Source organism: Allobosea sp. 2KB_26, from assembly GCF_052115715.1.
GTDB lineage: Bacteria > Pseudomonadota > Alphaproteobacteria > Rhizobiales > Beijerinckiaceae > Allobosea.
This window is the reverse complement of sequence record NZ_JBFRHE010000010.1, coordinates 1-110870: the sequence shown is the minus strand read 5'-3', so window position 1 is coordinate 110870 and position 110870 is coordinate 1. Positions and strand designations below refer to the sequence as shown.

110 protein-coding genes, 1 tRNA gene and 2 pseudogenes (1 of these 113 running past the window's edge) are annotated in these 110870 nt (G+C 65.4%); 68 read left to right on the top strand and 45 right to left on the bottom strand.

Annotated elements, in window-relative coordinates; genetic code table 11:
• From AB4099_RS23705 to AB4099_RS23695, 3 genes are all read left to right on the top strand, one after another.
• Positions 1-763, top strand: partial view of a protein-glutamate methylesterase/protein-glutamine glutaminase gene (locus AB4099_RS23705; protein ID WP_441479837.1) — the 3' portion only. The gene continues 344 nt to the left of window position 1, outside the view; the window shows 763 of its 1107 coding nt (coding positions 345-1107); its start codon lies off the left edge, out of view; it ends in the stop codon at positions 761-763.
• Positions 764-792: 29 nt separating this feature from the next.
• Positions 793-2517 (top strand): coiled-coil domain-containing protein, encoded by a 1725-nt coding sequence (locus tag AB4099_RS23700; protein WP_441479836.1) that lies wholly within the window; start codon positions 793-795, stop codon positions 2515-2517.
• Between the two features lie 171 nt (positions 2518-2688).
• A complete protein-coding gene (locus AB4099_RS23695) occupies positions 2689-3786 on the top strand; it encodes a linear amide C-N hydrolase (protein ID WP_113517999.1) in 1098 nt (365 codons plus the stop codon).
• A gap of 166 nt (positions 3787-3952) precedes the next feature.
• Here AB4099_RS23695 and AB4099_RS23690 read toward each other — a convergent pair whose 3' ends face one another.
• Both AB4099_RS23690 and AB4099_RS23685 read right to left on the bottom strand, forming a co-directional pair.
• Positions 3953-4957 (bottom strand): SphA family protein, encoded by a 1005-nt coding sequence (locus AB4099_RS23690; protein WP_441479835.1) that lies wholly within the window; start codon positions 4955-4957, stop codon positions 3953-3955.
• Between the two features lie 444 nt (positions 4958-5401).
• Positions 5402-5488, bottom strand: a tRNA-Leu gene (locus AB4099_RS23685).
• Between the two features lie 143 nt (positions 5489-5631).
• Here AB4099_RS23685 and AB4099_RS23680 point away from each other — a divergent pair.
• Positions 5632-6636, top strand: coding sequence for a complex I NDUFA9 subunit family protein (locus AB4099_RS23680; protein ID WP_441479834.1), 1005 nt, complete (start codon positions 5632-5634; stop codon positions 6634-6636).
• Between the two features lie 12 nt (positions 6637-6648).
• Here the strand turns inward: AB4099_RS23680 and AB4099_RS23675 are convergent, their stop codons facing one another.
• A complete protein-coding gene (locus AB4099_RS23675; protein ID WP_441479833.1) occupies positions 6649-7638 on the bottom strand; it encodes a quinone oxidoreductase family protein in 990 nt (329 codons plus the stop codon).
• 100 nt (positions 7639-7738) lie between these two features.
• Between AB4099_RS23675 and AB4099_RS23670 the strand changes: the two genes are divergently transcribed.
• On the top strand, positions 7739-8125 hold the full coding sequence (locus tag AB4099_RS23670; RefSeq protein WP_113517995.1) for a winged helix-turn-helix transcriptional regulator: 387 nt from the start codon (positions 7739-7741) through the stop codon (positions 8123-8125).
• Positions 8126-8231: 106 nt separating this feature from the next.
• Here AB4099_RS23670 and AB4099_RS23665 read toward each other — a convergent pair whose 3' ends face one another.
• Positions 8232-9227 carry a 2-hydroxyacid dehydrogenase gene (locus tag AB4099_RS23665; protein ID WP_113517994.1) on the bottom strand — a complete coding sequence of 332 codons (996 nt, stop codon included), beginning with the start codon at positions 9225-9227 and terminating at the stop codon, positions 8232-8234.
• Between the two features lie 191 nt (positions 9228-9418).
• Between AB4099_RS23665 and AB4099_RS23660 the strand changes: the two genes are divergently transcribed.
• Positions 9419-9964: an SH3 domain-containing protein gene (locus tag AB4099_RS23660; RefSeq protein ID WP_441479940.1), complete on the top strand. Its 546-nt coding sequence runs from the start codon at positions 9419-9421 to the stop codon at positions 9962-9964.
• 12 nt (positions 9965-9976) lie between these two features.
• Here AB4099_RS23660 and AB4099_RS23655 read toward each other — a convergent pair whose 3' ends face one another.
• Both AB4099_RS23655 and irrA read right to left on the bottom strand, forming a co-directional pair.
• Positions 9977-10756, bottom strand: coding sequence for a YbaY family lipoprotein (locus tag AB4099_RS23655; RefSeq protein ID WP_441479832.1), 780 nt, complete (start codon positions 10754-10756; stop codon positions 9977-9979).
• A gap of 84 nt (positions 10757-10840) precedes the next feature.
• Positions 10841-11305 carry an iron response transcriptional regulator IrrA gene (irrA, locus tag AB4099_RS23650; RefSeq protein ID WP_069877765.1) on the bottom strand — a complete coding sequence of 155 codons (465 nt, stop codon included), beginning with the start codon at positions 11303-11305 and terminating at the stop codon, positions 10841-10843.
• Between the two features lie 171 nt (positions 11306-11476).
• Between irrA and AB4099_RS23645 the strand changes: the two genes are divergently transcribed.
• The 7 genes from AB4099_RS23645 to AB4099_RS23615 all read left to right on the top strand — a co-directional run bounded on the left by AB4099_RS23645 (position 11477) and on the right by AB4099_RS23615 (position 16931).
• Positions 11477-12112, top strand: coding sequence for a LysE family translocator (locus AB4099_RS23645; protein WP_441479831.1), 636 nt, complete (start codon positions 11477-11479; stop codon positions 12110-12112).
• A gap of 141 nt (positions 12113-12253) precedes the next feature.
• Positions 12254-12766 carry a 3-hydroxyacyl-[acyl-carrier-protein] dehydratase FabA gene (gene fabA, locus AB4099_RS23640; protein ID WP_043231524.1) on the top strand — a complete coding sequence of 171 codons (513 nt, stop codon included), beginning with the start codon at positions 12254-12256 and terminating at the stop codon, positions 12764-12766.
• A 118-nt stretch (positions 12767-12884) separates the two neighbouring features.
• Entirely contained in the window at positions 12885-14111 is a 1227-nt protein-coding gene (gene fabB, locus AB4099_RS23635) for a beta-ketoacyl-ACP synthase I (RefSeq protein WP_441479830.1), read from the top strand.
• A 6-nt stretch (positions 14112-14117) separates the two neighbouring features.
• Positions 14118-14390 (top strand): DUF3303 domain-containing protein, encoded by a 273-nt coding sequence (locus AB4099_RS23630; RefSeq protein WP_113514871.1) that lies wholly within the window; start codon positions 14118-14120, stop codon positions 14388-14390.
• 77 nt (positions 14391-14467) lie between these two features.
• On the top strand, positions 14468-15301 hold the full coding sequence (fabI, locus tag AB4099_RS23625; RefSeq protein ID WP_441479829.1) for an enoyl-ACP reductase FabI: 834 nt from the start codon (positions 14468-14470) through the stop codon (positions 15299-15301).
• Positions 15302-15408: 107 nt separating this feature from the next.
• Positions 15409-15654: a DUF2188 domain-containing protein gene (locus AB4099_RS23620; RefSeq protein WP_069877761.1), complete on the top strand. Its 246-nt coding sequence runs from the start codon at positions 15409-15411 to the stop codon at positions 15652-15654.
• Positions 15655-15845: 191 nt separating this feature from the next.
• Positions 15846-16931 (top strand): Rieske 2Fe-2S domain-containing protein, encoded by a 1086-nt coding sequence (locus AB4099_RS23615; RefSeq protein ID WP_441479828.1) that lies wholly within the window; start codon positions 15846-15848, stop codon positions 16929-16931.
• A 191-nt stretch (positions 16932-17122) separates the two neighbouring features.
• Here the strand turns inward: AB4099_RS23615 and AB4099_RS23610 are convergent, their stop codons facing one another.
• On the bottom strand, positions 17123-18355 hold the full coding sequence (locus AB4099_RS23610; RefSeq protein ID WP_069877759.1) for an argininosuccinate synthase: 1233 nt from the start codon (positions 18353-18355) through the stop codon (positions 17123-17125).
• A 264-nt stretch (positions 18356-18619) separates the two neighbouring features.
• Between AB4099_RS23610 and AB4099_RS23605 the strand changes: the two genes are divergently transcribed.
• Positions 18620-19228 (top strand): 2-hydroxychromene-2-carboxylate isomerase, encoded by a 609-nt coding sequence (locus tag AB4099_RS23605; RefSeq protein WP_113514876.1) that lies wholly within the window; start codon positions 18620-18622, stop codon positions 19226-19228.
• 113 nt (positions 19229-19341) lie between these two features.
• Here the strand turns inward: AB4099_RS23605 and AB4099_RS23600 are convergent, their stop codons facing one another.
• From AB4099_RS23600 to AB4099_RS23590, 3 genes are all read right to left on the bottom strand, one after another.
• Positions 19342-20394: a M48 family metallopeptidase gene (locus tag AB4099_RS23600; protein ID WP_441479827.1), complete on the bottom strand. Its 1053-nt coding sequence runs from the start codon at positions 20392-20394 to the stop codon at positions 19342-19344.
• A 30-nt stretch (positions 20395-20424) separates the two neighbouring features.
• Positions 20425-20982, bottom strand: coding sequence for a LemA family protein (locus AB4099_RS23595; RefSeq protein WP_441479826.1), 558 nt, complete (start codon positions 20980-20982; stop codon positions 20425-20427).
• 91 nt (positions 20983-21073) lie between these two features.
• Positions 21074-21496 (bottom strand): GFA family protein, encoded by a 423-nt coding sequence (locus tag AB4099_RS23590; protein ID WP_113514882.1) that lies wholly within the window; start codon positions 21494-21496, stop codon positions 21074-21076.
• A 156-nt stretch (positions 21497-21652) separates the two neighbouring features.
• Between AB4099_RS23590 and AB4099_RS23585 the strand changes: the two genes are divergently transcribed.
• The 7 genes and pseudogenes from AB4099_RS23585 to lhpI all read left to right on the top strand — a co-directional run bounded on the left by AB4099_RS23585 (position 21653) and on the right by lhpI (position 28264).
• Entirely contained in the window at positions 21653-22183 is a 531-nt protein-coding gene (locus tag AB4099_RS23585; protein ID WP_441479825.1) for a GNAT family N-acetyltransferase, read from the top strand.
• A 271-nt stretch (positions 22184-22454) separates the two neighbouring features.
• Positions 22455-24167: pseudogene (rpsA, locus tag AB4099_RS23580) on the top strand (30S ribosomal protein S1); the annotation flags it as partial.
• An 88-nt stretch (positions 24168-24255) separates the two neighbouring features.
• Positions 24256-25545 (top strand): Hsp70 family protein, encoded by a 1290-nt coding sequence (locus AB4099_RS23575; RefSeq protein ID WP_441479824.1) that lies wholly within the window; start codon positions 24256-24258, stop codon positions 25543-25545.
• Between the two features lie 84 nt (positions 25546-25629).
• On the top strand, positions 25630-26598 hold the full coding sequence (gene sppA, locus AB4099_RS23570; RefSeq protein ID WP_441479823.1) for a signal peptide peptidase SppA: 969 nt from the start codon (positions 25630-25632) through the stop codon (positions 26596-26598).
• 28 nt (positions 26599-26626) lie between these two features.
• On the top strand, positions 26627-26911 hold the full coding sequence (gene ihfB / locus AB4099_RS23565; protein ID WP_043231503.1) for an integration host factor subunit beta: 285 nt from the start codon (positions 26627-26629) through the stop codon (positions 26909-26911).
• Positions 26912-26960: 49 nt separating this feature from the next.
• Positions 26961-27299 (top strand): LapA family protein, encoded by a 339-nt coding sequence (locus AB4099_RS23560; RefSeq protein ID WP_113514892.1) that lies wholly within the window; start codon positions 26961-26963, stop codon positions 27297-27299.
• Between the two features lie 14 nt (positions 27300-27313).
• The gene (gene lhpI, locus AB4099_RS23555; protein ID WP_441479822.1) at positions 27314-28264 is read left to right on the top strand and encodes a bifunctional Delta(1)-pyrroline-2-carboxylate/Delta(1)-piperideine-2-carboxylate reductase; all 951 of its coding nucleotides are present in this window, start codon (positions 27314-27316) and stop codon (positions 28262-28264) included.
• 5 nt (positions 28265-28269) lie between these two features.
• On the opposite strand, the gene AB4099_RS23550 is transcribed toward lhpI, so the two are convergent.
• On the bottom strand, positions 28270-28443 hold the full coding sequence (locus tag AB4099_RS23550; RefSeq protein ID WP_113514896.1) for a DUF3309 family protein: 174 nt from the start codon (positions 28441-28443) through the stop codon (positions 28270-28272).
• Between the two features lie 98 nt (positions 28444-28541).
• Positions 28542-29528 carry a Bug family tripartite tricarboxylate transporter substrate binding protein gene (locus tag AB4099_RS23545; protein WP_441479821.1) on the bottom strand — a complete coding sequence of 329 codons (987 nt, stop codon included), beginning with the start codon at positions 29526-29528 and terminating at the stop codon, positions 28542-28544.
• A gap of 158 nt (positions 29529-29686) precedes the next feature.
• On the opposite strand from AB4099_RS23545, the gene mepA reads away from it, so the two are divergent.
• Positions 29687-30634: a penicillin-insensitive murein endopeptidase gene (gene mepA / locus AB4099_RS23540; protein ID WP_441479820.1), complete on the top strand. Its 948-nt coding sequence runs from the start codon at positions 29687-29689 to the stop codon at positions 30632-30634.
• Positions 30635-30642: 8 nt separating this feature from the next.
• On the opposite strand, the gene AB4099_RS23535 is transcribed toward mepA, so the two are convergent.
• Positions 30643-31773, bottom strand: coding sequence for an extensin-like domain-containing protein (locus tag AB4099_RS23535; protein ID WP_441479819.1), 1131 nt, complete (start codon positions 31771-31773; stop codon positions 30643-30645).
• Between the two features lie 371 nt (positions 31774-32144).
• On the opposite strand from AB4099_RS23535, the gene AB4099_RS23530 reads away from it, so the two are divergent.
• From AB4099_RS23530 to AB4099_RS23515, 4 genes are all read left to right on the top strand, one after another.
• Entirely contained in the window at positions 32145-33389 is a 1245-nt protein-coding gene (locus AB4099_RS23530) for an amidase (protein WP_441479818.1), read from the top strand.
• 827 nt (positions 33390-34216) lie between these two features.
• A complete protein-coding gene (locus AB4099_RS23525; RefSeq protein ID WP_113514906.1) occupies positions 34217-35209 on the top strand; it encodes a Tim44 domain-containing protein in 993 nt (330 codons plus the stop codon).
• A gap of 223 nt (positions 35210-35432) precedes the next feature.
• Entirely contained in the window at positions 35433-36239 is an 807-nt protein-coding gene (gene dapB, locus AB4099_RS23520) for a 4-hydroxy-tetrahydrodipicolinate reductase (RefSeq protein ID WP_441479939.1), read from the top strand.
• A gap of 10 nt (positions 36240-36249) precedes the next feature.
• Positions 36250-36873, top strand: coding sequence for an alpha-ketoglutarate-dependent dioxygenase AlkB family protein (locus AB4099_RS23515; protein WP_441479817.1), 624 nt, complete (start codon positions 36250-36252; stop codon positions 36871-36873).
• A gap of 96 nt (positions 36874-36969) precedes the next feature.
• On the opposite strand, the gene AB4099_RS23510 is transcribed toward AB4099_RS23515, so the two are convergent.
• The 3 genes from AB4099_RS23510 to AB4099_RS23500 form a co-directional block, all read right to left on the bottom strand.
• Positions 36970-37590 carry a trimeric intracellular cation channel family protein gene (locus tag AB4099_RS23510; protein ID WP_441479816.1) on the bottom strand — a complete coding sequence of 207 codons (621 nt, stop codon included), beginning with the start codon at positions 37588-37590 and terminating at the stop codon, positions 36970-36972.
• A gap of 3 nt (positions 37591-37593) precedes the next feature.
• Positions 37594-38211 carry a nucleotide exchange factor GrpE gene (grpE, locus tag AB4099_RS23505; protein ID WP_441479815.1) on the bottom strand — a complete coding sequence of 206 codons (618 nt, stop codon included), beginning with the start codon at positions 38209-38211 and terminating at the stop codon, positions 37594-37596.
• Between the two features lie 88 nt (positions 38212-38299).
• On the bottom strand, positions 38300-41119 hold the full coding sequence (locus AB4099_RS23500; RefSeq protein WP_441479938.1) for a [protein-PII] uridylyltransferase: 2820 nt from the start codon (positions 41117-41119) through the stop codon (positions 38300-38302).
• A gap of 290 nt (positions 41120-41409) precedes the next feature.
• On the opposite strand from AB4099_RS23500, the gene AB4099_RS23495 reads away from it, so the two are divergent.
• The 4 genes from AB4099_RS23495 (at position 41410) to AB4099_RS23480 (ending at position 44643) form a co-directional block, all read left to right on the top strand.
• Entirely contained in the window at positions 41410-42384 is a 975-nt protein-coding gene (locus tag AB4099_RS23495; protein WP_441479937.1) for an aliphatic sulfonate ABC transporter substrate-binding protein, read from the top strand.
• A 29-nt stretch (positions 42385-42413) separates the two neighbouring features.
• Complete coding sequence (locus tag AB4099_RS23490; RefSeq protein ID WP_441479814.1) at positions 42414-43241, top strand: ABC transporter permease; 828 nt, start codon at positions 42414-42416, stop codon at positions 43239-43241.
• A gap of 12 nt (positions 43242-43253) precedes the next feature.
• Complete coding sequence (locus AB4099_RS23485; RefSeq protein ID WP_441479813.1) at positions 43254-44036, top strand: ABC transporter ATP-binding protein; 783 nt, start codon at positions 43254-43256, stop codon at positions 44034-44036.
• 97 nt (positions 44037-44133) lie between these two features.
• Entirely contained in the window at positions 44134-44643 is a 510-nt protein-coding gene (locus tag AB4099_RS23480) for an OsmC family protein (RefSeq protein WP_441479812.1), read from the top strand.
• Here the strand turns inward: AB4099_RS23480 and AB4099_RS23475 are convergent, their stop codons facing one another.
• Entirely contained in the window at positions 44644-45828 is a 1185-nt protein-coding gene (locus AB4099_RS23475; protein ID WP_441479811.1) for a DNA recombination protein RmuC, read from the bottom strand.
• A gap of 116 nt (positions 45829-45944) precedes the next feature.
• Between AB4099_RS23475 and AB4099_RS23470 the strand changes: the two genes are divergently transcribed.
• Genes AB4099_RS23470 through truA form a run of 3 tightly spaced genes read left to right on the top strand, consistent with a single transcriptional unit; the run spans position 45945 to position 48222 of the window.
• Positions 45945-46463, top strand: coding sequence for a peptide deformylase (locus tag AB4099_RS23470; protein ID WP_441479810.1), 519 nt, complete (start codon positions 45945-45947; stop codon positions 46461-46463).
• A 35-nt stretch (positions 46464-46498) separates the two neighbouring features.
• Entirely contained in the window at positions 46499-47428 is a 930-nt protein-coding gene (fmt, locus tag AB4099_RS23465; protein WP_441479809.1) for a methionyl-tRNA formyltransferase, read from the top strand.
• Positions 47429-47484: 56 nt separating this feature from the next.
• Complete coding sequence (truA, locus tag AB4099_RS23460; protein WP_113514924.1) at positions 47485-48222, top strand: tRNA pseudouridine(38-40) synthase TruA; 738 nt, start codon at positions 47485-47487, stop codon at positions 48220-48222.
• 7 nt (positions 48223-48229) lie between these two features.
• Here the strand turns inward: truA and AB4099_RS23455 are convergent, their stop codons facing one another.
• From AB4099_RS23455 to AB4099_RS23445, 3 genes are all read right to left on the bottom strand, one after another.
• Entirely contained in the window at positions 48230-48817 is a 588-nt protein-coding gene (locus AB4099_RS23455; protein WP_441479808.1) for a hypothetical protein, read from the bottom strand.
• A 69-nt stretch (positions 48818-48886) separates the two neighbouring features.
• Entirely contained in the window at positions 48887-50089 is a 1203-nt protein-coding gene (dapE, locus tag AB4099_RS23450) for a succinyl-diaminopimelate desuccinylase (RefSeq protein WP_441479807.1), read from the bottom strand.
• Positions 50086-50511, bottom strand: a complete 426-nt coding sequence (locus tag AB4099_RS23445; RefSeq protein WP_441479806.1) for a DUF805 domain-containing protein — start codon at positions 50509-50511, stop codon at positions 50086-50088. Before AB4099_RS23445 ends, dapE begins: the two co-directional genes overlap by 4 nt.
• 187 nt (positions 50512-50698) lie before the next feature.
• On the opposite strand from AB4099_RS23445, the gene AB4099_RS23440 reads away from it, so the two are divergent.
• The 11 genes from AB4099_RS23440 (at position 50699) to AB4099_RS23390 (ending at position 60480) form a co-directional block, all read left to right on the top strand.
• Positions 50699-51313, top strand: a complete 615-nt coding sequence (locus AB4099_RS23440) for a ribonuclease D (RefSeq protein WP_113514933.1) — start codon at positions 50699-50701, stop codon at positions 51311-51313.
• A gap of 124 nt (positions 51314-51437) precedes the next feature.
• Positions 51438-52238 carry an LPS export ABC transporter periplasmic protein LptC gene (gene lptC, locus AB4099_RS23435; protein WP_441479805.1) on the top strand — a complete coding sequence of 267 codons (801 nt, stop codon included), beginning with the start codon at positions 51438-51440 and terminating at the stop codon, positions 52236-52238.
• 40 nt (positions 52239-52278) lie between these two features.
• Positions 52279-53034, top strand: a complete 756-nt coding sequence (locus AB4099_RS23430) for an LptA/OstA family protein (RefSeq protein WP_162768125.1) — start codon at positions 52279-52281, stop codon at positions 53032-53034.
• Positions 53035-53109: 75 nt separating this feature from the next.
• A complete protein-coding gene (lptB, locus tag AB4099_RS23425; RefSeq protein WP_441479936.1) occupies positions 53110-53991 on the top strand; it encodes an LPS export ABC transporter ATP-binding protein in 882 nt (293 codons plus the stop codon).
• Between the two features lie 162 nt (positions 53992-54153).
• Positions 54154-55683: an RNA polymerase factor sigma-54 gene (gene rpoN / locus AB4099_RS23420; RefSeq protein WP_441479804.1), complete on the top strand. Its 1530-nt coding sequence runs from the start codon at positions 54154-54156 to the stop codon at positions 55681-55683.
• 166 nt (positions 55684-55849) lie between these two features.
• The gene (gene hpf / locus AB4099_RS23415; RefSeq protein WP_113514942.1) at positions 55850-56437 is read left to right on the top strand and encodes a ribosome hibernation-promoting factor, HPF/YfiA family; all 588 of its coding nucleotides are present in this window, start codon (positions 55850-55852) and stop codon (positions 56435-56437) included.
• A gap of 85 nt (positions 56438-56522) precedes the next feature.
• Positions 56523-56984 (top strand): PTS IIA-like nitrogen regulatory protein PtsN, encoded by a 462-nt coding sequence (gene ptsN, locus AB4099_RS23410; RefSeq protein ID WP_113515346.1) that lies wholly within the window; start codon positions 56523-56525, stop codon positions 56982-56984.
• A 113-nt stretch (positions 56985-57097) separates the two neighbouring features.
• A complete protein-coding gene (locus tag AB4099_RS23405) occupies positions 57098-58714 on the top strand; it encodes a fumarate hydratase (protein WP_441479803.1) in 1617 nt (538 codons plus the stop codon).
• Positions 58711-59049 carry a hypothetical protein gene (locus AB4099_RS23400; protein ID WP_113514946.1) on the top strand — a complete coding sequence of 113 codons (339 nt, stop codon included), beginning with the start codon at positions 58711-58713 and terminating at the stop codon, positions 59047-59049. The genes AB4099_RS23405 and AB4099_RS23400 overlap by 4 nt, the downstream gene beginning before the upstream one ends.
• 40 nt (positions 59050-59089) lie before the next feature.
• Complete coding sequence (locus tag AB4099_RS23395; RefSeq protein WP_113514948.1) at positions 59090-59746, top strand: MBL fold metallo-hydrolase; 657 nt, start codon at positions 59090-59092, stop codon at positions 59744-59746.
• 122 nt (positions 59747-59868) lie between these two features.
• Positions 59869-60480 (top strand): LysE family translocator, encoded by a 612-nt coding sequence (locus AB4099_RS23390; RefSeq protein ID WP_113514950.1) that lies wholly within the window; start codon positions 59869-59871, stop codon positions 60478-60480.
• Positions 60481-60664: 184 nt separating this feature from the next.
• Here the strand turns inward: AB4099_RS23390 and AB4099_RS23385 are convergent, their stop codons facing one another.
• The 3 genes from AB4099_RS23385 to efp form a co-directional block, all read right to left on the bottom strand.
• Entirely contained in the window at positions 60665-61150 is a 486-nt protein-coding gene (locus AB4099_RS23385) for a GNAT family N-acetyltransferase (RefSeq protein ID WP_441479802.1), read from the bottom strand.
• Positions 61151-61157: 7 nt separating this feature from the next.
• Complete coding sequence (locus tag AB4099_RS23380; RefSeq protein ID WP_113514952.1) at positions 61158-61676, bottom strand: DUF1993 domain-containing protein; 519 nt, start codon at positions 61674-61676, stop codon at positions 61158-61160.
• Between the two features lie 94 nt (positions 61677-61770).
• Positions 61771-62364: an elongation factor P gene (gene efp, locus AB4099_RS23375; RefSeq protein WP_069877722.1), complete on the bottom strand. Its 594-nt coding sequence runs from the start codon at positions 62362-62364 to the stop codon at positions 61771-61773.
• A gap of 91 nt (positions 62365-62455) precedes the next feature.
• Here efp and epmA point away from each other — a divergent pair, with 91 nt between their 5' ends.
• From epmA to AB4099_RS23335, 8 genes are all read left to right on the top strand, one after another.
• Positions 62456-63520, top strand: coding sequence for an EF-P lysine aminoacylase EpmA (gene epmA, locus AB4099_RS23370; RefSeq protein WP_113515350.1), 1065 nt, complete (start codon positions 62456-62458; stop codon positions 63518-63520).
• Positions 63517-64569, top strand: coding sequence for a lysine-2,3-aminomutase-like protein (locus AB4099_RS23365; protein WP_441479801.1), 1053 nt, complete (start codon positions 63517-63519; stop codon positions 64567-64569). Before epmA ends, AB4099_RS23365 begins: the two co-directional genes overlap by 4 nt.
• Before the next feature lie 32 nt (positions 64570-64601).
• Positions 64602-65246, top strand: a complete 645-nt coding sequence (locus tag AB4099_RS23360) for a DsbA family oxidoreductase (protein WP_113514956.1) — start codon at positions 64602-64604, stop codon at positions 65244-65246.
• Positions 65247-65316: 70 nt separating this feature from the next.
• Positions 65317-66075: a hypothetical protein gene (locus AB4099_RS23355; protein WP_113514958.1), complete on the top strand. Its 759-nt coding sequence runs from the start codon at positions 65317-65319 to the stop codon at positions 66073-66075.
• Between the two features lie 25 nt (positions 66076-66100).
• A complete protein-coding gene (locus tag AB4099_RS23350) occupies positions 66101-66685 on the top strand; it encodes a histidine phosphatase family protein (protein WP_441479935.1) in 585 nt (194 codons plus the stop codon).
• Positions 66682-67389 carry an orotidine-5'-phosphate decarboxylase gene (gene pyrF / locus AB4099_RS23345; RefSeq protein ID WP_113514962.1) on the top strand — a complete coding sequence of 236 codons (708 nt, stop codon included), beginning with the start codon at positions 66682-66684 and terminating at the stop codon, positions 67387-67389. Before AB4099_RS23350 ends, pyrF begins: the two co-directional genes overlap by 4 nt.
• Positions 67390-67430: 41 nt before the next feature.
• A complete protein-coding gene (locus tag AB4099_RS23340; RefSeq protein ID WP_069877716.1) occupies positions 67431-67718 on the top strand; it encodes a DUF1330 domain-containing protein in 288 nt (95 codons plus the stop codon).
• A 3-nt stretch (positions 67719-67721) separates the two neighbouring features.
• On the top strand, positions 67722-68030 hold the full coding sequence (locus AB4099_RS23335; RefSeq protein WP_441479800.1) for a DUF1330 domain-containing protein: 309 nt from the start codon (positions 67722-67724) through the stop codon (positions 68028-68030).
• Here the strand turns inward: AB4099_RS23335 and AB4099_RS23330 are convergent.
• From AB4099_RS23330 to AB4099_RS23305, 6 genes are read right to left on the bottom strand one after another with little or no spacing between them, the layout of a single operon-like run.
• Positions 68015-68896, bottom strand: coding sequence for a glucosamine kinase nucleotide-binding domain-containing protein (locus AB4099_RS23330; RefSeq protein WP_441479799.1), 882 nt, complete (start codon positions 68894-68896; stop codon positions 68015-68017). The two genes, AB4099_RS23335 and AB4099_RS23330, sit on opposite strands and share 16 nt — an antisense overlap.
• The gene (murA, locus tag AB4099_RS23325) at positions 68893-70152 is read right to left on the bottom strand and encodes a UDP-N-acetylglucosamine 1-carboxyvinyltransferase (protein ID WP_441479798.1); all 1260 of its coding nucleotides are present in this window, start codon (positions 70150-70152) and stop codon (positions 68893-68895) included. Before murA ends, AB4099_RS23330 begins: the two co-directional genes overlap by 4 nt.
• Positions 70152-70601, bottom strand: coding sequence for a GNAT family N-acetyltransferase (locus tag AB4099_RS23320; protein ID WP_441479797.1), 450 nt, complete (start codon positions 70599-70601; stop codon positions 70152-70154). The genes murA and AB4099_RS23320 overlap by 1 nt, the downstream gene beginning before the upstream one ends.
• A complete protein-coding gene (locus tag AB4099_RS23315) occupies positions 70598-71416 on the bottom strand; it encodes an ABC transporter permease (protein WP_113514972.1) in 819 nt (272 codons plus the stop codon). The genes AB4099_RS23320 and AB4099_RS23315 overlap by 4 nt, the downstream gene beginning before the upstream one ends.
• Positions 71416-72366 (bottom strand): ABC transporter permease, encoded by a 951-nt coding sequence (locus AB4099_RS23310; protein ID WP_113514974.1) that lies wholly within the window; start codon positions 72364-72366, stop codon positions 71416-71418. The genes AB4099_RS23315 and AB4099_RS23310 overlap by 1 nt, the downstream gene beginning before the upstream one ends.
• A 17-nt stretch (positions 72367-72383) precedes the next feature.
• Positions 72384-73913, bottom strand: a complete 1530-nt coding sequence (locus AB4099_RS23305) for an ABC transporter substrate-binding protein (protein ID WP_441479796.1) — start codon at positions 73911-73913, stop codon at positions 72384-72386.
• 153 nt (positions 73914-74066) lie between these two features.
• Between AB4099_RS23305 and AB4099_RS23300 the strand changes: the two genes are divergently transcribed.
• From AB4099_RS23300 to nagA, 5 genes are all read left to right on the top strand, one after another.
• On the top strand, positions 74067-75170 hold the full coding sequence (locus tag AB4099_RS23300; RefSeq protein ID WP_113514976.1) for an anhydro-N-acetylmuramic acid kinase: 1104 nt from the start codon (positions 74067-74069) through the stop codon (positions 75168-75170).
• A gap of 302 nt (positions 75171-75472) precedes the next feature.
• Complete coding sequence (locus AB4099_RS23295; RefSeq protein WP_441479795.1) at positions 75473-76399, top strand: N-acetylmuramic acid 6-phosphate etherase; 927 nt, start codon at positions 75473-75475, stop codon at positions 76397-76399.
• Positions 76396-77229, top strand: coding sequence for a GntR family transcriptional regulator (locus AB4099_RS23290; RefSeq protein ID WP_441479794.1), 834 nt, complete (start codon positions 76396-76398; stop codon positions 77227-77229). Before AB4099_RS23295 ends, AB4099_RS23290 begins: the two co-directional genes overlap by 4 nt.
• A complete protein-coding gene (locus tag AB4099_RS23285) occupies positions 77226-78257 on the top strand; it encodes an SIS domain-containing protein (protein ID WP_441479793.1) in 1032 nt (343 codons plus the stop codon). Before AB4099_RS23290 ends, AB4099_RS23285 begins: the two co-directional genes overlap by 4 nt.
• Positions 78257-79369 (top strand): N-acetylglucosamine-6-phosphate deacetylase, encoded by a 1113-nt coding sequence (nagA, locus tag AB4099_RS23280; RefSeq protein ID WP_441479792.1) that lies wholly within the window; start codon positions 78257-78259, stop codon positions 79367-79369. Before AB4099_RS23285 ends, nagA begins: the two co-directional genes overlap by 1 nt.
• A 110-nt stretch (positions 79370-79479) precedes the next feature.
• On the opposite strand, the gene AB4099_RS23275 is transcribed toward nagA, so the two are convergent.
• From AB4099_RS23275 to AB4099_RS23260, 4 genes are read right to left on the bottom strand one after another with little or no spacing between them, the layout of a single operon-like run.
• Positions 79480-80598, bottom strand: coding sequence for an ABC transporter permease (locus AB4099_RS23275; RefSeq protein WP_441479791.1), 1119 nt, complete (start codon positions 80596-80598; stop codon positions 79480-79482).
• An 8-nt stretch (positions 80599-80606) separates the two neighbouring features.
• The gene (locus AB4099_RS23270) at positions 80607-81752 is read right to left on the bottom strand and encodes an ABC transporter permease (RefSeq protein WP_441479790.1); all 1146 of its coding nucleotides are present in this window, start codon (positions 81750-81752) and stop codon (positions 80607-80609) included.
• Positions 81749-83521, bottom strand: coding sequence for an ATP-binding cassette domain-containing protein (locus tag AB4099_RS23265; RefSeq protein WP_441479789.1), 1773 nt, complete (start codon positions 83519-83521; stop codon positions 81749-81751). Before AB4099_RS23265 ends, AB4099_RS23270 begins: the two co-directional genes overlap by 4 nt.
• Positions 83518-84552, bottom strand: coding sequence for an HlyD family secretion protein (locus AB4099_RS23260; protein ID WP_441479788.1), 1035 nt, complete (start codon positions 84550-84552; stop codon positions 83518-83520). Before AB4099_RS23260 ends, AB4099_RS23265 begins: the two co-directional genes overlap by 4 nt.
• 91 nt (positions 84553-84643) lie before the next feature.
• On the opposite strand from AB4099_RS23260, the gene AB4099_RS23255 reads away from it, so the two are divergent.
• Positions 84644-85339, top strand: coding sequence for a TetR/AcrR family transcriptional regulator (locus tag AB4099_RS23255; protein ID WP_162768127.1), 696 nt, complete (start codon positions 84644-84646; stop codon positions 85337-85339).
• 228 nt (positions 85340-85567) lie between these two features.
• A complete protein-coding gene (locus AB4099_RS23250; protein WP_441479787.1) occupies positions 85568-87007 on the top strand; it encodes an FAD-binding oxidoreductase in 1440 nt (479 codons plus the stop codon).
• Between the two features lie 90 nt (positions 87008-87097).
• Here the strand turns inward: AB4099_RS23250 and AB4099_RS23245 are convergent, their stop codons facing one another.
• Positions 87098-88033 (bottom strand): LysR family transcriptional regulator, encoded by a 936-nt coding sequence (locus AB4099_RS23245; protein ID WP_113514996.1) that lies wholly within the window; start codon positions 88031-88033, stop codon positions 87098-87100.
• Between the two features lie 130 nt (positions 88034-88163).
• Here AB4099_RS23245 and AB4099_RS23240 point away from each other — a divergent pair, with 130 nt between their 5' ends.
• The 3 genes from AB4099_RS23240 to AB4099_RS23230 all read left to right on the top strand — a co-directional run bounded on the left by AB4099_RS23240 (position 88164) and on the right by AB4099_RS23230 (position 93540).
• Positions 88164-88997, top strand: a complete 834-nt coding sequence (locus AB4099_RS23240; RefSeq protein WP_441479786.1) for an alpha/beta hydrolase fold domain-containing protein — start codon at positions 88164-88166, stop codon at positions 88995-88997.
• A gap of 52 nt (positions 88998-89049) precedes the next feature.
• Positions 89050-90276 (top strand): efflux RND transporter periplasmic adaptor subunit, encoded by a 1227-nt coding sequence (locus AB4099_RS23235; RefSeq protein ID WP_441479785.1) that lies wholly within the window; start codon positions 89050-89052, stop codon positions 90274-90276.
• A gap of 87 nt (positions 90277-90363) precedes the next feature.
• The gene (locus AB4099_RS23230; RefSeq protein ID WP_441479784.1) at positions 90364-93540 is read left to right on the top strand and encodes an efflux RND transporter permease subunit; all 3177 of its coding nucleotides are present in this window, start codon (positions 90364-90366) and stop codon (positions 93538-93540) included.
• Between the two features lie 38 nt (positions 93541-93578).
• On the opposite strand, the gene AB4099_RS23225 is transcribed toward AB4099_RS23230, so the two are convergent.
• Positions 93579-95267: a DUF4166 domain-containing protein gene (locus AB4099_RS23225; RefSeq protein WP_441479783.1), complete on the bottom strand. Its 1689-nt coding sequence runs from the start codon at positions 95265-95267 to the stop codon at positions 93579-93581.
• Positions 95264-96904: a DCC1-like thiol-disulfide oxidoreductase family protein gene (locus AB4099_RS23220; RefSeq protein ID WP_441479782.1), complete on the bottom strand. Its 1641-nt coding sequence runs from the start codon at positions 96902-96904 to the stop codon at positions 95264-95266. The genes AB4099_RS23225 and AB4099_RS23220 overlap by 4 nt, the downstream gene beginning before the upstream one ends.
• A 215-nt stretch (positions 96905-97119) precedes the next feature.
• On the opposite strand from AB4099_RS23220, the gene AB4099_RS23215 reads away from it, so the two are divergent.
• Complete coding sequence (locus tag AB4099_RS23215) at positions 97120-97758, top strand: lysophospholipid acyltransferase family protein (protein ID WP_441479781.1); 639 nt, start codon at positions 97120-97122, stop codon at positions 97756-97758.
• Between the two features lie 153 nt (positions 97759-97911).
• Here the strand turns inward: AB4099_RS23215 and AB4099_RS23210 are convergent, their stop codons facing one another.
• Complete coding sequence (locus tag AB4099_RS23210; RefSeq protein ID WP_441479780.1) at positions 97912-98541, bottom strand: EipA family protein; 630 nt, start codon at positions 98539-98541, stop codon at positions 97912-97914.
• Between the two features lie 222 nt (positions 98542-98763).
• Here AB4099_RS23210 and AB4099_RS23205 point away from each other — a divergent pair, with 222 nt between their 5' ends.
• Positions 98764-100134 carry a sensor histidine kinase gene (locus AB4099_RS23205; RefSeq protein WP_113515010.1) on the top strand — a complete coding sequence of 457 codons (1371 nt, stop codon included), beginning with the start codon at positions 98764-98766 and terminating at the stop codon, positions 100132-100134.
• 138 nt (positions 100135-100272) lie between these two features.
• Here the strand turns inward: AB4099_RS23205 and AB4099_RS23200 are convergent, their stop codons facing one another.
• From AB4099_RS23200 to AB4099_RS23185, 4 genes are all read right to left on the bottom strand, one after another.
• On the bottom strand, positions 100273-100956 hold the full coding sequence (locus tag AB4099_RS23200) for a response regulator transcription factor (RefSeq protein ID WP_113515360.1): 684 nt from the start codon (positions 100954-100956) through the stop codon (positions 100273-100275).
• Between the two features lie 153 nt (positions 100957-101109).
• The gene (locus AB4099_RS23195) at positions 101110-101754 is read right to left on the bottom strand and encodes an outer membrane protein (protein WP_162768129.1); all 645 of its coding nucleotides are present in this window, start codon (positions 101752-101754) and stop codon (positions 101110-101112) included.
• 159 nt (positions 101755-101913) lie between these two features.
• Entirely contained in the window at positions 101914-102543 is a 630-nt protein-coding gene (locus tag AB4099_RS23190) for a methyltransferase family protein (protein WP_441479779.1), read from the bottom strand.
• A 22-nt stretch (positions 102544-102565) separates the two neighbouring features.
• Positions 102566-105013: a heavy metal translocating P-type ATPase gene (locus tag AB4099_RS23185; protein WP_441479778.1), complete on the bottom strand. Its 2448-nt coding sequence runs from the start codon at positions 105011-105013 to the stop codon at positions 102566-102568.
• A 103-nt stretch (positions 105014-105116) separates the two neighbouring features.
• Here AB4099_RS23185 and AB4099_RS23180 point away from each other — a divergent pair, with 103 nt between their 5' ends.
• Positions 105117-105533, top strand: coding sequence for a MerR family transcriptional regulator (locus AB4099_RS23180; protein WP_162768144.1), 417 nt, complete (start codon positions 105117-105119; stop codon positions 105531-105533).
• A gap of 124 nt (positions 105534-105657) precedes the next feature.
• Here the strand turns inward: AB4099_RS23180 and AB4099_RS23175 are convergent, their stop codons facing one another.
• Positions 105658-106128, bottom strand: coding sequence for an Lrp/AsnC family transcriptional regulator (locus AB4099_RS23175; RefSeq protein WP_441479934.1), 471 nt, complete (start codon positions 106126-106128; stop codon positions 105658-105660).
• 193 nt (positions 106129-106321) lie between these two features.
• On the opposite strand from AB4099_RS23175, the gene AB4099_RS23170 reads away from it, so the two are divergent.
• Positions 106322-106843, top strand: coding sequence for a cysteine dioxygenase (locus tag AB4099_RS23170; RefSeq protein WP_441479777.1), 522 nt, complete (start codon positions 106322-106324; stop codon positions 106841-106843).
• Positions 106844-106881: 38 nt separating this feature from the next.
• Here the strand turns inward: AB4099_RS23170 and AB4099_RS23165 are convergent, their stop codons facing one another.
• Complete coding sequence (locus tag AB4099_RS23165) at positions 106882-107523, bottom strand: Vgb family protein (RefSeq protein ID WP_441479776.1); 642 nt, start codon at positions 107521-107523, stop codon at positions 106882-106884.
• A gap of 8 nt (positions 107524-107531) precedes the next feature.
• Positions 107532-108752 (bottom strand): helix-turn-helix domain-containing protein, encoded by a 1221-nt coding sequence (locus tag AB4099_RS23160; RefSeq protein ID WP_113515024.1) that lies wholly within the window; start codon positions 108750-108752, stop codon positions 107532-107534.
• A gap of 129 nt (positions 108753-108881) precedes the next feature.
• Here AB4099_RS23160 and AB4099_RS23155 point away from each other — a divergent pair, with 129 nt between their 5' ends.
• Positions 108882-109649, top strand: coding sequence for a DUF899 domain-containing protein (locus tag AB4099_RS23155; protein ID WP_441479775.1), 768 nt, complete (start codon positions 108882-108884; stop codon positions 109647-109649).
• An 8-nt stretch (positions 109650-109657) separates the two neighbouring features.
• Complete coding sequence (locus tag AB4099_RS23150; protein WP_113515028.1) at positions 109658-109957, top strand: hypothetical protein; 300 nt, start codon at positions 109658-109660, stop codon at positions 109955-109957.
• A 275-nt stretch (positions 109958-110232) separates the two neighbouring features.
• Here the strand turns inward: AB4099_RS23150 and AB4099_RS23145 are convergent.
• A pseudogene (locus AB4099_RS23145) lies at positions 110233-110870 on the bottom strand (hypothetical protein); the annotation flags it as partial.

The following is a 110870-nucleotide window of genomic DNA, read 5'->3' as shown; positions in this document are numbered from 1 at the left end:
CAACGCCCTGATCGAGACGGCAGACCGGCTCAGGCATTCCGTCAGGGCAGCCGCGCAGGCGCGGCTGCGTCCCAGGCAGGCGCGCCTTCCTGTCGAGAAGAAGCTGACCGCGGATGTCATCATGCCGCCGCCGGTCCCGGGACGTGCCCGCAGCGAGACGGATCGCATCGTCTGCATCGGGATTTCGACCGGCGGTACAGAGACCCTGCGGGAGGTTCTCACCGCTCTGTCGGTCACGTGCCCCGGCATTGCGGTGGTACAGCACATGCCCGAGAAGTTCACAGCGGCCTTTGCCCGGCGGCTGAACGGCATTTGCGCGGTCGAGGTCAAGGAGGCCGAGGATGGCGACGAGCTTCGCGCCGGCCGCGTCCTGATCGCGCCGGGAAATCGTCACATGCTCCTGCAGCGCTCCGGTACGCAGTATCGCGTCGCCATCAAGGACGGCCCGCATGTCTCGCGTCACCGCCCGTCGGTCGATGTGCTGTTCCGCTCGGCGGCGCAGTATGCCGGTGCCAACGCACTTGGCCTGATCATGACCGGCATGGGGGATGACGGTGCGCGCGGGTTGCTCGAGATGCGCAAGGCCGGTGCGCACACGCTCGCGCAGGACGAGGAGAGCTGCGTCGTCTTCGGCATGCCGAAGGAAGCCATCGAGCTTGGCGCAGCCCAGCGCGTGATCGGCCTTGCGCGGGTGCCACAGGAAATCATGGCTTGGCCGCATCTCGGGCGCGGCGCGGCAGGCGACGTCGCCCAAACCGCCTGAGGCTGAAATCGCAATGCATTGGGGGCAGAATGTTCCGGGATAACGACGGACTATCGAGGTTGATCCAGTCGCTCGACGCGAATGCGCGCGCGATCGATGTGACCTTCGCCACGGCCGGGCAGCAGCTTGGCGAGGGCCTGACGCTGTTCCAGGCGTTGAACGAGCAACTCGGCGCCTTGTCGGGCGAACTCGCGGGCAACGAGATCGAACAGGCCCGTGCGGCACTGCATCGCCTCGCCGGCGAGCTGCGTACGCTGAATGACGACTTGTCCGCTGAAACCGGCGCGCTTCAGGACCTGTCGATCCATAGCCACAACGCGTCCCAGGCTCTGGAGCGGCTGCTCGAGCATATGCGGCTCATCACCATCCTCGCACGCAGTGCGCGGATCGAGGCGATCTCCATTCCGGTGGTCGGGAGCGATTTCGGCGACTTCGCCGGCGAGATCGGCACGCTGACCACGCAGGCCCAACGCACGATCGAGCGTTGCGCGCGCGATCAGGCGCAGCTCTGCAGCCTCCTTAATTCCGCGCTGACGGCGCAGCGCGAGTTCGAAGGACGCTATGGCAGATCCCTGGCAGCCCTGGCGGGCAAGCTCGGCCAGACGCTGGCGGAGGTCATCGAGCGCCAGCGCCGCAGTGTCGCGCTGACGGAAGAGGCTGCTGCGATCTCGGGCCGCATCACAGTGGCGACCGGAGGCGCCATCATCGCTCTCCAGTCCGGCGACAGCATGCGCCAGAGGCTCGAGCATGCCATTTCCGGGCTGCGCCTGGGTGAGGGGCCTGGAGCGACCGGCGACCTGGACGGCGAGACACGTGCCGCCTGTGTCAACGTGCTGCTCCGGCTGCAGTCGGCGCAGCTTGAAGCAGCGTCAGGCGCTCTCGGTCCCGATGTCGAAGAGATCAACAGCGCGTTGATCCTGCTCGACCGCGAGACCACGGAACTGATCGATCTCGTCAGGTCGCTCTATCGCGGCGGCAATGGCGGGGCTGCATCCTTCCTGGTGGAACTGGAGGCCGATCTGGCCGAGGCCTCAGTGCTACTCGGCCGATGCGACATCGCCCGCGCGGGCGTCGATCGCGTCACCGAGGCTGTGGCGAGCGTCCTCGATACCTGCCAGGGCACGGTCGAGGCGCTTGCTGCGACTGCCGCGAATATCGTCCTGATCGGCATGAATGCAGGGCTGCGCGCGGCTCGTCTCGGCACGGGCGGGCGCAGTCTCGTGGTGATCGCGCAGGAGCTTAAAATTGCAGCCGATCAGGTTGCTACCGATTCGCGCAAGCTGACTCCAGCCTTCACGCAGATGCAGGCGGCCTCATCGGTGCTCACATGCGAAGGGCGGCTCGATGCGGCCTATTTCGCCTCGCGCGACCTGACGATGCGCAGTTCGCTCGCAACCATGCGCCATAGCGGCGATCGGCTCGGTGCGAGCCTGGACGCGCTGCTGCGGGAGGGGGAACGGTTCGGCGCCGCGATCGAGCAGGCCGGGTTGTCCTTCTCGAGCACCGGAGCCATGCGTGACCTCATCACGGGGGCGGCTCATGAACTGCTGCGCACGGTTGGAGCACGCCTGCCGGAGACGCATCAGCTTGCGCGGGTCGGGGACTTCATCGAGCAGGAAATCTGGCCGAACTACACCATGGCGGCGGAACGCCAGATCCATGCCGCCGTGCTCGAGGCGTGCGGATTGGCGACCGGGGCGCGCGCGCCGGTTGCGGTGCCTGCGGACGCCGACGTCGATGAATTCCTGTTCTGAGCCTGTGCGATCCGGCGGTCCTTAGCGCCATTCGGGGGGCATCGGTATTAAGCGCAGGTTTACTGATTTTCTTCTTTTCACTCAAAAGTTGAGCGCTGCTCCGATCTCTTCATCATTGTTGGGCTCCTCTCTCCCTAACAAGACAGCCGCATTACCTTGGAGAAACGTGGCATGCGTCTGGGCGGTTGGGGATTTGTTAAACGGGGCATCGCGGCCGTGATGGCCGGCTTGATGGCCGGGGTGATGCCGGTTCAGGCCTGCACGAATATTCTTCTGATGGCGGCGGATGGAACGCCGGTCTATGGCCGCACGCTGGAATACGCGATCGAGACCCAGTCCGATGTCGTCGTCGTGCCGCGCAACTTCGAGTTCGTTGGAACGCGCCCGAGCAACGCGCCCGGCATCAAATGGACGTCGCGCTACGCTTTCGTCGGCGTCATGAGCTTCGGCCAGCCTTTCGTCTCCGACGGCATGAACGAGAAGGGGCTCGCCGGGGGCGCGCTCTATTTCCCCGATTTCGCCAGCTATACGCCGCCTGAGAAGGCGGACGGACGCACGGCGCTGGCGCCGTGGGAGTTCCTGAGCTGGGTTCTGTCGAATTTCTCGACCGTTGCCGAGGTGAAGGCGGCGCTCGACAAGACTGCGATCATCGATCTGCCTGCGCCGATCGTGAACTTCACCTTGCCCTTCCATTTTCCGATCCATGATGCGACCGGCGCCTCGATCGTCATCGAGCCGATCGACGGGAAGCTGAAGGTCTATGACAACCCAATGGGTGTCCTGACCAATTCGCCGCCCTTCGACTGGCACCTCAACAACATCCGAAACTATGTGAAGATGTCGCCGGTGGCTGCCGACCCATTGAAGATCGGCGGGAAGACGTTTGCACCGTTCGGTCAGGGCTCCGGCTTGCTCGGCATCCCGGGCGACCCGACGCCGCCCTCGCGCTTCATTCGCGCGCTCGGCTATGCCGCGTCGGCCAAGCAGCTTCCAGATGGTCCGCAGACCGTGCGCCTTGTCGAGCACATCATGAACAATTTCGACATCCCGATCGGCTTCATCGACTCGGCTGCGAAGGGCGGTGAGCTCGAATACACCCAGTGGACCTCGGTCGCCGACTTGCGAGCCAAGAAATACTACATCAAGGGCTACAAGGATCAGGTTCTGCGTGCGGTCGATCTGAACAGCTTCGATCTGGATGCGAAAGCACTGCGGGTTGCGCCCTTCAAGATCAACCTGACCCCGCCGGCGCTCGAATTCGCCAAGTAGCAGGCCGGCAAGTAGCAGGTAGGCAAGTAGCAGGCACGCAAATCGCAGGCAGGCGACATCGGCCCTTCGGGCCGGCTGCATAAGCTGGCGCCCGAACAGGGGCCTCCTGCAAGCTGAACTCTGAATGGCCGCGCCGGCAAGACCGGCGCGGCCATTCGTCCATTGGCTATCGAGACGCGGTGAGGGGGAGTGACACCGTGAGCAGACCCACCGTCCCGCGCGCCCTGTTTTCCACGCTGAACTCGCGCAGCACCCTGATGCGCGCCGAGATCGGCGTTTTGCCGATCTCGAAATTATACGCGATCGTTCCGCCGAGTGCCGTGGTCCGTCCCTTGTAGGCGCCGAGCTGGGCGCCGGCGCCGCTGTCACCCGTGACCTGCTGATAGTGGTAGCCGATGATGCCGGCCGAAATCGCGCTGGTGATGGCCTTCGATGCGGCCCACTCGACGTGAAACTCGGTTCCCGTCCTATAGTCCGTCGCGTGATTGGTGCCGTTGAAGGTCACGCCGACCGCCGTGGAGAGGTCGATGCCCGTTTCCGGATCGAACCAGGTCAGGGCGCCGGAGAGATCGCTCGCCCAGCGATGAAAGGCGAGGTTAGCGAGTTGCCCATTGCGGTAGTCGCGGACAGGGACATTGACCAGCGCCGTTGTGCTCCAGTGGAACTTGCCGGAATGCCATCCCAATGTAGCGGACAGGACGGGGTCGCCGACGATGGTCGCCTTGTCGCGGAGCGAGCGTCCGATGATCGTGTTCGTGCGCGGCGAATCGAGCTCGACGCCTGCCGAGACCGCGACACGCCCGACGGGCAGGACGGCGCCCACCGCGAGATTGCCGCCAAAAGCCTGCCACGGCGTCACCCAGGTTCCATTCAGGAAGTCGGCACGCGCCTGACTGCGCACATTCGCGACGACCCTGCCGCCCGTCGGAAGCGATTTCCGGGCATCGAGCTTCGCGTCGTAGGAATAGGTGTCGCTTTCGAAATAGAACCCGGGCGGAGGCAGATATCCCGCCATCGGCCCACGACCGCCGAGGAGATAGAAACCCGTGCCGTTCTCTGCTGCCTGCGCCGCATGGGGCGCGAGGCCCCAGCAGGCTGCCGCACCGGCCGCGACAAGCGCGCGCGCCGTCCTCAACCCAAGCGCTGTGCGCTTGGCTCCCCCTCGAAGCATAGCCCCGTCGCCCCTCACCATGCGGCAACGCCGCTCGCCAGCCGAATCAATGACGCGACGTTAGGGTGTTTCCCGTCACGATGGATATGCGGGGCATCACCCCAGTTCCGGTTTTGCTCTGCTTAAGGCGCTGTGCGGAGATGAGGGCACCGCATGGGCGTGCGTGAAGCTCGCGCTGACGATGACAGTCTTGCCGCCCGACGTCGCTGCGCCCCTTGTCCGTAGTTGTGATGGTGGTGAAATGGGGGCTGGCGGCTGCGTCACGGCGCGGCCGCGCGCGACCTTGCAAAGGTCGGCGGGCGCCCGGATCATCATGTCGTCATATCCCCCCTTGGTAGCGAGGGGAGTGGTCTTGCAATCGACTTTTGCAGAGCCGTGCTGCTGAAGGCAGTCGGCCATAAGTCTTTACAAAACCGAACTCTTCGACGCCGAAGCGATAAAGAGTGGTGCCCAGGAGAGGACTCGAACCTCCACGCCCTTGCGAGCGCCAGCACCTGAAGCTGGTGCGTCTACCAATTCCGCCACCTGGGCAACGGCGGTTCGTTTACGGGGGCGGATGGAGGCTGTCAACGGGGATATCGAGCCGGCATGCGCCTATCTGTGGAATGTTCGCCTTCACAGCGCAGGTTCGATCCACTAGGACAGCGGCAAGTCCTCGGCGGAGCTTGAGAAATATGGCCAACCAGACCCCGTCCTCGCAGCTGATCACGGTTTTCGGCGGCTCCGGCTTCATCGGCCGCCATGTCGTGCGCGCATTGGTCAAGCGCGGTTACCGCGTGCGCGTCGCGGTGCGTCGGCCCGATCTGGCCGGGTTCCTGCAGCCGCTCGGCACTGTCGGGCAGATCATGTCCGTGCAGGCGAATCTGCGCTATCCCGATTCGGTTGCGGCTGCGGTTCGTGGCGCCGATGCGGTGATCAACCTCGTCGGCATCCTGCAGGAGGGCGGCCGGCAGAGCTTCTCGGCGGTTCAGGCCAATGGCGCTCGCGCCGTCGCACAGGCCTGCGCTGCCCACGGCATCGCCCGTCTGGTCCAGGTTTCCGCAATTGGCGCCGCGCGTGAATCACGGTCCGCCTACGACCGCAGCAAGGCGGAAGGCGAGGCTGCCGTTCTGTCGCTGGTTCCCTCGGCCATCGTCCTGCGCCCCTCGATCGTATTCGGGCCGGAGGATTCCTTCTTCAACCGCTTCGCTTCGCTCGCCCGGATGCTGCCTATCCTGCCGTTGATCGGCGGCGGCGAGACCAAGTTCCAGCCTGTCTTCGTTGGCGATGTCGCCGAGGCTGCGGCGCGTGCCATCGACGGGACGATCGCTGGCGGCCGAATCTACGAACTTGGCGGGCCTGAGGTCAGGAGCTTCAAGGAGCTGCTGACCTATGTGTGCGAGGTGACCGGCCGCAAGCGTGTGTTGGCACCGCTACCGTTCCCGCTGGCGCGGCTTCAGGCGCGCATTCTGGAGATCGTCAACGCCCTGACACTCGGCCTGCTGCCGGACGAGCTGATGCTGACGCGTGACCAGGTCACGCTGCTTGAGATCGATAATGTCGTCTCGAAGCAGGCGAAGGCGGAGGGGCGTTGCTTCGAGGGAATCGGAATCACCCCGACCTCGGTTGAGGCCGTGGTGCCGTCCTATCTCTGGCGTTTCCGCAAGACGGGCCAGTTCGACGCAGCCCGCGTCGGCTGAAGCGAGCTTCGCTCACGGCACCAGCACGATCTTGCCAGCCGAACGCCGGCTTTCCAATGCTTCATGTGCGGCGGCCGCTTGCTCCAGGGGGAAGCTGCCGCCCGAAAGCACGGTAAGCTCGCCGCGCTCAGCCAGGTCGAATAGCGTGGCGAGGTCGGCTTTGATCTCCGCAGCGGCCAGCAGCGGCAGCAGGCTGAAGCCGACAAGCGATTGATTGCTGAAGATGAGGTTCTGCAGTTGCGACATGTCCAGTCCAGGATCCCGGGTGTTCAGCGCTCCGAAGAGGACAATGCGCCCCGAGGGAGCGAGCAGCTCCAGGCTGGTCAGCGTCACGTCCCCGCCCGCTGATTCGTAGATGACGTCGGGCCCTGCGCCGCCGGTTTCGGCCCGGACCTGAGCGCCCCAATGGGGTTGCATGTAATCGACGCCCGCGTCGGCCCCGAGGTCCCGGGCGAGGGCGAGCTTGGGCTGGGAGCTTGCGGCGGCGATGACACGTTTTGCTCCTGCGCGCTTGGCCATCTGCACGAGCAGGCTGCCGACGCCGCCTGCCGCGGCATTGATCAGGACGGTCTTGCCCGCAGGCTGTGTCTGGCGAACGAGATGGAGCGCTGTCAGGCCCTGCACCATCAGGGCCGCGGCCGTCTCAAGCGGAAGGCCCGGTGGGAGCACGACGACGTGAGCCGCATCAACCGCGACATATTCAGCGTAACCCCCTGAGAAGATGCCGGCTGCGAAGAGCGGGACGGCGACCCGCTCACCGAGTTGAAAGCCCGGGGCGCCTTCGCCTAGCGCTTCGATCGTGCCGGCGATCTCGACGCCGGGGATCATCGGCAGAACGGGCGTTGCGCCATAGCGATCCTGCCTCTGCAACGTCTCGAAGAAATTGACCCCGGCTGCACGGACGCGGATCAGCACCTCGCCGGGGCGGGGGAGCGGCTTCGCGACGTCGGTGGGTATGAGCCTATCGGGGCCGCCAAAGCGGTTGATCTGGATGGCCTTCATGGGCGCCTCGCGACAGTGAATGATCCTGCCGGGCGTTCTGGGCTATGATGCGGTCCAGCGACTACACACCGATTTGTCTCTTACAGACCGGAAGGTAACCATGGCTGATCCGATGAAGCGCCTGCCGGTACAGCCGGTCGAGCGCGCGCTGAAGGTGATTGCGGGACGCTGGAAGGCGATCATCCTCTACCAGCTCTTCGATCAGCCGAGGCGTCTCACGGAGTTGAAGGGGCAGATGCCGCGGATCAGCCAGAAGGTCCTGATCCAGCAACTGCGCGAGATGGAGGAGCATGGGCTCGTCCGTCGCGAGATCTTTCAGCAGGTGCCGCCGCGCGTTGATTATTCCGTGACCGCGCTCGGGCTCAGCCTCGAGCCGATCATCCGGTCCCTGTGTGTCTGGGGGCGCAAGCACGCGGCCGATCTCGACGATCTCGCCAGCCTCTCGGAATGCCGACTTCCTCCAGCCGAACGAGTTGCTGCAGCCTGACGTCGCCTTCCCAAGTCCGTGGCCCAAGTCCGTGGCCCAAGTCCGTGGCCATTGCGGTGGACCCAGGCGGTGCTGGCGGGCTGTTCTGGACCGAGAGGGCCGTCGCTTACAGCATGCTCGGCAGGACACGGTCCGGCGGCTTGTGCCCGTCCATGAAGGTCTTGATGTTGACGATGACCTTCTCACCCATATCGGCGCGGCCTTCATGCGTTGCCGAACCCATATGGGGTAGCACGACGATCTTGTGGCTGCGGGCCAGTTTGAGCAGGCGCGGGTTCACCGCAGGCTCGTGCTCGAACACGTCGAGGCCGGCGCCGGAAAGTTCGCCCGCTTCCAGCATACGCGCGAGGGCCGTCTCGTCGACGATCTCGCCGCGCGCGGTGTTCACGAGGATGGCATCGGGCTTCATCAGCTTCAGGCGGCGGGCCGAGAGCAGGTGATAGGTCGCCGGTGTATGCGGGCAGTTGATCGAGACGATATCCATCCGCGCCAGCATCTGGTCGAGCGAGTCCCAGTAGGTCGCGTCGAGCGCCTCCTCGATGCGCGCATCGACGCGCCGGCGGTTGTGATAATGGATCGAGAGGCCGAAGGCCGCGGCCCGCTTCGCCACCGCCTGGCCGATCCGGCCCATGCCGACAATGCCGAGACGCTTGCCGGTGATGCGGCGGCCGAGCATCCAGGTCGGCGACCAGCCGCCCCATTCATCGTCCGAGATGATGCGGGCGCCCTCCGAAATCCGCCGCGCCACGGCCAGGATGAGGGCGATCGTCATGTCGGCCGTGTCGTCCGTCAGCACGCCTGGAGTGTTGGTCACGGTGATGCCGCGCTGCACGGCGCTGGCGACATCGATATTGTCGACGCCATTGCCGAAATTGGCGATCAGGCGCAACTGATCGCCAGCCTGGGCGATGATCCCGGCGTCGATCCGGTCGGTCACGGTCGGAACCAGTACATCGGCGGTCTTGACCGCCTCGACCAGCGCAGCCTGGCTCATCGGGGCGTCGTCGATATTGAGACGGGCGTCGAACAGCTCGCGCATGCGCGTTTCGACGACGGCCGGCAGCTTGCGGGTGACCACGACCAGCGGCTTCTTCTTCGTCATTGACGGCTCCTCTCCCCGCAGCCCTGCGACAACGCCGCCGTTCCGCCTCAACCCGCCATTAACTAAGGCGTATCAGGAATGAGGACGACGTGTTCACGCGCTGGTTCGTGTCTAGAAGGCGGCGCGTCGGATGACAACATGACCCTTCGCCGGGTACCCGGACCATGGCGGAGCACGAAATTGATGCGGAGATGGTGCGGATGAGCGGTCTGATGATGCGGAGCCTGGTTTTGGCGGCGGCAATGCTCGCAAATCTCGGCTCAGGCTCGGCCGTTCTCGCCCAGGATATGACGGCCGGTTCGGTGACCGGGCTGCCGATCCCGCGCTATGTCAGTCTGAAGTCGGACCGGGTCAATCTGCGCGAAGGCCCCTCCAAGGAGCATCGCACGAGCTGGGTGTTCCAGCGTGCCGGTCTGCCCGTCGAGATCACCGCCGAATTCGAGACCTGGCGCCGCGTGCGCGATGCCGACGGCTCGGAGGGCTGGGTGCTGCACAGCCTGCTCTCGGGGCGGCGCACGGCCCTTGTCGCCCCTTGGTCGAAGGTCAAGGACGAGGTCTTCACGCTCCATGCGAACGCCGACGCCGGATCGGCCGTGACCGCCCGTCTGCAGCCGGGCGTGATCGTCAATGTGGTGAACTGCGCGAATTCCTGGTGCCGCGTCGGCGTCGCCAAGATGAACGGCTATATCAAGCAGGAGCGTCTCTGGGGGGTCTACCCGAACGAGAAGGTCGACTGACCCCGTTTCGCGCTACATCCTGGCGAGGCGCATGATCGGCGAGCCGCCCGCATCCAGCAGGACGAGCTTGTCCTGCCGCTGGTCGATGCGCCAGCCGCGAGCGGCTTCCAGCGCTGCGAAGAACTTGCTTTCCTGATTCATCGCAGCCGGCGTGCAGGCCATGCGCGTGGAGGCGAGCGGGCCGAAGGCGATCTGGGACCCGCTGATCGTCGCGCTGCCGCTCATGCGGTTGCAGCCGCCCGTGCCACTGACCTTGCCGTCCGCCGCGAGCTCAAGCACCGATTGCAGCCTGTCCATTACGCCGCCGCCGCGAATATCCTCGGCAAGCCAGCGCCCGACCGGGGTGGCCGGTCGCGGCGCCTCTGCCTGCTCGCTGGCGACATGTTCGACACGGATCGTCGTGTCGTTGCGTCCGCCGGCGAAGATGGTGTGGCGGGTCGTGTTGATGAACAGCAGGCGCTCGCCATCGGTAATGCGCGCCTGCAAGGCATAGGTCCGGCGCGGCTTGATCTGCGCGCGGTCGAAACGCAGCGTGTAACGGATCGGATTGCGGCGGGCCCGAAGGCGTGTCTCGGCAATCGTCTTGGCGGGCGCGTCGGCCAGCGAGACATCGAGGAGGCGGACCTCGACGATTGCGGTCCGTGGCAGCGCGATGCGCTCGCGGAAGACCACCGTTCCGCGCAAACTCATAGGCGCAGCGATCGCGCTTCCGGCGGGAGTGACCAGCGCCAGGGCCATGAGGCCGGTCAGGCTGCGGCGGGAGATCAGGGGCTTGCTCGGCTCATTGGTCACGCATTGTCTCCTCTCGACGCGACAATGCCCGCGCAGAGGGCGCGCAGCATCGGTGTGCTGTGAGTGAAGGCTGGACGCGTTGCGTCAGCCTGCGATCTTGCGCAGACGCACGACGACATCGACGCGGGCGATTTCGTAACCTGTCGGAGGCTCCGGCAGCGCAGCGACGTCGACCGCCGAGGCAGGAATATCGATCACCGTATTCTCGCCATCGACCACGAAATGATGGTGGTCGCTATTGTCCGTATCGAAAAAGGTCTTGGCGCCGTCGATCGCGAGCTCGCGCAGCAGGCCGGCCTGGGTAAACTGGTGCAGCGTATTGTAGACGGTCGCAAGCGACACCGGCACGCGCGCCTTCATCGCTTCTTCATAGAGCATCTCGGCATTGACGTGCCGGTCGCCCTTGGCGAACAGCAGCCAACCGAGCGAAACGCGCTGCCGTGTCGGACGAAGCCCGACGCGGCGCAGCCGCTGGCGAACGTCATGGAACGGACAGCCCTGCCGATCGCTCGATCCGTAGCCCTGGTTCTGGGAGATCAGATCGCTCATGCGCAGGCTCGGTCCTTCTGGTTTGCAATGATCGCCGTGCCGCGATGATGCGGCGCCTAGTTTAGATGAGATGTAAGGCTTTGCTTTCGCGCTCGCAAGCTTCCGCCAGCCTCCTGACAGGATTCGGGTGCCTCTCCACGCATGATTGCGGCTGATGGTTCGGAGGCTGCCATGTCCGAGACCGCGCATCTCTGGCTCTTCTTCAGTCTGGTTTTCGGTATCGTCGTCGTGCCGGGAATGGATATGGCATTCGTGCTGGCAAACGCATTCGCCGGCGGGCGCCGCTCTGGCCTTTATGCAACTGCGGGAGTGATCGCGGCCGGCATCTGCCATGTCGTGGTGGGTGTCCTGGGCTTGAGTGCCCTGCTTCGACTCGTGCCGATGGCCTTCGACGTCATGCTGCTGCTGGGCTCGGCCTATATCGCCTGGATTGGCCTTGCATTGCTGCGCGGAGGCGGAACCTTCGCGCCGGTCCTGGAGACGCGGCGTCGCAATGGCTGGACGGCGTTCCGGCAAGGGGCGTTGACCAATCTGCTGAATCCGAAAGCCTATCTCCTCATGCTGGCCGTCTTTCCGCAGTTTCTGAGGCCGGAGGCGGGCGCGATCTGGCTGCAGGCTGCGATCCTGAGCCTGATCATCGCCGGGACGCAGTTTGCGGTCTACGGCTCGCTCGCACTGGCTGCGGCAGGCAGCCGCACGGTGCTTGCGGGCAATCGCCAGGCGACCATGCTGGTTGGTCGTGCGGTCGGTGTGCTGCTCGTTCTGGTGGCCGCCATGACGGCCTGGCAAGGCTTGCGCGGCTTGTGACTGCCGATCTTTCGGACGGAAGACCCGGGTTGCGCCCTTCCGTTTCGGCGCAGGCCCGTGTTACGCACGGCTCCGAGAGCACATGACCATCGCCAATGCCGGATAAGGCTTGGCCAAACGGTCGATACGGAGCGGGGCAGTATGGAGCGTCAGTCGTCATTCAGCTACGAGGAGATCCTCAGCTGCGGTCGCGGGGAACTTTTCGGACCTGGTAATGCGCAGTTGCCGCTGCCGCCGATGCTGATGTTCGACCGCATCACCGAGATCGCCGAGAATGGTGGTCCTCATGGCAAGGGCTTCGTGCGCGCCGAATTCGATGTCCGGCCGGACCTTTGGTTCTTCGATTGCCATTTCAAGGGCGACCCGGTGATGCCGGGCTGCCTCGGGCTCGATGCGCTCTGGCAGCTCACCGGCTTCTTCCTCGGCTGGCTTGGGCTGCCGGGCCGGGGCAGGGCGCTTGGAGTCGGCGAGGTGAAATTCGCGGACCAGGTCCTGCCCAGCGTCAAGCAGGTCGTCTACGGCGTCGAGTTCAAGCGTGTCTTCAAGTCCAAGCTTGTGCTCGGCATTGCCGACGGCTGGCTGGAGGCCGATGGCAAGCGAATCTATACAGTCTCAGATATGCGCGTTGGCTTGTTCAAGCCTGAAGGCGCCTGAGTAAAACCGCGCACCGGCCTTGCGCTCGCCGTCTGAGCGGTCCATCTGCGCGTGATTGAGAAGATTGACCGGACCTCCGCGAGGTCCGGTCCGTGACGAGAAAGCCGGAGAAACGAGCATGAGACGCGTTGTGGTCACAGGGATGGGCATTGTCTCGTCCATCGGCAACAATACGCAGGAAGTGCTGTCCTCGCTGCACGAGGCCAAATCCGGCATCACCTTCATGCCCGAATTTGCAGAGCATGGTTTCCGCAGCCGCGTCGGCGGCGCTCCGACACTCGACGCCGCCAGCGTGGTCGACCGTCGTGCCATGCGCTTCCATGGCGGCGGTTCCGCCTGGAACCACGTTGCGATGGAGCAGGCGATTGCGGATGCCGGCCTCGAGGCCGGCGAGATCAGCCATGAGCGCACCGGAATCATCATGGGCTCGGGCGGTCCCTCGACCCGCGCCCTGATCGACGCCTATGACAAGGCCCGCGAAAGCGGATCGTCCAAGAAGGTCGGCCCGTTTGCGGTGCCCAAGGGCATGTCCTCGACCGCGTCTGCTACGCTTGCGACCTGGTTCAAGATCAAGGGGGTGAACTACTCGATCTCCTCGGCCTGCGCGACGTCGAACCACTGCATCGGCAACGCCTATGAGCTGATCCAGTGGGGCAAGCAGGATGTGATCTTCGCTGGCGGCTGCGAGGAGCTGGACTGGACGCTCTCCGTCCTGTTTGACGCCATGGGCGCCATGTCGACTGATTTCAACGAGACGCCGTCACGGGCGTCGCGCGCTTATGACGTCAGGCGGGACGGTTTCGTCATCGCCGGCGGCGCCGGCGTCGTCGTGCTCGAGGAACTGGAACATGCCAAGGCGCGCGGCGCGCGCATCTATGGCGAGATCGTCGGCTATGGCGCGACTTCGGACGGTTACGACATGGTAGCTCCCTCCGGTGAGGGCGCGGTGCGCTGCATGAGGATGGCTCTGCAGGGCGTGAAGGCCAAGGTCGACTACATCAACCCTCATGGCACCTCGACCCCGGTCGGCGATGCCAAGGAGATCGAGGCGATCCGCGAGGTTTTCGGCGCCGGCGAGAAGAGCCCGCCGATCTCGGCGACAAAGTCGCTGACCGGCCACTCGCTGGGTGCGACCGGCGTTCAGGAGGCGATCTACTCGCTCCTGATGCTCAATAACGATTTCATTTGCGAGAGCGCCCATATCGAGGAACTCGATCCCGCCTTTGCCGACATGCCGATCGTGCGCAAGCGCATCGACAATGCCGGCCTTGGTTGCGTGCTCTCGAATTCCTTCGGCTTCGGCGGAACGAATGCGACCATCGTGATGAAGCGGCTGGAGGTCTGAGCCTCCATGCTGTTCATGGTCATCGAGCATTTCGACCAGGCGCGGGTGAAGGACATCTATCGTCGCTTCCACGAGCGTGGCCGCATGATGCCCGATGGCCTGCACTATGTGGACAGCTGGATCCAGGCGGATTTGGCGCGTTGCTTCCAGGTGATGGAATGCGACGATGTCGGAGTGCTGCAGGAATGGGTGCTGGAATGGAGCGATCTCGCCCGCTTCGAGATCGTGCCGCTGGCATCATCCAAGGCGACGGCCGCAGCCATCGCCAAACATCTGTAGCAAGAGCCAAGCGTACCCGCCTGATCCAGTCTTATTCCTGCTTAAGCACCCTTCCAAGACCCGAATAGAGTCATCCCATGCTCCCCTTGATGCATAACAAGCGCGGCCTCGTCATGGGCGTCGCCAACCAGAACTCCATCGCCTGGGGCATTGCGCGGACCCTCCATGCCCATGGCGCCGAGATGGCCTTCACCTATCAGGGCGAAGCGCTCGGCAAGCGCGTGAAGCCGCTGGCGGAGAGCATCGGATCGAAGCTGGTCCTGCCTTGCGATGTCGAGGATATCGCAAGCGTCGATGGCGCCTTCGCTGCGATCGACGAGGCCTGGGGCGGGGATCCAGAGCACAACACGCTCGATTTCATCGTTCACGCCATCGGCTTCTCCGACAAGAACGAGCTCAAGGGCCTCTATGCCGACACCAGCCGCGAGAATTTCTCGCGCACCATGGTGATCTCCTGCTTCTCCTTCACGGAAGCCGCCAAGCGCGCCGCCGAGCGCATGCCCAGAGGCGGCAGCATGATCACGCTGACCTATGGCGGATCAACGCGGGTGATGCCGAACTACAATGTGATGGGTGTGGCCAAGGCGGCTCTCGAGGCGAGCATGCGCTATCTCGCCGCCGATTTCGGTCCGCGCGGCATCCGCGTCAACGCGCTCTCGCCCGGACCGGTGCGCACGCTCGCCGGCGCCGGCATTTCGGATGCGCGCGCCATGTATTCATGGCAGCGGGCCAATTCGCCCTTGCGCAAGTCGGTGACGCTCGAGGAGATCGGTGGCTCTGCGTTGTACTACCTCTCGGATCTGTCGGGCGGCGTGACCGGCGACGTTCATCACGTCGATGCCGGCTATCACGTCACCTCGATGCCGGTGCTCGAAGGTTTGCGCGCGGCTGATAGCGGTAACGGCGAGTAGCCGAAGCCGATTTGGGTCTTCATCATCGGGCCGGCTCGGACTATCTTCGAGGCGGTGGAACCCGAGGGGCGTCCGGCGGTTCCGCTTGTGATCCTCGGAGGACGGCCATGGTCATGGTGAAGTACGAGATCGTCGAGCACGATGGCGGCTGGGCCTACAAGGTCGGCGGTGCGCTATCCGAGACCTTCCGGTCGCATGACGCCGCGCTCAAGGCGGCCAACAAGGCCGCTGCCCGCCAGAAGCGACCCGGCGTCACCGACGGGATCGTCTACCAGGATGCGCGGGGTGATTGGCACGAGGAACTCGCGCAGGGCAGCGACCGGCCTCATACCTGGATCGTCGACAAGCCGTGACGAAGCTCAGTCACCCCATCTGCGCGGCGTAGCTGCGCCGGCGCGATTGCCTTTGGGAGCAGCTGGATCAAGACGTCCCGAGCGTGACATTTGCGTTTTGACTCCGGCCTGCAATGCACCGGCAATCCGCAGGTCGACCTTGAGCCTGAGCCGCCAGCCTTCGGCGCGGCATAGGATACCCAAGGTCCCGAATGACTGTTTCAGTGATCCCGCCGATCGATGCTGTGGCGCAGGCGGTGCCGGCGGCCAGCGAGTTTCGCGAGCCGCCACGCGAAGCCTGGTACTGCGCCAAGAGCGAGGGACGGCTCGCTCCCGGCGCCCGCGAGAGCGTGACGATCCTTGGCGAACAGATCGTGATTGGTCGCAAGCGCAGCGGGGAAGTCTTCGCCTTGCGTGATCGCTGCCCGCATCGGGGCGCGCCGCTATCGCAAGGACAGTTCGACGGGGTCGCTCTCACATGTCCCTTCCATGGCTGGCGCTTCGGCGCGGACGGCCAGTGCCTGGCCATGCCGACCCTGGTTCATGATGATGCGACGGATCCCGGGCAGGTCAGGGTCCAGGGCTTTCCGGTGCGAGAGGCGGACGGCATCATCTGGGTCTATCTGGGCTCGCAGCCGGCCGAGGCCCCGCCGGTTCCCGAACTGATGCCGCAGCGGGCACCGCGTTGCCGCGTTGCCGTTTCCGTGCTGGTCGAGGCCTCCTACGATCTGTGCGTGCTCAGCCTGATCGATCCTGGCCATGTCGGCTATGTCCATAATTCCTGGTGGTGGCGGCCAACCGCCACGGCGCGGGAGAAGACCAAGGACTTCGCCCCCCTGCCATTCGGCTTCCGGATGACAGCTCATACGGCTGCGGCGAATTCCAGGGGCTATCGGTTGCTCGGCCGGCCGCAGACGGAAGTGGATTTCCTGCTGCCGGGACAACGGATCGAGCGGATCACCGTGGGCAACCGCACCATCGTCAACGCGACCTTCGCGACACCGATCGATGCGAAGCGCACGCTGCTGACGAATGTTCTGCTCTCCGACCTGCCGCAACTGGCGCCGCTGGCCCTGCCGATCCGCTGGGCGGCCCGGGCCTTTCTGCGTCAGGATCAGGATATCCTGGAACTCGCCCAGCAGGGTCTCGAGCGCAAGCCGACGATGCTGCTGATGGGCCAGGCCGACCGGCTGGCGCAATGGTATTTCCGGCTGAAGCGTGATTATGCCGCGGCCCGGCGCACGGGCGTGGCATTCCAGAACACGCTGGCACCTGAGCGTTTGCGCTGGCGCACCTGACGCTGCAAGGCTGGTTGATCAGGGCCGGGAAGCTCGGCCCGGCCGCTGACTGATCCCGACTATCGGCATCTTGCTCTGATCGGGTTCAGGCAGCCTGACCGTTTCGCGCGCGACCGAGCCGTTCTTCTTCATCCCGCGGTCCCGTCCGCGCTGCAGCGGTGAGTGCCGCAGCGCGTGAGGAACAGGCCCGATCAGAGACCGAGCTTCTTCTTGCGCTGGCCGAGTGTCCGCAGGCGCAGCGCGTTCAGGCGGATGAAGCCCGCCGCGTCGCGGTGGTCATAGGCGACTGCGCCTTCCTCGAAGGTCACCAGATCCTGGTCGTAGAGCGAATAGGGGCTGGAGCGGCCGACGACGTGGACGCCGCCCTTGTACAGCTTCAGGCGAACCTGGCCGGCGACGAATTCCTGGCTCTTGTCGATCAGCGCCTGCAGCATCTCGCGCTCGGGCGAGAACCAGAAGCCGTTATAGATCAGCTCGGCATATTTCGGCATGATCTCGTCCTTGAGATGGGCCGCGCCGCGGTCGAGCGTGATCGACTCGATGGCGCGGTGCGCCGCATGCAGGATCGTGCCGCCGGGCGTCTCGTACATGCCGCGCGACTTCATGCCGACGAAGCGGTTCTCGACGAGGTCGAGGCGGCCGATGCCGTTGTCCCGGCCGAGGTCGTTCAATTTCGCCAGGAGCGTGGCGGGGGAAAGCGAGACGCCGTCGATGGCGACCGCATCACCCTTGGCGAAGTCGATGGTGATATAGGTCGGCTTGTCCGGCGCATCCTCGGGCGAGATCGTGCGCGAGTAGACGTAGTCCGGCACTTCCTGCGCCGGGTCCTCCAGCACCTTTCCTTCCGAGGAGGCGTGCAGCAGGTTGGCGTCGACCGAGAAGGGCGCTTCGCCGCGCTTGTCCTTGGCGATCGGGATCTGGTGCTGTTCGGCGAAGGCGATGAGCTGCTCGCGCGAACGCAGATCCCATTCGCGCCAGGGCGCGATCACCACGACATCGGGCTTCAGCGCATAGGCGGTAAGTTCGAAACGGACCTGGTCGTTGCCCTTGCCGGTCGCGCCATGGGAGATGGCGTCGGCGCCGACCCTCTCGGCGATCTCGATCAGCTTCTTGCCGATCAGCGGGCGAGCGATCGATGTACCGAGCAGGTAGACGCCTTCATAGGCGGCATTGGCCCGGAACATCGGGAAGACGTAGTCGCGGACGAATTCCTCGCGCAGGTCCTCGATATGGATGTTCTCGGGCTTGATGCCGAGCAGCAACGCCTTCTGGCGGGCGGGCTCCAGCTCCTCGCCCTGGCCGAGATCGGCGGTGAAGGTCACCACCTCGCATTCATAGGTGGTTTGCAGCCATTTCAGGATGATCGAGGTGTCAAGGCCGCCGGAATAGGCTAGCACGACCTTCTTCACGCGCTTGTCGGACATCGATGATCTTCCTGCTCTGACGGCATGTTTCCATGCCGGGGGACGCTTCGACTGTGGATGGCCCTGTTTTCGGCTCAATGGCGCACTATCGCAGCCCTCGGGACGACGCAATCGGAACCTTCTGATCGATCAAACGTCATCCCGTGATGGGTCGGTATCAACGATGCCGATTGTGCAACACGCGTCCTGCGTGCTTGCAGTCGCGCCGCGACAGGTCGAAGCTTCCCGAGCGCGACTCAAACCGATGACCGACCTGGAGGCTGAATGCCGAATCGTCCCGTCCTCGACTTCTGGTACGAGTTCGCGTCACCCTATTCCTTTCTGAGTGCCTTGCGGGCTGAAGCCGTGGCAGACGAAGCGGGGGTCGCCCTGCGTTGGCGGCCCTTCCTGCTTGGGCCGATCTTTGCCGGCCAGGGCTGGACCACGTCACCCTTCAACCTGTTCCCGAACAAGGGCCGCTATATGTGGCGCGATCTCGAGCGCCAGACGGCCCGTGCCGGCATCAAGCTAGTCCGGCCCAACCCGTTTCCGCAGAATTCCCTCGTCGCGGCGCGCGTCGCACTCGCAGGGCGCGAGGCAGGCTGGATGCCCGCCTTCTCGAAGGCGCTGTTCAGGGCCGCGTTCTGCGAGGGACGAAACATTGCCGAGGAGGCCGTACTGGTCGCCGCCCTGAAGGAGGCTGGCGCGGATCCCGGGTCCGCGTTCCTGGCTTCGCGCAGCGAGGAGGTCAAAGGCAGGTTGAAGGCCGAGACCGAACTCGCGAAATCGCTCGGGATCTTCGGCGCTCCGGCCTTCGTCACTGGCGATGGCGAATTGTTCTGGGGAGATGATCGGCTGGGAGAGGCCCTCCGCTGGGCCCGGGACGGGCGTTAGATCATGGGACCGGATCTTGTAGCCGGTGAGATGATCTAACCTTCTGCGCTTGCATTCCCCGAGAACCGCAATCCACTTTTCGGGCTGATGCCTTGAGCACGAGGGGCCGTGGGTCAGTCCTGCGGCCTGGCGCCCCATGGACCGCGCGCCGTCCCGACCATGGTCGGCAGATCCTGACGCTGTGCCATTCTGGGCGGATGCGGCGGCATCGCCGGCATCCGGCCGCCTGCCGTCTCGACGAGTGCCTGCACGCGTTTGGTGATCGAGGGATGCGTCGAGATCAGGTCGGCGAAATCGTCGGGGTCGTTCTCGAAGCACATGTCCATGACGCCCGACGGCACCCCGTCGATATCGGCGCGCCCGGCAATCTTGAGCAGCGCGGAGATCATCGCATCCGGATTCTTGGTCAGCTCGACCGCCCCGGCATCGGCCAGATACTCGCGCGAACGCGACAGGGAGAGGCGGATCACCACGGCGAGCAGCCAGGAGATTGCGATGATTGCGACGCCGAGCAGGATGGCGACGCCGCTGCCCTTCTTGTCATCGTTGGACGAGACCCGCACGCGCCCCACGCTGCGGAAAATGACCTCGCCGATGAGCGAGATCACGCCTGCGATCACCACAGCGATGATCATCATCCGGACGTCGCCATTGCGGATATGGGTCAGCTCATGCGCAAGAACGGCCTCGATCTCATCATCTGTGAGCGTCTGTATCAGGCCGGTCGTGACCGTGACGGTGAACTGCTTGTCGTTGACTCCGCTGGCGAAGGCATTGAGGGCTTCGCTTTCGACGATCGAGAGCTTGGGCACGGTGAGCCCGCGCGAGATGCAGAGGTTCTCCAGCATCCGGTAGAGCTTGGGATTCTGTTCCCGCGTCACGCCTTTGGCGCCGGTGACCGCGCCGATCAGTCCGACATTGACCTTGAAGCCGATAAAGACCCAGGCCGCGGCTGCTAGCGTGATGAACGGGAAGCAGGACCAGAACAGGTGGATCGTCTCTGAATAGACGCTTTGTCCGCGCGCGACCCCACCGTAGCCATATGCGATCAGGATCAGGCCGTAGCTTGTCAGATAGACCAGCAGGAACAGCCCGGCGATCAGGAAACCCGACCTGATCCGGTTGTTGCGCATATGGGTATAGAGCCCGAAGGCCTGACCCGGCATGGCGCCGCTCCGTTGCCGCTCTTGAGCCGGTCAGAATTTCACATTGGGGGCGACATCGAGCTGCGCGCGTGCCTGCTCGCCGACATCGAAGAATTCCCGCGGGGTGAAACCCATCTGCGGCGCGAAGAACACGGCAGGAAAAGCCTGGATCGCAGCGTTGAACTCGCCGACGGCATTGTTGAAGAAGCGCCGCGCCGCCGCGAGCTTGTCCTCGACATTGCTGAGTTCGCTCTGGAGCTGCTGGAAATTGGCGCTTGCCTTGAGGTCGGGATAGGCCTCGGACAAAGCGAGCAGGCGGCCCAGCGCGCCGGAGAGCTGCTGTTCCGCGGCTGCCTGCGCTTGCGGGCCCTGGGCCGAGAGGGCTTCGTTGCGTGCCTTGACGACCGCGTCGAAGGTCTCGCGCTCATGCGAGGCGTAACCCTTCACGGTCTCGACAAGGTTCGGGATCAGGTCATGGCGCTGCTTCAGCTGGACGTCGATATCAGCGAAGGCCTGGTTGACCCGCTGCCGCATCGCAACGAGCCCGTTATAGGTCATGACAAGATAGATGGCGGCGGCCGCAACGAGCCCGAGAACGATCCAGCCCATGAATTTCTCCTCAGCGCCGGACAGCGCGGCGCGCAAGGTGGCATGAAGAGCAACTCTGGGGAAGCGGGGCCGGGCGCCGATTCGTAGGGACCTAGGGAGTGTCGACGTCCCGTTTCGTTTCCTGCACGTGCCACCATCCGGGCCGCCCGTCGCGATAGCTGTGAGAGGTCGGCATCAGCTCCGCCGAGAGGGGCTTGTCGAAACTGCCAAGGAGCAGCGCAATGACGGGATCGTCATCGACTGCGCCGATGCTGCTGCCACAGGCCGGGCAGAAGGCCCGGCTCGAATAGTCCGACGAACGGAAGAGCGACGGCGCCCCGCCGGGGCCGGTCCAGGCGATTGCGCCCCTGGCGAACTCGACCCAGGCGACTGTCAGTGCTCCCGTATGGCGCTGGCATAGGGTGCAGGAGCAGGTATGCGGCTTCTCGGCCCGGCCCTTGGCCTCGAAGCGGATCGAGCCGCAAAGGCATCCGCCGGTATAGTGCGTCGGCCTGGCCGTTCGCCCGGTCGTCATGATTCACTGCCCCAATTCCGGATTCACTGCCCCAATTCCGGCGGTGTCCCTACCGCCGGTTCGCCCTATCCCGTCGCCGGGTGGACTGGAACCCCCATTGGAGTATGTCCAACGCGATTGCCGAGTGCTGTGGAGCGATGAATGACCGGATGTGACATGCCCGAAATCACCATCCGCCTCGCCGTGCCGCAGGATGCCTGCCGCCTTCCGGCGATCGAGCGTTCCGCCGGTCACATCTTCCGAACGGTGCCTGGCCTGGCCTGGATCGCGGACGATGCCGTGATGTCGGCCGAGGCCCATCTTGCCAGCATCGTCGCTGGCACGAGTTGGGTTGCCTTTGACGTGACGGGCGAGGTCGTCGGCTTCCTCAGTGCCGAGCGGATCGACACCGAATTGCATGTCTGGGAGCTCGCGGTCCGTGCGGAGCGCCAGGGCCGGGGCATCGGCACTCGCCTGGTTGGCGCAGCCGCCGGCCATGCCAGGGCAAGCGGGCTGCGGGCCCTCACACTCACCACCTTCCGCGCTCTTGCCTGGAATGAACGCTTCTATGCCCAGCTCGGCTTCGTGACGCTCGAGGACGGCGCGATCGAGGGAAGGCTCCGCGCTGTCCTGGAGCGTGAAGGGATACACGGGCTTCCCCTCGAGCGCCGCTGCGCCATGCGCTTCGACCTGATTGCGAGCAGCTGACGGGCAAAACTCTTGCCGTGCGTCGCTTGATCGACTACATCCGCCTCGTCCGAAGGGCCGTGATCGATCACAGCCGGGGGCGGCCTTTGAGGCTGGCTCCCGTTTGGTGTTGGAAGCGAGCTCGTCGGATACGGATCATGTTCGACGGCTCAGCGCCGCCAGCCTCCCTGCGAGGCAGCCTCCATGAGGCGCCGTCGGAGACGGTCCGGACCGCAGCACCAACCCAAACGGCGCTTGCCGGCTATCGCGGGATACGCGACCGGCGTCAGGAGAATGCATGTCAGCCGTAGAAAGCTATCACGCGGGTCGCGAGGATTTCGCCGCCCTGCTCGAGGAATCCTTCGCCCGTAACGACGCGCTTGAAGGTTCCGTTATCAAGGGCATCGTCGTCGCCATCGAGAAGGATATGGCGATCATCGATGTCGGCCTGAAGACTGAAGGCCGCGTCGCCCTCAAGGAATTCACCGGCCCCGGCCGCGACCAGGACATCAAGGTCGGCGACGAGGTCGAGGTCTATCTCGACCGGGTGGAGAACGCCCTCGGCGAAGCCGTGATCTCGCGCGACAAGGCTCGCCGCGAAGAAAGCTGGGTCAAGCTCGAGAAGGCCTATGAGGCTCGCGAGAAGGTCACCGGCATGATCTTCAACACGGTCAAGGGTGGCTACACCGTTGACCTCGACGGCGCCGTCGCCTTCCTGCCGCGTTCGCAGGTCGACATCCGTCCGATCCGCGACGTCGGCCCGCTGATGGGCCAGCCGCAGCCGTTCGAGATCCTCAAGATGGATCGTCGTCGCGGCAACATCGTCGTTTCGCGCCGCACGGTTCTCGAAGAGACCCGCGCCGAGGCCCGCTCCGAGCTGGTCGCCAGCCTCGAAGAGGGTCAGGTCATCGACGGCGTCGTCAAGAACATCACCGAATATGGTGCGTTCGTTGACCTCGGCGGCATCGACGGCCTGCTGCACGTGACCGACATGGCCTGGCGCCGCGTCAACCATCCGTCCGAGGTCGTAACCATCGGTCAGACGGTCAAGGTCAAGATCATCAAGATCAACCAGGAGACGCACCGCATCTCGCTTGGCATCAAGCAGCTGCTGGCCGATCCGTGGGATGGCATCGCCGCCCGTTATCCGGTCGGTGCGCGCCTCAAGGGCCGCGTCACCAACATCACGGACTACGGCGCGTTCGTCGAAGTGGAGCCGGGCATCGAAGGCCTCATCCACGTCTCCGAGATGTCCTGGACCAAGAAGAACGTCCACCCCGGCAAGATCGTCTCGACCTCGCAGGAAGTCGACGTTGCGATCCTCGAGGTCGATCAGGTCAAGCGCCGCATCTCGCTCGGTCTCAAGCAGACCCTGCGCAATCCGTGGGAGGTCTTCGCCGAGACCCACCCGTCGGGTTCGGTGGTCGAGGGCGAGGTCAAGAACAAGACCGAGTTCGGTCTCTTCCTGGGTCTCGAAGGCGACATCGACGGCATGATCCATCTCTCCGATCTCGACTGGAACCGTCCGGGCGAGCAGGTCATCGAGGAATACAAGAAGGGCGACATGCTTCAGGCTGTCGTTCTCGATGTGGACGTCGAGAAGGAGCGTATCTCGCTCGGCCTGAAGCAGCTTGGCGGCGATCCCTTCGTGGATGCCGGCGAGTTCAAGAAGGGCCAGGTCGTCACCTGTGAGGTGATCGAGGTCAAGGAAGCCGGTCTCGACGTCAAGATCACCGGCACCGACATGACCACCTTCATCAAGCGCGCCGAAATCGCCCGCGAGCGCTCCGAGCAGCGCCCCGAGCGTTTCGCGGCTGGCGAGAAGGTCGATGCCCGCGTCATCCTGTTCGACAAGAAGGCTCGCAAGATCCAGGTGTCGATCAAGGCGCTGGAAATGGCCGAAGAGAAGGAAGCGATCGCTCAGTTCGGTTCGTCCGACTCCGGCGCCTCGCTTGGCGACATCCTCGGCGCGGCCCTCAAGAAGGCCAGCACCGAGAAGAAGTGATCTTCGGGCCGCGTCTCGCGGCCTGACACATCCATCAGCCCGCGCGGAGAAATCCGCGCGGGCTTTTGTTTCGGCAAAGGGAAGCGGCATGAACGACATCGCGATCGGCATCGATTTCGGCACCACCAACAGCGTGGTCGCCCTGGCGCGGCCGGATGGTTCGGTCTCGACCCGCAGCTTTGCGACGAAGCAGGGCGCCGTCGACGCCTATCGCTCGGCGCTGATGTTCTGGCGCGAGGGGCGGCCGCCGCAGGCCCGCGTCGTTCATGTCAGCGGACCTGACGCCCTCGACATGGCGCTGGGCATGACGACCGAGCATCGCTTTCTGCAATCGCTGAAGACACATCTGTCCAGTCGTGCCTTCCAGGAGACGCGCCTGTTCGGAAAGCTGTATCGGCTCGAGGACCTGATCGGCGTCTTCCTCGCCGATCTCAGTGCGGGGCTCGATGACCTTTCGGAGACGCCCCTGATCTCGGGGCGCCCCGTGGTCTTCGCCGGCGAGCGTCCGGACGAGGAACTGGCCGTGAAACGCCTGTCGGCCTCCTATGCGAAGGCTGGCATGCCCAAGGTCGATTTCGCCTATGAGCCGCTCGGCGCGGCCTACTGGTATGCACGCGACCTGAAGACGCCCCAGACCATGCTGGTCGCCGATTTCGGCGGCGGCACGAGCGACTTCTCCGTGATGCGCTTCGAGCCTGGCGGGGCAGGGCGGCTGGAAGCGATCCCGCTCTCGCATGCCGGTGTCGGCGTCGCCGGTGACACCTTCGACTATCGCATCATCGAACATGCCGTCTCGCCACGGCTCGGCAAGGGCTCGCAGTATCGCTCGTTCGAGAAGCTGCTGCCGATCCCCGCCCATTACCACGCAGCCTTCGCGCAATGGCACCGGCTCTCGCTGATGAAGAGCCGCGAGACCATGGCCGAGCTCAAGGCACTGATCCGTGACGCGGTCGAGCCCGGCAAGCTCGAGGATCTGCTGACCGTGATCGAATACGATCTTGGCTACGAACTCTATCGCGCCGTCTCGGCGGCCAAGGTCGCGCTGTCGTCGCAGGACGAGACCGTGCTGAACTTCCGCCAGATGGATGTCAGCATCGAGGGGACGATCCGCCGTTCGGATTTCGAAAGCTGGATCGCCGAAGACGTCGCGTCGATCGAGGCGGCGCTCGATCGCGCCCTCGTCGAAGCCAAGGTCGAAGCCGGTGCGATCGAGGCCGTCTTCATGACCGGCGGAACATCGCATGTGCCGGCCGTGCGCGCCCTGTTCGACCGCCGTTTCGGCTCGCAACGTGTTCACATCGGTGACGCCTTCCGGTCTGTCGCAAGCGGCCTTGCGCTGTTGGCGCTCGATCGGCAAAGAGCGGTGCTCGACGCCTGAGGCCGAGCGTCGCCTTGCCCCGCCGCTGCGGCGAGGCTACATCACGGGCCCAGCCGGCGTCCGTGACCACAGGAGCGTTTACCCATGTCGTCCGATGCAGACCTGCTCGCCGACCGCCGCAACCTGCGGCGCAAACTGACGCTCTGGCGCCTGCTCGCCGTTCTTGGCGTCATCGCGGCGGCTATCGTCGCGGGGCTGGCCTGGAGCGGCAACGCGCCCGGTTCGACCTCCCGCGCGCATATTGCCCGGGTCACCATTTCTGGTTTCATCTCCGGCGACAGGCGCACGCTCGATCTGATCAAGTCGCTCGAGGACAGCCGGGCGTCCGCCGTTGTGCTCCGGATCGACAGCCCCGGCGGCACCACCAGCGGTTCCGAGGCCTTGCACATCGCGCTGCGCAGTCTGGCGGCCAAGAAGCCGATGGTGGCGGTTGTTGACGGGCTCGCCGCCTCGGGCGGCTATATCGCGGCCATGGGGGCGGACCGCATCGTGGCGCGCCAGACCTCGCTCGTCGGCTCGATCGGCGTGCTCTTCCAGATCCCCAATGTCGGCCAGCTGCTCGACACCGTCGGGGTCAAGGTCGAGGAAATCAAATCGAGCCCGCTGAAGGCGGCGCCGAACGGCTTTGAGCCGACCTCGCCTGAGGCGCGCGCCGCGCTGCAGCGCGTTGTCGAGGACAATTACGATTGGTTCAAGCGCCTTGTCGGCGATCGCCGCAAGCTCGGCGAGACGGAGATTGCCGTCGTATCGGATGGCCGCGTCTATTCCGGCCGGCAGGCGGCCGGCCTCAAGCTGGTCGACGAGATTGGCGGCGAGCCGGAGGCGATCGCCTGGCTCGAGCGCGAGAGGAATGTCGCGAAGGATTTGCCGGTGCGCGACTGGCGCCGCCGCAACGAGTCGTCCTCGTTCGGCCTGTGGAGCGCCGGCGAGGCGATGGCCCGCGCAGCCGGTCTTGAATCGCTGGCCGTGATCATCGCGCGGGCTGCCGATCAGCCGGTTGGCCTGCGGCTTGACGCGCCCTTGGCGCTCTGGCAGCCTGTCGCCGAAAAGTGATGTTGATACAATCGGTTATATTGGACACATGATAAAATCTGAACTCGTTCAACGCATCGCCGAGCGCAACACTCACCTCTACCAGCGCGATATCGAGAACATCGTCACGGCTATCCTTGACGAGGTCGTCAAGGCGCTGGGGCGTGGGGACCGTGTCGAACTGCGCGGCTTTGGTGCATTCTCACGCAAGGCCCGCGCCGCAAGGGTCGGCCGCAATCCTCGCACCGGTGATGCGGTCGAGGTCGAAGAGAAGTTCGTGCCCGTCTTCAAGACGGGCAAGGAGCTTCGCCAGAGGCTGAACGGCAAGCACTGACGTCCGGTCGGATGTCAGGCTCGCTCGTGCGGCACGCCAGGAAAAACCCATGAAAGCTTTCTTCAAGGCGCTGATCCTCGTGCCGGTCGCCTTGGCGATCGTCCTCTTCTCGATCGCGAACCGGGGCCCCGTGCGCGTCTCGCTCGATCCGTTCAGCCGTGACGCACCGACACTCGCCTTCGATCTGCCGCTCTTCGCCGTGGTTCTGGCCGCGATTGCCGCGGGCGTCCTGATCGGCGGCCTCGCCTCATGGATCGCGCAGGGCAAGCATCGCAAGGCGGCGCGACGCAATCGTCGCGAGGCCGAGGCTCTGCGCAGCGAGGCGCAGTCATTGCGGGCCGCTGTGCCCGATTCCGCCCTGCCGGCTTTGACCAGCCGCAACAGCTGATTGACGAAAGACAGATGCGCGTTATCTCCGCGGCGGAAATCGACCGCCTTCTCACTTTCCCCGCCTTGATCGATGCGCTGGACGGAGCCTTTCGCGGCGACATCGTCACGCCTGTCCGCCATCACCACGAGATCGAACGGCCGGCCGATCACGCCACGCTTCTGCTGATGCCGGCTTGGACCGGGCCGGCTGCGCCGGAGGCTTTCCTCGGCACCAAAGTCGTCACGGTTTATCCGTCGAACGGCTCGCTGAGCCTGCCGAGCGTGATGGGTACATACCTGCTGATGAACGGCTCGACGGGTGCGCCGCTCGCTGCGCTCGATGGCGCGCGCCTCACGGCCTGGCGGACGGCCGCTGCCTCCGCGCTTGCCGCGCGCAAGCTCGGGCATCCCCATGGCAAGCGCATGCTGATGGTCGGGTCGGGCGCCCTGGCGCCCTTCCTGATCAAGGCGCACAGCGCCGTGCGCGATTTCGAGGATATTGCCATATGGGGGCGCCGCCGTGAGGGGAGCGAGGCGGTGGCGGAAGCCCTGGCGGCAGAGGGTATCACCGTGCGCGTCAGCGACGACCTCGAGGGCGACGCGCGGCAGGCGGACCTGATTTCCTGTGCGACGCTTTCACGCGAGCCCATTGTCATGGGCCGCTGGTTGAAGCGCGACGCCCATCTCGACCTCGTCGGCGCGTTCAATCTGGCGATGCGCGAGGCCGATGACGAGGCTTTGCACCGTGCCCGTGTCTTCGTCGACACCGAAGCCGCCCTGAAGGAGGGCGGCGATGTGGCGGTGGCGATCAAGGCCGGTGCCTACGAGGCGGACAAAATCGCCGGCACGCTGGCTCAGCTGTGCCGCGGCGAAGTCGCCGGGGCCAACGAGGATGGTGAGATCACCCTGTTCAAGTCAGTCGGCACCGCGATCGAGGATCTGGCCGCGGCCATGCTGGTCTGGCACCTCGCCAACCCCAGCTGACGCCGTCAGACACGGACGGGCACGCCTCCGATCGCACCAAGCAGCCAAAGCACCAGCACGACCATCAAAACGAGGCCGACGACACCGCCGAGGCCGGCTGTGCCATAGCTGCGATGACCATAATATCCGCCGCCGCCGAGCAGCAGGATCACAAGCAGAACGATAACGAGTGTCGACATGACGTGCCCCTCTCCCTGTCGCATCGCGCTGCCGCGATGCGACAGGATGCGACAGGGAAACGTCCCGGGTGTACCGAGAGTTCCCCTAGCTGTGCCGCTCACTCGACCTTGACGCCGACCTCGCGGATCAACTCGCCCCATTTCTTCATTTCCGCCTGCAGAAAGGCTGCGAGTTCGGCCGGCGTGTTGCCGACGGGCTCCGCCGCCAGCAGGTCCATCTTGCCGCGGAGCGCCGGGTCCGCAAGTCCGGTCTTGGTGTCGGCATGAATCCTGTCGATGATCGCCTGCGGCGTCTTCGCCGGTGCGAACAGCGCGAACCATGAAGACACGTCGAAGCCAGGTACGACATCGGCGATCGGCGCGAATTCCGGTGCGGTCGGCGAGCGTTTGGCCGTGGTGATACCGAGACCACGGATCGAGCCTGAACGGACATGCGGCAACGCCTGGGTGATGTTGTCGAAGATCAGGTCGACCCGCCCGCCGATCAGGTCCTGTGTAGCCTGCGCGGTTCCGCGATAAGGCACGTGGACCATCTTGGTGCCGGTCAGCTTCTGGAACAATTCGCCGGAGAGATGGACGGAGGTGCCGACGCCGGACGAGGCATAGGTCAGCTTGCCAGGATTGGCTTTCGCGTAGGCGACGAGTTCGGCCGTATCCTTGACCGGGAGATCCTTGTTCACGACCAGCAGGTTCGGCACCAGCGCGACCATGGTGATCGGCGCGAGATCCTTGGCCGGATCATAGTTCAGCCTGGCGTAGAGGTACTGGTTCGTCGCCATGCCGACCGAGACGATGAGGAAGGTGTCGCCGTTCGGTTCGGCCTTCGCCACCGCATCGGTTCCTATATTGCCGCCGGCGCCCGGCTTGTTCTCGATGACGATATTGGTGCCCCAGGTCTGGCCGAGCCTCTCGGCGACGAGGCGCCCGAGTACGTCCGTCGCCCCCGCGGGCGGGAAGGGTACGACGAGTTTCAGCGTCCTCCCCTGCGGCCAGGAGCCCTGTGCGAAGCTCACCTTGCCGGGCAAGGCCAGGCTTGCGCCAAGCCCTCCAAGCAGCGCGCGGCGGTCGATTCTGGCGTCCGTCATCAGCGTTATCTCCTCCCGTGGGCGCGATCTTCTTCTGGGCGAAGGCGCCCGATCGCTGCGCAGCCAAGGCTGCAACCCTGCGTAGGCGTTGTCCATGCCTGGTACGTGTGACGTTTCTCGTGCTTGACCTGATCTTCAAAACCCGGCGTTCTCGGGCGATGCAGAGCACGAATCGCCCGCTCCTGGCCCTGTCCGCCTTGCTCCTGGCCGCGCTGACGGCGCCGGTCGTGCATGCGCAATCGACTGCGGAGGAGGAAGCGAAGCGTCGGGCGGCCAATATCGCAGCCTTTCCGGACGCGGCGCGCGCCTTGTTTGGGCAGACGACGACGCCTGCCAGCATGGCGGCTCGTGCCATCGGCTCCTATGCGAGGGGGTGTCTCGCCGGTGGGACGGCGATGCCGGTCGACGGAGAGAGCTGGCAGGTGATGCGGCTGGCCCGGAACCGCAATTGGGGCCACCCCGCGCTGATTTCCTATCTGGAGACGCTTGCCCGCAACGTGCCCAGGATCAACGGTTGGCCCGGCCTGCTGGTTGGCGACATCTCCCAGCCGCGCGGCGGTCCGATGCTGACCGGCCATGCTTCGCACCAGATCGGCCTCGATGCCGATGTCTGGCTCACGCCGATGCCGAAGCAGCGCCTCGGCGGCGACGCACGCGAGAACATGTCGGCGGTGAACATGGCGCGCGCCGATTGGCGCGATGTCGACCCGAAGAACTGGACGCCGGCCCATACCAAGCTGATCAAGTCCGTGGCCGCCGAACCGCGCGTCGAGCGCATCTTCGTCAATCCCGCGCTCAAGGTTGCATTGTGCCGCGAGGCCGGTGCGGATCGCTCATGGCTTGAGAAGGTCAGGCCGATGTGGGGCCATAACTACCATTTCCATATCCGGCTGAGCTGTCCGGCGGGAATGGAGGGCTGCTCCGGCCAGGAACCGCCGAATTTCGGCGACGGCTGCGGCGCAGAACTGTCCGGCTGGGTCGAGCGGCAATACAAGGCGATCTTCAATCCGCCCAAGCCGCGCCCGGGGCCGAAGCCCAAACCGAAGCCGCCGATGTCCGTGGATGCACTGCCGGCTGAATGCCGGCAGGTGCTGGTCTCACGCTGACCCTGCTCTCAGTAGCGCCGGCCGCCGCCGGTCTGGGCCCGGCCATAGGCAAAGGGGTCGTTGCCCGGCGAAATCTGCGGCTGTGCCTGTTCCTCGCCCTGCATGTCCATGACGCCATTGCCCTCGTCATCGCCGACGATCAACTCTTCGGTCGGAGGGACGGAGCCCGGCAGCATCAACGGGCCTTGCGCGGCGCTCGGTGGTGTCTCCGGGCGGTAGCGCGGCGGGTTGAGCGGCTGCTCGTCGAGATAACGCCGCTGGGCATCGAGGCTCTGGCCGCCCCGATGGTTTGCGACGGGATAGCCACTGTAGACTGCGCCGGGAGGACGCAAGCCGTCGCTGGGTTGTCGCAACATGCTGCCCGAGGCGCCTGCCACCACGGTTGGGAGATTGTCGCGCATCGACTTCTGCGCGGTCGTGTAGGTGCGTGCCGGGTCCGGCGGCGGCAGGTTGTAGTTCGGGGTGTATTTGATCACCGGCTTGCAGATCTGCCGGCCCTTGGCGTGCCGCGCCAGATCAATGTGGAAGTGATCGTAGTGGAACATGTCCGCACCCGGCCCGAGCACAGTCGAAAACTGCTGGCAGGCGCCGACGAAAACCTCGCGCAGGAAGGCCTGCTCTTCCGGCGAGCCGTGCCAGCCGTCCTTGACGGTGATGTTGCGCCCGTCATTCAGCCGGAAGGAGAACACATCCACGGCGTTGCCGAAGGCATGCTCGGACGTCCGGCTGGTGCCGGTGCCGTTGTTCATCGCCCGGCAGGAATAGGAGCCAGCTCTGAGCTCGATCACCTGGGCGCCGAGTACGTTCTGCGCCGCTGGTTGCACCACTTCGGCCAGCCACTTGTCGGTGGTGGCGACGATGGGGCAACCGAGCGTGGCATTGCTGGTGAGGTGAACCGAGCCACCCGAGAAGGCCGAGACACGGAGCGGCCTGGTCATGCCGCAGGTGCCCGGCCCGTCGATCGGCTTCTCGCGCAGGCTGACATAGGACGAGAGCGGGACCTGACGGGAGGCCATACAGGCGGCTTCCGCCTGGTCGCGCCAGGCGGCACGCTGTGCTTTCTGGAACTTGCCGCAGCCGGCAAGACCGGTGGCGCCGATGGCGCCGAGCGCGAAGAGGGCGAGATGAACGCGTCGCATGACCGATCAAATGCGACCCGTTTGGTGAACGGTTTCTCAACCCAGTGAGCCCTGTACGCCACAGGCGGATTAACTTTGGAGCGGCGGTTAACGAGTGGTTAGCGGGCCAGTCCTGCCTGACCTAAGGCGATCCGGCGCATCGACGCCATGCGCCAAGGGGGATGTCCGGCGGTATCGCAGTGCGCTGAAATCATGCCAGCATCCGTCCCGAGCATCGGCCCGAAAAGTGGATTGCGGTTTTCGGGATGGCCGATGCGAACTTAGATCATCGGCCCGAAAAGTGGATTGCGGTTTTCGGGATGGCCGATGCAAACACAGATTGGATCGTCGGTCCGATGATCCAACCAAAGTCAGCCCTTCGAGGATCTTGCATGCTGTCCGCTCGCGCCATTGCCCATCAGGTTTCCAGTGGCGCTGTGAGCGCGGCTGATGCGCTGGCCGATTGCGCCATGCGCATTGCCGCGAGGGAGCCGGACATTCGTGCCTTCGCCAGTCGGTCCGAACGGCTGGAGCCCGGCTCCGGCCCGCTCGCGGGCGTCGCATGCGGCGTCAAGGACATCATCGACACTGCCGATCTGCCGACCGGCATGGGCTCCTCTATCTATGATGGCTGGCAACCGCGCGCCGACGCGCCGATCGTGATGGCGCTCAAGGCCGCCGGGGCGACAATCGCGGGCAAGACCCACACCACCGCCTTTGCCTTCCTCGACCCGGCGCCGACGCGCAATCCGCATGACCTCACGGCGAGTCCGGGAGGGTCGTCGGCGGGTTCGGCGGCGGCGGTCGCAGCCGGCATGATCCCCTTGGCGATCGGCACGCAGACCGGTGGCTCGGTCATTCGCCCCTCGTCCTATTGCGGTGTCGCAGGCATCAAGCCCTCCTATGCGTTGTTGCCGACAGTCGGCATCAAACCCTTCTCCTGGTCGCTCGATACCGCCGGGCTGATGGCAGCGAGCGCCGACGATCTGGGTTTTGCACTGGCGGCCCTGACGGGGCGGCCTGAATTGGACGCTGACGTGGCGAGGTTGGAGGGCTTGCGGATCGGCGTGACGCGCCAGCCCTTTGCCGGGGAGCCGGAGGCGGGTTCGGAAGCCGCGCTGACTGCGGCTCTCGCTCTTGTCGCGAAGGCGGGAGCGATCGTGGTCGAGCTCGCGGCGCCGCAGGCCCTGGTTGAAGCCTTCCACGCCCATGGCCCGCTGCAGGATTTCGAGGCCGCGCAGGCGCTCTCCTGGGAGCATCGCAACCATCGCGGCGTGATCCCGCCCAAGCTCTCGGCCTATCTCGATGCGGCGGGAGCCGTTTCGCCGGTGCAGTATGACCAAGCGCGTGCGTTATCGCGGCGCGGGCGCGACGCCTGCCGTGACCTCTTCGCCGGAGTCGACGTCGTTGTGAGCTATGCCGCGCCGGGCGAAGCGCCGGATACGCTGGGCTCGACCGGCGATTCCCGCTTCAACCGATTGTGGACTTTGCTCGGCACGCCATGCCTGACGATTCCAGTGACGACGGGGCCTCGCGGATTGCCGGTTGGGGTTCAGATTATTGGTCGTTTCGGGGGGGATGATCGCGTTATCGCGGTGGCGAAGGCCTTGGAAAGACTTGTCGTCTCAAGGAGATGATCTTCTTTATCCACAAATCAAATCAATGATTTAATGATGTGTTAGGGATACAATAGGCTCTGCCACGCCGCCGTCATGGCACAGCCCCCTTGCGGCCATCGTCAGTTCTGCTAGCTTCCGTGACAGGTCAATGACAAAGGAGGATGCGATGAGCCTCACGCTGAGTCTCGACCGGTTGGCGATGGGCGCGGCCTTTGTGTTCATGATCGCCATCGTGTTGGGGGCGTTCTGACTGCCGTCAGTCTTAAGTCGAATGGACCACAAGAGCGTTTGAAGAGACGCCGTCGAACAAGGGTTCGGCGGCGTTTTTCTTGTGCCGGAATGGGCCGATCAACTCTCGGGGCAGGGATTTTCCGTGACCCGCCAGGACATCATGTTGATGACCCGGCCGCATTCAGCGAGCCGCCGGCCTTGGTTCGTCTTGATGCAGGCAGTCGCCCCTTCAGCAATCTTTCGGCCATCGCTCCAGCAGAAGCAGAGCGGCTCGGGCGCCTGGGCGAGGCGCGGTGGATCGAGGGCTACAGCCGGTTCTCCCGCTCTCGATGTTGCGAATGGGACAAGCGTCAGTAGCGTGGCAAGGGTGAGGCAGCGCAGCGCGTGCGATGCATTCTGGCGCGGCCTCCGTGACATCCGGATCATGGCACACTCCTTCGCCGGCCCGCGCACGGGCGATGGGGGCGAATAAGCCAGTTTAGCACGGCTCCGGGGCCCGCATGAAATATTGATTATTATTTTGGCTCACGCGCTTGGCCGCCCGACCTTGCGCAAGGGCAGGGCGCGCGCCATATTTCGCGGCAGCGAGCCCAAAGGGGGCTCCGGGAGGAACCATGTCACTGATTTCACTTGCTCGGCGTGGCCGGGTCGTCGCCGTGGTCGCTGGTGCGCTTTTGCTCGTTCCCGTGCTGGCCGAGGCTCGTCCTGGTGGCGGCAAGGGTTTCGGCAGCCGCGGCACGCGTACCTATTCGGCTCCGGCCCCGACGAATACCGCGCCGACGGGCGCACAGCCTTTCCAGCGTAGCGCTGCTCCGACGCCGTCTCCGTCGATGGCTGGTCCGGCCGCTGGCGCGGCGGGTGCTGCCGCACAGGCGGCGCGTCCGTCCATGGCACGTAACCTGATGATGGGCGTCGGCGCCGGCCTGCTCGGTGCTGGCCTGTTCGGGATGCTTTCGGGCTCGGGCTTCTTCAGCGGCCTGGCTTCACTGGCCGGCATCTTCGGCTTCCTGCTGCAGATCGCGCTGATCGGCGGCCTGATCTTCCTCGCGATGCGCTTCTTCCGTCGCAGGTCCGAGCCGCAGCTCGCCACCGCTGGCGGACCGATGTCGCGTGAGGCTGCCCAGCCTCAGCCGAATCCGCGCATGTCTGCGATGGGCGGCCTCGGTGGCGGCGCACCGCGCGCGCCGTCCAAGCCGGTCGAGATCACGCTCGCGGGCGAGGATTTCAGCAGCTTCGAGCGGCTGCTCGGCGAAGTGAACACGGCCTATTCGAATGAGAACCAGCAGGTCCTCCGCGAGAAGCTGACGCCCGAAATGGCCGGCTATTTCGCTGACGATATCGCCGAGAACGCCGCCAAGGGGCTGGTTGACCGGGTCTCCGACGTCAAGCTGCTGCAGGGCGATCTCTCGGAAGCCTGGCGCGAAGACGATTTCGAGTACGCAACCGTTGCGATGCGCTTCAGCCTGATCAACGCGCTGACCGAGCGCGCTACCGGGCGCATTGTCGAAGGCAACGCGACCGTCCCGCAGGAGGTCACGGAACACTGGACCTTCGTGCGCTCGCGCGGCGGTGACTGGAAGCTCTCGGGCATCCAGCAGGCTGCCTGACGCGACAGCGATCAAAGCAAGTATCAGCGGCCGGGGAACTTCCCCGGCCGTTTTTCGTTTTGCCGTCTAGCGGGGCCGACCTTGTCGGCTTGTTCGACCATTGTCCCGGGCGGGGGGCCTCGGGCGCCCGTCGAAGGCAGAGTGGTTTCGCGCGATGCGGCGATGCTCTATAGCCGCTGCGTCATCGTCCCCGACTGGTCAGGAGCTTCCCCTCATGAGCGACATGCGTCTCGTCGTTGTCGGCGCCGCCGGGCGCATGGGGCGAATGCTGATCAAAGCGATCACCGAGGCCGAGGGTTGCACCGTTTCCGCCGCGATCGAGCGTCCCGGTTCCACCGCACTGGGCCAGGATGCCGGTATTCTGGCCGGATTGCCTGCGCTGGGCGTGCCAGTGACCGATGACGCACTGCCGGCCTTCGTCGAGGCCGAGGGAGTGCTGGATTTCACAGCGCCTGACGCCTCCGTCGCCTTCGCAGCCCTCGCCGCGCAGGCCCGTATCGTCCATGTCGTCGGCACCACGGGCATGGAGCCGGTCCATCTCGCGAAGCTCGAAGCGGCTGCGCGCCATGCTGCGATCATCCGCTCCGGCAATATGAGCCTCGGCGTGAACCTGCTGGCGGCCCTGGTCCGCAAGGTTTCTGCCACGCTGGGCACGGACTGGGATATCGAGATCGTCGAAATGCATCACCGGATGAAGGTCGATGCACCATCGGGCACGGCGGTGCTGCTCGGCGAGGCCGCGGCACAGGGACGGGATGTCTCGCTCACTGAGGCGCGCGTCGCCTCGCGCGATGGCCATACTGGCGTGCGCCCGCCGGGTGCGATCGGGTTTGCGGCGTTGCGCGGCGGCACCGTGGTTGGCGACCACAAGGTCATCTTCGCCGGCGCAGGCGAGCGACTGGAGCTGGCGCATGTCGCCGAGGACCGTGGCCTGTTCGCGCAAGGCGCGGTCAAGGCGGCGCTCTGGGGCAGGGGGCGCAAGCCCGGCCTCTACTCGATGGTCGATGTCCTCGGCCTCGATACGCTGTGACGGCGCGCCCGTGACCAGGCTTGCCGTCGCTCCCGGCGTGTTTCATTGGCCGGGCTATCTTTCACCCCAAGCGCAGGCGGCGCTGCTGGCTGAACTGCGGGAGGTTGCCCGGCAGGCACCGTTCTTCTCACCGCGGATGCCGAAGACCGGCAAGCCGTTCTCCGTGCGAATGACCAATTGCGGCTCGCTCGGCTGGGTGTCGGATCTGGCCGGCTATCGCTACCAGGCCCAGCATCCCGAGACCGGCGCACCCTGGCCGCCAATGCCGGCCGTGCTGCTGGATGCCTGGCGTGCGCTTGCCGGCTACCCGCACGCTCCCGAGGCCTGCCTCGTCAATTTCTACGAGGCGAGCGCGAAGATGGGTCTGCATCAGGACCGTGACGAACTGGAGTTCGACGCGCCGGTGCTGTCGCTGTCGCTCGGGGATACGGCGGTGTTCAGGATCGGCGGCACGGAACGAGGCGGCAAGACCCTCTCGCTGAAACTTGCCTCGGGCGATGCATTGCTCTTCGGCGGCGAGGCACGCCTCGCCTATCACGGCATCGACAGGATCCTGGCGGGCTCGTCAGCCCTGCTGCCGCAGGGGGGGCGGATCAATCTGACCTTGCGGCGTGTGACGAAACCCGGCGGTTAGATCATCGGACCGGATGTCGTATCCGATGACCTAACCTTCTGTGTTCGCACCGGCTTTCCCGAAAACCGCAATCCACCTTTCGGGCCGATGCCTTGATCAGGCAGAGCCCGAGCCGGGCAGGCTCGGAAATGACCAGCCGAGCAGGATCGAGCCGGCGCGCAAGCCAAATCCGGCCGCCAGGCCCCCGAGCATTACGAGGAGCGGGCTGAGACCGAGGCCGGAGAGGAACGCCGTCATGGCTGCACCGGTGGCCGCGGCGGTCACATAGAAATCCCGGCTCCACAGCACCATCGGCCTGTCGCCGGCAAGGATGTCGCGCAGGATACCGCCGAACGAGGCGGTGACAGCTCCAAGCGCCACGGCCGATAGAACCGGGACGCCGACCATCAGCGCCTTCTGCGTGCCGACGACCGCGAACAGCGCAAGCCCGGCGGCATCGGCCCAGATCAGCATGCGCTTGCCCATCCAGCCATCGAGCGTGCCGGGTCGAAAATAGGCCGTTGCCCAGGCAACCAGCGCGACGATGGTACAGACGATCACTTCCGACGGCGCCTGCACCCAGCCGACGCCGCGGTCGAGCACGAGATCGCGCAAGGTTCCGCCACCGACGCCGGTGACCGTCGCAAGCAGGATGAACCCGAACGGATCCATCCCCTTGCGGACCGCGACCAGCGCTCCCGTCAAAGCGAAGACCGCAACGCCAGCGGCCTCCAGCACGGTTCAGTGGCCTGTATTGGTGTCGCCGGCCTCGGCCGAAGGCGCCTTCGGCGCGCCGGCGGAGACGCCGACCAAGGCCGGCCGCAGCACGCGCTCGCCGATCTTGTAGCCGGTCTGCACGACCTTCGAGACAAGCCCCTTGGCGATGCCGGCGTCGGGCGCCTCGAACATTGCCTGGTGCAGATGCGGGTCGAACTTCTCGCCATGGGGGTCGATGCGGCGCACGCCATGGCGTTCCAGGGTCTTCAGCAGTTCGCGTTCGGTAAGCTCGACGCCTTCGACCAGCGCCTTCAGCGCCGCTTCGCCTTCGGTGCGAGCGGTCTCCGGCAGGCTCTCGAGCGCGCGGCGCAGATTGTCGGCCGAACCGAGCAGGTCTCGCGCGAAGCTCGTCACCGCATAGGCCTTGGCGTCGGCAATCTCACGCTCGGTGCGCCGGCGCAGGTTCTCCATGTCGGCCAGCGTGCGCAGCAGCTTGTCCTTGAGGTCGTTGCGCTCGGCTTCGACCTGCCCAAGCTGGGCCTCGAGCCCGGACTCGAGTGGGGCCGGCTCGTTCGCCTCTTGGGCGGCCATCTGGGCGGCCATGTCCGGGTTCGGTTCGTCGGTCGCAGGGTTCCGCGTCATCGCCTCATCCAATTCAAATCATGGGGCTGGTCGTCACTCGGGAGTACGACAGCGTTCGAGGCCGATATCGGCCTTGTGGTCCGTGAAATCAAGCGCGGGCGGGCACGCGCGTCTTTCCGCCCTGTGCCTTCTCGTGATCAAAAGCGAAAACCTCCAGCAGCGCCTTGCGGATGCTGAACTGCCGCGTCGTGCCGGTGATCTTGGCGTTGGTCAGGTCGGTCACGTAGAAAACGTCGACGGCCTTCTCCCCGAAGGTGGCGATATGGGCCGAGGCAATATTGAGGTTGAGCTTCCCGATCGCGGTGGTGAGATCGTAGAGCAGGCCCGGGCGGTCGAGGCCGGAAACCTCCAGAACAGTGTGGCGGGTCGAGAGCACGTTGTCGATGATCACCTCCGGCGCGACCTGGAACGTGGCGCCGCGTGGCGGCGGCGCGCGGCGCTGCGCCACCAGATCGGCAATCTTGATCTCACCCTTGAGCGCCCGTTCGATCGCGGCGGCAATGCGGCCGGCCCGGCGCAACTCGTCATCGTCGCGCTCGAAGGCGCGCGAGATGAAGATCGTGTCGAGCACGAGGCCATCGGTGGTCGTGAAGATCTGGGCATCGACGATATTGCCGCCGGCCGCGGCGCAGGCACCGGTGACGATGGCGAGCAGGCGCGGATGGTCGGGCGCCAGAATGGTCAGCTCCGTGATGCCGCGGAACTGGTCGGTCTCGACCAGCGTTGCGGTGGTGCGCCCTTCCGCTTCGGCCCCGCGCAGGAAGCGCGCCTGCTTTTCCTGGCGCGGCAGGTCGACCTTGATCCAGTAGGCCGGGTAATGACGTGCGAGATAGGCCTCGCGTTCCACCTCGCCCCAGTCGGCCAGCGCCTCCTTGAGCGCGTCCTGTTTCTGTTCGACGCGCGCCCGGCGCTCGATACCGGAATGACCGCCGGCCAGCACGATTTCGGTCTCGTAGTAGAGCGTGCGCAGGAGTTGCCCCTTCCAGCCATTCCAGACGCCGGGGCCGACTGCCTTGATGTCGGCAACGGTCAGGATGAGGAGGAGCTTCAGCCTTTCCAGGGTCTGCACAGTGGCAGCAAAGCTCTCGATCGTTTTGGGGTCGCCGAGATCGCGGCTCTGGGCGACGGTCGACATGTCGAGATGGTGCTGGACCAGCCAGGCGACGGTCTCGGTCTGCGCCTCGCTGAGCCCGAAGCGCGGGCAAAGCTTGCGTGCGATCCGGCTGCCGGCTTCCGAATGGTCTTCCGGCTTGCCCTTGGCGATATCGTGCAGGAACAACGCGACATACAGCGCGCGGCGGTTGGTGATGGTCGGGAAGATCGAGTTCGAAAGCGGATGCTCGGCCTCGAGCGCGCCGGCCTCGATTTCGGAGAGAACGCCGATCGACCGGATCAGATGCTCGTCGACGGTGTAGTGGTGATACATGTTGAACTGCATCATCGCGACGACGCGCCCGAATTCGGGCACGAAGCGGCCAAGCAGTCCGGATTCGTTCATGCGGCGCAGCACGGCCTCCGGCGCGCGCCGTGACGTCAGGATATCCAGAAAGATCCGGTTCGCCTCGCGGTCGTTACGCAGGTGCGGCGTGACCAGCTTGAGCGACTGCGTCACCAGCCGGCTTGCATCGGGATGAATGGCAATGTCGTTCCGGCTGGCGATTTCATAGAGCCTGAGCAGATTGATCGGGTCGCGCCTGAAGGCGTCGCCGTCGACGACGTTGAGCCTCTGGCTCTTCAGCGTGAAGTCGGGGTGGCCGAGCGCGCGCACCTGCCGCCGCTTGGTGAAGGTACCGAGCAGGCTCGTCAGGCTCGCCCGCGGCTTCTGCTGGCGCGCCTCGAGGGCGGCGCAGACGATCGCGGTCAGGTCGCCGACATCCTTCGCCACCAGGAAATAGGCCTTCATGAAGCGCTCGACCGGGGCCTGGCCGCTGCGGCCGGCATAGCCGATCGCCGTTGCCACCTGCCGCTGCAGGTCGAAGGAAAGGCGCTCCTCTGCCCGGCCTGTAATGAAATGCATCCAGCAACGCACCCGCCAGAGAAATTCCTCCGAGCGCTGGAACATCAGCAGTTCCTTGCGGTCGAACAGCCCGGCGGTGACCAGTTCATCGGCGTCATGGACCCGGTAGGCGTATTTGGCGATCCAGAACAATGTGTTGAGGTCGCGCAGGCCGCCTTTGCCGTCCTTGACGTTGGGCTCGACGAGATAGCGCGATGATCCCGCGCGGCGCACGCGTGCTTCGCGTTCGGCAAGCTTGGCCTCGGTGAAGGCGGGCGCCGAGCCCTCGACCACCTCGGCTTCGAAGCGCTGTGCCATCTCGTCGAAGAGCGCCCGGTCGCCGGTGAGAAAGCGGGCTTCCAGCAAGGCGGTGCGGATCGTCATGTCGGCGCGCGCTTCCCGGATACAGTCGTCGACCGAGCGCACGGAATGGCCGACCTTCAGCTTCAGGTCCCAGAGAGGATAGAGCATCGCCTCGACCACGCTCTCGCCCCAGGCCGTCTGCTTGTGCGGGAACAGGAAGAGCAGGTCGACATCCGATCCTGGCGCCAGCGTACCGCGGCCATAGCCGCCAACGGCGACGACCGCGATCCGCTCGGAGGAGGACGGGTTTACGGCGGGGTAGAAGTGCTCGCTCGCCGCCACATGCAGGCAGCCGACGATGCCGTCCATCATCGCTGACAGGCGCTGGGCGCAGGCAAGGCCATTACGCTCCTCGCTCAGGATTTCCTTGGCGGAGGCGTGACCTTCCTCGAGTGTATGGCGCAGGCAGGCGACCAATTCCTGCCGCAGATCGGCGGCCGAAGCCTTCCGCAGCTTTCTGGCCAGCCAGGCAACGGCGGCGGCAGGATTCGCCAGCACGTCCGCGAGGGCAAAGTATGGGGCATCGGCGCTGATCGACACGGACGGCATGACCTTCGGATATCGCGCAGGACGGCTTCGAACCGAGCCGCTGGTAACATGGTGACGGGATTCCCAGAAACCACAAATTACACGTAATATTCTGTGTAATATATCATTTAACAGTCCATCTGAGTTTGTTTGACAAACAGAACGATTGGACCTAGAAAGAGGACACGCGCCGATTTGAGCCACCAGCTTGCGGGCGCGAAACAAGTGCAGCTAAAGCGTGGGGTAGAGGAGAGGCTCAGCTCTCTCTCGATCCCTTCGCGTCACCGACACGGGGATCGACAATGAGCGTCATCAGAACAGTCAGCCGCCGTCTTGTGCTCGCCGGACTTGCCTTGGCCGGCGCAGGCTTGGGTGCTGTCAGCGCCAATGCCCAGGCGCCGAAGGAAATCCGCATCGACTACGCCACCTACAATCCCGTCAGCCTGGTGCTGAAGGAGCGTGGCACGCTGGAGAAGGCTCTCGCCCCCGAGGGCATCACGGTGCGCTGGGTGCAATCCGCCGGATCGAACAAGGCGCTCGAATTCCTCAATGCCGGCTCGATCGATTTCGGCTCGACGGCTGGCGCTGCCGCCTTGATCGGCAAGATCAACGGCAACCCGATCAAGTCGATCTATGTCTATTCGCGGCCTGAATGGACGGCGCTGGTCACCGGTGCCAAGAGCGAGATCACGAAAGTCGCCGATCTCAAGGGCAAGCGTGTCGCCGTCACGCGCGGCACCGATCCGCATATCTTCCTGGTGCGGGCCCTGGCCGAATCCAAGCTGACCGAGAAGGACGTCAAGCTCGTGCTGCTGCAGCATGCCGATGGCCGCCTCGCGCTCGAGCGTGGCGATGTCGATGCCTGGGCCGGGCTCGACCCTCTGATGGCTGCGGCCGAGGTCGAGAGTGGCGCCAAACTGTTCCACCGCAAGGCCGAGGACAACACCTGGGGCATCCTGAATGTACGCGAGGACTTCGCCAATGAGCACCCGGCGCTGGTCCGCAAGGTGCTGGCCGCCTACGAGGAGGCCCGTGCCTATGCGCTCGCCAATCCGGCCGAGCTGAAGAAAGTGCTCGTCGACTATACCAAGCTCTCCGATGCGGTCATCGAGCGCCAGCTCACCCGCACCGAGTTGACCCATTCCGCGATCGGGCAGGCCCAGGCCGACACCATCCTGGCCGCTGGCTTGGCACTCAAGGAAGCGGGCGTCCTGCCGGCGACGACCGACGTCAAGGCGGTGGTCGACAACCTGCTCGATCGTCGCTTCGCCGCCGCCAGCAACTGAGCCCGGACGAGCAGACGCAAGCCGGAACGATGAGCACGCTGGGACTCGCTACGATTGCCGAGGGTAGGCGGCGTCCGGATGACCTCCGGAAACCCCGCGGCCTCGGTTTGGCTGGCCTGTTGCTGCCGCTTCTTCTGGCTGCTCTCTGGGAGTTCCTGGTCGGTGCCGGCCTGGCCAATGGTCGTCTGATGCCGCCACCGAGCGTGGTCGGCAAGACACTTTGGCAACTCGCCGTCTCGGGCGAGCTCCTGACCCATGCGTCGGCCACGCTCTGGCGTGTTGCCGCCGGCTTCGGGCTGGGAGCGGCGGTCGGCACGCTGCTCGGCGCACTGACGGGGGCGCTGCCTCTGGCGCGCAACCTGCTCGATCCGACCTTGCAGGCTCTGCGAGCGATCCCCTCGATTGCCTGGGTGCCGCTCTTCATCCTCTGGTTCGGCATTTTCGAGGCGTCGAAGATCGCGTTGATCGCGGTTGGCGTGTTCTTTCCCGTCTATCTTGGCGTGGCGGCGGCGATCCTCTCGATCGACCGCAAGATCATCGAGGTTGGGCGCGTCTTCCGGCTCGGCCGTGTCGCCATGGTGCGGCGCGTGCTGCTGCCGGCGATCCTGCCCGCCTGGTTCACCGCGCTGCGCTCGGGCCTCGGCCTTGGTTTCATGTTCGTGGTTGCGGCCGAGATCATGGGAGCGAGCGAGGGCCTTGGATATCTGCTCGTGGACGGCCAGCAGCTTGGCCGTCCCGACACCATCATCGCGGCCATCATCGCCTTCGCCGTGCTCGGCAAACTGGCGGATGGCCTGCTTCTCGCCATCACGCGGCCCTTCCTCGCCTGGCAGGATCTGGGCCGCGACAAGCTCTGAAGGGCATCCTCGATGCTGAGCTTCGACAGCCTCTCCAAAACCTATGCCGACGGCACGCAGGCGCTGTCTGCCGTCACCACCAGCGTGGCCGCCGGCGAGATCCTCGCGCTTGTCGGCGGCTCCGGCTGCGGCAAGACCACCTTGCTGCGACTCGTCGCCGGGCTGGACCAGCCGAGCGCCGGCCGGATCAGCCTCGGCGGCGAGGCGATCCTGGCGCCGCGCGCCGATGTCGGCGTGATCTTTCAGGAGCCGCGCCTCTTCCCCTGGCTCAGCGTCGCCGAGAATGTCTCCTTCGGCCTGTCGCATCTGACGCCCTTCGCGCGCGAAGGGCTGGTCGCGAATGCGCTCGTGCGTGTCGGGCTCGCCGGCTACGAGAAGCGCTGGCCGCGCGAACTCTCCGGCGGGCAGCAACAGCGCGTCGCCATCGCCCGCGCCTTGGTCACACGGCCAAAGCTGCTTCTGATGGACGAGCCCTTCTCGGCGCTCGACGCCACGACGCGGGCAAGCCTGCACGGCCATCTGCTGGCGCTCTGGGAGGAGAGCAGGCCGACCGTCGTCATGGTCACCCATGATGTCGAGGAGGCGGTGACATTGGCCGATCGCATCATCGTCATGCAGCCGAACCCCGGTCGCATCTTCGATGAGTTGGACAATCCTCTCGCCCGTCCGCGCGACAGGCTCTCGCCGGCCTTCGAGGCGAGCAAGCGCGAGGTCCTGCGCACTCTGGATCGCTCGCTGGCGAACGGAGAGCCGCAGCAGCAGAAGGCCGCCGAGACCGCAGGCATGTGGTGGTGAGGGGCGAGGCGCCCATGCCGGGTTGGGGCTGGCCCCGCATCGGCGACAGGCTTATCACGGCGGCACATCGCCGCTCGTCTGAAGAAGGTTGAGAACCATGGACGTCACCGCGCTTCGCGCCCTCCAGGCTCCGCTCAAGGACAAATACCGCGAGGCGCCCGACGCCGCGGTGATCACGCTGAAGGCCCGTGGAGAGCTCGACGACCAGCATATCGCCTGCAAGGTCGAGACCGGCCGCGCGATCGCCCTGGCCGGGCTGCACCCGGCGACCGGTGGCAGCGGCGCTGAACTCTGCTCCGGTGACATGCTGCTGGAGGCCCTGGTTGCCTGCGCCGGCGTGACGCTGAAGGCGGTCGCGACCGCGCTTGAAATCGAATTGAAGAAGGGAACGGTCAGGGCCGAGGGCGATCTCGATTTCCGCGGCACGCTCGGCGTCGTCAAGGATGCGCCTGTCGGCTTCAAGGCGATCCGCCTGTCCTTCGACGTCGAGAGCGACGCCCCGCAGGACAAGCTCGACACGCTGCTCAAGCTGACCGAGCGCTATTGCGTCGTCTTCCAGACGCTGAACGTCAAGCCGGAGCTCTCGGCCGCGCTCAGCCGCGGCTGATCACTCGGCCGCCTTCAGTTCCAGCCCCTTGGCGAAAGGCAGCGACGGTTCGCTCTTCGCGGGCTCGTCGAATTCGAGCGCGCCGATCTTGTCGCCGCGGCTGGTGATCTTGCCGGCCGAGGTGCGGATGCCGGCGACATCCTCCTGCGCCTGGCGGAAATGCTGATCCAGTTTCTCGGCCCGCTCGCCGAGCCGGCGGACATCGGTCAGCAGCCTGCCGACTTCGGTCTGGATGACCTGGGCCTCCTCGCGCATTCGGGCATCGCGAATGAGCGACTGCATGAGCTGGATCGCCAGAGCGAGCAAGGAGGGCGACACGACCATGATGCGGGCGCGATGGGCCTTCTGGATCACGTCGTCGAAATGCTCGTGCAGGTCGGCATAGATCGATTCCGACGGCACGAAGAGCAGGGCCATGTCCTGCGTTTCGCCGGGCAGAAAATAGCGCTCGGCGATATCCTTGATGTGCTGGCCGACATCGCCGCGCACGCGTACGCCCGCCGCCTTCTTCGCCTCCTCGCCACGCGCCTCGCGCAGCATGGTGAAGCTCTCCAGCGGGAACTTTGCGTCGATGACGAGGCCGCGCCCGTCTCCTGGCAGGGTGACGAGGCAGTCCGGCCGGTTGCGGTTCGAGAGTGTCGGCTGGAAGGAGAAGAAAGCGGCGGGCAGCCCGTCGCGGATGATCGCCTCCATCCGACCCTGGCCATAGGCGCCACGTGCCTGCTTGTTGGAGAGTACGTCCTTGAGGGTCACCACTTCGCTGGTCAGGTCGGTCAGGTTCTTCTGGGCGGCGTCGATGACCGCAAGCCGTTCCTGCAGCTTGCCGAGGCTCTCCGTGGTCTGCCTGACGTTCTGCTCGAGTCCGGTGCCGACCTGCTGGCGCAGACCATCCATCCGCTCGGCGACGAGGCGAGCAAGGTCGGCCTGCCGCGTCGAGAGGATCTCGGCCATCGTCTGCATCCGGCCCGTCATCTCGGCTTGCATGCGGTTCATCTCGGCGACCTTGTCGTCCATCTCGCGGGCGCGTTCGGCGGCGATGACGGCCTCGATCGCTCGCCCGCGCGAACTGCGCCAGAGCGACAACGCGACGAGTACAAGCAGAAACAGGCTGCTACCGGCGAAGCCAAGCGCGGCTTCGCTCCAGGTGACGGGCCGCTCAAGCAGCGTGAAGGCAATTCCGTTCATCACGGCAGATTAGCCGATTCGCGTGTTGATGCCGAACGAAAGCGGAACGGTTTGACCACCCGCCAACAAGTGCTTATGTCCGCGGCGTCAGCAAGAAAAACCGGTTCGAGCGCCCTATGGCCATTCGCCCTCTCGTCATCCTGCCCGATTCAGTCCTGCGCCAGGTCTCGAAACCTGTCGAGGCCGTCACACCCGAGATCAGGGCGCTCGCCGCCGACATGCTCGAGACCATGTATGACGCGCCCGGCATCGGCCTCGCCGCGATCCAGATCGGCGTGCCGCTGCGCCTGCTGACGATTGACCTCGCCAAGCCGGAGGAGGAGAAGGCGCCGATGACCTTCATCAATCCGGATATCACCTGGTCTTCCAAGGAGCTGAACATCCATGAGGAAGGCTGCCTGTCGATTCCCGAATATTACGAGGAGGTCGAGCGTCCGGCGCAGGTGAAGGTTCGCTATCTCGATCTCGACGGCAAGGTGCAGGACATCGAGGCGGACGGCCTGCTCGCCACCTGCCTGCAGCATGAGATCGACCATCTCAATGGCGTGCTCTTCATCGATCACCTGTCGCGGCTGAAGCGCGAGCGTGTCACCAAGCGTTTCGCCAAGGCGGCGCGTCGCGACAGCGCGGCCTGAATGATCCGTATCGATCAGAAAGCGGCGCTGTTCGCATGAGTTTGCGCGTCATCTTCATGGGCACGCCGGATTTCGCCGTGCCGACCCTGACCGAGATCATCGGCCAGGGCCACGAGGTTGTGAGTTGTTATACCCGCGCCCCGGCGCAGGCCGGTCGTGGTCTCGATCTGAAGCCGTCCCCGGTGCATCGCGCCGCCGAGCGCTTCGGCATTCCGGTGTTCACGCCGAAGACGCTGAAAACCGAGGACGCTGCCGAGGTGATCGCTTCGCACCAGGCGGATGTCGCGGTCGTCGTCGCCTATGGCATGATCCTGCCGCAGGCGATCCTTGATCTTCCGGAACTCGGCTGCCTCAACCTGCACGCGTCGCTTCTGCCGCGCTGGCGCGGCGCGGCCCCGATCCAGCGTGCAATCATGGCGGGCGATGCCGAGAGTGGCATCTGCGTCATGAGGATGGAGGCGGGGCTGGATACCGGCCCGGTCGGCATGGTCGAGAAGCTTGCGATCGGTCCGGATATGACGGCCGGCGAATTGCACGATCGGCTGGCTTCGCTGGGCGCCGACCTGATGGTGCGCGCTCTGGCTGCACTCGGGCGTGGCGGGCTGCAATTCACCCCGCAACCCGTCGAGGGGGTGACCTACGCTGCCAAGATCGCCAATGCCGAGGCGAAGCTGGACTGGGCGCGGCCAGCACAGCAGGTCCATGACCTCGTGCGCGGGCTCTCGCCCTTTCCAGGCGCCTTTGCCGAGGTTGATCTCGGAAAGGGGCCGGAGAGGCTCAAGATCCTGCGCACGGCGCTGGCTGGCGGCGCTGCCGAGCCGGGCACGCTGCTTGACGATGAGGGAACGATCGCCTGCGCCGAGGGCGCAATCAGGCTGCTTCAGGTGCAGCGCGCCGGTCGTGCGCCGATGAGCGGCAGCGAATTCCTGCGCGGGGCGCGCCTCCATCCAGGCCATCGGCTCTAGGGCGCTCGCGTGATGTCGCCCAAAGTCCGATTCCCAGTTTTCGGCATCATGCTCTGATGGCCCGCTACAAGCTCGTCATCGAGTATGATGGAACGCCGTTCTCGGGCTGGCAGCGTCAGCTCAACGGCCCGTCCGTTCAGCAGAGCGTCGAGGAAGCGGTCGAGGCCTTTTGCGGCCATGCCGTCCGCCTGCACTGCGCCGGGCGCACCGATGCCGGCGTCCATGCGACGCATCAGGTCGCCCATGTCGACCTGGACAAGGCATGGCGCACCGATGTCGTGCGCGACGCAAGCAATGCCCGCCTGAAGCATCTGCCGGTCGCGGTCCTGAGCGCCGAGGCCGTGTCCGACGAGTTCGATGCCCGCATCTCGGCCAGGCGCCGCTATTACATCTATCGCATGCTCGACCGGCGCGCACCGCCGGCGCTCGATCGGGACCGTCTCTGGCATGTCCCCTTCAGGCTCGATCATGAAGCGATGGACCGCGCTGCCAAGGCGCTCGTCGGCCACCACGATTTCACGACCTTTCGGGCCGCAGAATGCCAGGCGAACGGGCCTGTCCGGACGCTCGACCGGCTCGATGTCACGCGCGAGGGCTCGGAGATCGTGATCTACGCTCACGCCCGCTCCTTCCTGCATCATCAGGTCCGCTCGATGGTCGGTTGCCTGAAGATGGTGGGGGCAGGGCGGTGGCCCGAGAACAAGGTCGGCAAGGTACTCGCGGCGCGCGACCGCTCGCAATGCGCGGCCCTTGCTCCGTCCTGCGGCCTCTATCTCGCCGGCGTCGATTACTGAGCCGGGCTCAGAAACCGGCCAGGCCGAAGATGCGGATGATCGAATAGTCGGCAATCACGCTCGCCAGCAGGATTGACGGCGCGACATGGTCTTGCGCGCCGAAGGCGGCGCGCGCCACGCAGTAACGGAGTCGCAGCACGATCACTGCGAAGGCGATCGCCTGCAGCGTCGCGATGGCGGGGGGTGACCAGCCGATCGCAAAGACTGTGGCGGGGACTGCCATCAGGCTGGCCGAGACGATGCCGGACCAGTTCCAGGCGATGACGAAACTGGTCAGCCGCGGCGAATGGGCCAGGTTCGGGGCGAGGCCGACCAGCAGCGCAGGTACCGCGATGAGCGCCAGGCATTCGGCGCCGAGCACGCGGGCAATCAGAGCCGGTGAATCGAACATGTTCCCGGTATTGGCCAGCCCGGCAATCTGCCGTTCGGCAGCCAGGATCGCGACCAGCGCAGGCACGGTGAGTACGAGCGCGGCAAAGGAACGCCAGAACCCGTCGCGGCTGAGATCAAGTTCCTTCAGCGCCTCGGCGCCGTCTGTCATCAGGCGCCATGAGCCACGCAGCGAGCGCAGCACGTCATCGGCAGCAAGAGCCATGGCCGGGTACTCCGGATACGTGGCATTAGACTTTCGTCTAATGCAGTAAACGGTGTATCCCGCCTCGGGTCAAGCGCCTTGTTGCGTTGCAGCAAAATAGCTTTCGAGAAGGCGATGGGTGATCCGTTCCAGGCAGAGCAAATCGGAGACCGCGACGCGTTCGTCGACCTGATGCATCGTCTGGCCAACCACGCCGAACTCGACGACCGGGCAATAGCCCTTGATGAAACGGGCATCGGATGTGCCGCCCGTCGTCGAGAGAGCCGGGCGCTTGCCAGTCTCGGCTTCCACCGCATCGGCGACCAGGGCGACGAACGGCCCCGGCTCGGTCAGGAAGGCCACCGCATTTGTAGGCTGGACCTCAAGCTCGTAGCGCACCTGATTGCCCGCAGCCTCCCGTAGCCGCCGCTCGAGTTCGCCAGCGAGGCTCTCGGGCGTCCAGAGATCGTTGAAGCGGATGTTGAAGACAGCCTTTGCCTGCGCCGGAACGACATTCGTCGCGGGATTGCCGACATCCAGTGTCGTCACCTCGAGATTGCTCGGATCGAAATAGGCCGTACCGGTGTCGAGTGGCGTCGCATCGAGAGCGGCCAGCAGGCGCACCATGCCGCGGATCGGATTGTCGGCGAGATGGGGATAGCCGACATGGCCCTGCTTGCCGTGGACGATCAACTGGCCGGTCAGCGAGCCGCGCCGGCCGATCTTGATCATGTCGCTCATGGTCGCAGGGTTGGTAGGCTCGCCGAGCAGGCAATGGTCGAAGCGTTCGCCACGCGCCTTCGCCCAATCCAGCAGCTTGACGGTGCCGTTGACCGCAACCGATTCCTCGTCTCCCGTGACGAGAAAGGCGATCGAGCCCGGCGCATCCGGATAATCGCGGCGAAAGCGCAACGCAGCCGAGATCATCGAGGCGAGACCGCCCTTCATGTCGCAAGCGCCGCGTCCATGCAGGACACCATCTTCGACCACGCCGGAGAACGGGTCGCGCGACCACTGCGCGAGATCGCCGGGGGGAACGACATCGGTATGGCCGGCTATGACCAGAACGGGACCCTCAGTGCCGATCCGGGCATAGAGATTTTCGACATCCGGTGTGTCGGGCTCGCTGAATACGGGCCGATCGACCGAGCACCCGGCCGCGCTGAGAACGGTGTCGAGCAGAGCGAGTGCTCCCCCTTCAACCGGTGTCACGGATGGGCAACGCACCAGCGCCTGCGTCAGCGCGACGGGATCGAGCGGGTCGAAGGGGAGCGGGGGAGGGAGCGGCTTCATTCTGCCGGTTTAGCATCAGCCTGCGTCTCTGCAACGGGCACGGGCGCATTGCAGCCCGGCAGCAAACCGAGATCGATCAGCGCAACGAGCCAGAGCAGCAGGGAGAATGCGCCGAGTGTTTTGGCCGCTGCTGCTTCGAAATGGTCGGGGCCAAGTCCGGACAGGACGATCGCGATGACCAGTGTCGGCCCGTAATACCACGACCGTCCGCGGTCCCGGCCGCGCTTGGCCGCAAGCGCCGACCAGGGAAACAGGGCGAAGGTCCCTGCAAAGGCCGTGATCTCGGGCCCATGCACCCCGCCGAGGCGAACGCTGCCGATGTCGGCCAGGACGAGCGCGACAGCAACCAGGGTCGTCCCCGACCAGAAGGCGGCGCGTCCGATGCGGCCCTCGAAGCCGGTCAGGAGCGTGAGAAGCGGCAAGGGGCGGTTCCGTTTCGGAGACTGTCTCACGCCGGCTCTCAACCCTGAAGCACAGGGTGAAGAATGAGTTAACGCCACGGTCCGACAGCAATCCCGGCGCGCAGAAAAGGCTTGAACGCGGGCTCGCCGCCCGCTAGCTGCGGCAGGGGCCTTGTCCCGCGTGTTTTGGCCCAGTGAGGTTCTTGTCATGACCATCCGTCTGCATCGCGGTGATCTGCCGGATGATTTCCTGCCGGGGCCCGTCGTTGCGATCGACACCGAGACGCTTGGCCTCAACCCGCATCGCGACCGGCTCTGCGTGGTCCAGCTCTCACGTGGCGATGGCTCTGCCGACGTGGTCCAGATCCTTCGGGACGGTCCCGCGCCTGCGAACCTGATCAGGCTGCTGTCGGACCCTTCCGTGCTGAAGCTGTTTCATTTCGCGCGGTTCGATGTTGCCGTTCTGAAGAACGCCTTCGGCGTCAACACCGGCCCGGTCTACTGCACGAAGATCGCCTCGAAGCTGGTGCGGACTTATACCGACCGGCACGGCCTGAAGGACCTGGTCAGGGAGCTGCTCGGCGTCGACTTGTCGAAGCAGCAGCAATCCTCGGATTGGGGAGCCGATACGCTGTCGGAGGCACAGTTGGCCTATGCGGCCTCAGACGTGCTGCATCTCCATGCCCTGCGCGACAAGCTCGAGGCCATGCTTGCGCGCGAGGGCCGCTCGCATCTCGCCGAGGCCTGTTTCAACTTCCTTCCGTTCCGCGCGGAGCTCGATCTCGCCGGCTGGGCCGAGAACGACATCTTCGCTCACGCTTGACAAATTCTAAGTCTTCTTGCGTCAGTCTCCACGCGAACGAAGCGCGTAGGGGCCCGCAGGTCGTTCGCCGGCTGACACGAAAAAGCCGTTAGCGACTGCCATTGCGCGGGGCATGACTGTGGCGATGACAACGGGCGACTGGACCGCCCCCGAATCGAAACGTGCGAGTCGACGTCGCGCTGCCTTCAAGGCGGCGCAGCGGCACACCATACTTGTCCGCGTCCTCCGCCGCGCGATTCCCATCGGCGCGGTCGTGGCTGTGCTCGGCTTGATCGTGACGCCGTTCCTGCACCCGCTGTCTGGTGTCGGAGGTGTGTCGATCGGTTCCGTCGGCATTTCCGACGGTAAGGTCAAGATGGAGTCACCACGCCTCTCGGGCTATCGCAAGGACAACCGGCCCTATGAGGTGACGGCCCTCGAGGCGTTGCAGGATATTCGCAATCCGTCCGAGATCGAGCTGTCGACAATGACGGCCAGGATTCAGATGCAGCAGGAGGGCTGGGTCACGGTCAACGCCCGCACCGGCCTGTTCAACTCCCAGAAGGAGAAGCTGAAGCTGGTCGATGATGTGAAGGTCCGTACCGAGTCCGGCTATGATATGCGGATGCGCAGCGCCGATATCGATTTCAAGGCGGGGACCGTCGTATCGCGGGAGCCGGTCAAGGTTCTGCTTGGTTCGACCACCGTCGAAGGCGATACGCTGGACGTGAAGGACAATGGCGCGCTGATCGTTTTCGACGGCCGTGTCCGAGTCGTGATAGAGAATGCACCGGCTCGCGCCCTGGCCGGCCCGGAACGAGAAGGCAGCACGCCGGCTCCGGAACTGCTAGGGCCGGTCAAGGCGCCTGCCGCACCGAACCGGGAACCGGCAGCGGTCGAAGGTAGTTCTCCGGGCAATGCCCCTGCAACTGGGACGAGACAGTGATATGCGGTCCGCATTCGAACCTGCGTCAGTGAATCCTGCGATGTCTAAGGGCTGGCAGCCCGTATGGCTGCTTGCGGCGGCGCTGAGCCTTTCATGTGTCGCCGAGGCGGTCGCTCAGACCCCGCAGTCACGCTCCGATGCTTCCAAGGTTGCGCAGGCGACACCGCCTGCGGCTGGGAAGGCCAAGCCGGCCCGCGGCGGCGGCGCGAACTCGCCTCTTGGTGGCCTTGGTGGCGACAGCAAGGAGCCGATCAAGATCGATGCCGACAAGCTCGATGTGCTCGACAAGGAAAATCGCGCGGTCTTCACCGGCAATGTCGTGGCGGTTCAGGGTGAGACCACGGTGCGTTGCTCGGTCATGACAGTGTTCTACGAGGGGCGGGGCGCTGGGACGGTGCCAGGAGCGTCGCGCCCTGCGGCGCCGGCTCCAGCCGCAGCAGGTGGCGCGCCGCAATCGAATGACAGCAGCATCAAGCGCATCGAATGCGATGGTCCGGTGACCGTAGTCTCGAAGACGCAGGCTGCGACCTCGGACAAGGCGGTGTTCGATCGTGCCAACAACAAGGTCATCATGACCGGGAATGTCGCCCTGAATGACGGCCCGAACATCACCCGCGGCGAGAAGCTGGTCTATGACACGGAGACCGGCGTCGCCAATATCGAGAACAACAAGGGGCGCGTGCAGGGCTTCTTCGTTCCGAATTCCGGTGAGGCGGGCAAGGACGCGGGCAAGAACACTCCGCCCAAGCCCGGTGCCGCGGCCCCCGCTCGCCCGGCGAGCCCGCCGACCAACTAGCCGCTCCGGTCTGGCACATGCCGGGCCGACCGCCTTTCACATCAGCGAGCCCCGCTCTCAGTGACAGTCCATTCCATGCCGCAATCCGACAGTTCGACCTTGCCCGCTCAGGCTGCGGCACCCCGGAGCGAGCAAAGCCCCGGCATGTTCGGGCGCTTGCGCGGATTGTTTGGCGCAAGGGCCCGGGACAGCGAGGCCGAGCCCGAAACATCGTCTGCTGCATCGATCGGCGGACCGGGCATTCTCGCTGTCAGCGGCCTGCGCAAGAGCTATGGCGGCCGCACGGTGGTGAGCGAGGCGAGCCTTTACGTCCGGCAGGGCGAGGCGGTTGGCCTGCTCGGTCCAAACGGCGCGGGCAAGACCACGATCTTCTACATGGTCACCGGTCTGGTACCGGCCGATCTCGGGGTTATCTCGTTGGAAGGCAATGATATCACCGGCTTGCCGATGTATCAGCGCGCCCGTCTCGGAATTGGCTACCTGCCGCAGGAGGCCTCGATCTTTCGCGGCCTCAGCGTCGAAGACAACATCCGTGCGGTGCTCGAAGTCGTGGAGCCGAACCGCAAGAGCCGCGAGCGTCAGCTCGATACGCTTCTGGAAGAGTTCACGATCTCTCGCCTGCGCAAGGCTCCCTCCATTGCGTTGTCGGGCGGCGAGCGCCGGCGTTGCGAGATCGCCCGCGCCTTGGCCGGGCGCCCGTCCTTCATCCTGCTCGACGAGCCATTCGCCGGCATCGATCCGATTGCCGTCGGTGACATTCAGGCGCTGGTGCGCCAGCTGACCGATCGCGGCATTGGCGTGCTGATCACCGACCACAATGTTCGCGAGACGCTTGGTCTCGTCGATCGCGCCTATATCATCCATTCCGGCCGCGTGCTCACCGAGGGCTCGCCGGCCGAGATCATCGCCAATCCGGACGTCCGCCGTGTCTATCTCGGCGAGGATTTCAAGCTCTGATCCCGCCGGCTGCGCCGCCGCCATAATCTCGGCAGAATGCTGCACTGCATAAATTTCTCCGCACAAAGCGCGTGCAGAGGCTTTGACGCGCCCGCGTTGCGCGGCTAGGCTTCATTCCGAAGGCAAGAAACATGCCGGAGCGGATGAGGGGTCAAGAGCGCAATGGCGATGATGCCGCGCATGGAGCTGCGCCAGGGGCAATCCCTGGTGATGACGCCGCAGCTGCTGCAGGCGATCAAGCTCCTGCAACTCTCGCATCTCGAGCTTCAGAACTTTGTCGAGGGGGAGCTGGAGCGCAATCCGCTGCTGGAGCGCGACGATGCGGCTGAGCCTCCCATACAGCTCAATGGCGGCGACAGTGCCCTGGCGGCTGATCCCGAGAGTTTTGCGCGTGCCGAAAGCCTGAACACCCAGGACGGCATGGAAGGCCGGCTCGGCACGGGGCTCGACAATGTTTTCCAGGGTGAACAGCCGACAATCGCCCGCCTCGACACGAAGGGGGCCGACAGTCTGCCGATCACCGGTGGCGCCTATGGCGGCTCCGGTGGTTCGTTCGAAGACGGGTCGGAAGGTTTCGAGTCCAGCCTGACGGCGGAGTTGTCCCTGCGCGATCACCTCAGCGCGCAACTCGATCTTGCGATGACTGACCCCGCGGAGCGGCTGATCGGCAGCCATCTCATCGATGCGGTCGATGATTCCGGCTATCTCGGCGAGTCGGTGCCGGAGATCGCAGAGCGGCTCGCTGTGACGGCGGACAAGGTCGAGCATGTGCTTGGCATCATCCAGGGCTTCGACCCCTCCGGTGTTGGGGCGCGCGATGTCCGCGAATGCCTGTCGATCCAGCTGCGGGAGCGCGACCGCTTCGATCCAGCCATGCAGGCTCTGGTCGCCAATCTCCATCTTGTCGCCAAACGTGATTTCTCGGCGCTCAAGCGCATCTGCGGCGTTGACGATGAGGATATCGCCGACATGGTCGCAGAGATCCGCAGGCTTGACCCCAAGCCGGGGCGGGGGTTCGGCGGTTCAGCGGCTGAGACGGTCGTTCCGGATGTCTTCATCCGGCCGGCGCCGGATGGTTCCTGGCTGGTCGATCTCAATCCGGACACCCTGCCGCGCGTGCTGATCAACCAGACCTATCACGCCCGCGTCTCCCGGGCGGCGCGGAACGACCTGGACAAGGCCTTCATCGCCGAATGCCTGCAGACGGCGAACTGGTTGACGCGTAGCCTCGAGCAGCGCGCCCGCACCATCCTCAAGGTCGCAAGCGAGATCGTGCGCCAGCAGGATGGCTTCTTCGCGCATGGCGTCGAGCATCTGCGGCCGCTGAACCTGAAGACGGTCGCGGATGCCATCGGCATGCACGAATCGACAGTCTCGCGCGTCACCTCGAACAAATATCTGATCTGTTCGCGCGGTGTGTTCGAGATGAAATATTTCTTCTCGGCAGCGATCGCCGCGACCGGTTACGGCGAGGCGCATTCCGCGGAAGCCGTTCGCTTCCGCATCAAGCAGATGATCGACGACGAAGTCCCCGCCGAGGTGCTGTCCGACGATGCGATCGTCGCCCGGCTGAAGGAGGGCGGCATCGATATTGCCCGGCGCACCGTGGCGAAATACCGCGAGTCCCTGCGCATTCCGTCCTCTATGGAGCGTCGGCGCGAGAAGGTGGCGATGGCGCTGGGAGGGCGCTGAACCCGCTCGGCTTTTTCTCCGCCCGAGTGAGCCCGATCGGATGCCTTTCGCTGCCGTCGGCTGGCGGCGACTATTCCGCAGCGCTCATTGACAATGGCGACTCCCCGTCCTTACCTCAGTGAGATGATCGATCACTGATCATGGCGACAAGAAGGGGAAGCACTCCATGAGCTTGCGAATCTCCGGCAAGAATCTCGATGTCGGCGAGGCCCTGCGGGGCCAGGCCGAGGAGCGCGTGGCCGCCGCCCTCAGCAAGTATTACGAGGGCGGATATCAGGGCCATGTCACCGTCGACAAGGACGGTACCGCCTTCCGGACGGACGGGGTCTTGCATCTCTCCTCCGGCATCACACTCGAAGCTTCCGCTACGGCGCATGATCCGTATGCGAGTCTCGACAAGATGGCGGAGCGCATTGAGAAGCGGTTGCGTCGGTACAAGCGGCGGTTGAAGGATCGCTCATCCGCAATGAATGGTCGTGCCTCCGGGGTGGAAATCCCCAGCTATGTGATTGCGGCCCCTGACGATGAAATCGAGGAGGCTGAGGCCGTTTCTGGCGGTGACAACCCTGTTATCGTGGCGGAATCGACCAAATCCTTCCACGAATTGACCGTTAGTGATGCAGTCGCCGAGCTTGACCTCACTGGTGCGCCCGTCGTGATCTTCCGCCATGCTGGCAATGGGCGGATGAACGTCGTATACCGCCGCCGCGATGGCAACATCGGCTGGATTGACCCGCCGGCCTCGCTGTCTTGAGCCCCGGCAGGCGGTAGCCCCGGTTATCACTCCTGACCCGTGGCGCTGGGTGAGAACCCGGCACGGGACATGCATGGACTGGCGCATGACCCTCACTGATCTCCTGTCGCCCGCAGCTGTGGTCTCCCCGCTGCGGGCCAATGGCAAGAAGCAGGCACTGCTGGAACTGTCTCAGCACGCCTCCGTGCTCACAGGGTTGCCTGAGCGCGAGCTTTTCGAAGCCCTGCTGCAGCGAGAACGCCTTGGCTCGACCGGGATTGGCGACGGCATCGCGATCCCCCACGGGCGCATGCCGGGAATCGACCGGCTCGTCGGGCTGTTCGCCCGCGCCGAGAAGCCGATCGATTTCGAGGCGCTGGACGGCCAGCCCGTCGATATCATTTTCGTGCTGATCGCGCCGGAAGGGGCGGGAGCTGATCATCTGAAGGCGCTTGCCCGCGTTGCGCGCGTCCTGCGCAATCAGGCTGTGCTGGAGCAGGTGCGGCGTGCCCATGACCCTGCCGCCATCTATGCCATCCTGGCGGAGACCGCCGCGAAGGCAGCCTGAACTGGAACGGTTCAAGCCTGGGCTTGGACTGGAGGGCGCAAGCCGCTATGACGCCGGCATGACCGGCGTCGCATGCTGTAGCCGCGGCGCACCCTGTTTCGGAGCCAGTTCTCATGGCCTACACGCATGTCGATCTCTTCCCTCTTGGCGAGGACAAGACCCCCTATCGCAAGCTCGGCGATGCGGGCGTCACAGTCGAGAAGATTGGTGACCGCGAGGTCCTGAGCGTTTCGCGCGAGGCGATCCGCCAACTCAGCGAACAGGCCTTCATCGACATCAACCATCTGCTGCGTCCGGGTCATCTGGCCCAGCTCGCCAAGATCCTCGACGATCCCGAGGCGACCTCGAATGACAAGTTCGTTGCCTACGACCTCTTGAAGAACGCCAATATCGCCGCTGGCGGCGTGCTGCCGATGTGCCAGGACACCGGCACCGCGATCATCATGGGCAAACGCGGCCGCAAGGTCTGGACTGATGGCGATGATGAGTCGGCGCTGGGCGAGGGCGTGGCCGATGCCTATTTCAAGCGCAATCTGCGCTACTCCCAGGTCGCAGCCCTCTCCATGTTCGAAGAGAAGAACACGGCGACCAACCTGCCGGCGCAGATCGATATCTATGCCGAGGGAGAGGATGCCTACAAATTCCTCTTCGTGGCCAAGGGCGGCGGCTCGGCCAACAAGACCTTCCTGTTCCAGGCGACGCCCTCGCTCCTGACCAAGGACCGCATGCTCGCGTTCCTGAAGGAGAAGATCCTGACGCTGGGCACTGCTGCCTGCCCGCCTTACCATCTCGCCATCGTCATTGGCGGCACCTCGGCCGAGCAGAATCTCAAGACGGTCAAACTCGCCTCGACCAAATATCTCGACGAACTGCCGACCATGGGCTCACCCTCCGGTCACGCTTTTCGCGATCTCGAAATGGAAGAGGAGATCCACAAGCTGACGCAGTCGCTCGGTGTCGGCGCGCAGTTCGGCGGCAAGTATTTCTGCCATGACGTGCGCGTCATCCGCCTGCCCCGTCATGGCGCCTCGCTGCCGATCGGCCTTGGCGTGTCCTGCTCGGCCGATCGCCAGGCCAAGGGCAAGATCACCCGGGACGGCATTTTCCTCGAGGCTCTCGAGACCAACCCCGCCAAGTATCTGCCGGAGGTCGAAGACGCGTCGCTCGGTGGCGATGTCGTCAAGGTCGATCTCAACCGGCCGATGAGCGAGGTCCTCGCGACCCTCAGCAAATACCCGGTCAAGACCCGGCTTTCGCTGACCGGCACCATCGTCGTCGCCCGCGATTCGGCCCATGCCAAGATTCGCGAGCGACTCGAGAACGGTCAGGGCATGCCCGATTATTTCAAGAACCACCCGGTCTATTACGCCGGTCCGGCCAAGACGCCCGAAGGTTTCGCCTCCGGTTCCTTCGGCCCGACGACGGCTGGGCGCATGGACTCCTTCGTCGATCAGTTCCAGTCCTTCGGCGGCTCCATGGTCATGCTCGCCAAGGGCAACCGCTCCTCGGCGGTGCGCGAGGCCTGCGCCCGGCATGGCGGCTTCTATCTCGGCTCGATCGGCGGCCCGGCGGCGCGTCTCGCGCAGGACTGCATCCGCAAGGTCGAGATCCTGGAGTATCCGGAGCTCGGCATGGAGGCGGTCTGGCGCATCGAGGTCGAGGATTTCCCCGCCTTCATCGTCATCGACGACAAGGGCAACGACTTCTTCAAGGAGCTGAATCTCGGATGATCCGGCTTTCGACTGGCCTTGCCCTGATCCTTGTTCTCGCGGCGCCTCCCGCCCTGGCGCAGGGGAGGGCCGGCGCTCCGGCGGACTGCCAGCGGGATCTCTTCCAGAACGAGGCCGGCATGCGCCGTGAGCTCACCCGCCTCCAATCCGCCGGTACCGCAGACCAGGCCACGCAATGCCGCGTCTGGCGCGAGCATGTCACATACCTGCAGGGCGCACGCTCCGTCTTCGCGACCTGCCAGGCTGGACGGCAGCGCGAGGAGAATGTCGCGCAGATGGACACCTCCATCTCCGAATACCGGGTGCTTCTCGCCAATCGCTGCAAGGCTCGCTGAGCAGGCGCCGTCCCCCCCCTTACGGAAAGGCAAAGATCGCATGACCGAGCAGGCTCCCGCTCCCCTGAATATCGCCGTCGTGCCGGTGACGCCGTTCCAGCAGAATTGCTCGATCATCTGGTGCACCCGCACTAAGGAAGCCGCTGTGGTTGATCCCGGTGGCGATGTCGACCGCATTCAGGACGCGGTGAAGGAACTCGGCGTCAAGCCGGTCGCGATCTGGCTGACCCACGGCCATATCGACCATGCCGGCGGGGCGGCCGACCTTGCCGATGCGCTCGCTATACCGGTGATTGGTCCGCACGAGGCCGACAAGTTCCTGCTCGACGACCTGCCGGCTTCGGGGCTGCGCTTCGAGATGCGCGGCATCCGCCCGGTCACGCCGACACGCTGGCTTGTCGAGGGCGAAACGGTGTCGATCGGCGATGTCGCCTTTTCGGTGCAGCATGTGCCCGGCCATACGCCCGGCCATGTCACCTTCTTCCAGAAGGACGCGCATTTCCTGCTTGCGGGCGATACGGTGTTCGCAGGCTCGGTGGGGCGCACCGATTTTCCCTATGGCAGCCATGAGACGCTGATTGCCGGCATCAAGGCCAAGCTCCTGCCGTTGGGCGACGACGTCCAGTTCCTGCCGGGGCACGGGCCGGCGAGCACGCTCGGTGAGGAGCGGCAGAACAACCCATTCCTGCAGGATTGAAGGCAGTTGAAGGCACGGGCGCTCCGCGTCCGGTGCTCGTACAGGTTGTGGAAGGCGCGCCCGGCGGCGATTGACGTAAGGGCGTAGCTCTCTAGTTTGGCGGCACAGCACGGAGCGCCGCCATGAGCCTCGAATTCCTGATCACCTCTCTCATCATCGTTGCCTCGCCGGGCACGGGCATGATCTACACCGTGGCAGCGGGCCTCTCGCGAGGTGCGCGCGCAAGCGTCGTCGCGGCCTTCGGGTGTACGCTCGGCATCGTGCCCCACATGCTCGCGGCGATCATGGGACTGGCGGCGCTTCTGCACACGAGCGCACTCGCCTTCCAGATCTTCAAATATCTCGGCGTGGCCTACCTTCTCTACATGGCCTGGAGCACGCTCCAGGAGCGCGGGGCGCTGCAGGTCGAGCAGAAGGTCGACACCCGATCTGCACTGCGCGTGTCGATCGATGCTGTTCTGGTCAATCTGCTCAATCCCAAGCTTTCGATCTTCTTCTTCGCATTCCTCCCGCAATTCGTCAGCGCGGATGCGACCAATCCCATGCCGCAAATGCTCGGGCTGAGCGGCGTGTTCATGCTGCTCACCTTCGTGGTTTTCGTGGTCTATGGGTTGTTCGCAGCGTCTGTCCGCAGCCACGTCATCTCGCGCCCGCAGGTGATGACCTGGATGCGGCGCATCTTTGCCGGCGCCTTCGTTGCGCTCGGTGCAAAACTTGCCGTGGCGGATCGCTGAAACCTGCGTCCCGGGGCCATGTTGGGCCCCGGAAACGCTAACGGCCATGTCCAGAACGGGCGCGCGTACATCCGGCGTCACACGTTCGGCTCATGGCCGTCTTCAACGGAGATGGAGGACAGTGGAACGCCCTCGACATCGCCGTGATCCTCAAATGGGGAGGGGCCCAGCCGATTTCAAGGGCTTACGAAGCGCTCGGCCGCCATTCGTAGAGAATGTCCGGCTCGCCTTCGACATTTCTGCTGCCATCGTTCATGTCGACGATCCTGAAACCGTGCTTCTCGTAGAAGGCGCGGGCGCGCGTATTGCGCTGGAAGCAGAAGAGATGAAGCCGCTGTGGGCTGCGCTCCTTGGCCTTGGCGAGGAGTTGCGAGCCTAAGCCCTGCCGATAATGCCCGGGCTTCAGATAGAGTTGATCGAGATCGTCGCCGTCGAACGCCATGAAGCCGAGGACCTCGTTGCCCAACCGGGCAACCCAGTTCTCGCCGCGCGCCAAACGATCATGGATGATCCAGTCGCGTACCGCCTCATCGCTATGGACCCGGCGCAGCCAGGGCAGTGCATCGGCGCGGGCCGCGACGTAGAGATCGGCGATGGCGGCGGCGTCCGCCGCCATCGCGCGCTCGATCGTGACCTGGTCGCCCGATGTCATCGAGACAGCCGCGGCCATGCAGGCGTCACGCCTCGAAGACGTCGGCGAGGAAGTCGCGCTTGCCGATGTCAAAGCCGTTCTCGCGCAGGATCGCGTAGGCGGTGGTGGCGTGGAAGTAGAAATTGGGCACGGCAAAGCGGGTCAGATAGGCCTCGGCCGTCATCGTCACCGTCTGCTGCGGGCCACGCGGGAAGGTAACATCCTTGCCGATGCCGCGTTCGAGCGCGGCATCGTCGATGCTCTGCACGAAGGCGAGCGTCTTGGCGATCCGCTCCTTCAACTCCGGGAATGTCTTCTCCTCGTCCGGGAATTTCGGGTTCTCGCCGGCGCTCACGCGCGCCGCGGCATTCTTGGCGAAATCGCAGGTGAGCTGGACCTGTCGGGTGAAAGGCAGCATGTCCGGCGCCAGGCGGCTGTTGAGCAGGACCTCGGGCTGGATCTTGCGGGCTTCCGCCTGCGCCACAGCCTTGTCGAGAATGGCGTCCAGCGCCTTCAGGGTCTGGATAATGCCCGCAAAGGCGGCGGCATGAACGGAAATCGGCATGATGCAGGATCCCTCAAAAACGAAACGGGCCCGGAAGGGCCCGTTCCACTATCGATAATACCGCTGGCCTGCCGATGACAGGGGCCAGGCTGCATCAGTCCTTGGCGCGCTCGACATAGGAGCCGTCGGCCGTCATCACGACGATGCGGGTGCCGGGTCCGATATGCGGCGGCACGGCGGTGCGCACGCCGTTGGTCAGGATCGCGGGCTTGTAGGAGGACGAGGCGGTCTGACCCTTGGTCACTGGCTCGGTCTCCGCAACCTCGACGGTGACGCGCTGCGGCAGCTCGATTGCGACAGCCTTGTCCTCGAAGACCGAGAGCGAGACCTTCATGCCTTCCTGCAGATAAGGCGCCGTGTCGCCGACGACGGCGTTGTCGACATGGATCTGGTCGAAGGTCTCGGGGTTCATGAAGACGTACTGTTCGCCATCCTGGTAGAGATAGGTGAAGTCCCGGTCTTCGACATAAGCGCGCTCGACCTGCTCGGTGGTCTTGTAGCGCTGCGTCATCTTCACGCCGTCGGAGATGCGGCGCATGTCGATCTGCGTCGTCGGGGTGCCCTTGCCGGGAAAGAAGCTCTCAGCCGAGATGACGGAGCAGAGATGCCCGTCGAGTTCGAGAACGTTGCCCTTGCGAACGGAGCTGGCGATGACCTTGACCACGTGAGTTTCCTTGCTGGTGCGCATCGAGCGCGCGCGCTATGCGGATTTCGTCGCCGCGGAACTACCGCATTCGCGGGCGAAACGGAAGCTTGCAGAGATTCTTAACCGAGGTTCGATGGTCGAGGGACATCCGCCCTGGTGGCGGCGGGACATTCATGCCGACCGCCGGCCCGCATTGCTGGCGCGCGGACGCATCAAGGCAGCGCTGAGGCGCTGGTTCGAGGCGCGCGACTTCATCGAGGTCGAGGCGGCGATCCTGCAGGTTTCGCCGGGTAACGAGACGCATCTGCACGGCTTCGCGACCGCGCTGATCGACGATGCCGAGGGCGTGCATCCCTATTACCTGCACACCTCCCCGGAATTCGCGGCCAAGAAACTGCTGGCGGCCGGCGAAAGCCGCATCTTCGATTTCGCCCGGGTGTTCCGCAATCGTGAGCGCACGGCGCTGCACCATCCCGAATTCACCATGCTGGAATGGTACCGTGCCGGCGAGGATTACGATGCTCTGATGGCCGATGCCGCGGCCCTGCTGGCCGAGGCGGCCCGCACCACCGGCGCAAGTCAGCTGCACTGGCGGGGGCTGGCCGCCGATCCTTTCGCGGAACCCGAGCGCCTGACTCTGCATGAGGCCTTTGTGCGGCATGCCGGCATCGACCTGCTCGCGACCATCGCGGACAATGGGGCGACCGATCGAGAGGCTCTTGCCGCGGCTGCGCTGGCCGCCAATATCCGGCTTGCTGGGGACGACAGCTGGTCTGACATTTTCAGCCGGGTTCTCTCGGAGAAGATCGAGCCGCATCTTGGTCGCGGTTGCGCCACCATCCTTTGCGAATACCCGATCTCGGAGGCGGCCCTGGCACGGCCGAAGCCGGGCGATCCGCGTGTGGCCGAGCGTTTCGAGCTCTATGCCTGTGGCGTCGAGCTCGCGAATGCCTTTGGCGAACTGACGGACCCGGCCGAGCAGCGGCGGCGGTTCGAGGCGGATATGGACGAGAAGCAGCGCATCTATGGCGAACGCTACCCTCTCGACGAGGATTTCCTCGCCGCGCTGGATGCGATGCCTCCGGCCTCCGGCATCGCGCTCGGCTTCGATCGGCTGGTGATGCTCTGCACCGGTGCGCGCCGGATCGAGGACGTGCTCTGGACGCCGGTGGCCGAACCGGGCAGGACACGCCGATGACAGCCCATACCCCTCTTCGCGGCATCGACGCACTCGTGGCGCAGGGGCTTGTCGTGCCGGGGCGGCGTGAAGCGCTGGAGGCGGTTGCCGAGCGCTATGCCGTCTCTGTCACGCCTGCGATCGCGGCATTGATCGACCCGTCCGATGCGGCCGATCCGATCGCCCGCCAGTTCATCCCCGATACGGCGGAACTGCTGACCTTGCCGCAGGAAATGGCGGACCCGATCGGGGACGAGGCGCATTCGCCTGTCGAGGGGGTGGTTCATCGCTATCCTGACCGCGCGCTGCTGAAGCTCGTCCATGCCTGCCCGGTCTATTGCCGCTTCTGCTTCCGGCGCGAGATGGTAGGCCCCGGTGGAGCCTCTCTTGCCGGCGAGAAGCTCGACGCGGCGCTGGCCTATCTCGCCTCGCGCCCGGAGATCTGGGAAGTCATCATGACGGGTGGCGATCCGTTCATCCTGTCCGCGCGCCGCGTGCGCGATGTCGCGAAGCGGCTGGCGGCGATCCCGCATATCAAGGTGACGCGCTGGCACACGCGCGTCCCGGTGGTCGATCCCGAGCGGGTCACAGCCGATTACGCCCGGGCCCTGCGCGTGCCGGGCAAGGCGAGCTACATTGCCATTCATGCCAATCATCCCCGCGAGTTCACGCCGGCGGCGCGTGCCGCGATCGCGCGCCTCGCCGATGCCGGCCATGTCCTGCTCAGCCAGAGCGTGCTGCTCAGGGGCGTCAACGCCGATATCGAGACCCTGGCTGCGCTCATGCGTGCCTTCGTCGAGAACCGGGTGAAGCCCTATTACCTGCACCATCCGGATCTTGCGCCGGGCACCTCACATTTCCGGCTGTCTCTGGCGGAGGGACAGGCGCTCGTCAAAAGCCTGCGAGGCCATCTTTCGGGCCTGTGCCAGCCGACCTATATCCTCGATATCCCCGGAGGGGCCGGCAAGATACCGATCGGTCCATCCTTCCTTTCGGGCTGCGAGATGCCGGGCGCCGAGGCGCAGGCTGAAGACCGTTTCGGTACGCAGCATTCCTACCCGCCAGCTTGAGTACCAGCGCGGCGCATCGCCAAGGAGCGATCATGCAAGAGAAAATGCCCATCGCCATCGTGTCGGATGTGGTCTGCCCGTGGTGTTTCATCGGCAAGGCGCGGCTCGAGACGGCGCTGTCCAATCACGGCCTGACCGACCGCGTCGCCATCACCTGGCTGCCCTATGAGCTCAATCCCGAGATGCCTGCGGAAGGTGCGGACCGAGCGAGCTATCTCGATGCCAAGTTCGGGCCCGGCAAGCGCAAGGAGATCGAGATCAGGCTCTCGGAAGCGGCGCTCGAAAGTGGCGTGACGTTCAACTGGCCGAAGGTCACACGTACGCCCAATACCCGCATGGCCCATATGCTGATCGCTGCCGCGTCCACCGTGCAGCGCGGCAGCGAGATGAAGGCAGCCCTGTTCAAGGCCTATTTCCAGGACGGGCGTGATATCGGCGATCTGGAGACGCTGGTGGCGATCGCGACCGAACTCGGGTTCGAGGAAAACGCGGCCCGCGACGAACTCACCAATGATGAATTGCGTGAGACGATCATCGGCCTCGAGGCCCACGCCCAGAAGGTCGGGGTTACCGGCGTGCCCTTCTTTATCGTCGACGGCAAGCTCGCGGTTTCGGGCGCGCAGACGCCGGATGTCTGGACCAAGGTTTTCGCCCAGCTCGCGCGCGAGACGGCGTGAGCGAGAATATCTCCGGTTTTCGTTTGCCTCCGCGCTGGTCTAGAAGGGGCCGGCGGGGGGCAGAGTCGAGATGAGATCGGACGCGACGACACGGGCCGTTACGACTGCGGACGGCCGATTGACGATCGAGGGCGAGCGCAATGCGTTCGTGCAGAGCCCGGCCCGGCATCTCCTTCTTGAAACTGGGCCGCTCGATGTGGTCTCAGGCTATGCCAGCCAGAACGGTTCGCTCGGTTCCGCTGCCAGCCTTCGCGGCTTTGGCTCCCTGGGGCGCGATTGGCTGGCGCGCGCGGGTTTTGCGGACCGTGCGCAGCACGTCGCGCTGAGCATCCGCGCCCTTCCCGAAACCGGCGAGGGCAAGATGCTGCTCAGGCTCGGTTTCGACGGCGAAGCGGATGTTCCCTACGCCGGTGCCTTTTCGGCCGATCTTTTCGTCTCCGCACCGGTCTATTCCGAATTGAAGCGCGATCTGCAGGCCGGGCTGGTCGATGCCATCTCGATCTCGGCGGCGACCAATCTCTGGATCAGCGATGCCGATCGCGATCCGCCGGCCGGTGGCGCCCTGACCTGGTATCTCGGTATCGAGGCTGACGGTCGCACGAGCAGCAGTGCCAAGGGGTTGGTGCAGAGCCTGAGCTGGACTCAGCGCGGGCGCAGGCAGGAAGAGCCACATCCCGTGCCCGCAGCGAATGCCCCTCAGACGCCGGATGAAGACCCTGAGGACGGCATCGAGTTCCGCAAGCTGCGCCAGATGACCGTGCTCAATCGCTGGATGATGAATCTGCTGATTGCGCTGATCGCCATCATGTTCGTGCTGGCGTTGAAGTGATGTTCATGTGCGAAGGTCCGATGTGATGGGTGTCGTCCGCTATCTCAGCCATCCCCAGGTCAAGATTGATCCAGCCGTGCCTGTACCCGATTGGGGGCTGTCGGATATCGGCCGGGCACGGGCCCAGGCCTTTGCGGTTGCGCCGAAGCTCGTCGGAACCCGGCTCATTGTCTCGTCGGCCGAGCGCAAGGCGATCGAGACGGCGGAATGCGTCGCGGAGCAGCTCGGCCTCTCCGTCGAGATCCGCGAGGCCATGCACGAGAACGACCGGTCGGCCACGGGTTTCCTGCCGGCGCCAGAGTTCGAGAAGGTGGCCGACGAGTTTTTCGCCAATCCAGAGCTGAGCATTCGCGGCTGGGAGCGTGCGCTCGATGCGCGGTCGCGGATCGTTCGGGAAACAGAGGCCGTGTTGGCCGCGGCGGGGGATGGCGACATTCTGCTCGTCGGCCATGGCGGGGTCGGCACCCTGCTGCTCTGCGCTGCGTCAGGCTGGCCGATCAGGCGCCTGCGCGATCAGCCCGCAGGCGGTGGCAATCTCTTCGCATTCGACGTAACGACGCGAATCGTGCAGCACGGCTGGCAATCGATTGAGGAGTTCGCAGCGTCATGACCGCCAAGATCAACGATCTTCGTGACCGCATGATCGTGGCGCTCGACGTGCCGACGATCTGGGACGCCTACCGCATCGTGTCCGAGCTGGGCGATGGGGCGACCTTCTACAAGATCGGCTACCGCCTCGCTTTTGCCGGCGGCCTCGACCTGTCCCGTCAGCTGATTTCGGAGGGCAAGAAGGTCTTTCTCGACCTCAAGCTGCACGACATCGGCAACACGGTCACCGAGGGCGTCGATTCCCTGACCAAGCTCGGCGTCACTTTCCTCACCGTCCATGCCTATCCGCAGACCATGCGCGGCGCGGTCGAGGGCCGGGCCGACTCCGATCTGAAGCTGCTCGCGGTCACCGCACTCACCTCCTACGATGATGGCGATCTGCGCGATGCCGGCTACGGCCTCGCCGTGCGCGATCTCGTGCGCCTGCGTGCCCAGCAGGCCCGCAGCGCGGGCATCGACGGTATCGTCTGCTCCGCCGCCGAGACCGAAATCGTGCGCGACATCATTGGCCCCGACATGGTCATCGTGACGCCCGGCATTCGCCCGGCGGGAAGTGCTGCCGGGGACCAGAAGCGGACCTTGACGCCCGGCGAGGCGGTCCGCGTTGGCGCCGACCATCTCGTGATCGGGCGCCCCATTATCCGCGCGGCTGACCCGCGTGGGGCGGCTGCCGCGATCATGGACGAGATCGCCGCGGCTTCGTAATCTGGCCGGAACAGGTTTCAACCCAAGAACGGACGCTGGAAATGCCCAAGGGATATGTCATCGGTCGCGCCATGGTCTCCAACGCGACGCTCTGGGCGGTCTATGCCGCCAAGGCCTCCGAGGTGATCAAGCAGTATGGCGGCACGCCGATCGTGCGCGGCGGCCAGATGACGGTGGCCGAAGGCGAGGGACGGGCGCGCAACGTCGTCATCGAGTTCAAGGATTTCGAGACGGCCAAGGCCTATGCGAACTCGCCGGAATATGCCGCGGCCCGCAAGGAGCGCGAAGGCGCCGGCGAGATCGATCTCGTTGTCGTGGAAGGGCTCTGAGCCATGGCGAAGGGATATTGGGTCGCCCGCGTCGATGTCGAGGATCAGGAGGCATACGGCAGGTATCGCACCCTGAATGCCATCGCCTTCGCCAAATTCGGCGCGACGTTCCTGGTGCGTGGCGGCGAGTACAAGCTCGCGCGCGGCGAGGGGCGCCAGCACAACGTCGTCATCGAGTTCAAGGACGAGGCAACGGCGCGCGCCTGCTACGAGTCGCCTGAATACCAGGAGGCGCTCAAGCATCTGGCGCAGGCCGGGCAGTCCGATCTCGTCATCATCGGCGGCTATGACGGGCCTCAGCCCGGAGCGTGACGCCTCCGCACCAGCGATAGCGCCCCTGCGATCGCATCGCCTCTGACGGCGGAGAGCCTGCGCCTGACATCGGGCGCAAGCCACGCCTCCATCGCGGAGGACAGGCCGCCGATGAGCGCGACGCGCGGCACCTCGCGCTCGAACAGGGTGCGCACCATGGCGTCGATCAGGGCCGCGCCATTCTGCATGATGGCGCGCGCATGCGAGTCGCCGAGATCGGCATAGCGTAATACGAGAGGCGCGAGCGTCGCGTAGTCCGTGGCGTGGGCCTTGTCCATCCAGGCGATGACCTCGAACGGATCGCCCTGGAATCTGGCAAGGACGTCTTTCGTGAAGCGCGTTTGCGGCTCCCGGCCGTCATGGGCGCGTAGCGAGACCCGAATGGCGGCAAGGCCGAGATCGGCGCCGCTGCCCTCGTCGCCAACCGGGAAGCCGTAGCCGCCAATCCGAATCTCGCGTCCGTCGACGCGGGCGAGGCCGATCGAGCCGGTGCCGATGATGACGATGCCGCCGTCCTCGCCGGCATGGGCGCCCAGGCAGGCGCCGAGCCCGTCGCTCTCGAAGACCGTGACGGCGAAGGGACTGGTCCAGCCTGCCAGTTCCTCCTGCATGCCCTTGCGGCCGATGCCGGCGAGGCAGATTCCGGCCCGGATCCGACTGAACTGAGCTTCGCTGAGGCCAGCCTCGCTCATCGCGCCCCGCGCTGCCTGCATCACCGCGGCAAGCGAGGCGTCCAGACCGAGACGGAGCGAGGCCGGCCCCGCGATGCCCGAGCCGAGCACCTCGCCCTGGGCGGTCTCCAGCCGGCAGCGGCAGCCGGTGCCGCCACCATCGACACCGAGATACAGATCGGCCGCCGCACTCATGCGCCGACCCGCTCGATATCGGCGCCGCAACGCCTGAGCTTGCGGTCGAGAGCCTCGTAGCCGCGGTCGAGATGGTAGATGCGGCTGACCACGGTCTCGCCCTCGGCCGTGAGCGCGGCGAGCACGAGGCTGACCGAGGCGCGCAAATCGGTCGCCATCACCGGCGCAGCCTTGAGTGTCTCGACGCCGCGCACCATGGCGCTGGTCCCCTTCAGCGTGATGTCGGCGCCGAGCCGGACCAGCTCCGGGACATGCATGAAGCGGTTCTCGAACACCGTTTCACGGATCAGCGAGGTGCCGTCCGCCACGCTCATCAGCGCCATGAACTGCGCCTGCAGATCGGTCGAGAACCCGGGATAGGCCTGGGTCATGATGTCGATGCCGGTGAGCCGGCCTGGCCGCGACACCATCAGCCCGCGATCGGTCGGCCAGAGTCTGACGCCGGCGGCTTCGAGCGCTTCGCCGACGGCCGCGAGATGTTCGAGCCGAGCGCCGACCAGTTCCAGTTCACCGCCGGTGATCGCGGCGGCAACCGCATAGGTGCCCGCCTCGATGCGGTCGGCAACGATCTCATATGTCGCTGGCCTGAAGCTCTGGGTGCCCTGGACCTGCAGGCGATGGCTGCCGATGCCCTCGATCCTTACACCCATTGCGACGAGGCAGCGGGCGAGGTCGAGGACCTCTGGTTCCTTCGCCGCGTTGACGATCTCGGTTTCGCCGCTGGCAAGGCTCGCCGCCAGCAGGGCGGTTTCGGTGGCTCCGACCGAGGAGAAGGGAAAGACGATGCGGGCGCCGCGGAGGCCGGCGGGAGCATTCGCCTCGATATAGCCGCCAGCGACGCTGATCTCGGCGCCCAGGGCCTCGAGCGCCTTCAGGTGAAGGTCGACCGGGCGTGCGCCGATCGCACAACCGCCGGGCAGGGAGACGCGGGCATGGCCGAAGCGGGCGATCAGCGGCCCCAGCACGAGAATGGTCGCGCGCATCTTGCGGACGATGTCATAGCTCGCATCCCGCGGCGCGGCTTCGCTGGCGTTGAGCGTCAGCGCATCGGCTGCGCGGCCGGAGAACGTGACTCCATACCCTTCCAGCAGGGCCTGCATTGTCGCGATATCGACGACATCGGGCAGGTTGCGCAGGGTCAGTGGCTTGTCGGAGAGGAGCGCGGCTGCAAAGGCAGGCAAGGCGGCATTCTTGGCGCCGCGGATATCGACGGTTCCGGACAGCCGCTGGCCACCACGGATCAGGAGCTTGTCCATCAGGGGGCCTCTTGCGCGCGTTCGGGGGACTTCTCATAGCGCAGGAAGCGGTGCTCCGCGCCGGCGAAATCGCGGCTGTACTCGCTGGCTCGATGCCAGCCGGCCCGCTCATAGAAGCGTCGCGCCCCCGTATTGGCCGCGAAGACCTCGAGCGAGCAAGCGCCGTTCGCCTCGGCATGGGAGAGCAGGGCTGCACCATGGCGGCGGCCGGTCTCGGCCACGAAGAGCATGGTGACATGACCGTCGAGCAGCAGCAGAACGCCTCTGACGCCGCCATCGTCCAGGACTGTGAGATGCTCCAGGTCCTGCTCGAACCGGGCCTCGAAATGCCCGACATCATAGGCCGATGCCGCATCGCCGATGATGGGACGGAAACTGGTCCGATAGGCTTGCGCAAGGATGGCTGCCGCCGGAGCGATATCGGCAGGCTCTGCCTTGCGGATGATCACGACCGGCCCCGCAGACGGGGATCGAGTTCGTCGCGGAGGGCGTCCCCGAGCAGGTTGAAGCCGAGCGAGAGGAAGAGGATGCCGAGCCCGGCGAAAATCGCGTTCCACGGCGAGAGCAGCACGAAATTGCGCCCCTCCGCCAGCATCAGCCCGAGCGAGGGGGTGGGCGGCTGAGTGCCGAGGCCGAGGAAGGAAAGGGAGGCCTCGACCAGGATCGCGGCTGACAGCAGCAACGAGGTCTGCACCAGGATCACGGAGGCCAGATTGGGCAGGATATGGCGCAGCATGATGCGCAGATCCGAAGCGCCGATCGAACGGATGCCGGCGACGAAGTCGCTCTCGACCAGAACGAGGGCTGGGCCGCGGATCAGCCGCGCGAAGATCGGCACATAAACGACCGCAATCGCGATGGCGGCGCTTTCCGTTCGCGGCCCGAGCATGGCGATGATGCCGATGGCGAGCAGCATCACGGGAAAGGCGAAGAGGATGTCCATCATCCGCATCACGATGCGCTCGCACCAGCCCCGATAGAAGGCGGCGAGGAGGCCGAGGCCGCCCCCGACGATCAGCGCGATGCCGACAGCGATGCCGCAGGCGATCAGGGCGGTGCGATAGCCGTAGAGGATGCGGGCCAGGATATCGCGGCCGAGATGATCCGTGCCAAGCCAATGCGCGAGGCTCGGCCCCTTCAGGCGGGCGACGATGTCCTGAGCCAGCGGATCATAGGGCGCGATCAGCGGTGCGGCGAGTGCCAGCACGATCTGCAGCGTGACAATGATGGCTGCAGCAATGGCGATACGGCGGCTCTGGCTCATCACGCCGTCCTCAGCCTTGGGTCGATCAGCGCATAGGCGAGATCGACCAGCGCGTTCACCAGCACGAAGCCGACGGTGACGATGAGGATGGTGGCCTGGACCAAGGGGTAGTTGCGCTCGGCGATGGCGCCGAGGATCAGCCGCCCGAGGCCCGGAATCGAGAAGACCTGCTCGACCACGATGGCGCCGCCAAGCAGGTAGCCCGTCATGATGCCGACGCTGGTGACGAATGGAATGAGCGCGTTGCGGAGCGCATGTCGGTAGAGCACCGCGGTTTCCGAAAGCCCCTTGGCGCGGGCCGTGCGGATATAGTCCTGGCTGAGCGCGTCGAGCATGGCGGTGCGGACAAGGCGCGACAGATTGGCAAGGATCGGCAGCGCCAGCGCGATCGCCGGCAGCAGCAGGCGCTGCAGATTGCCGAGCGGGTCCTCGCTGAACGGGACATAGCCGAGCGAGGCGAAGCTTGGGGCCAGGCTTGCCACCGTGATCAGCATGACGATGCCGAGCCAGAAGGACGGAATGGTGAGCCCGGCGATCGCGCCGATGCGCAGGACGAGATCAGCCCGTCCGCCACGCCAATGCGCCATCAGGCAGCCGAGAGGCACAGCTAGGCCGGCGCCGATGACGAGCGCCAGCACGGTGAGCTGCAGGGTCGGCCAGATCTGGGCCGTGACCTCCTGGAGCACCGGTCGGCCGGTCCAGATCGAGGTGCCGAAATCCCCATGGAGTGCTCGCCCGAGCCAGCTCAGATATTGCTCGAGCAGCGGCCGGTCGAGGCCGAGCTCGCTGCGCATCGCCGCAACGCGTTCCGGCGTCACCTCGGTATTGGCGCCGAGCATGATCGCGACCGCATCGCCCGGGATCAGCCGGATCATCATGAAGACGATCACGGAGATCCCGAAGAGCACGATCGCGAGGTCGAGGCAGCGCTGGAACAGATGGCGGAGCATGCCTCGACCGTGCCGGATCAGCGCAGGCTGGCGCGGCCGAGCGAGACCAGCGAGCGGTTGGCGTAGATGTCATAGCCCTGCAGGTTGCCGCGCACGGCGCTGAACAGGGTGGGATAGGCGATATGAGCCGCCGGGCCCGTGCAGCCGAGGATCTTCTGCACGTCGCGATACGCCGCCTGCCGCGCTGGCTTGTCGAGCGTCGCGCGGCCCTTGTCGAGCAGCGCATCGAGCCCCGGGTTGCTGTACCTGAAGACGTTGGTCGAGCCCCCCGTCCGGAACGCCCGGTAGAAATAATCGTCGGGCTCGATGCTGCCGGCATTGGTCGAGGCGAAGAGGTCGAAATTCGAGTTGCGCCAGTCCTGCACGAACTGGCCGAGCTCGGGGTTCTTCAGCTCCACCTTGAAACCGACCTTGCCGAGCTGCTGCTGCACCACCTGCGCGATGTCGCGGATATCCTGCCGCGGCAGGACCGTCATGCTGACCGAGATCGGCGTGGCGACGCCGGCGTCCTTGAGCAGGGCCTGCGCTTTGGCCGGGTCATGCGTGTAGCAGGGCAGGTCCTTCACATCGACCGCCCAGTCCTTCAGGACGGGCGGCAGCGGGGCGGCGGGAGTGCCGCTGCCAAACAGCGCTGCGTCGATGATCTCCTTGCGGTTCAGTGCGTAGTTCAGCGCCTCGCGCACCTTGGCATTGTCGAAGGGCGGCTTGGAGACATTCATGCCGATCAACGTGTAGGCAAGCTCCATCGTCTCGCGGATCGCCACATTCGGCTTGCCCTTGAGCTGGAGGGCTGTTGCAGCATCGATATGCGGCAGCAGCGCGAACTGGCCGTTGCCGATTCCGACCTGGCGCGTCGCTGCTTCAGGGACGAAGTTGAACTTGACGCCTGCAAGTTTGACCTCCGCCGCATTCCAGTAGCCGGCATGCCTGGCGAGGCGGATGAAGCCGTTCGGCTGCCATTCCTCGAACTTGAACGGGCCGGTGCCCATCGGTGCGCGCTGCAACGCGTCCTTGTTGCCCTCGAGCCCGCGCGGGACGATAGCGATGCCGGTCAATGAGGCGAGCAGCGGGGCCGACGGCTCCTTGAGCTTGAGTTCGAGCGTAGTCGCGTCGACGGCCGTTGCGCTTTCCAGCGCACCGAGACGGCTGGCGAGCGGCGAGCCCACATCCTTGGAGAGCACGCGCCGCAGCGATGAGGCGGCGTCTTCCGCTTCCATCGGTTTGCCGTCATGGAAGGTCACGCCAGGGCGGAGCTTGAATGTCACGGTCCTGCCGTCGGCGGACGCGGTCCAGGACTGGGCCAGGCCGGGAATGATGTTGAGGTCCTTGTCGAGCGCGGTCAGTCCTTCATAGATCGGGCCGAGCACAAGCTGCGACGAGGCGAATGCTGTGACGATATGGGGATCGAGCCCTGCGGGTGAGGCCTCGACGGCGACCTCGAGCACCTGGGCGGACGCTGTTCCGGCGATCAATGCGAAGGTTGCGGCAGCGATGCTGCTGCGCAGTGCGCGGCGTAGCCCCGAACCCTGCTTCATGGCGCGATACATGGCCCACCCCTCCTGGCAGACGGCGCTTTCTCGGGCGCTCGTGCGATCAGTTTCGCATATGGACCACTTAGGGACCAATCTGGACAACGCTTAGCCGATCGCCTAGAGCCAGTGCAAGCCTTGAAGCTTGCCATGGGCATTAGGGAACGGAAGATGCGCGATCTGGCCAAGCAGACACTGACCGCGATCGGCGTGATCAGCGGCACGTCGATGGACGCGATCGACGTCTCCATCGTCGAGAGTGATGGCCACGAGACGCTCCGCTTCGGAGCCGGTGCGTCCTACCCCTATCCGGCGCAGACGCGGCGTGAACTTCAGGCCCTGATTGCCGAAGCCGAACGAGCGGTCAAGGAACCGCTGGTCGAGCTGGAGGCGGCTGTGACAGAGGCCCATCTCGATGCGGTCAGGCGCTTCATGGCCGAACAGGCGCTCGATCCGCAGAGCATCGATCTCGTGGGGCTGCATGGCCAGACCGTCTATCACCGGCCGGAAATCCGCTTCACCCGCCAGCTCATCGACGGCCCGGCGGTCGCTAGAGCGCTTGGCATCCCGACCGTCGACCGCTTCCGGTATGCAGATGTTGCGGCGGGCGGCGAGGGGGCTCCCTTCGCGCCGCTCTATCACCGCGCGCTGGCGCAGGGGCTGGAGCAGCCCGTGATGGTGCTGAACCTCGGTGGCGTCGGCAATGTCACCTATATCGACGCCGACGAGGTGATCGCGTTCGACACCGGTCCGGCCAGCGCGATCCTTGACGATTTCGTCTTGCGGCGGTTGGGTCGTGAATACGATGCCGGCGGCGCGCTCGCGGCGAGCGGGCAGGTGCGCGAGGATCTCGTGGCCGACTTCATGGCGAATCCGTTCTTCGAACGCCCGGCGCCGAAATCTCTGGATCGCAATGATTTTCATCGTCGTGCCAAGGTCGTGGAGGCTCTCTCCGACGCTGATGGCGCCGCGACCCTCGCCGCCTTCACGGTGGAAAGCGTGGTCGCCGCGCTGCGTCATGTGCCGAAGGCGCCGAAGCGCTGGCTGGTCACGGGCGGCGGCCGCCTGAACAGCCACTTCATGGCGAGGCTGCACGAGCGCCTCGGCGTGCCGGTCGAGCCCGTCGAGGCTGCCGGCTGGGCTGGCGATGTCATCGAGGCGCAGACTTTCGGTTACCTCGCGATCCGCTCGATCAAGGGCCTGGCCCTCAGCCTGCCCGGCACGACAGGCGTGCCGGAGCCTCTGACTGGTGGGCGGCTCAACCTGCCGAGCTAGTCTTCAAGCGCGGCGCTACGGTGGCGAGCCAGCGCTCAGACGCCCAGCACGCCTTCCCCGAAGCAGCGGGGTCCGTTCTGTCCACCCTCGGAGAGGCACGATCGATCTGCGTCGATCGGCTGATCTGCCTTGCCTTCGTGAAGTGAGAGACAGGCCGGCGTGGTCGGTTCGCCAGCCTGGCGAAACGAGGGCTACCCGCGAAGGACGCGTGGCGTCGAATCGAAACATCTCTTCCCTGTCGGTTCCTCGCTTGCTACTGGGCTAAAGTGGACTTATTTTGGTCTGGTCACGAGGGACTATCCATGGCGACTGAAGACGTCAGCGCGCGCTTTCGAGAACTTGATGCCTGGGGCGACCTCGACATCCTCAAGGCGCTTTACGAAGGCCAGCTTGCAGCGGTCGCCACCATCGCCTCGTCGTTGCCGGCGATCGCGGAAGCGGTTGCCGCAGCGGTGCCGCGCCTCGAGGCCGGCGGCCGCCTGGTCTATGCGGGTGCCGGCACCTCGGGTCGCATCGGCGTGCAGGACGGTGCCGAACTGACCCCGACCTTCGACTGGCCGGAAGAGCGGTTGGCCTTCGCCATCGCTGGGGGCGACGAGGCGATCCTCCATGCCGTCGAGAATGCTGAGGATTCGGTGGATGACGGCGCGGGCGCGATGCGCCGCGCCGATGTCGGGCCGAACGACGTCGTGATCGGTCTCGCTGCCAGCGGCCGTACGCCTTACACCCTCGCCGCCATCGGAGAGGCCAAGGCGCGTGGCGCGCTGACCATCGGCGTCGCCAATAACCGTGGCTCGGCGCTGCTGCGCACGGCAGATCTCGGCATCCTGACCGAAACCGGGGAAGAGGTCGTTGCCGGCTCGACCCGGATGAAGGCCGGCACGGCCCAGAAGATCGTGCTCAACCTGTTCTCGACCTTGCTGATGATACGTCTCGGCCGGGTCTACCGCGGCTTGATGGTTCATATGCGCGCAACCAATGCCAAGCTCCGGCTGCGAGCGGCGCAGATGGTCGACATGATCACGGGATGTGGCATGGAGGCCGCTGCCCGGCATCTCGACCGCGCCGGCGGCGATGTGAAGCGCGCCGTGCTCCTTGCAAGCGGAGCCGAGGCCGCCCTGGGCGAGATCTTGCTCGCTCGCCATCACGGCAACCTGCGCCTGGCGCTGGTCGATCTCGGTGCGGGAACAAGCGACCCGGTCAAGGCGCCTCCCAGGGCCGCCCCGTGAGCGAAATCTCACCCGGGCGCGGTCCGCGGCGCCCGCGCGAGGGCGCGTCCGACGTTGCGCCCGAGGGGATGCCGGCCAAGCAGCAGGCGATCCTTCAGGCGCTCGCCGGCGACGACCCGACGCCGCGTTATCTCAGGCTCGCCGGTGCGCTGTCCCGGCTGATCGAGACCGAGGTCTTTCTTCCGGGCGATGCCGTTCCCTCCGAGCGCGATCTCGCTCAGCTGACCGGCTACGCCCGGGTCACCGTGCGCAATGCCATCGACGAGCTCATTCGCAGCGGCGCGTTGTCGCGACGGCATGGCTCGGGCACCTTCGTCGCCTCGCGCATGGAGCAGCCGCTCTCGGTCCTGGCAAGTTTCTCGGCCGATATCGAGAATCGCGGCGGCCGGCCGGGTTCGATATGGCTGTCGAAGGAGTTGGCGCGGCCGAAGCCGCAGGAATCGATGGCTCTGGGTCTCGGGCCGAGCGACGCTGTCGTCCGGTTGATCCGGGTCAGAACGGCGGATGGCGAGCCGCTGGCGATCGAATGCGCCGTCGTGCCGGCCACCATCCTGCCGTCGCCGGATCTGATCGAGACCTCGCTCTACGCCGCGCTCGCCCAGAGGGGGGCAGCACCGGCCCATGGCGTGCAGCGCATCCATGCGGGTCTCGCGACGGCGGATGAGGCGAAGCATCTCGGTATTCCGGCAGGCAGTGCTCTGCTCAGGATCGAGCGCCGTGCCTTCCTCGGCAATGGCAAGCCGGTCGAGTTCACGCTCTCCGCCTATCGCGGCGATCGCTATGATTTTGTCGCGACCTTGAAGGGCGAAGCGATGGGGCCGCAATCGTGACACCGCAGGATCGAAACGCCTCCCGCATGTCGGGCGAGATCGCCGAGATTCCCCAGGCCGCGGCGCGGCTTCTGCAAGAGGGGCAAGGCGAGATCATGCGCGTCGTCGAGGCGCTGCAGATGCCGCGCGTCAGCCACGTCGTCGTCAGCGGCCGCGGCAGTTCCGGCCATGCAGGCACGCATCTGCGCTATCTCATCGAGACGCGCCTGGGCTTGAGCTCGGCCGCCGCCGCTCCCTCGGTGGTGACGCGCTATGGCGCGAGCCCGCGTCTCAAGGAGGCGCTCTATATCCTGATCTCGCAGTCCGGCCGCAGCCCCGATCTGGTGGCGGCGGCCGAGCAGGCGACAGCTGCCGGGGCCCAAACGGTCGCGATCGTCAATGATCCCAATTCCCCTGCCGCCCATGCCTGCCGTCATGTCATTCCGATCGCTGCCGGTCCCGAGCTCGCAGTGGCCGCAACCAAGACCGTTGTGAACACGATGCTGGCCGGCATGCTGCTGGTCGCGCGGCTGAGCGGGGACGCAGCGCTCGCGACGTCAGCGCAGACGGCTCCCGGACGTCTGGCCGAGGCGCTCACACTCGACTGGTCTGCCTGGGCGCGCCGGCTCTCCGATGCGCCGGCCGGTTTCGTCATCGGGCGCGGTTTGACGCTGGGCCCGGCGCGCGAGGCCGCACTCAAGGCCGCCGAAGTCCTCGGCGTGCCCGTGCTGGCGTTCAGCTCCGCAGAAGTCCTGCATGGTCCCAAGGCGGCGATCCGGAGTGAGCATCCGATCCTCGGCCTCAACGCCGGCGGTGAGGTTTCGGACAGCATCGAGGAGGCGCTGGCGACGCTCCGTCGCGAGGGAGCGTCGATCTTCTCGGGAAGCGGGCCGCGGCCGACACTCCCGGGATTGGCAGCGGGCGACCCGGTGCTCGACGCGATCGCGCTGCTGGCGCCTGTCTATCGCGCGCTGGAAGCCGAGGCGGTGCGCCTCGGCCGCGATGTCGACCGCCCGCCGGGGCTGGTCAAGGTCACGGAGACGCTGTGATGGCAGCGCTGCGGCAGGGCTGGCGCGCGCGGCGCCTGTTCGATGGCGAGCGGATCTGGCCGGATCGCCTCGTCATCGCCGAGGGCGGGATCGTCACCGAAATGCTGCCGTCGAGCGCGCAACCGCACTGCCTGATCGAGGACCTGCCGGACGACGCCGTGCTCGCGCCGGGCTTCATCGATGTTCAGGTCAATGGCGGTGGCGGCGTCATGCTGAACAATACGCTGAGTTCCGACGGCGTGGCTGCGATCAGCGCCGCCCATGCCCGCTTCGGCACGCGGTTCCTGCTGCCAACCCTGATCAGCGCGAGCAGGGCAGATATCGCGAAGGCCATCGCAGCCGCACGCGAAGCGATCGTGCGAGCTGTGCCGGGCGTTCTCGGCCTTCACATCGAGGGCCCCTTCATCAACCCCGAGCGTCATGGCGCGCATCTGGTCGCCAATCTCCTGCGGCCGCAGCCGGAGGATGTCGACCTGCTGGCGTCGCTCGGCTCCGTTGGCGTCACTCTGGTGACGCTCGCGCCCGAATGCGTGCCATCCGGCTTCATCCGCGCGCTGGTCGCGCGCGGCGTCAAGGTCTGCGCAGGCCATTCCAACGCGAGCGCGGCTGAGATGGCGGCTGCCCATGCCGAGGGCCTGAGCGGTGTCACCCATTTGTTCAACGCCATGTCGCAGCTCGGCTCGCGCGAGCCGGGCGTGGTCGGTTCGGCGATGTCGGGCATGGGGCTCACCGCCGGCATCATCGCGGACGGACACCACGTCGCCTGGCCGTCTTTCCAGGCGGCGTTCCGCGCGATCGGGCCGGAGAGTATGATGCTGGTCACCGACGCGATGGCCACGATCGGCGCCGACAGGGACGCTTTCGAACTTTTCGGCGAGACGATCCATGTCAGCGGTGGCCGACTCGTCAATGCCGAGGGCCGTCTTGCAGGCGCTCATCTCGACATGAACGCCGCGATTCTCAATGCATATCGGCACGGCGGCACCACGCTCGAGCAGGCCCTGGCGATGGCGACCGCAACCCCGGCCGCCTATCTCGGTCTTTCCTCCAGCCATGGCCGGATCGCGCCGGGGCGGCGGGCGGAATTCTCCGTGCTGCGAACCGGCGGCTAGATCCTCGGAGCGGATATCGTATCCTGTCCAGGACTTGGCCTTCTGTGATCGCAGCGGCTTTCCCGAAGACCGCAATCCACCTTTGGGGCCGATGCTTTGGCGCCATCGGCTCAGGTGAGCCTGTTCCTGAACATCCAGGCGGCGAAGGGCAGGGTCACGGCGGCAATGGCGACGAGTGCCAGCATCTCCGGCAAGAGCTGCCTGATTCCAGCGCCCTCCAGATAGATCTGATGTGTGATGCTGATGGCGTAGCGCAGTGGGTTGATCAGGGTGAAGTACTGCAGGATCTCGGGCATGTTGCCGATCGGTGCGGTCAGGCCCGAGAGCAGCATGAAGGGCATCAGCAGCACGAAGGAGCCGATCATGGCCTGCTGCATGTTGCCCGCGATGGACGAGATGAAGAGGCCGATCCCGACCGATGCTGCGAGGAACAGGAAGAGGCCGAGATAGAGCATCGCAAAACTGCCGGAGAACGGGATCTGGAACCAGAGCTGTGCCACCAGCAGGATCAGGGTCGACTGGGTGAGCCCGATCATCATGGCGGGAACCGCCTTGCCGACCATGATCTCCGAGGGCCGGAACGGCGTCACCAGCAGTTGATCGAACGTGCCTTCCTCACGCTCTCGCGCCACCGACATCGCGGTCAGCATCATCGTCATCATCATGGTGATCGTGCCGATCAGGGCCGGAACCATGTACCAGCGGGTTTCGAGGGTGGGGTTGTACCAGGCCCGTGTGGTCATTCGCACGGGAGCACCGGGCTGGCCGTGCGAACTCTGCCAGTCGGCTGCGTAGCCGGTCACGATCTGGCTGACATAGGCCTGCGCGGTGCCCGCGGTGTTGGAATTGCGCCCGTCGGCGATGACTTGCACGGTGGGCGCCGTCCCGGCCTGCAGACCGCGCTCGAAATCGTACGGGATGGTGATCACCAGCAAGGCGCGCTGGTCGTTGATGATGTCGGCGATCTGGCGCTCGACATCGAGCGTGGCAACCCGCGTGAAGGTGCCGGAACCGTCCAGGCGCGCGATCAGTGCCCGCGAGACTGCGCTGCGGTCGTGGTCGAGCAGCGCATAGGGCACGTCGTTGAGATCGTAGGTCGCGGCATAGCCGAAGATCAGGCACTGCAGCACGGGCGGGGCGATCAGGGAGATGCGGCTCTTCGGATCCTTCAGGATCGCGAGGAGTTCCTTGCGGATCAGGGCGAGGATGCGTAGCAGCGTGTCGAGCATGGCCTACCTCACCCGATGGTCTTGCGCGTCGCGCGGATCGCAAGCGCGATCAACACCGAGGCCATCACCGCCAGCACCGCTGCATTCGGCAGGATCACCGGCCAGATGTCCCCGGCGAGGAACAGGGTCTGCAGCACGCTGACGAAGTAGCGCGCCGGGAAGACATGCGTGATCACCTGGATCGCTACCGGCATGCTGCGGATGTCGAACATGAAGCCGGACAGCATCATGGCCGGGAGAAAGGTGGCTATGATCGTGATCTGGCTCGCGACGAACTGGCTCTTGGTCAGCGACGAGATCAGCAGGCCGATGCCGAGCGCGACGATCAGATAGAGCATCGATACGGCGACAAGCAGTCCGAGCGAGCCCCTGATCGGCACGCCGAAGAGCAGTTTGGCGCCAAGGATAGACAGGGCGAGCCCGATCATGCCGAGGATGAAATAGGGCACGGTCTTGCCAAGCAGGATCTCGACGGGGCGGACAGGCGTGACGAACAGCGCCTCGAAGGTTCCGCGCTCCCATTCCCGCGCGACGACAAGCGCGGTCAGCAGCGCGCCGATCAGTGTCATGACGAGCACGATCAGGCCGGGAACCAGGAAGTAGCTGCTGTTATTGGCGTCGTTGAACCAAAGCCGGCTTTCGATCGAGACGGGGGGACTGGCGATGATCTGGCCCATCGCGGCTTCTCGGGCCATCCATGTCGCAACGGCACCCTGAGCGTAGCCGAGCGAGATGCGGGCGGTGTTCGCGTCGGTGCCATGGACCAGCACCTGGATCTCGGCCGTGCCCTGCTCCATCCGGCGGGCGAAATCGGGCGGGATGCGCACAATGGCGTTGACGCGCTTGTCGAGCATCATCCGCTCGGCCTCGGCCATGGTCTTGACCTGCACAGCGTTGAAATAGTCGGAGAGTTCGAAGCTCGACGCCGCGCCGCGCGCCTCGGCCGAGACGTCCTCCATCACGATCGCGACCGGAACGTTCTTGACGTCGAAGGAGAGCCCGTAGCCGAAGAGCACGAGCAGCAGCATCGGCATGACCACGCCGATCGCGATGCTGCTCGGGTCGCGCACGACCTGCCAGCCCTCCTTCCGGATCAGCGCCGCGATGCGGCGTAGCCTTGCCATTCCCCCGGTCTGTGACGTCGCGACGGTCATGCTGCTGGCCTCTGCTGCGCCCGGCCGTCACGCGACGTCTCGACGATGGCGATGAAGGCGTCTTCCATCGTTGGCTGGCGTCCGTCCTGGGCCGTGGCATGAGCCCTGATCTCGGCCGGAGTGCCCTCGGCCAGGCTGCGTCCGGCATCGAGGATGATGATCCGGTCGCAATATTCTGCTTCCTCCATGAAATGCGTGGTCACGATCACGGTGACGCCTTGCTCGGAGAGCGCTGTGATCCGGCCCCAGAATTCGCGTCGCGCGATCGGGTCGGCACCACTCGTCGCCTCATCGAGGAAGAGGATGTCCGGCTCGTGCAGCAGGGCGGTGCCCATCGCGAGGCGCTGCTTGAATCCGCCCGGCAATTGCCCGCTGGGCAGCCGGGAGAAGGCGTCGAGCTCGAACTGCTGCTTCGCCCAGGCGATCCGGTCCGCCTTGCGTCGGCCACGCAGCCCATAGGCGCTGGCGAAGAAATCGAGATTCTCGTCGACGCTCAACTGGCCGTAGAGTGAGAATTTCTGGGCGACATAGCCAAGCCTGCGCCGCGCCTCGGCGCGCGATGTCCGCAAATCCGCGCCGGCAACACGCAGCGTGCCGTGCGAGGCCGGCAGCAGCCCGCAGAGCATCCGGAACGTGGTGCTCTTGCCGGCTCCGTTCGGGCCGAGCAGCCCGTAGATTTCGCCGCTCCGGACCTGGAAGCTGACATGATCGACAGCGGTGAAGTCGCCGAAGGTGCGGACGAGGTCTTGGACCTCGACCGCCATGGCGCCGGAGCCCTGGGAGCTGGGCTGGTCGAGCGTCATGCTGCTGGTCCGTGTGCGCTCGGCGACGGCGGCGAACAGCACCATGAATCCGTCCTCGAAACGCGCCGGCGCGCGGTGATGCTGAAGCGTGCCGTCGCCCAGCGGCAGGGCGTCGGCCTCGCTCGCAGCGGCAAGCACGACGCGTACCTGCCCGGCTTCGGGCACGGCGTCGATGACGCCGTCCTGCTGAAACAACCGTGCCTGCAGCGAACGCGCCGGCATTCCCTTGGGCGTCTCGATGATGAAGGTGCGGCCTTCAGCCTTTGCCGTGATCTCGCTCGGCGTGCCCTGCGCCAGCACCTTGCCCGCATGCATGACGACTGCATGGTCGCAGAGCTCGGCCTCGTCGAGATAGGAGGTGCTGACGATCACGGTGAGGCCGTCCTCGTGCACCAGCTTGAGCACGATCGCCCAGAGTTCACGCCGCGACAGTGGGTCGACGCCGACGGTCGGCTCGTCCAGCAGCAACAGTTCGGGAGCACGGACGAGGGTACAGGCGAGCCCCAGTTTCTGCTTCATGCCGCCGGACAGCTTTCCGGCCAGCCGCTCGCGAAAGCGTCCGAGCTGAGTCATCTCGAAGAGGCGGGGATAGATCTGCTTGCGCTGGTCGGCGCCGACGCCGTGCAGATCGGCATAGAGATCGAGGTTCTCCTGGACGCTCAGATCCTCATAGAGCCCGAACTTCTGCGGCATGTAGCCTATGCGGTCCTGGACGGCCTGGGGATCGTCCGCGACGGTAATGCCGAGGACGTCGATCATACCTTCATCGGGTTTCATCAACCCGGCGATCAGGCGCAGCAATGTGGTCTTGCCGGCACCGTCGGGGCCGACGAGGGCGGTCAGCGTGCCTTCCCTGGCTTCGAAGGAGACATCATCGAGTGCCTTGACGGTTTCGCCGGTGGCGCGGCGGAACGTCTTGTGGAGGGTCCGCGCCGTTACGGGTGAGACGGGCGCGGCGGGGGTCATGGCTTGGTCTTTCCGGTCTCGGGTACGGCAGCGCTGTTTGCGACCGCAGCCTCGGCTCCCGGCAACATCTTGACGGTGGCTGGCATGCCGAGACGCAGCCTGTCCTGCGGGTCCTCGACGAAGACACGTGTCTCGTAGACGAGGCTCGTGCGCAGATCCTCGGTCTGCACGGTCTTCGGCGTGAATTCGGCGACGGGTGAGATGAAGCCGATCCAGCCTTCGAGCGGCTGGTTCGGAAAGCTGTCCGTGGTGACCTGCATCCGCATGCCGGAGCGGACCTGTCCGAGCTTCGGCTCAGCGACATAGGTCCGTACCCATTTCGTGCCGGTCATCGCCAGCGAAAGCACGGGGCGGCTCGGCGAGGCCATCTCGCCGGGTTCCATCAGCCGCGAGCGAACCACGCCATCGAAGGGAGCAAGCAGCTCAGCATCGACCAATTGGCGCCGGGCAAGCGCAAGCTGCGCCTGGCTGCCACGCAGTTGGGCGTCTGCCTGCGCGATGTCCTCCGAGCGCGGGCCGGCGAGAGAAAGGGCGAGGGCGCTTTGCGCGACATCGAGCTTCGCCTTGCTGGTCTCGGCAAGAGCCTTGGCGGCATCGAGGTCCTGCTGGCTGACGGCATTCGCGGACAAGGCGCGCCGCCGCTCATATTGCGCGGCGGCGTTGACCGAATCCGCCCTGGCCGATTCGAGGTTGGCGCGGGCCTGGGCAATTTCCTCGGGGCGGCTACCGTTGCGCAACCGATCGAGTGCGGCCTTCTGGGCCCCGACTATCGCTTCCATCTGGTCGATCTGCGGCTGCAGCCGGTTCGTATCCAGTTTCGCAAGGACCTGCCCGCTGCGAACGACATTGCCCTCCTCGACAAGGATCGCGGCGATGCGTTCGCTTCCATTGAAGGCCAGCGAGGCCTGCCTGAGATCGACATTGCCATAGAGGACCAGCTCGGTCGTCTCGGCGGGACGGTGGCCATACCACCAGGCGCCAGCCGCCCCCACGAGGGCGATGACAGCCAATATGCGCGGTGCCTTGCTCATGCCTTCAAGAATAGGCGCGTCACGCTATATGTCAAATCTGAATTTAAATTCTATCTTTCAAATAATCTTGATGAGCGTTAAGCTTCCGATCATGAAACGAGCGATTCCTCGAAAATTGCCCGGCCGCCGCGAGGATGGAGCGGCCACCAAGGCTCAGATTCTCGATGCGGCCGGAGAGGTCTTCGCGGAAAAGGGCTTTGATCGCGCCACGGGCAAGGAGATCGCCGAGCGGGCGGGCAGCAGCTCTGCTGCCGTGAATTACTACTATGGCGGCATCGACGGGCTCTATGCCGAGGTGCTGGTCGAGGCGCATCGCCGCCTGCTCACCTATGATCGGCTGCTCAAGCTGGCGCAGGCGCCGGGGGCTCCGGAGGACAAGCTTCGCACCCTCATTGGTCTCGTGGTCCGCACGATCATGGGGCCTGCCTCCTCGAGCTGGTCCTTGCGGGTCCTGAGCCGTGAGGTGCTGGCACCGTCACCCGCCTTCGCCGTACTGCGGGATCGCGAGATTCTCCCGAAGAAGCGCATCGTCACCGGGATCGTCGGCGAAATCCTGGGCGTGCCGCATGATCATCCCGTCGTTGCCCGCTGCTGTCTCACTGTCATTGCCCCCTTCGTCGTGATGCTGGTCGGCAACCGCCAGGTCCTCGCGCAGGTCTTTCCCGACCTGGCATCGGATCGCGGCGCCGTTGACGAGATGGTCGCCCATTTCCAGCGTTTCGCCTTTGGCGGCATCGCTGCCGTTGCGGCCGAGCTCGATGCGCGGAAGGAAGCTCGTTCCGCATGAGGTGGCGTGGTCCCGATCAGCCGGCGCACCTCCCATCCCGACTGGAGCCGCGTGCCATTCTCCCAGGCCGGCGCCGTCGTCGCATCGAACGGCTACGCCAAAGCTCCATCCCCTGAAACGTTGAAATCCGAGCTTCTGTGATCTGCGTCATTGAGTGCGGCCCGGCGCAGGCGCAGAATTCTTGTGGCGGGGGGCTGAGAGTTCATGACCCATTCGGGAGGAACGATCATGCAAGCCCAGAGCCTCACGACACTGACATCCGGAACGAAGTCCATCAGCGCCTCGGCCATCGAGACGCTCGCCGCGCAGCTCCATGGCAGTCTCGTCGACGAGACGGATGCAGCCTATGATGGTGCGCGCGCGATCTGGAATGGGATGGTCGATCGCCGGCCCGGCCTGATCATACGTTGCGCGGTCGCAGCAGATGTTGTCAGCGCCGTGCGATTTGCGCGTGACAACGGGCTGCTGGTTTCCGTGCGTGGCGGCGGGCACGGCATTGCCGGAAACGCCGTCTGTGACGGCGGCCTGATGATCGACCTGTCACCGATGAAATCGGTCCGTGTCGACGCGACATCGCAGCGCGCTTGGGTCGAGCCGGGCGCAACCCTGGCCGATCTCGACAGGGAAACACAGGAATTCGGGTTGGCGGTGCCGACGGGCATCAATTCGACCACGGGCGTTGCCGGCCTGACGCTGGGCGGCGGCTTCGGCTGGATCACGCGGAAGTTCGGGCTTACCCTGGACAACCTCTTGTCAGTCGAGGTGGTGACGGCGGATGGCGAGCTCAGGCGCGCAAGCCAATCGGAAAATCCGGACCTGTTCTGGGCGCTACGCGGCGGCGGCGGAAATTTCGGGGTGGTTACCTCCTTCGAATTCCGGCTTCACAAGCTTGGACCCCAGGTCTTGGCAGGCCTCGTCGTGCATCCGTTCGATGATGCCGAGACGATTCTGAGGGAATATCGTCAGGCGCTCGAAATGGCGCCCGACGAGCTGACCTGCTGGGTCGTGATGCGGCAGGCGCCGCCCCTACCGTTCCTCCCGGTCGAGTGGCATGGCAAGGAGGTGCTGGTGCTCGCGATGTGCTATTGTGGCGACATCGCCGAAGGCGAAAAGGCGACTGCCAGGCTCCGTTCCATCGGAAAGCCGATCGCCGACGTGGTTGGGCCTGCACCGTTCACGGCGTGGCAACAGGCCTTCGATCCGCTGCTCACTCCCGGTGCCCGCAATTACTGGAAGAGCCACGACTTCACCGAGCTCTCGGATGCAACGATCAGGATTCTGATTGGCGCGGTGCGTCGCCTGCCTGGCCCGGAATGTGAGATCTTCATCGGTCATGTCGGTGGAGAGGCCGGTCGGGTTGCCGCGGACGCCACCGCCTTTCCGCAGCGCAGCTCCCATTTCGTCATGAATGTTCATGCGCGCTGGCGTGAACAGGGCATGGACCAGGCTTGCATCGGCTGGGCGCGCGCGCTGTTTGAAGCAGCCAGGCCGTATTCAGCCGGAACGGCCTATATCAACTTCATGCCGGCAGACGAGATGGACCGCGTCCAGGCAGCGTACGGAGGCAGTTACCACCGCCTTGCCGAGTTGAAGCGGCGCTATGACCCGTCGAACCTGTTTCGCATGAACCAGAATGTGAAGCCGACGGCGAGTTCGCAGGCCGCGTGAACTCACTGGCCTGAACTATTCGGGCGAAGGGGATGGCCTGGCCCAGGGCGCGGGGATCGACGCATATCGTGTCCCCGCGCCCTCGCGTCCTCAAGCGCAATGCGGCAGCCTGGAGCGCCGCTGGATCAGGTCGTCCTTGGCGAAGAGCTCGGCCAGCCAGTCGACGAAGACGCGCACCTTGTTGCTGAGATGACGGTTCGGCGGGTAGACGATGTGCAGCGGCTTGGGTGTCGAGCACCAGTTCGTCAGCAGCGGCACGAGCCGGCCGGCGGCGATATCCTCCTGCACCATGAAGGTTGGCGCCTGAACGATGCCGAGCCCCGCCAGCGCGGCGGCGACGTAACCCGCGCCTTCGTTCAGCGACACCACGAAGCGTCCCCTGATCTCGTGGCTTTCCTTGCCGTCGGCATAGGTGAAGGGAGCTGTGCGGCTGGTCCCGGCATAGCGATAGCCGACGATGAAATGATCGCCCTCGAGGTCGGTGGGATGCCGGGGTTCGCCATGGCGCTGGATATAGGAGGGGGAGGCGCAGGTCACGAGATACATCTCGCCGATGCGCCGGGCGATCAGGCTCTGGTCCGTGAGCTCGCCGGCCCGGACGGCGCAATCGAGATTTTCCGCCAGCAGATCGGCAGGTCGGTCGCTGAGGCCGAGGTCGAGCTGAATGTCGGGATAGCGCGCATGGAATTCAGGCAGGTTCGGGATGATGACCCGCATGGCCAGCGGCGCGCTGACGTCGACGCGCAAACGCCCGCTCGGCCTGGCCTGTGACGAGGCCATGCTGCCGTCGAGCTCGTCGATTTCGTTCAGGACCCTGAGCGCGCGCTCGTAATAGGCTGCCCCGTCCATCGTCACCGTCACGCGCCGGGTCGTGCGGTTGAGGAGCTTGGCGTGGAGATGCGACTCAAGCTGCTGGATCTGCTTGGTCACCGTCGGCTTGGGCATGTCGAGCAGATCGGCGGCACGGGTGAAGGTGCCGGCTTCGACGACGCGGACAAAGGCGCGCATGGCGCTGAGCTGATCCATGGCTTTCTCTAGCAGGTCCTTCTTCGATTGTTTCCATATGGAAATAATGAATGAACTCAATGGATATTTATTGCCAAAACACGATGATCTAAATCAGCTTGCATTGCAACAGAAGCCGCTGGGACACGCCATGTCCGCTCAGACCGCCACCCTCGACCGCCCCATCGCCGTGACATGGCGGGATGAGGTGATTGCTGCCAAGCCAGTCCCGCTGGCGGCGCGTGTGTTCATCCCGGCAGAGCTCAACCGCAACACTGCGTTCGTCATGCACCTGCATGGCGGCACCTTCAACGAGGGCTCGCTGGCAAGCGGAGAGGCGGTCGCGACAATCCTGGCTCGCGCCGGTGCCGCTGTCGTTTCGGTCGATTACCCGCTCGCGCCAATGCATCGTTTCCCCGATGTGCTGGAGGCCGTATTTGGTGGCTTGCTGGCGCTCTACAAGGCGCGCAGCCGCTGGGTCTCGAAGAGCGCCCCATTCTATGTCGCTGGCGAAGAGGCCGGCGGCAATCTGGCCGCGGCTCTCGCCATGATGGTGCGGGACCGGCAGGGGCCGCCGCTCGCCGGGCAGATCCTGCTCTCGCCAATGCTGGATTCCTGCCTTGGGACCTATTCGCTGCGTGAGGCCGATGCCGGCCCCGTGGGATGTCGCTGGGCCGATGGCTGGCACGATTATCTGGGTTCGCCGGACAAGGCGGCTCATCCCTATGCGGCGCCACTCAACGCGTCGCGGCTCGCCGGATTGGCTCCTGCCCTGCTGATCACGGCGGAGGATGATCCGCTGCGTGATGAATGCGCAAGTTATGCCTGCCGGCTGCAGGAAGCGGGTGTCGCGGTCAGCCGCTACGTGCAGACTGCGCCAAGCCATTGGCCTGGAGCCTATGCCGAGGCTCCCAAGGAGGGGTCCTGCCTCTGTCTGGCATGTGACCATGTAACCGAGTTCTTCAAATCCACCGCGCCGTCCTGATCCAGGCCAGCGCCACCCACTGATCCTCTCTTCTCTCGCAAGGAATGAACCCATGATTCAGGGAACGATCCGTCATGGCCTGCTGGGCGGAAGCCTGGCCGCCACCATCTCACTTGCCGCCGTCCTGCTCGTGATGAACGGCTCCGACAAGGCCCAGAGCGACGCCGCTCCGGCGGCCGCGCAGGCGACCCCGGTTTCGGTCGCGCTCGTCGAGCAACGTGAGCTGACCAACTGGGCCGAGTTCTCCGGTCGTCTGGAGGCGATCGAGCGCGTCGATGTGCGTTCGCGCGTCGCCGGTGTGGTCGAGGCCGTGCACTTCAAGCAGGGCAACCTCGTCAGGCAGGGCGACCTGCTGATCAGCATCGACCAGGCGCCCTATCTCGCCGAGTTCGAGCGCGCCCAGGCCCAGGTCCTGGCTGCCGAAGCCCGGGTGGCGCTTGCCGCCAACGAGCATGAGCGCGGCCAGAAGCTGATGACGACGCAGAACGTCTCGCAGCGCGATCTCGATGCGCGTCTGAATGCACTCCGTGAAGCGCAGGCCAATCACCGCGCCGCCCAGGCAGCCCTGCAGACCGCGCGGCTGAACCTCGACTACACCCAGATCAGGGCGCCGATCAGCGGCCGGATCGGGCGGCTCGAGGTGACCGTCGGCAACCTCGTCGCGGCCGGGGCAGGGGCTTCGCTGATGACGACGCTGGTCTCGGTCGATCCGATCTATGCCAGCTTCAATGCGGACGAGAACACGGTGCTGAGGGCGCTTGGCTCGCTGCCGGCCTCGGATGGCCCGCGTGCGCTGGAGCGCATCCCGGTCCAGATGGGCACGGCGACTCAGGACGGCACTCCGATCACCGGTCGGCTGCAATTCGTCGACAACAGCGTCGATGTCGGCAGCGGCACCGTTCGGGTGCGGGCGATCTTCGACAATCCCGATGGCACGCTGATGCCGGGCCAGTTCGTGCGCCTGCGCATGGGTCAGGCCCGGACCGAGCCTGCGCTGGTGATCAATGAGCGCGCGATCGGCACCGACCAGAACAAGAAGTTCGTCTTCGTCGTCGGCGACGATCTCAAGGCGAGCTGGCGCGAGGTGACGCTCGGCTCAGCCAATGAAGGGCTGCGCATCGTCACAGCCGGGCTCAAGCCGGGCGAAAGGATCGTCGTCAACGGCCTGCAGCGCATTCGTCCGGGCGCAGTTGTGGCTCCCGAGCAGGTGCCGATGGCCGAGAAGTCAGAGCTGCGCCGGGTGGCCGGTGCAGGACCCACGGAAATCGCCCAGCGCTGAGCTGGGACGCCTATCAGAACTCGGGTGCTGACGACGTTGCGTGATGGCGCCCGTCGTCAGGCCCGAGGCGCCCGAAGGGGGCATCTCATGAATCTCTCCAAGTTCTTCATCGATCGCCCGATCTTCGCGGGCGTGCTGTCGGTTCTCATCCTGGTCGCTGGCCTGCTCTCGCTGCGTGTGCTGCCGATCTCGGAATATCCCGAAGTCGTGCCGCCCACCGTGGTGGTGCGCGCGCAGTATCCGGGCGCCAATCCTCGTGTCATCGCCGAAACCGTGGCCACGCCGATCGAGGAGCAGATCAACGGTGTCGAGGGCATGCTCTATATGTCCAGCCAGGCGACGACCGATGGCGTGATGACGCTGAACGTCACCTTCAAGCTCGGCACCGACCCCGACAAGGCACAGCAGCTCGTGCAGAACCGCGTCTCGCAGGCGGAACCCCGCTTGCCGGAAGAGGTGCGGCGCCTCGGCGTCACCACGATCAAGAGCTCGCCGGACCTGACGATGGTGGTGCACATCACCTCGCCGAACGATCGCTACGATATGACCTATCTGCGCAACTATGCAGTCCTGAACGTCAAGGACAGGCTGGCGCGGATCGATGGCGTCGGCCAGGTCCAGCTTTTCGGCTCGGGCGACTATTCGCTGCGCGTCTGGCTCGATCCGCAGAAGGTCTCCGAGCACGGGCTCTCGCCCAGCGACGTCGTGCGCGAGATCCGCGCGCAGAATGTCCAGGCAGCAGCAGGCGTCATCGGCGCCTCGCCGAACGCCCCGGGGCTCGATCTCCAGCTCTCGGTCAATGCCCAGGGCCGCCTTCAGAATGAGGAGGAGTTCGGCGAGATCATCATCCGCACCAACTCGACCGGGGCTGTGACGCGGCTGAAGGATGTCGCGCGCATCGAACTCGGCGCGGCCGACTATGCCCTGCGCTCGCTGCTCGACAACAAGTCGGCGGTCGCGGTGCCGATCTTCCAGGCGCCGGGCTCGAATGCCATCGCCATCGCCGACAACGTCCAGGCGGTGATGCGCGAGATCAAGCAGAACATGCCGGAAGGCGTGGACTACGCGATCGTCTACGACACGACCCAGTTCGTGCGCGCCTCGATCAAGGCCGTCATCACCACCCTGCTCGAGGCCATCGCGCTGGTCGTGCTCGTCGTCATCGTCTTCCTGCAGACCTGGCGGGCCTCGATCATCCCGCTGGTCGCCGTGCCGGTCTCGGTCATCGGCACCTTCGCCGTGATGTATCTCTTCGGCTTCTCCATCAACGCGCTCAGCCTGTTCGGCCTCGTGCTCGCCATCGGCATCGTCGTCGACGACGCCATCGTCGTGGTCGAGAATGTCGAGCGCAATATCGAGCAGGGACTGGAGCCGCGCCAGGCGACTTACAAGGCGATGCGCGAGGTCTCCGGCCCGATCATCGCGATTGCATTGGTGCTGGTCGCGGTCTTCGTGCCGCTTGCCTTCATCAGTGGCTTGACCGGCCAGTTCTATCGCCAGTTTGCGCTGACCATCGCGATCTCGACGGTGATCTCGGCGATCAACTCACTGACGTTGTCGCCGGCGCTGGCAGCCCTGCTGCTGCGTTCGCACCACGCACCGAAGGACGCGCTGACCCGCGTCATGGACAAGCTGTTCGGCTGGTTCTTCCGCGGATTCAATCGCTTCTTCAATCGCAGCTCGCAGGCCTATGGCGGCGGCGTGCGTCGCATCCTGACGCGCAAGACGGCGATGATGGCGGTCTACCTCGTGCTCGTCGGCCTGACGGTCGTGCTGTTCCGCACCGTCCCGGGAGGCTTCGTGCCCGGCCAGGACAAGCAGTATCTCGTCGGCTTCGCGCAGCTGCCCGATGCCGCCACGCTCGATCGCACCGAGGACGTCATCCGCAAGATGGGCGAGATCGCCCTGAAGCATCCCGGTGTCCAGAGTGCGGTGTCCTTTCCCGGCCTCTCGATCAACGGCTTCACCAACTCGTCGAATGCCGGCATCGTCTTCGTGACGCTGAAGCCCTTCGAGCAGCGCAAGGATCCCTCGCTCAATGGCGCCGCGATCGCCATGCAGCTCAACAAGGAGTTCGCCGGCATCAAGGAGGCGTTCATCGCGATGTTCCCGCCGCCGCCTGTGCAGGGGCTCGGTACGATCGGAGGCTTCAAGCTGCAGATCGAGGACCGTGCCGGCCTTGGCTATAGGGCGCTCGATGAAGCAACCAAGGCCTTCATGGCCAAGGCCGCGACGGCGCCCGAGCTCGCTGGCATGTTCTCGAGCTTCCAGGTGAATGTTCCGCAGCTCTACGCCGATATCGATCGCACCAAGGCCCGCCAGCTCGGCGTGCCGGTGACCGATGTCTTCGAGACGCTGCAGATCTATCTCGGCTCGTCCTATGTCAACGATTTCAACAAGTTCGGGCGCACCTACACCGTTCGCGTCCAGGCTGATGCGCCCTTCCGGGCCTATCAGGAGGATATCGGCAAGCTCCGGGTGCGCTCGACCTCGGGCGAAATGGTTCCGCTCAGCGCCGTGCTGAACGTGCGTGCCGATGCCGGGCCGGAACGGGCGATGCGCTACAACGGCTTCCTGGCCGCCGACATCAATGCCGGTCCGGCGCCAGGCTTCTCGTCGGGGCAGGCCCAGGCGGCGGCGGAGCGCATTGCCAACGAGACGCTGCCGAAGGGCTTTGCGTTCGAGTGGACGGACCTGACCTATCAGGAGATCCTGGCGGGCAACTCTTCGCTGATCGTCTTCCCGATCGCGATCCTGCTCGTCTTCCTGGTGCTTGCCGCCCAGTACGAGAGCCTGACACTGCCGATCGCGATCATCCTGATCATCCCGATGGGTCTGCTTGCCGCTATGGCCGGCGTCTGGTGGAGCGGTGGCGACAACAACGTCTTCACCCAGATCGGTCTCGTCGTGCTGGTCGGGCTATCTGCGAAGAACGCGATCCTGATCGTCGAGTTCGCCCGCGAACTGGAATTCGAGGGCAAGACGCCGGTCGAGGCCGCGATTGAAGCCAGCCGTCTGCGCCTGCGTCCGATCCTGATGACCTCGCTCGCCTTCATCATGGGCGTGGTGCCGCTGGTGATTTCGACCGGTGCCGGCGCCGAGATGCGTCAGGCGATGGGCATCGCGGTCTTCGCCGGCATGATCGGCGTCACCGCCTTCGGCATCTTCCTGACCCCGGTCTTCTATGTGCTGATGCGGGCCCTGACCGGGAACAAGCCGCTGAAGCATGTCGAGGCGAAAGTGGAGTTGGCCGAAGCCGCCTGACCGAGCCCAGGCTGCCCTCGGGGGCAGCCCTGACGGGTTCAACCAGCCAGAACGCGCGGGACGCTGTCCGGCGCGTTCTGTTGTGAGGTTCCGGCACTTTCAGCCGCAGGCTGGAGCCAGCCGCAATAGTGCACGACCAGTCCGATCAGCGGCAATGCGATCGGGACATCGAAATGGAAGCGGCCATCCTCCTCCCATTCGCGCGCCAGCGAGCGAGGCGCCAGGGCAAGTGGCAGGGGGACGGGGCCCAGCCACCAACGCTTCAGGTGCATCGCGAGCCCCTTGTCGTCAGCGACGAGATCGAAGCCGAAACGCAGCGGGCCAAATCGTTCCACGAGCCGTTGGGCCTGTTGCGACAACTGGCTGCTGAAACGGCGGCCGGAGAAGTCGCGAATCCAGGTTTCGACGCCGCCGCTCTCTGCAAAGGCGACGTGGAGCTCATGCTCCCCTTCAGGTGGAAAGCCGAAAAGGGCTGCGATAGCGCGCGCAACCGGGTTGCGCCCGCGCGTCACCATGGCCCGTCCCTGCGCGCCGCCATCGCGCAGGACAGTGTGGATCGCGCGCACGGGCGCAGGCAGGGAGGCAAAGGCGGGCCCAAGCACCCGCGCATAGAGCGGGGGCGGCTGCGGCAGCGCTGCCATCTCGTGCCGGATCGCCAGTTGCGTGAAGGCCGGCTCGAATTCCGACAGCGACAGCATCTCGCCGGCATCGCAGGCGCCGACCGGGGCATCACCCCTGGCGAGGCGATCGACGATGATGGCGGCCGCCAGACCGGGAATCTCTGGGCCGTCGCCTTCGCTCGCAATCAATGTCCATCGCCGCTCGACGGCCTGTCTGCCAATGTGCCCGAACGCTCGGACCATCATGCCGGATCGGTCACTGCCCCATGACGAGGTCAGCCGTTGCGCGTGAAGCACCAGCGGCGCGAAACGGGCCAGGTTCGGGATCCAACCCCAGCGAACGGGCCAGCTTGCCAGCCAAAGCGCCCGGTTCTGCCATCGGAGCTCGGTGCCGGCTCGAAAACTGACGGAGGGCTTCCCCGGAAGGCGATCGGGCAGGAGAGCAAGATCCGGCACATCTGCGAGGCCCATGAGGCGGCCTGCGAGAGGTGCCTCGCCGGTGATCATGAAGTCCTGGCTCCTGACGTCCTGCCAGCCGAAGCCGCTCGTCCGGCGCCCTCCGCGCCAGAGCGAGATCGGCTTGCCGATATAGGAGAAGATCGCCTTCGTAACCGAAGTGCCGGCGGTCGCGCGATTCGAGGCGCTGATCGCAATCTCGACCGCGCTGACATCGTCCATGCCGTCGGCGAGTGCGCGTACCACGGCCCCGGACAAGGCGGGTACGCTGGAGGCGCCCGAGATGACGATCACTCCCGCAGTCCGTGCCTCCTCGGTGAGTGTCCCGATGCCGGTGACGAAGTCGCGCGCATCGGCGATGTCGAGATAGTGGCACCTGGCGGCGATACAGGCGCGAGCGACCGCGTAGCCCAGACCCTGGAAGGGGCCTGCGGCGTCGATCAGGACAGCAGGGCGATGCACGGCGAGCGCCTGCGCGATATCGCGGTCCCGGTCCAGGCGAAGCGGTGTGAGGCGCGGCCGGCAAGCGCAGAAATGCTCCGCCTTCTCCCGGCTGCGTCCGGCGACCAGGACCTCATGCCCCGCATCGGCCAGTCGCCGGGCGATGCGGGCACCGAAGCCGCCATAGCCGCCGAGCAGCAGAACCTTCACAGGATACGGTCCGCCATGTCCGGAGTGGGGCGCCAGCAGGTTTCGCGTCGGCCGAACCAGCGGTAGCGATTGCGGGCAACCCAGCGATAGAGCCGGTCGCGCAGTGGGCGTGGAATGAGGCGTGCCGCCAGCGCGACGCGCCAGGGCCAGCCCAGTCCTGCCGCGATGGCGATGACGGCATCCGACTGGCCCAGGATTCGACTGTCCTCGACCAGCAGCATCGTCTCGAAGTCCTGCCGGGGGAGCCCGAGGCGATGATAGAGTGTCTGGCCAAGGGGGCCTTGCGCGGTGGTGAGCGTGAAGCGGCGTTCACGGTCACGGCGCATGACGAATTGCGCCTGCTGCGAGCACATCACGCATTCACCGTCAAAGACGATCAGGCGCCGGCCCCTGGTCTGCGCTTCGATCTCTTCCCCAAGCCGTCCGGCCGCTGGGGCGGTGAGCCCGAGCCGTTTCAGGGGAGCGCCGATCAAACCGCTGACCATCGCCGCCAGGATGGCAGGCGCCGGCCAGATCCGGGCCAGCGGCCCGACGATCCGATCGCGCAGCAGAGGCAGGACCCGGCTGTCGGATTGATAGACCGGGGTGAACAGCGCGCTCATGGTTTGATAGAGCCAGACATGTCGGCGGCGCGCGGCGATGGCGAGGCCTGGCGCGGTCGTCGCCTGGTTCCCGTCGCGCAGGGCCTTTGCGAGCGCGAAGGCGTCCAGCAGGGCCATATTGGCTCCCTGACCGAGCTGCGGGCTCGTCGAATGCCAGGAATCGCCGATATGGATCAGGCCAGGCTCCGTCGGGATGGGAGTGGTCCTATGGGCATAGCGCGCGAAAGTCAGTTGATCCGGCGTTTCGATCTGCGCGAGGAGGGGCGCGGTTGCCGGCCATAGCTTGAGGACATCCGCCTTCCACACCGCAAGTCCGGAGCGCTGCCAGTCCGGGAGGCGGTCGCAGCGCAGCGACCAGAAGAAGGCTGCCTTTGCGGTCGGTCCCTGGGCCAGCCGGCCGATAGGCAGGACCCCGACCATCGTGCTCGCGCGGATATAGCGCTGTTCCAGCGTTGCCATGTCGAAGCCCGCACAGTGTGGCCAATCGAGACTGGCCCAGAGCGCGCCATAGGCCAGCGGCCGGCCCTGATGGCACGCGAGCGGGCTCATGGTGCCAAGGGCATCCACGATAAGGTCGAAGGGTTCCGTCCGTGTGCCGTCGGCAAAGATGAGCGTGCGCCTGTTAGCCCCGACGATTTCGCTTGAGGCCACGCTGCGGCCGGCCTCGACCGCAATGCCGGCCTCTCGTGCAGCGTCGTGCAGGATGTCGAACAGCGCAGCGCGATGAATGCCGATGCCGTGGCCGGCATCCTGTCCGAGCGCCGCATAGCGCACGTCGAGCACGATGCGCTGCGACGGTTCGGCGCGCCCGAAGAGCCGGTCGATCCTGGCCCCCGCCGCAAGGGTGGCTTCGGCGAGCTTCAATTCCTGAAGGACGGCGAGCCCGGTCGGCTGGATCATCAGACCGGATCCGACCGGACGAGGCGTTTCGAAGCGCTCGAACAGCCTGACCCGATGTCCGTCGCGATGCAACATCAGTGCGGCCGCCAGCCCTGCCGGGCCGCATCCCGCGATCGCGATATCCTTGGCTGGCATGAAACCCGACTTGGAGGAAACTGACCCCCTGCACGATAGGCGGGGCGAACCCCGCCGGCAACGGGGCATGCCGCCCCTTTCGCCATTCGTGGGCCGCAACCTGCCCGTGCAATGTTCCAGCAAGCCAGCGCGCCGACCACTCCAGGTGATTCACCGTGGAGATTGGGGCGATGCATCTCAGGGAAGACCGATCAGCGGGCCTCGCGGGGCGCGCGTTGCATGCGTATCTGAACCTCGTGGCGCAAACCACGCGCTTCAAGCCGGTGATCCCTGGCGCGCGGCCCTGGGAGCGGAGCCGCGAACCGTTCATCGCGATGACCTGGCATGGCCAGCAGATGTTGAGCCTCGTCGCCCTGGACGGAGCGCCGAAAACAGCCGTGCTGGCCTCGCTTCATTTCGACGGCTCTGTGGTCGCCTCGGCGATGGAGCGCGCCGGCTACCGCGTCATTCGAGGCTCGGGCACGCAGAGCCGGCGGAAGATCCAGGCCAAGCGCGGCGTTCCGGCCTTCATCGAGATGCGCGACGCGCTGCGCGGGAACACCAGCGTGCTGCTGACGGCTGATGTGCCAAAGGTTTCGCGGGTTGCCGGCAAGGGGGCCGTTCAGCTGGCGCGGGCGTCGGGCCGGCCGATCTATCTCTTCGCCGCAGTGACGACGGCACGCGTCGATCTCGACAATTGGGACAAGGCCAGCATCGCCTTGCCGTTCGGACGCGGGTGCGTGGTCTGGTCCGAGCCGCTCTATGTCCGGGAATGCGCCGATGAGCGCGAGATCAACCTGACAGCCTTGGAGATCACCGCCCGGCTCGACGAGTTGCATGCCATGGCGCATCAACATCTCGGACACCGCGCCTGACGCGCGCGAGGCGTTCGGTCCGGCCGTGCTCGTCTTCCTCTTAGATCACGCTGCGTTTGGACGAAATCGTCCAAACGCAGAAAACGTGATCGATTGTAATAGTTTAGAGCATGCTTCATGCGAAAAACCGTTGCCACTTTTTCGCAGCATGCTCTAGCGTCGGCCCGGTGGTGGGCAATCGGCCGGGTTGGCGCAGATGTTCGCAGGAGGGCGCAGGACGCCGCGATCATTCGCAGGCTCGATGCGGATGCGGCTGAGTTCCCCCGACAATCGCAGGCCGAGGCCAGACGAGATCAGCACGATCCGGGCCCGGTCGGAGGCGAGGACCATCGCATTGGCGCCGGCCACGAAATGCGCGCCGCCGCCGAGGCTGGCATAGACCCCGAATACGTCTTCATGTCGGTCAAGGCCATAGACCAGCATGATGACCCGCCCGTAATCGGCGCCGAGCCCGATCCCGACGGAGAGGGCCGACCATGTCACCGGGGAGGGCATGCCGTCGGCGAAGCGAAGCTCACCGACACCGTGTCGGCCGCCAAGGACGAAGGAGCCACTGACCTCTCCGCCGACAATATAGGCGTTCGGCTCTCCGAAGAGCGAAAGGGAGCGCTCCACGGGGATGCTGACCGTCTTGGACGCGGTATCGAAGGCCCGTTCGACGAGGCCCAGAATGTCGCGCCCCGGAGCTGTCGGCAGTTGACCCGGCCTGATGGTCTCCTCAGCCCGGGCGACCTGCATCAGGCAGACCAGCAGCGCGAGCATGGCGGCCAAGGCGAAGCGCAAGCGCAGCTCTCCCGATCTGGCTCTGTGCGCACTCATAAGACAAGCAGACTCGAGGGAGGGTTGAACGAAGATGGGAATGCGGTCCATGGACATGGACTGCGGGCGCGGTCCCCGGATTCGCAAGCCATAACCGCACAGAGGCTCCGTGACGATTCATAGCTCGACGAGCACCACAACAGTGAAGCGCCTGACGCCCCAGCGCAATTGGGAGCGGCCCAATGCATGCGCGGCAAATCTTCGCTCCGGGGGCTGCCGGTGACCTCGCTCTCGCGTGCCTTGACGATCCGGCTGACGCTTCTCGGCCTCGCCCTCTTTGCAGCGGTCATCGCTGCCGTGCTGGCCTTCACTTTCATTACCGAGGATCCTGGGGCGCTACGCAACGATGTGACCTCCGAGATCATTCGGCAAGGCGTGCGTCAGACCGCGGCTGACGGGTTGCGGGTGGAGAAGACGCCGACCTTGGTCAAGATCGAGAGCGCCAGCCCCAGGCTCTGGTATCTGGTTTCCGACGGACGGTCCGTTGTCGAGTATGCCCCAGAATTGCGGCCGAGCCTTCCGATCGATGTCAGGCTCGATGGACCGACGATTGCTGCACAGATGCGGGTCGGCGGCGACGGCGACAACGGCCTCGCCTTCGACATCATCGAGATGGACGGCAGCCGCGTCATCGTCGCGACGGGCGGTGGGCGACCGGGATGGGACCTGATTCTGGCCTATTTCCTGCGGGCCATCGCCATTCCGGCGCTGGTCATCTCTTTCATCTTCGGGGTCATCATCGCCTCGGCGATCGCCATGTCGGTCTCCTATATCACCGCGCGGCTGCGGCGTGCGGCCGAAGCCGCGGCCAGCATCGATCCCAGGGCGCCGCGCGGCCTGCTGCCGACACAGGAAACGCCGGTCGAGCTGATGCCGCTGACGACGGCGTTGAACTCCGCGCTCGACCAGATCGCCAGCAACATGGATGTGCAACGGCGCTTCATGAACAATGTCGCCCACGAATTGCGCACGCCGCTCGCCGTCATGCGGACCAAGATCGACACTGTTTCCGATGACGTCGTGCGCACTGCGCTGGCGACCGATGTGAACCGGCTGACCACAATCGTCTCGTCGATGCTGCAACTCGCCCGGCTGCACAGCACCGATCTGCCGTTCGAGCCGGTTCAGCTCAACAGCGTGGCCCGTGACGTGCTCGTGGATCTCGCGCCGCTGATCCTGCAGAACGCGATCGACGTGGCGCTCGAGGAGGAGGGCGACGACGCGCGAACCATCATGGCCAACGAAGCCACGGTTCGCGCTGCTGTGGCCAATCTGATCGACAACGCGCTTCGTCATGCCCAGGCGAAATCCAGCATCATTGTGCGGGTCATCGATGGCGTCGTGCTGGAGGTGGCGGATGACGGGATCGGCATCGCGGCAACCCAGCGCTCGGAAGTGACGGAGGCGTTCAATCGCATGTCGCCGCGCTCGACCGGAGCAGGGCTCGGCCTCACCATCGTGCGCGACATCATGACCGCGCATCGCGGGACTTTGACCGTTCTCGCGACGCGCGGCGGCGGCACGACAGTCCGCCTGCTGTTCTCTGAAGGTGAATGACCGGCCAAGCACCGGTCCGAAACTTGGATTGCCGTTTTCGGGAAAGCCGATGCAAACGCAGAAGGCCCGATCATCAGGCCGGACGCGATATCCGGTCTGATGATCTGGGTCGATTGATGGCTGGGAGCGAACCTGGCCTCACACGGGCTGTTCGGACTTCCTCAGGATGTATCCGATGCCGCGCAGCGACGAGATCTCGACATTCGCGGCAGCTTCCTTGAGCTTGCGGCGCAGCCGCGAGATCTGGGCTTCGAGCGTGTTGGACTCGATCAGGTCATCGAAGCCATAGACCGCTTCGATCAGGACGTTGCGGGTGACGACACGCCCGGCGCGCTGGACCAGCGCTTCCAGGATCAGCGCCTCGCGCCGCCGCAGGTCGAGGGGAACGGCCGAGACCGAGGCATTGCGACCCTCGATGTCGATCGAGAGATTGCCTGCCGTGATCACCAGCGAGCGGCCGGGATAGCGGCGCCGCGCAATGACCCTGATGCGGGCGATCAGCTCTCCCGGTTCGAAGGGCTTGACCAGATAATCATCCGCGCCGCCGTTGAGCCCGTCGATCACATCGGATTTCGCATCTCGCGCGGTCAGGATCAGGAAGGCCGGGCGGGGTTCTGTCGCCTTCATCGCCTTGACGATGGACAAGCCGTCGCCGTCCGGCAGACGCCGGTCGACGACGGCGATGTCGAACGGCGCCGTTTTGAGGGCGGCCAGCGCCGCTTCGACACTGCTGGTGCGGTCGACAATAAAACCTGCACCGAGCAGGAGGGACGACAGGAACGACATCAGCTCCGGTTCGTCTTCGACAATCAGAGCGCGCATGTCGTTCCTGCCGTAGGCCATGGCTGGAACGCGCCGCAGAAAAGCTCGGGGCAGCTCTTCAAACGCATCACGTCCCATCCATGCTCATGAACGGCCCTCTGGGCCGTAGGTTATTCGGGCCCGGAGCGACCGGGCCCCGGATATTCTAGCGGGTCAGAACCGGTAGTTCACACCGGCCTTGACCAGATGCTCGTTGACACCGACCTTGGTGCGGGCCGAACCGAACTGGAAGTTCTGCTTGCCGAGCGAGACGTAGTTGTACTCGACCTTCGCCGACAGGTTCTCGGTGATGCCGTACTCGACGCCGCCGCCGAGGACATAGCCGACCTTGCTCTTCGTCTTCGAGAGGCCGTTATTCGTCGCCTTGATGTTGCCATAGGCAAGACCGCCGGTGCCATAGACGAGGACGCGGTCGAAGGCGACGCCCGCCCGGGCCTTGACGGTTCCGACATAGCGCGTGTCGGCGCTGGTGCCGACCGCGTTGCGCGACGAACCCTTGCCGAAGCCGTTCATCGAAACGTCGCCCTCGAGGCCATAGACCATGCCGCCGGTCTGGACGTTGTAGCCGATCTGGCCGCCAAGCAGCGTCTCGTTGCGGCTCTTCCTGGTCACTCCTGTGAACCGGTCGAATGCGCCACCGGCGTGAATACCGGCATAGACGCCGTTCCAGTTGTAGCGAAGCGGCTGGGTATGGGTCGGCCACTGCTGGGCGCGCGGCACCGGGCGATCGGCCGCAGCCGCTGGGACCGCAAGCACTGCCAGCAGGCAGAGGCTCATGATCGGGATTGAACGATGCATCGATAACTCCTCGCGGCAGCCGGGGGCCTCGCCGCGTCTCCTTGCTCCCGAATCCGTGGATCGGATCAGTCGAACACCGCGCAAATTGCGGGTGAAGATTACGGCAACGTTGCCCGCCATGCGTGCAGCGGCGGAAGCGCTGGGATGGTGAACGAAAGCTTATCGCGCCGGGGCGGTGCGCGGGCGCCTGGTGCCGATCCAGCGCCTGACGCGGCGCTGATAATCGCGATAGGGTTCGCCGAGCGAGGCTGCGAGCACGCGCTCCTCGATCCTGACCTGGAGGGCGATCGCCGCGAAGAGCGCCAGCGTCAGAGCGATCTGGATCAGATTGGGCAGCACGATGAAGAGCCCGGTGAACAGGACGGCCTGACCGACGAAGACCGGATTGCGCGAGATCGCGAAAGGGCCGCCATCGACGATGGGTCCAAGCTCGCCTTCCGCCGCGCCGATGCGCCAGGAGGCGCCCATGAAGCGCTGCGAGATGATGGCGATGCAGGCGCCGACGACAACGAGGAGGTGGCCCAACACGTCGAACCAGGGACCGTCGAGCGAGGTTGCCAGGGGATCGATCCTGATCGGATTGCCGAAGATCGCCAGGCCGAGGGGCCAGAGCACGCCGCCGATGAAGGCGACCCGGAAGAGCAGGGCCGGCAGGCCCTGCGGCTCCGAGCCCTTGCTGAACAGCCAGATCGGCCGCCCGGCCTCCTTCGCCAGGATGGCCGACATCGCGAGGAAGCTGATGACGTAGACCACGACCATCAGATAGCTCGCGATCTCCATCGGGCTCATGGGCAGGCTTCCGTTCCCTTGATCAGCCGGCCTTGCCCGCGTCGAAACGCAGAAGGCGCAGCGCATTGGCGGTGACGATCACGGTGGCACCGGTATCGGCCAGGATCGCGACCCAGAGCCCGGTATAGCCGAGCACGCTGGTGACGAGGAAGACCGCCTTCAGCCCGAGAGCAATCGTGATATTGGTGCGGATATTGCCCATCGTGGCCCGCGCCAGCCGGATCATCGCAGCGATGTCGCGCACACGGCTCTTCAGCACCGCGCCATCGGCGGTCTCCAGCGCGACATCGGTGCCGGACCCCATGGCGACGCCGACCGATGCCGCCGCAAGCGCCGGCGCATCGTTGATGCCGTCGCCAACCATCATCACAGGCGCGTCGGCGCCGAGCGCCTTGATCGCCGTGACCTTGTCGTCGGGCATCAGCTCGGCCTTGTGATCCAGCCCGAGTGCGCGGGCGATGGCTGCGCCGGTGCGGGCATTGTCGCCGGTCAGCATGATGGAGCGGACGCCTAGATCCTTCAGCTCTGCGACCGCTGTCGCGGCATCGGCTCTCGGCTCGTCGCGCAGCGCGATCAGGCCGGCGAGGGCGCCGTTTGCGATCACGGCCGCCACTGTCTTGCCGGCCGATTCGAGCTGCTCGACCGCAGCGCTCGCCTTGGCGTCGAATTCGGCGCGCCTGGTCGCATGACGCGGGGCGCCGACGAAGATCGAGATGCCATCGAGCGTGCCGGTGACACCCTGGCCGGGGATGGCGGCTGCCTCGGAGGCCGGGCGGACGGCGATGCCATCCTGCTTCGCACGTGCCAGGACCGCCTCCGCCAGCGGATGACTCGAACCGGTCTCGACCGCGGCGGCTAGCGAGATCACATCGACTTCGGGCTTGCCGAGGCTGATGACCTCGGTGACGCGCGGGCGTCCCTCGGTCAGCGTGCCGGTCTTGTCGAAGGCGACGATCCCGGTCTTCGCGGCGGTCTCGATGACGACACCGCCCTTCATCAGCAGGCCCTGTCGGGCACCGGAGGAGAGCGCGGCGGCGATCGCGGCTGGGACCGAGATGACGAGTGCGCAGGGGCAGCCGATCAGCAGCAGCGCCAGGGCCCGATAGATCCAGACCGCCCATTCGCCCCCGAAGAACAGCGGCGGGACGAGCGCGACGGCGAGCGCAAGACCGACGATCGCCGGCATGTAGATCCGCGAGAACCGGTCGATGAAGCGCTCGGTCGGTGCGCGCGCTTCCTGCGCCTCTTCGACCAGCCGGATGATGCGGGCGATGGTGTTGTCCTGCGCTGCCTTGGTCACCCGCACACGCAGTGCGGCTTCGCGGTTGACCGAGCCCGCAAAGACCGGCTCGCCAACGCCCTTCGTCTTCGGCACGGATTCGCCGGTGACCGGGCTCTCGTCGATCCCGGAGATTCCGTCGGTGATGTCGCCATCGGCAGGGATGCGATCACCCGGACGGACGAGAACGGTCTGTCCGATCGCAAGCTTGGCCGCGTCGACCTGGCGGGTTGCGCCGTTCTCCTCGACGAGGGCGGTCTTGGGCACGAGGTCCCCAAGCGCGCGGATCGAGGCACGCGCCCGATCGGCCGCGACGCCTTCGAGTACCTCGCCGACGGCGAAGAGGAAGACGACGAGGGCCGCTTCCTCCGCGGCGCCGATGAAAAGCGCGCCGGCGGCAGCGATCGTCATCAGCATTTCGATGGTGAAGGGCATGCCGGCGCGGGCGGCGGCGAAAGCGCGCCGTGCCACCGGGGTAACGCCGATCACGCAGGCCAGGATGAAGGCCCAATGGGCCGCAGCCGGCCAGATCAGGCCTGCGGTCCAGGCGCCGCCGAGCAAGGCGCCGGTGCCGAGAACGAGCCTACCCTTGTTGGTCTGATACCAGGAGACCCCCTTCGGCGTCGCTTCGTGGACATGGCCGGGCAGCCCGTGTCCCTGGTCGGCCGTTCGGGCCGCAGCTTTCGCCTCGCCAGCATCAGAGCGGGCATGCGCGTGGCCGTGACCATGATCATGGTGGTCATGATCGTCATGGGAGCAGCCAGGGCCGTGAACATGCGCCGGCTTGGGGGCGGCATGGCTGTGGTGCTCATGATCATCATGGGAGCACCCGGGGCCGTGAACGTGCACTGGCTTGGATGCAGCAGCATGGCTGTGATGGTCATGGGCATCGGAGCCATGGTCGTGGCCGCATCCTCCGGGTGCTGTGGCCTCAGGCACAGGCTCTGTTTTTGCCCGGATCGAGGTCGTGGTGTAGCCAAGACTGGCCACGCGCTTTTCAATTGCCGCCGGCTTGGTGCGGCTCTCGTCGAGGGCCAGCGACAGCGTCTCGGCCATGACGGAAAGCTTGACGTCGCTGACGCCGGGCAGGCGCTCCACCGCGCCGCGAATGGTCGCCGCGCAGCTTGCGCAGTCCATCCCGCCGACCTTCCAGCTCAGGAGCTGTGGCTTGGTTTGGGCAGTGCTGGACATGACGTGTCTCCGCTTGACGGGCTTGTGAGACACCCCATGTACAATCTGGAGTGACTAGAGGTTCAAGAGGGAAATCATGCTGGAGGCAAAAAAACTCGAACGGGTGGTTCCGATCGGCGGTCTTTCCGATCGCACCGGGGTCAAGGTCGAGACCATTCGCTATTATGAGCAGGTCGGGTTGCTGCCGCCACCTGAACGCTCGGAAGGCAATCAGCGCCGCTATGGACGCCGCCATGTCGAGCGGCTCGCCTTCATCAAGCACGCCCGCGATCTCGGGTTCCCGGTCGAGGGCATCCGGACCTTGCTCCGCCTCTCCGACAATCCGGCGATGGCCTGCGATGAAGCCCATGCCATCGCGGTCAGCCATCTCGACGAGGTTCGCGACAAGATTGCGAAGCTGCGCTCGCTGGAGACCGAACTCGCCCGCATCGCCGTGACCTGCTCGGGTGGCGTCAAGGCTTGCGACTGCGCGATCATCGAGGCCCTGGCCGATCACGGTCAGTGCGGCCACGGGCATTGAGATCGCCGAGCCTGATTCGGGTACGAACTCTCCGAAATTGCCGGAAGTCCGCGAGCAGCGAGGCGAGCATTGCGCGATCGGTAGACAGCTCCAAGCGGGGCAGCCCCCGGCACCTGCCCCGGACTCAGGAGCCGTCTTTGGCGAAGCCCAGCGGGATCGCGGTGGTCGACTTCAGCTCCTCCATTGCAAACATGGAGGTCACGTCGTTGAGGTCGACGCGTGAAATCAGCTTCTTGTAGAGGGCGTCATAGGCCGCGATATCGGGCACGAAGGCCTTGAGCAGATAATCGATTTCGCCGCTCATCCGGTAGAAATCGACGATCTCGGGCAGATCGGCGACGGCGGCATGGAAGCGCTCGAGCCATTCCATCGAGTGGCGGCTCGTCTTGACCGCGATGAAGACGGTAACGCCGGCTCCCAGCCTTGTGCGGTCGAGCAGCGCGACCCGCTTTCGAATGAGCCCGCTGCCTTCCAGTTTCTGCACACGGCGCCAGCATGGAGTGGCCGAGAGGCCAACCTCTGCGGCAAGCTCGGCCAGCGGCATGCTGGCGTCCCTCTGCAGGCAGGAGAGAATTCTGAGATCGAACTCATCCAACTTGGCCATGGTCTCTCCTACGATGGCGCGATCCGGTTGCGCGTTTAATCATAGAATGGGTAGCAATTTTCAAGAACCGATGCCAGATTGGTATTACATTCTAGAAATGAGGCATTTTCGCCGGAGAACGCAAACGCGTTTCCCGTCGCCTGAGCTATCTTTGCTGGAAGCGATGCAGAGGGGAGTTCGCGTCATGCAGGGGTTTCTGAGCGAGGGCAGGCGCGCGGACGTGCTGCAGGTCTTGCGGACGGACAGCGGCACGCTCTCCCGGGATTACCTCAAGGCGGCCCGCGCGGTGCTCGAAGAGATCGTCGCAAATCCAGAGGCCATTCTGCGCTTGCCCTTGGAGCGCAAGCCCGGAAGTTACGCTCGGAACCTTCTCGTGGGCGACGATGGGGTCAGCGTCTGGGCGATGGTCTGGAGCCCCGGCGCAAGCACATCGATCCACGATCACCATTGCTCCTGCTGCTTCGGGGTGGTCAGCGGAACGGTCACCGAAACCTGGTATCGCGCGGTTGACGAAAGCCGTGCCGTCCCCACCCACGAGCACGCGCGCATGCCCGGCTTCGTGGGCTGCATGCTGCCCTCAGGTCCCAATATCCATCGCATGCAGAACCTCGGAAGCACGGACGCGATCTCGATCCATATCTATGGCTTCGATCATCAACGCCACGCCTCGTCGATCGAGACTGAGTTCACCGTCCTGACGAACTGAGCTACGCTGCAGGGGCGCGTCGGGCAGGAGTCCAGTGCTTATGCCACGCGCCTCGGCCGGCGGACGGCTCTCACCGTACCACTGTTTCCGCCTCCGCAGAAAAACTGATCGCCGCCATCGGCCTCGAGCCCCGATACGCCCATGCCGGGCGGCAGATCGAGCGTCTCCAGGACTTCTCCCGTCCGAGGGTCGACCCGTCTCAAGTCGCTCTCGTCACCCTCCCAGGTGCCGTGCCAGAGTTCCTGGTCGCTCCAGGTGACTCCGGTGACGAAGCGGTTGGAGTCGATGGTGCGAAGAATCGTCCCTGTCTCGGGATCGATCTGATGGATTTTGCGTTCCCGATACTGTCCCACCCAGAGCGTTCCTTCGGCCCAGGCGAGCCCCGAGTCGCCGCCTCCGCCGGGAGCAGGGATCGTCGCAAGGACATGGCCGGTCTTCGGATCGATCTTCTGGATGCGGTTCTCGGCGAGCTGAAACAGGTGTTGGCCGTCGAAGGCCGTTCCAGCATGTGCTGCGACCCCGATCGAGCGAATTGTCTGCCCGCTGGCAGGGTCGAGCGCGTTCAGCTTGTCGCCGGACGCGAACCAGACGTGCTGGCCATCGAAGGTTACCCCGTGCACCTGGTCGACACCCGGAAAGGGACCATATTCACGGAGAATTTCGGCTTCTGATTTTTCCATGCCTCATCCTAGTCGCTTGGCAGCGGAGCGGGGAGTAACAAGGTTGTCGTGAAACCTGGCATCGGCGGGGTGATCCAGCGACGCGCCCGTCCGTGACCGAAGGATTGCACCTTTCCGGTTGCCGCAAGCGCATCCAGTGCCCGCTGCACGGTTCGCTGGCTCGCACCAAGCGCAAGCGCGAGCGCCGAACTCGACCACGCCTCGCCGTCGGCAACGAAGGCCAGCACGCCTGCGTGCCGCTCCTCGACGGGCCGGGCCAGCACGGCGACGTCGCCAGCGTGGTGCGGCGCTAGCGAAAAGCCTTGTTTTGTCGCGGTCAGCCCGGCCAGACCTTGCAGCAATCTGCGCAGTCGCCCGATTTCGACCCGCAACCGGGCGCGGTGCGATTCGTCGGCCTGCTTCGCTCCGAAGGCCCGCGCGACGAGCATGTCGCGCGACACATCCCTCGGCCACGCCTCGGCCAGCGTCCGTGCCAGTGCGAACAAGATCGGGCGCGTGGCGAGCGAGACGACCCTATGCGGGTCGTGCACCACATGCCGGCAGGCATCCACCACGAGGGCATCTGACGCTTGCAGCGCCTCGACGTCCTCGAGCAGGAGCGGCCGCTCCTCCCCACGCGCGATCAATCGCGCCGCAGTCGTGCGGAGCAGGAGGGCTGCACTTTCGACCTCTGCTGTCAGTGCCGGGATGCCGGCACGGCGCGCAGCTTGCTCGGCTTGCGCAAGTGCAGCGCGCGCCGCCTTCGTCCGGAGGCGCCGCATCGCGATTCCCGCGGCCACCAGTTCGTGGACGGTCCGCGATGCGGCGGGAAGGGGCGTTGGGTCGAGTTCGGCAAGCTTGCGCTCGGCGTCGTCGAGCCGCCCGATCAGCAGGAGCCGGCGGATCTCGAGATGCCGCGCATGGGCGCCGTTCAGCCGGTCACCGTGCTCCTCGAGCGTGGCGCGCGCCGCGTCGAGCGTTTTCGCAGGCCAGCCGAGGTCGCGCGAGGCAAGCGCGATCTCGGCCTCGGCGACAATGCACCGTGCCCGCGCCACGGCCTCCTTCGGGCCGAAGGAACGTGCCGCACGCCGCAGGAGACCCTTCGCCCGAACGAGATCGCCGAGCTGTGCCATCGCGATGCCTCGCAGTGCGAGCGCGGGTGCATCGTCGCGCAGGGCGACCCGGTTCAAGGCGCCGAGGGGATCTCCCGCGGCCAGTGCGCGCGCCGCCGCGGTGATCAGAGAGTCCATCGGAATCCCGCCACACTTGTCACTCCCACCCCTCGATACCCTGTCCCTATCAATCTCATCACCGCCGACCACCCGCCGCTTCGCAAACGGGCGAGTGGCGAAGGTCACCCGGCGACAGGAGCGACGACAATGACGATACACATCACGGGAACGCGTGAAGAGTGGCTGGCCGCGCGGCTGAGGCTGCTCGAGGACGAAAAGGAGCTGACACGGCGCAGTGACGATCTGGCGCGGCGGCGCCAGGAACTGCCCTGGGTGCAGGTCGACGAGGAGTACCGCTTCGAGACCGATGAGGGCGGCGTCGCGCTGGCCGACCTGTTCGGAGGACGTTCGCAGCTCCTCGTCTATCACTTCATGTTCGGGCCCGACTACAAGGCGGGCTGTCCGTCCTGCTCCGCGATCGCGGATGGGTTCAACGGCATCCACCTGCACCTGGCAAACCATGACGTCAGGCTCACAGCGGTGTCGCGGGCGCCGCTCGCCAAGTTGCAGGACTACAAGCACCGGATGGGCTGGACGTTTCCCTGGGCATCCTCGGCTGGCGGCGACTTTAATTATGACTTCAACGTCTCGTTCACCGAGGACGTGCAGCGCGCGGGGGCGATAGACTACAACTATCGGCGCAGCGGTTTCGTAATGGACGCACTGCCGGTCACGGGGCCCGTCGCCGACTTCGCGGCCATGTCCGGAACCGATGTGCCGACATATACGCGCGACAGGCCGGGCATGAGCGCCTTCGTGCGCGACAATGGTGTCGTCTACCACACCTATTCCACCTATGCGCGCGGGGTGGATGGCATCTGGGGCATGTATCCCTGGCTCGACCGCGCGCCCAAGGGGCGCAACGAGGCCGGTGGCCCCTGGTGGCGCCGCCACGACGAATACGGACAGGGGTGAGCGAGGTCATGGCGAACCGTCAGGACAGCGGCGGTGAGGCGGCTCTCGGCGCAGCCGACTGGCTGTCCCTCGCGGCAGCGCCGACCTTCGCGGTCATGGCGCTGCTCACCAGCGTGAATGGCGGCGGTCAGTCGGACATCCTCTGCGCGTCCGCTGAGGGCGCGTCCCCGTTGAACGCAATGATGCCGATGTACGTGCTGATGAGCGCCTTCCACACCGCGCCTTGGCTGAAGCTGATTGCCGGCTGGCGAGCAACGACTTCCGCGTCTGATCCGGCTTTGGGGGGCGACAACAAGGGCATGCCGTAAGGATCGGGGCGGACACCGGCCGTAGCTGCGGAGCCAGCCGTTGGGTTGGCGCCTGAGTTCAGTTTTTGACGTCCGTCGCGGATAGGGGGCTCTGCGGGGGGATCTGCTCCTGGCCTCGGCCCCAAAGCTCTGCTTCCGCGTATCGGTCCCGTGACGCCGCCACCTCACTCGACGCGGTGGTGATCACCCCCTTCGTCGCGGGACCGAACCAGATCGTGCTCGCCTCGCTGCGAGAGAAGGACGCTCCACGCGCAAAATGCGGCCGGAAACCTCGGTCATTCCGGTGCATGCAGAGGGCTTGTGCCGGCTGTGCTGCGTGCGCCGAAGTCCGACGGGGTGCGTTTTCTCGCGCTATTTCGGGAACAGGAACTGGAGCTGGGCTCGGAGCTGCCAGTCGGCGGCGCCGCTGGGCTTTGCGACGTTGTAATAGGCTGCGAGCTGCGCGTTGACGGGCTGATGGCCCATCTTGAACACGCGCCCGAAACCGCCTCCGATCGGCACCGTCCAGCGGTCGCCATGGCCGGTTTCCCAGTTGGCGGTGATGATGGGGACGAGGTCAGGTACCAGCCGCCGTGGAAATTGTAATTCACGAAGGGCTGCAGCGTCATCGCGTTGACCGCGCTGCGATTGCTCTTGCCCGCGAAGGACCAGACATTGTTGACGAGGACGCCAACGACCCAGGGCCCTTCGATCGCCAGGGCGACGAAGGCCGGGCCCGCCGAGTACTTGCCGGCGGTCAGGGTCTTGTCGGTGCCGGTGGGGAACACGAAGGTCGGGCCGATGCCCCAGATGATGCCGTGTGTCGGCTGCTTCGGCGAGAAGAAGAAGCTCGGGTTGATGTCGCCGAGGCCGAACTCGCGCTCGCCATTCACCGTCAGGGCCGGTTGCGCGATCACCGGCGTGATCCAGCGCG

What these genes read in the sequence shown, in the direction of transcription:
- AB4099_RS23155 (WP_441479775.1), top strand. Translation starts at nt 108,882, where the DNA reads ATGACGATACACATCACGGGAACGCGTGAAGAGTGGCTGGCCGCGCGG.
- AB4099_RS23310 (WP_113514974.1), bottom strand. Translation starts at nt 72,366, where the DNA reads ATGCTCCGCCATCTGTTCCAGCGCTGCCTCGACCTCGCGATCGTGCTC.
- fabI (WP_441479829.1), top strand. Translation starts at nt 14,468, where the DNA reads ATGCTCCCCTTGATGCATAACAAGCGCGGCCTCGTCATGGGCGTCGCC.
- AB4099_RS23665 (WP_113517994.1), bottom strand. Translation starts at nt 9,227, where the DNA reads ATGACGAAGAAGAAGCCGCTGGTCGTGGTCACCCGCAAGCTGCCGGCC.
- AB4099_RS23620 (WP_069877761.1), top strand. Translation starts at nt 15,409, where the DNA reads ATGGTCATGGTGAAGTACGAGATCGTCGAGCACGATGGCGGCTGGGCC.
- AB4099_RS23265 (WP_441479789.1), bottom strand. Translation starts at nt 83,521, where the DNA reads ATGACCCCCGCCGCGCCCGTCTCACCCGTAACGGCGCGGACCCTCCAC.
- AB4099_RS23340 (WP_069877716.1), top strand. Translation starts at nt 67,431, where the DNA reads ATGCCCAAGGGATATGTCATCGGTCGCGCCATGGTCTCCAACGCGACG.
- AB4099_RS23645 (WP_441479831.1), top strand. Translation starts at nt 11,477, where the DNA reads ATGTCCGAGACCGCGCATCTCTGGCTCTTCTTCAGTCTGGTTTTCGGT.
- hpf (WP_113514942.1), top strand. Translation starts at nt 55,850, where the DNA reads ATGAGCTTGCGAATCTCCGGCAAGAATCTCGATGTCGGCGAGGCCCTG.
- AB4099_RS23550 (WP_113514896.1), bottom strand. Translation starts at nt 28,443, where the DNA reads ATGTCGACACTCGTTATCGTTCTGCTTGTGATCCTGCTGCTCGGCGGC.
- sppA (WP_441479823.1), top strand. Translation starts at nt 25,630, where the DNA reads ATGTCGTCCGATGCAGACCTGCTCGCCGACCGCCGCAACCTGCGGCGC.
- AB4099_RS23480 (WP_441479812.1), top strand. Translation starts at nt 44,134, where the DNA reads ATGGACGTCACCGCGCTTCGCGCCCTCCAGGCTCCGCTCAAGGACAAA.
- AB4099_RS23430 (WP_162768125.1), top strand. Translation starts at nt 52,279, where the DNA reads ATGTCTAAGGGCTGGCAGCCCGTATGGCTGCTTGCGGCGGCGCTGAGC.
- AB4099_RS23250 (WP_441479787.1), top strand. Translation starts at nt 85,568, where the DNA reads ATGCAAGCCCAGAGCCTCACGACACTGACATCCGGAACGAAGTCCATC.
- dapB (WP_441479939.1), top strand. Translation starts at nt 35,433, where the DNA reads ATGCGTCTCGTCGTTGTCGGCGCCGCCGGGCGCATGGGGCGAATGCTG.
- AB4099_RS23610 (WP_069877759.1), bottom strand. Translation starts at nt 18,355, where the DNA reads ATGTCCGACAAGCGCGTGAAGAAGGTCGTGCTAGCCTATTCCGGCGGC.
- rpoN (WP_441479804.1), top strand. Translation starts at nt 54,154, where the DNA reads ATGGCGATGATGCCGCGCATGGAGCTGCGCCAGGGGCAATCCCTGGTG.
- AB4099_RS23185 (WP_441479778.1), bottom strand. Translation starts at nt 105,013, where the DNA reads ATGTCCAGCACTGCCCAAACCAAGCCACAGCTCCTGAGCTGGAAGGTC.
- AB4099_RS23270 (WP_441479790.1), bottom strand. Translation starts at nt 81,752, where the DNA reads ATGACCGTCGCGACGTCACAGACCGGGGGAATGGCAAGGCTACGCCGC.
- AB4099_RS23485 (WP_441479813.1), top strand. Translation starts at nt 43,254, where the DNA reads ATGCTGAGCTTCGACAGCCTCTCCAAAACCTATGCCGACGGCACGCAG.
- fmt (WP_441479809.1), top strand. Translation starts at nt 46,499, where the DNA reads ATGAGTTTGCGCGTCATCTTCATGGGCACGCCGGATTTCGCCGTGCCG.
- fabA (WP_043231524.1), top strand. Translation starts at nt 12,254, where the DNA reads ATGGAGCGTCAGTCGTCATTCAGCTACGAGGAGATCCTCAGCTGCGGT.
- AB4099_RS23525 (WP_113514906.1), top strand. Translation starts at nt 34,217, where the DNA reads ATGTCACTGATTTCACTTGCTCGGCGTGGCCGGGTCGTCGCCGTGGTC.
- AB4099_RS23220 (WP_441479782.1), bottom strand. Translation starts at nt 96,904, where the DNA reads ATGCCAGCCAAGGATATCGCGATCGCGGGATGCGGCCCGGCAGGGCTG.
- AB4099_RS23600 (WP_441479827.1), bottom strand. Translation starts at nt 20,394, where the DNA reads ATGCCGGGTCAGGCCTTCGGGCTCTATACCCATATGCGCAACAACCGG.
- ptsN (WP_113515346.1), top strand. Translation starts at nt 56,523, where the DNA reads ATGACCCTCACTGATCTCCTGTCGCCCGCAGCTGTGGTCTCCCCGCTG.
- AB4099_RS23595 (WP_441479826.1), bottom strand. Translation starts at nt 20,982, where the DNA reads ATGGGCTGGATCGTTCTCGGGCTCGTTGCGGCCGCCGCCATCTATCTT.
- AB4099_RS23385 (WP_441479802.1), bottom strand. Translation starts at nt 61,150, where the DNA reads ATGGCCGCGGCTGTCTCGATGACATCGGGCGACCAGGTCACGATCGAG.
- AB4099_RS23205 (WP_113515010.1), top strand. Translation starts at nt 98,764, where the DNA reads ATGCGCGGCAAATCTTCGCTCCGGGGGCTGCCGGTGACCTCGCTCTCG.
- AB4099_RS23360 (WP_113514956.1), top strand. Translation starts at nt 64,602, where the DNA reads ATGCAAGAGAAAATGCCCATCGCCATCGTGTCGGATGTGGTCTGCCCG.
- AB4099_RS23335 (WP_441479800.1), top strand. Translation starts at nt 67,722, where the DNA reads ATGGCGAAGGGATATTGGGTCGCCCGCGTCGATGTCGAGGATCAGGAG.
- AB4099_RS23535 (WP_441479819.1), bottom strand. Translation starts at nt 31,773, where the DNA reads ATGCGACGCGTTCATCTCGCCCTCTTCGCGCTCGGCGCCATCGGCGCC.
- AB4099_RS23165 (WP_441479776.1), bottom strand. Translation starts at nt 107,523, where the DNA reads ATGGAAAAATCAGAAGCCGAAATTCTCCGTGAATATGGTCCCTTTCCG.
- nagA (WP_441479792.1), top strand. Translation starts at nt 78,257, where the DNA reads ATGGCAGCGCTGCGGCAGGGCTGGCGCGCGCGGCGCCTGTTCGATGGC.
- AB4099_RS23690 (WP_441479835.1), bottom strand. Translation starts at nt 4,957, where the DNA reads ATGCTTCGAGGGGGAGCCAAGCGCACAGCGCTTGGGTTGAGGACGGCG.
- murA (WP_441479798.1), bottom strand. Translation starts at nt 70,152, where the DNA reads ATGGACAAGCTCCTGATCCGTGGTGGCCAGCGGCTGTCCGGAACCGTC.
- AB4099_RS23675 (WP_441479833.1), bottom strand. Translation starts at nt 7,638, where the DNA reads ATGAAGGCCATCCAGATCAACCGCTTTGGCGGCCCCGATAGGCTCATA.
- lhpI (WP_441479822.1), top strand. Translation starts at nt 27,314, where the DNA reads ATGCGCGTTATCTCCGCGGCGGAAATCGACCGCCTTCTCACTTTCCCC.
- grpE (WP_441479815.1), bottom strand. Translation starts at nt 38,211, where the DNA reads ATGACGCGGAACCCTGCGACCGACGAACCGAACCCGGACATGGCCGCC.
- AB4099_RS23195 (WP_162768129.1), bottom strand. Translation starts at nt 101,754, where the DNA reads ATGCATCGTTCAATCCCGATCATGAGCCTCTGCCTGCTGGCAGTGCTT.
- irrA (WP_069877765.1), bottom strand. Translation starts at nt 11,305, where the DNA reads ATGAGCGATCTGATCTCCCAGAACCAGGGCTACGGATCGAGCGATCGG.
- AB4099_RS23585 (WP_441479825.1), top strand. Translation starts at nt 21,653, where the DNA reads ATGCCCGAAATCACCATCCGCCTCGCCGTGCCGCAGGATGCCTGCCGC.
- AB4099_RS23545 (WP_441479821.1), bottom strand. Translation starts at nt 29,528, where the DNA reads ATGACGGACGCCAGAATCGACCGCCGCGCGCTGCTTGGAGGGCTTGGC.
- AB4099_RS23530 (WP_441479818.1), top strand. Translation starts at nt 32,145, where the DNA reads ATGCTGTCCGCTCGCGCCATTGCCCATCAGGTTTCCAGTGGCGCTGTG.
- AB4099_RS23670 (WP_113517995.1), top strand. Translation starts at nt 7,739, where the DNA reads ATGGCTGATCCGATGAAGCGCCTGCCGGTACAGCCGGTCGAGCGCGCG.
- AB4099_RS23315 (WP_113514972.1), bottom strand. Translation starts at nt 71,416, where the DNA reads ATGAGCCAGAGCCGCCGTATCGCCATTGCTGCAGCCATCATTGTCACG.
- AB4099_RS23365 (WP_441479801.1), top strand. Translation starts at nt 63,517, where the DNA reads ATGACAGCCCATACCCCTCTTCGCGGCATCGACGCACTCGTGGCGCAG.
- pyrF (WP_113514962.1), top strand. Translation starts at nt 66,682, where the DNA reads ATGACCGCCAAGATCAACGATCTTCGTGACCGCATGATCGTGGCGCTC.
- AB4099_RS23455 (WP_441479808.1), bottom strand. Translation starts at nt 48,817, where the DNA reads ATGGCTCTTGCTGCCGATGACGTGCTGCGCTCGCTGCGTGGCTCATGG.
- truA (WP_113514924.1), top strand. Translation starts at nt 47,485, where the DNA reads ATGGCCCGCTACAAGCTCGTCATCGAGTATGATGGAACGCCGTTCTCG.
- AB4099_RS23475 (WP_441479811.1), bottom strand. Translation starts at nt 45,828, where the DNA reads ATGAACGGAATTGCCTTCACGCTGCTTGAGCGGCCCGTCACCTGGAGC.
- AB4099_RS23275 (WP_441479791.1), bottom strand. Translation starts at nt 80,598, where the DNA reads ATGCTCGACACGCTGCTACGCATCCTCGCCCTGATCCGCAAGGAACTC.
- AB4099_RS23305 (WP_441479796.1), bottom strand. Translation starts at nt 73,913, where the DNA reads ATGTATCGCGCCATGAAGCAGGGTTCGGGGCTACGCCGCGCACTGCGC.
- AB4099_RS23200 (WP_113515360.1), bottom strand. Translation starts at nt 100,956, where the DNA reads ATGCGCGCTCTGATTGTCGAAGACGAACCGGAGCTGATGTCGTTCCTG.
- AB4099_RS23255 (WP_162768127.1), top strand. Translation starts at nt 84,644, where the DNA reads ATGAAACGAGCGATTCCTCGAAAATTGCCCGGCCGCCGCGAGGATGGA.
- AB4099_RS23260 (WP_441479788.1), bottom strand. Translation starts at nt 84,552, where the DNA reads ATGAGCAAGGCACCGCGCATATTGGCTGTCATCGCCCTCGTGGGGGCG.
- fabB (WP_441479830.1), top strand. Translation starts at nt 12,885, where the DNA reads ATGAGACGCGTTGTGGTCACAGGGATGGGCATTGTCTCGTCCATCGGC.
- AB4099_RS23380 (WP_113514952.1), bottom strand. Translation starts at nt 61,676, where the DNA reads ATGCCGATTTCCGTTCATGCCGCCGCCTTTGCGGGCATTATCCAGACC.
- AB4099_RS23150 (WP_113515028.1), top strand. Translation starts at nt 109,658, where the DNA reads ATGGCGAACCGTCAGGACAGCGGCGGTGAGGCGGCTCTCGGCGCAGCC.
- AB4099_RS23160 (WP_113515024.1), bottom strand. Translation starts at nt 108,752, where the DNA reads ATGGACTCTCTGATCACCGCGGCGGCGCGCGCACTGGCCGCGGGAGAT.
- ihfB (WP_043231503.1), top strand. Translation starts at nt 26,627, where the DNA reads ATGATAAAATCTGAACTCGTTCAACGCATCGCCGAGCGCAACACTCAC.
- AB4099_RS23575 (WP_441479824.1), top strand. Translation starts at nt 24,256, where the DNA reads ATGAACGACATCGCGATCGGCATCGATTTCGGCACCACCAACAGCGTG.
- AB4099_RS23190 (WP_441479779.1), bottom strand. Translation starts at nt 102,543, where the DNA reads ATGAGCCCGATGGAGATCGCGAGCTATCTGATGGTCGTGGTCTACGTC.
- AB4099_RS23240 (WP_441479786.1), top strand. Translation starts at nt 88,164, where the DNA reads ATGTCCGCTCAGACCGCCACCCTCGACCGCCCCATCGCCGTGACATGG.
- AB4099_RS23590 (WP_113514882.1), bottom strand. Translation starts at nt 21,496, where the DNA reads ATGACGACCGGGCGAACGGCCAGGCCGACGCACTATACCGGCGGATGC.
- AB4099_RS23660 (WP_441479940.1), top strand. Translation starts at nt 9,419, where the DNA reads ATGGTGCGGATGAGCGGTCTGATGATGCGGAGCCTGGTTTTGGCGGCG.
- AB4099_RS23560 (WP_113514892.1), top strand. Translation starts at nt 26,961, where the DNA reads ATGAAAGCTTTCTTCAAGGCGCTGATCCTCGTGCCGGTCGCCTTGGCG.
- AB4099_RS23405 (WP_441479803.1), top strand. Translation starts at nt 57,098, where the DNA reads ATGGCCTACACGCATGTCGATCTCTTCCCTCTTGGCGAGGACAAGACC.
- AB4099_RS23700 (WP_441479836.1), top strand. Translation starts at nt 793, where the DNA reads ATGTTCCGGGATAACGACGGACTATCGAGGTTGATCCAGTCGCTCGAC.
- AB4099_RS23605 (WP_113514876.1), top strand. Translation starts at nt 18,620, where the DNA reads ATGCCGAATCGTCCCGTCCTCGACTTCTGGTACGAGTTCGCGTCACCC.
- lptB (WP_441479936.1), top strand. Translation starts at nt 53,110, where the DNA reads ATGCCGCAATCCGACAGTTCGACCTTGCCCGCTCAGGCTGCGGCACCC.
- efp (WP_069877722.1), bottom strand. Translation starts at nt 62,364, where the DNA reads ATGCGCACCAGCAAGGAAACTCACGTGGTCAAGGTCATCGCCAGCTCC.
- lptC (WP_441479805.1), top strand. Translation starts at nt 51,438, where the DNA reads ATGACAACGGGCGACTGGACCGCCCCCGAATCGAAACGTGCGAGTCGA.
- mepA (WP_441479820.1), top strand. Translation starts at nt 29,687, where the DNA reads ATGCAGAGCACGAATCGCCCGCTCCTGGCCCTGTCCGCCTTGCTCCTG.
- AB4099_RS23490 (WP_441479814.1), top strand. Translation starts at nt 42,414, where the DNA reads ATGAGCACGCTGGGACTCGCTACGATTGCCGAGGGTAGGCGGCGTCCG.
- AB4099_RS23630 (WP_113514871.1), top strand. Translation starts at nt 14,118, where the DNA reads ATGCTGTTCATGGTCATCGAGCATTTCGACCAGGCGCGGGTGAAGGAC.
- AB4099_RS23500 (WP_441479938.1), bottom strand. Translation starts at nt 41,119, where the DNA reads ATGCCGTCCGTGTCGATCAGCGCCGATGCCCCATACTTTGCCCTCGCG.
- AB4099_RS23235 (WP_441479785.1), top strand. Translation starts at nt 89,050, where the DNA reads ATGATTCAGGGAACGATCCGTCATGGCCTGCTGGGCGGAAGCCTGGCC.
- AB4099_RS23695 (WP_113517999.1), top strand. Translation starts at nt 2,689, where the DNA reads ATGCGTCTGGGCGGTTGGGGATTTGTTAAACGGGGCATCGCGGCCGTG.
- AB4099_RS23170 (WP_441479777.1), top strand. Translation starts at nt 106,322, where the DNA reads ATGCAGGGGTTTCTGAGCGAGGGCAGGCGCGCGGACGTGCTGCAGGTC.
- AB4099_RS23470 (WP_441479810.1), top strand. Translation starts at nt 45,945, where the DNA reads ATGGCCATTCGCCCTCTCGTCATCCTGCCCGATTCAGTCCTGCGCCAG.
- AB4099_RS23350 (WP_441479935.1), top strand. Translation starts at nt 66,101, where the DNA reads ATGGGTGTCGTCCGCTATCTCAGCCATCCCCAGGTCAAGATTGATCCA.
- epmA (WP_113515350.1), top strand. Translation starts at nt 62,456, where the DNA reads ATGGTCGAGGGACATCCGCCCTGGTGGCGGCGGGACATTCATGCCGAC.
- AB4099_RS23300 (WP_113514976.1), top strand. Translation starts at nt 74,067, where the DNA reads ATGCGCGATCTGGCCAAGCAGACACTGACCGCGATCGGCGTGATCAGC.
- AB4099_RS23390 (WP_113514950.1), top strand. Translation starts at nt 59,869, where the DNA reads ATGAGCCTCGAATTCCTGATCACCTCTCTCATCATCGTTGCCTCGCCG.
- AB4099_RS23395 (WP_113514948.1), top strand. Translation starts at nt 59,090, where the DNA reads ATGACCGAGCAGGCTCCCGCTCCCCTGAATATCGCCGTCGTGCCGGTG.
- AB4099_RS23440 (WP_113514933.1), top strand. Translation starts at nt 50,699, where the DNA reads ATGACCATCCGTCTGCATCGCGGTGATCTGCCGGATGATTTCCTGCCG.
- AB4099_RS23400 (WP_113514946.1), top strand. Translation starts at nt 58,711, where the DNA reads ATGATCCGGCTTTCGACTGGCCTTGCCCTGATCCTTGTTCTCGCGGCG.
- AB4099_RS23245 (WP_113514996.1), bottom strand. Translation starts at nt 88,033, where the DNA reads ATGGATCAGCTCAGCGCCATGCGCGCCTTTGTCCGCGTCGTCGAAGCC.
- AB4099_RS23295 (WP_441479795.1), top strand. Translation starts at nt 75,473, where the DNA reads ATGGCGACTGAAGACGTCAGCGCGCGCTTTCGAGAACTTGATGCCTGG.
- AB4099_RS23330 (WP_441479799.1), bottom strand. Translation starts at nt 68,896, where the DNA reads ATGAGTGCGGCGGCCGATCTGTATCTCGGTGTCGATGGTGGCGGCACC.
- AB4099_RS23230 (WP_441479784.1), top strand. Translation starts at nt 90,364, where the DNA reads ATGAATCTCTCCAAGTTCTTCATCGATCGCCCGATCTTCGCGGGCGTG.
- AB4099_RS23355 (WP_113514958.1), top strand. Translation starts at nt 65,317, where the DNA reads ATGAGATCGGACGCGACGACACGGGCCGTTACGACTGCGGACGGCCGA.
- AB4099_RS23615 (WP_441479828.1), top strand. Translation starts at nt 15,846, where the DNA reads ATGACTGTTTCAGTGATCCCGCCGATCGATGCTGTGGCGCAGGCGGTG.
- dapE (WP_441479807.1), bottom strand. Translation starts at nt 50,089, where the DNA reads ATGAAGCCGCTCCCTCCCCCGCTCCCCTTCGACCCGCTCGATCCCGTC.
- AB4099_RS23680 (WP_441479834.1), top strand. Translation starts at nt 5,632, where the DNA reads ATGGCCAACCAGACCCCGTCCTCGCAGCTGATCACGGTTTTCGGCGGC.